Source organism: Methylobacterium sp. E-041 (assembly GCF_022829665.1).
Classification (GTDB): domain Bacteria; phylum Pseudomonadota; class Alphaproteobacteria; order Rhizobiales; family Beijerinckiaceae; genus Methylobacterium.
Genome location: NZ_JAKSYQ010000292.1, coordinates 1 through 110851, shown reverse-complemented (window position 1 = coordinate 110851; position 110851 = coordinate 1). Strand labels below are relative to the sequence as shown.

The window sequence follows — 110851 nt, the reverse complement described above, 5'->3', positions numbered from 1 at the left end:
GTCAGGTCTGATACGGGCGTTTAGATGTTGTTTATGCTCTAGTTTGATGTTGTGCTCAGTCTCGGGTGCCGTATCACAGGTGTGGTCTCGGCCATCGGAGTGATCGTCGGGAGACGTCAAGCGGACCATGCGTCTCGACATCGCGACCCTCTTGCTGGTGACCTTCGTCCTCACGTTCCTCGTGGGCGTGCTCTTCGTGCTGTCGTGGGTCCAGGCACGTCGGACGCACGCTCTGGCGATCTGGGGCGTCGCGCACCTCGTCGGCGCGATCGCCTCCGGCGGGCTGGCCCTGCGCGGCACGATCCCCGACTGGCTCTCCATCGGCGTCGCCAACGCGATGATGATCGCCGCCTACGGTCTGATCTGGAGCGGCGTGCGGGCTTTCGAGGGGCGGAGCCTGCGCCTGTCGATCGCGATCCTGAGCGGCGGCGCCTTCGCGGCGGCCTGCCTCGTCCCGGCGTTCTACGGCTCGATCGCGGCGCGGGTCGTCCTCGCCTCGTCGATCGCAACCCTCTTCTGCGCGGCGAGCGCCTACGAGATCTGGCGCGGCCGGGCGGAACGGCTGGTCTCGCGCTACCCCGCGATGATCCTGCTGTGCATCTACGGGCTCTGCTACGCGGTTCGGATCCCCGCAGCCTTCCTCGCCCCCCTGCCGACCAGCCCAGACGCCCTGCAATCGCGCTGGGTCGCGATCCTGTGCTTTGCCGCGATGCTGTTCACGATCGCCATCGCTTTCACCTTCATGGCGCTGACCAAGGAGCGGGCCGAGCGGGCACAGCGGCTCGCCGCATCGGTCGATCCGCTGACCGGCATCGCCAACCGCCGCGCCTTCGTGCTGGAGGCCGAGGCGATGCTGGCGCGGCCCTCGCCGAGCGCGCTGCTGCTGTTCGATCTCGATCATTTCAAGCGTGTGAACGACACCTACGGTCACGCGGTCGGCGACGGGGTGCTGGTCGGTTTCTGCGCCCTGGGGCGGGCCTTGCTGCCGGGCGATCGCGCGTTCGGCCGGCTCGGTGGCGAGGAGTTCGCGTGCCTGATCCCGGCCCAGACCCCGGAGGCCGCCCGGCGCGAGGCGGTCCGCTTCGGCCGCGCCTTCGCCGCCCTGCGCCTGCCGACGCTGCCGCACCTCGAGGTCAGCTGCAGCATCGGCGTGGCGGTGAGCACGCCGGGACATGAGCGTTTCGACGACCTGATGCGCCGGGCCGACCTCGCGCTCTACCGCGCCAAGCGCAACGGCCGCAGCCGAACGGAACTGGCCGAGGCGGACGGTCCGGATGTGCAGGCCGCCCGAAATCGGCGACTGCCTTGGCCTCAGGCAGCCGAGTAGGCTGCGGCCCCCAGGCGTGCGCGGGCAGCCGCGTATTCGCGCGCGAGCCGTGCGACTACGTCCGCCACGGGCGGCGCGTCCGCGATCGTCCCGACGCCCTGGCCGGCACCCCACACGTCGCGCCACGGCTTCGCCCGGCTGCTGCCGAAGTCCATCGCGCTCTTACCGACATCCGGCAGGCTCTCGGGATCGAGCCCGGCGGCGCGGATGCTGGGGCTCAGGTAGTTTCCGGGCACGCCGGTGAAGAACGGGGTGTAGAGGATGTCGGCGGCCGCGCTTTCCGCGATCATCGCCTTGTAGCCGTCGGCGGCGTTGGCCTCCGCCGTCGCGATGAAGCGCGTGCCCATGTAGGCGAGGTCGGCGCCCATCGCCTGTGCGGCGAGGATCGCGCTGCCGGTGGTGATCGCCCCCGACAGGATGATCGGCCCGTCGTAGAAGCGCCGCACCTCGCCGAGCAGGGCGAACGGGCTCAGCGTGCCGGCATGCCCGCCCGCGCCGGCGCAGACCAGGATCAGCCCGTCGACGCCGGCCTCCAGCGCCTTCTCCGCGTGCCGGACGGTGGTGACGTCGTGGAACACCACGCCGCCGTAACCGTGGATCGGCCGCACCACGGCGTCGGGCGCCCTGAGCGAGGTGATGACGATCGGGACCGCGTGGGCGACGCAGGCGGCGACGTCCCGGGCCAGACGGTCGTTCGAAGCGTGGACGATCTGGTTGACCGCGAACGGCGCGATCCGCCGCGTCGGCTCGGCCGCCCGCGCCGCGGCGAGCGTGCCGGTGATGAGCGACAGCCAAGTGTCGAGGCGTTCAGCCGGCCGGGCATTCAGCGCGGGAAACGACCCGACGATGCCCGACAGGCACTGGGCGATCACGAGGTCGGGCCCTGACACGATGAACAGCGGCGCGGCGATCACCGGCAGGGCCAGCGTGCCACGCAACGCCGGGGGCAGGCGTTCGTTCGATGCGGATTCGGTCATGCGCCCTGCCTCTCGATCGTCGCGGCGAGGATCAAGGGCCGGGCGGTCGCGCCGTCAAGGCTCCGATGCAGGTTTGCCGACGACATCGACGGACACCGGCGTCGGCCGTCGCCAGGCCGCGGCGCGGGTTGTGCAGCCCGGGGCCGAGGTGCAGGCTCGGTCGGAGCCGGTCCGGTCTCGCGCGGCGATCGCGCGTGCCGGCCGGCTCGAGGCCATGTCAGAGGGCCGCGACGGCCCGAACCCGGAGGATGCCGCTTGAGCGGGACGATCGACGACACGATTCTCGGCGTTCCCGAGGCGTTGCGCACGCATGTCGGCGCGATCAGGCCGATGGCCGAGCACAAGGTGCTCCCGCGGCTCGATCACTTCGCGCGCGGTTTCATCGCGCTCTCGCCCTTCCTGGTGCTCGCCTCGATGGACGCGGAAGGCCGGGCCGACGCGAGCCCGCGCGGCGACGCTCCCGGCTTCGTCCGGATCCTCGACGACGCGACGTTGCTGATCCCGGACCGCCGCGGCAACAACCGCGTCGACAGCTTCGGCAACGTGCTCGGCAATCCCGGGGTCGGGCTGATCTTCTTCGTGCCGGGCATCGACGAGACGCTGCGGGTGAACGGGCGCGCGGCGCTGGTCACGTCGGCCGAGATGCTCGCGCCCCTGGTCGCCCAGGGCAAGGTCCCGGTGACGGGTCTGCGCGTCGCAGTGGAGGAGGTGTTCTTCCACTGCGCCAAGGCGCTGATGCGGGCCAAGCTGTGGTCGCCGGAGGCGCAGGTCGAGCGCAAGAGCTTCCCGAGCCTCGGGCGCATCCTCGCCGAGCAGACCGGCACCGTGAGCGTCGCCGATGCCGAGCGCTCGACCGAGGAGGCCTACCGCACCCGGCTCTACTGAGCATCGCGCGGGATCGCCGGAGGTCCCCGGCGATCCCGCCTCCCGTTCATTCGGCTTCGGGGGCGATCGGCTCCAGGCCGCCGACGTGGCGCTGGGCGTAGAGCGGCAGGCCGATCTGGCGGATCAGTTCCTGCTGGGTCTCGAGGAAGTCGATGTGGCCTTCCTCGTCCTCGGCCAGATCCTCGAACAGGCGCTTCGACACCCGGTCGTTGATCGAATCGCAGTACTTGGCGGCTTCGAGGTAGAGCGCGCGGGCCTCGCACTCGGCGGCGAGATCGCAGGCGATGATCTCCTCGACGTTCTGGCCGATCCGCAGGGGATCGAGCTCCTGGAGGTTGGGGAAGCCGTCGAGGAACAGGATCCGGTCGACGAACCGGTCCGCGTGGTTCATCTCCTCGATCGATTCCTTACGCCAGAACTTGGCGAGGTCGATGTAGCCCCAGTCGTTGAGCATCCGGAAGTGGAGCCAGTACTGGCTCACCGCGGTCAGCTCGCTGCGCAAGCCGCGGTTCAGATACTCGATGACCTTGATGTCGCCCTTCATGAAACCCGTTCTCCCCTTGGCCGTGCGAGGGAAAAGCCGGGCTACGCCTCAGGCGGCGATCCCCTCCTCTGCAGGCTGGACCTTTCCCAAACTGCAGCCAGTTGCGCAACCCGTCGCGCAGGCATGGGCGTCCTGTCCCGCCTCGAGCGCCGCGGCGCCGAGGGCGTTCTGCATGATCGAGCGGATCGTGCGGGCGCAACGCCCGCATTTCGGGCTGCAGCCGAGGCAGGCGTAGACCTGGGCCGGCGTGCGCGGGCAGCCAGGACCCGGGCCGAGACACCCGCGCACGGCGCCATCCGAGAGGACGTTGCAGGAACAGACGATCATACGATCCAAAACCCGATGGCTGGAGGCTCGTTTCCTTCGACGCCCTCGAATCGTTCGAGAGCGCTCACCGTGCGTCGTCCCGGTCCTCGACCGTCGCCAGTTTAGAACTCTTGAAAACTAAGCGTTTTCAACGTGTTAGCGAACGCCACATGCCATCCGGCACCGTATGGGTCAAGGCTCCGGCGATCACGAGCGCACGATCGGATCGCGTCGTCGCGTTTCGCGGCTCCCTATTGCGCCAGCTCCTTCAGCGCGAGCCGGATGAGAACCTTCGCCTCGGCGTCCTCGCCGCCAGCCTTCAAGGCAGCGGCGACCGCGGCCGAAGCCTGGAGCTGGGCGTAGCCGAGGTTGACCAGCGCCGAGATCGCGTCGGCGACGGGCTGGGGCGCGGAGCGGTTCTCGACCGCGCCCGACAAGGCGATGAGCGCCGGATCGATCGGCGCGAAGGCCGGCGCCTTGTCCTTGAGTTCGGCCACCAGCCGGGCGGCCAGCCGCGGGCCGACGCCGGGCGCACGCGCAACGGCGGTCTTGTCGCCCATGGCGATCGCCGAGGCGAGCTGAGGCGGCTCCAGCACCGAGAGCAGCCCGAGGGCGACCTTGGAGCCGACGCCCTGCACGGTCTGGAGCAGGCGGAACCACTCGCGCTCGGCATCCGAGCGGAAGCCGTAGAGGCGGATCATGTCCTCGCGGACATGCGTCTCGATCGAAAGGACGGCCGGCTCGCCGGGCTTCGGCAGGCGCTGGAGCGTGCGCGCCGAGCAATGCACCTCGTACCCGACTCCCTGGACGTCGAGGAGGACGAAATCCTCGCCGTAGGAATCGACCACGCCCTTGAGCTTCCCGATCATGAGATCCCGATCATTCGCGCTGCCGCGTCCAGCGTGCCGTCCGCTGCCTACAGAATGCCGCGCATCGCCGCCATCCGGCGAAGCGTGGCGAGTCTTTCGGAAGGCCAGTCTTGAGAGCGGCCGAGCTTCGTGGGATCAGGGCAGGGAAACGGTCGGTTACAACCCAGGCGATCCCGATGCGCGGACCCTTGCTTCTCCTCGCCCTGGCACTCGCCCAGACGCTCGCCCTCTCGCCGGCGCGGGCCGCCGACACCGCGACTGCCCCCAGCGCCGACCCGACGCAGGTCCGGCCGGGCGCCTACCGCCTCGATCCCGACCACGCCAAGATCACCTGGTCGCTGAGCCATCTCGGCTTCTCGACCTATTACGGGCAGATCACCGACGTCACCGGCGACGCGACCCTCGACCCCAAGGACGCGACCAAGATCCGGCTCAAGGTCACGATCGGCACCGACAGCATCACCGGCGTGAACCCGAAGCTCGACGCGCATCTCAAGGCGCCCGACTTCTTCGACACCGCGAAGTTCCCGAGCGCGACCTTCGCCGCCACCGCGGTGGAGGCGACGAGCCCGACCACGGCGCGCGTCACCGGCGACCTGACGCTGCGCGGCGTCACCAAGCCGGTCGCCTTCGACGCGACCTTCAACCAGGCCGGCATCCATCCCGTCGACAAGGCCTACACCGTCGGCTTCGACGGCCGCGCCGTGCTGAAGCGCTCGGACTTCGGCATCGACGCCTACCTGCCGATGCTCGGCGACGAGGTCGTCCTGCGCCTCGAAGGCGAGTTCAAGGCGGTGAACTGATCGGCCTCAGCCGAGCTTGGCCAACGCCGCCGCGATCCGCGCGGCGCCCGGCCCGGCCGCGCCGGGCGGCGGGTTGGCGCGCTTGAGCGCATGGGCGCCGCGATGGTTGACGTGGGTGATGGCGATGGCGAGCGCATCGGCCGCATCCGCCAGCTTGAACTCGGCCTTCGGGAGCAGGAAGCGCACCATCGCCTGGATCTGCGCCTTCTCGGCATGCCCCGAGCCGCAGACCGACTTCTTGATCAGGTTCGCCGCGTACTCGAACACCGGCACGCCGGCGAGCGCCGGCACCAGCAGGGCGATGGCGCGGGCGTGCCCGAGCTTGAGCGTCGCCTGCGCGTCCTTGTTGACGAAGGTCTCCTCGACGGAAACTTCGTCGGGCGAGAAGTCCCGCACGACCCGGGTGATGCCCTCGTGCAATTCGCGCAGGCGCAGCGCCAGCGGCAGGTCGCCGTCCGAGGTGACGACGCCGCAATCGACGTAGGCGAGCTTCGCCCCCGTCACCGTCACGACGCCCCAGCCGGTGCGGCGCAGGCCCGGATCGATGCCGAGGATGCGGATGGGCGTCATGAACCGGACCTTGGCCGCACGGCCGGAACGCCGTACCGGCTCTGTCTGAGCACATAGCGTGAACGAAGGGTTTCGCCAAACGGTCGCGGCTGGCCGACTTTCGAAACTGAGGCGATCGAACTACCGTCGGCTTCGCGGCGCGCCACGATGCGGGTCGAAACTGCGGGCGGGCAGGCGGATGAACACCCTCGATTGGCTGGTGCCGACCCTGGCCTTCCTCGCGCCGATGCCGCCGATGCGGCCGGAGCCGCCGAAACCGCTGCGCGGCAACGCCTGGGCGGCGGGCATGGTCATCGGCAGCGTCTGCCTGATGATGGTGCTGCCGATGTTCACGATCTGGAGCTTCTGGGGGCCGCACGATTCCTTCCAGGTCCGCTGCGAGGCCTCGGGCGGCCGCGTGCTGCAGGACCCGGCGATCGGGGTCGCGCCCTTCCGTTGCGACCGCAGCGGGGCGGCCTCGCCCCGCTGACGCCCGCGCCCCGCGTCTCGCGCCTTAGGCCTCGAGCTTGGCCACCAGCGCGTCGGACAGGGCGAAGTTGACGTAGACGTTCTGCACGTCGTCCTGGTCCTCGATCACCTCGACGAGGCGGATCAGCTTCTCGCCGGTCTCGTCGTCGACGTCGATCGTGTTCTGCGCCTTCCAGACGAGGCCGGTGCGGGTCGGCTCGCCGAAGCGCGCCTCCAGGGCCTTGGTGACCTCGCCGAAGGAGTCCTGCGCGCAGGTGATCTCGTGGCCGGATTCGTCGGAGCGCACGTCGTCGGCGCCGGCCTCGATCGCCGCTTCCAGCATCGTGTCGGCGTCGGCGACCGAGGCCGCGAAGCCGACCACCCCGACACGGTCGAACATGAACGCGACGGCGCCGGTCTCGGCGAGGCTCCCGCCGGACTTGGTGAAGGCCGAGCGCACGTCGGAGGCCGTGCGGTTGCGGTTGTCGGTTTGCGCCTCGACGATCAGCGCGGCACCGCCCGGGCCGTAGCCCTCGTAGCGGATCTCCTCGTAGGTCTCCCCGTCGGCACCGGCCGCCTTCTTGATCGCCCGCTCGATGTTGTCCTTGGGCACGTTCTCGGCGCGGGCCGCGATGATCGCCGCGCGCAGGCGTGCGTTCATCGCCGGATCGGGCAGGCCGAGCTTGGCCGCCACCGTGATCTCGCGGGCGAGCTTCCCGAAGAGCTTCGAGCGGACGGCGTCCACCCGGCCCTTGCGGTGCATGATGTTCTTGAACTGGGAATGGCCGGCCATGGCGTCGCGCGTTCTTTAGGTCTTGGCGGCGGAGGGCTCGCGCCCTCGACGCCGCCGGGCGGGGATGCCGCGGTTTATACGCGCGTGCGGCGCGGGGAGGCAACGCGGGCGGCACACGCGAACGCGATCGGCCGACGACGGAAAGATCGGCGGCGACGGGCGTTCCCGAACCGCGGCCGACCGGCGCGCCGACGAGGACAGAATGCGAAAACAGGTTGAGCGGAAACGGACGGTCGTGGTCACGGGCGCCAGCGCCGGCGTCGGCCGGGCGGTCGCCTGCGAGTTCGCCCGGCATGGATGGAACGTCGGCCTGATCGCCCGCGGCGAGGCCGGCCTGCACGGGACGATCGAGGACGTGGTGCGGGCCGGCGGACGCCCGATGGCGTTCGCGGCCGACGTCGCCGACGCGGACGCGGTGAGCCAGGCGGCCGCCGAGGTCGTCGCGGCGTTCGGCGGCATCGACGTCTGGGTCAACAACGCGATGGTGACGGTCTACGCGCCCGTCCAGCAGACCTCCGCCGAGGAGTTCCGTCGCGTCACCGAGGTGACCTATCTCGGCCAGGTCCACGGCACGCTCGCCGCGCTCGAGCACATGGTGCCCAAGGATTCCGGCACCATCGTCCATATCGGCTCGGCCCTGGCCTACCGCTCGATCCCCCTGCAGGCGACCTATTGCGCGGCCAAGGCGGCGGTGCGCGGTTTCGTCGACTCGCTGCGCAGCGAATTGCTGCACGACGGCAGCAAGGTACGGCTGACGATGGTGCAGCTGCCTGCGGTGAACACGCCGCAATTCGATTGGGCCCGCTCGGTGCTGCCGCGCAAGCTCGAGCCGGTGCCGCCGATCTACCAGCCCGAGGCGATCGCCCGCCACGTCTACGCGGCCGCGCAGGCGGCGCCGCGCGAGCTTTGGATCGGGACGTCGGCCTGGAAGGCGATCGTCGGCAACATGGTGATCCCGGGTTGGATCGACGGGTATCTCGCCCGTCACGGATATCGCGGGGAGATGACCAGCGTGCGCGCCAACAAGCACCGAGCCGACAACCTCTACGAGCCGGTGGACACCGATCCCGGCGCCCATGGCCGTTTCGACGACCGCGCCGTCGGCCACGTCGCCGCCGTCGACCCGAAATGGCTGAAGCTCGGGCTTGCCGCGGCGCTGGGCCTCGTCGCGGGGACGACGCTGTTCGCGACGGAAGCGCAGGGACGGCACGATGCGCGCCGGCAGTCGGCCGGTCGCCGGCTCGCCCGTCGCGACTGACGGGTCAGGCGCTCGCGTGCCACTCCCTCAGGCCCGCGAGCGTCACCACCCCGTCCGCCCACGCGAACCCGAAGACGTGCCGGTGCGGATGCCCCGGCTCGCCGAGATCCGACACCGCCGAGAACGCGCCGTCGAGGCGGTGGCTCTCGGTGTAGCGGCTGCGGGTCGCCAGCACCGGCAGGCCGGCATCGAGCGCCGAGCGGATGCCGGCGGCGGAATCCTCGAACGCGATCGCCTCCGACGGCGCGATGCCGAGGCGTTGCACCGCGAGATCGAAGATGTCGGAGGCCGGCTTCTTGCGGGCGGCCTCGTCGCCCGAGGCGATCACGTCGAAGGGGCGGTCGCCGGCCGGAAAGTTGACGGCAAGGAGCGTGTCCACGTTGGCGCGGGTGGTGGTCGTCGCGATCGCGAGCCGGACGTCGCCCGCCCGCGCCTCGGCGATCAGCCTCGCGACGCCGGGGCGGAGCGCGAGCGCGCCCTCCGCGACGAGGCCGCCGTAGATCGCGGTCTTGCGGGTGTGGATCTCCGGCATGCGCGCACGCAGGTCCGCGGCATCGCCGTGGCGGGTCGCGACGTAGTGGGTGAGCCGCTCCTTCCCGCCCATCACCGTCAGCAGGTCGGCGTAGCACGCCGGGTCCCAGTGCCAGGGCAGGCCGAGCTCGGAGAAGGCGTGATTGAAGGCCTGGCGATGCAGGTCCTCGGTCTCGGCCAGCGTCCCGTCGACGTCGAAGATCAGCGCCTTCAGCATGAGGTCGCCATCAGCATCGGATCGCCCGGCCGCTCGCCGCCTCGGCGCCGGCGCGGATCGCGGCGATCCGCTCGGCGTAGCGGTCGGGGCCGTCCTTGAACACCGCGTTGCCGGCGACGAACACGTTGGCGCCGGCGGCCGTCGCACGGCCGACCGTCTCGGCGTCGACGCCGCCGTCGACCTGGATATCGATGGCGCGGCCCGCGATCATCGCCTTCACCCGCGCCACCGTCTCCAGCGCGCTTCCGAGGAAGCTCTGGCCGCCGAAGCCCGGGTTCACCGTCATCACCAGCACCATGTCGGCGAGGTCGAGCAGCGGCTCGACCATCGCGGCGGGCGTTCCCGGGTTGAGCGCGATGCCGGTGCGCTTGCCCAAGCTCCGGATGGTCTGGAGCGAGCGATGGCTGTGCGGCCCGGCCTCGACGTGGACGGTGATGCCGTCGGCGCCGGCGTCTGCGAAGGCCGCGAGGTAGGGGTCGGCCGGCGCGATCATCAGGTGCACGTCGAAGAACTTCATCGTGTGCGGGCGCAAGGCCTTCACCACCGGGGGCCCGAAGGTGATGTTGGGCACGAAATGCCCGTCCATCACGTCGAGATGGATCCAGTCGGCGCCGGCCGCGTCCACGGCGCGGGTCTCCTCCGCCAGCCGTGCGAAGTCGGCCGACAGGATCGAGGGGGCGATGATGGCCTTTGGCATGCGGCAGGTTCCGAGACGCGCGGGGCCGACACGCCCTCGCGCGGGCTGATGAGGGGTGGGGAAGCCCGGCCAAAACAGCCGGACTTTTTGCCCGCGACGACCCGTGCGGTCAGGCGAGCCGGCGCTTGCGCTCGACGAGTTGCATGATGATCGGCGTGAGGATGAGCTGCATCGCGAGGTCGAGCTTGCCGCCGGGGATGACGATCGAGTTGGCCCGGCTCATGAAGCTGCCCTCGAGCATCGAGCGCAGGTACGAGAAGTCGATGCCCTTGGGGTCCTTGAAGCGGATCACCACCATCGATTCGTCGGCCGTCGGGATCCAGCGGGCGATGAACGGGTTCGAGGTGTCGACCGTGGGCACCCGCTGGAAGTTGATGTCGGTCCAGGAGAATTGCGGGCAGATGGTCTGCACGTAATCCGGCATCCGCCGCAGGATCACGTCGGTGACCGCATCGGTCGAATAGCCCCGGAACGACCGGTCCCGGTGCAGCTTCTGGATCCATTCGAGGTTGATCACCGGCACGACGCCGATCTTCAGGTCGGGGTAGCGCGCGAGGTCTAGGGTCTGGTCGACGACGCACCCGTGCAGGCCCTCGTAGAACAGCAGGTCGGAGCCGGGCGCGAAATCCTCCCACTCGGTGAAGCTGCCCTGCGGCCGCCCGTAGCGTGCGGCGTCCTCGACGTCGTGGACGTAGTGCCGGGTCCGGCCCCGCCCGGACTCGCCGTAGGTGCGGAACACCTCCTCAAGCTCCGGCAGGAGGTTGGCGCGCGGCGCGAAGTGCGACAGCGTCGGCTCCGCCGCCATCATCGCGTGCATCGTCTCGCGGTCGAAGGCATGGAAGCCGTCGCCCTCGATGTAGACCGCCGACACGTCCTCGCGCCGGAAGATCTGCTCGAAGGTGTTGCGCACCGAGGTCGTGCCGGCCCCCGAGGAACCGGTGACCGAGATGATCGGATGCCGCGCCGACATGCTGCTACCGGGCGTGTCCCGAGGTCACGAGCGCATCAGCCCGCGCTGCCCGAACAGGGGGGAGCGCCCGGCGGCGTGGTTGCGCCCGTCGTAGTACTTGGCGACGCTGGCGACCTCCTCGACCGAGCCGAAGACCAGCGGCACGCGCTCGTGGATGCCGGCGGCGGCGATGTCGAGGATGCGGCGTTCGCCGTCGGTGGCGCCGGCGCCGGCCTGCTCCATCAGCATGGCGATCGGGGCGGCCTCGTAGAGCAGGCGCAGGCGTCCTTGCGCGTAGCCCTTGCGCCCGTCGCCGGGGTACAGGAACACGCCGCCGCGCATCAGCACGCGCTGCGCGTCGGCCACCAGCGAGCCGAGCCAGCGCATGTTGTAGTCCTTGTCGTGCGGGCCCTCGGCGCCGCGCAGGCAATCCTCGATGTAGGCCTTGATCGGGCCGTCCCAGTGCCGGGCGTTCGAGGCGTTGATCGCGTATTCCTTGGCGGCCGCCGGCACTTCGAGCGCGGCATGGGTCAGGCGGAAGGCGCGCTCGGCACGGTCGAGCACGTAGACCTGGGTGCCGTGGCCCAGCGTCAGGATCAGCGCCGTGGCCGGCCCGTAGGTGACGAAGCCGGCCGCCGTCTGCGCCGTGCCGGGCGTGGTGAAGGAGGCGATCGGGTCGCCTTCGGCGGTCACGGCCGGGCGGATGCCGAAGATGGTGCCCACCGCCATGTTCACGCCGATGTTCGACGAGCCGTCGAGCGGGTCGATCGCGACCGCGAGCGGCGCCCCGGCGTTGAGGTGCATCACGCCCTCGGCCTCCTCGGAGGCGACCTCGGCGACGGGCGCGCCCTGGAGGGCTTCCGTGACGCGCTGGTGGGCGATCACGTCGAGCGCCTTCTGCACGTCGCCGTCGCTGTTGTGCTCGCCGGCCGCCGCGAGGTCGCCCCCGAGCGCTCCGCGCCCGATGACCTCGCTGATGTCGATGGAGGCCGCCGCGATCGCGGCGATCACGGCGGCGGTGTCGGCCAAGTGCGGCTCCGCCGCGACAGCCTCGGCGAGGCATGCATCGAGCCGCGATCCGAGTGCCGGTGAACCTGTCGACATCCGCTTGCCTTTCCGCCCGAGATCCTGCCGCGCCGTCATGCGTGCGACGGCGCCTGCCGCACGCCTTACCTGCCCGAATGCCGGCAGGATACCGCACGCGGGTCGCCCTTCACCAGGGACCGACGCCGCCTGTGGGCAAGAAATCTAAAACTTCTTGCGGCCGATTACAAAAAAACTAAAAACAGCGCATGCGCAACCTGTCCCTCAAGCAACTTCAGGCCGTCGCGGCGGTGGCACGTCTCGGCACCATGACGCGGGCCGCCCAGGAGCTCAACGTCACCTCGGCCGCCCTCTATGCCCGCATCCGCCAGCTGGAGGAGGAGGCGGGCCTGCTGCTGTTCGACCGGACGCCGACCGGGTTGAAGCCGACCGATGCCGGCCGCGAGATGCTCTGGGCGATCGACAGCATCAACACCGTGCTGGAGACCTGCGCCGACAAGCTCCGCATCCTCAAGGGCGGCGCCGGCGGCCGGGTGACGCTCGGCGTGGTCTCGACCGCGAAGTACTTCGCGCCGCAGGTGATCGCCGGCTTCGTGAAGGCGCATGCCGGCGTCGAGATCAACCTGTCGGTGCGCAACCGCGGCAACACGGTCGAGGCGCTGCGCAACTACGAGATCGACTTCGCGATCATGGGCCGGCCGCCGCGCGACTTCGCGATCGAGGCCGAGATCTTCGGGCCGCACCCCCTGGTGCTGATCGCCGATCCCAACCACCCCCTGGCGGGCCGCCGCGGGCTGACCAAGGCCGACATCGCCGAGGAAGCCTACCTAGTGCGCGAGGACGGATCGGGCACCCGCACGGTGTTCGAGGAATTCATGAACGGGATCATCATCAAGCGGGCGAAGCTCGGGATCGATTCCGGCTCGAACGAGACCATCAAACAGGCGGTGATGGCCGGGCTCGGGATCGCGCTGCTCTCCGCGCACACGGTTTCCGCCGAGGTCGAGGCCGGCCGTCTGGTTCTGCTCGACGTCCAGGGCCTGCCGATCCGGCGCGACTGGTACGCGGTCCGCCGGGCCGACAAGGTTCTGGGTCCGGCGGCCGCCGCGTTCTGGGAGTACCTGATGCAGGACGGCGCCCGCTGGTTGCCGGGGGTCGAGGTGCTCGGCCAGGAGACGGTCGCCGCGATCGCCGCCGGGGGCAGGGCGTGAGCGCCGGCCTCGTCGTCGTCGGGGGCGGGCAGGCGGGGTTCCAGGTCGCCGCGTCGCTGCGCGAGGTCGGGTTCGCCGATCCCGTCACCATCGTCGCCGACGAGCCGGGCCTGCCGTATCAGCGGCCCCCGCTGTCGAAGGCCTATCTCGCCGGCAAGACCGACGCCGCGGGGCTGCACCTTCGCCCGGACGCCTTCTTCGCCGAGCACCGCATCGCGGTCCGTTCGCAGACCCGGGCTGTCGCGATCGACCGGGCGGCCAGGACGCTGCGGCTCGCCGACGGGACCGGCCTCCCGTACGACCACCTCGTTCTCGCCACCGGCGCGCGCAACCGCCCGCTGCCGGTGCCCGGCGCCGACCTTGCCGGCGTGCGCCAGCTGCGCGACCTCGCCGACGCGGACGCCCTGCGCGCGGCCTTGGAGATCGCGCGGCGGATCGTCGTGGTCGGCGCCGGCTTCATCGGCCTCGAGTTCGCGGCCGTCGCCGCCGCGCGCGGCCTCGACGTGACGGTGATCGAGGCCGCTGACCGCCCGATGGCGCGGGCGGTCTCGACCGAGACCGGCGCCTTCTTCCGCGGCGCGCACGAGGGGCTCGGCGTCCGCTTCGCCTTCGGTGCCGGCGTCGCATCGATCGCGGGGGAGGGCGGCCGCGCCGGCGCCGTCCGCCTGTCGGACGATCGCGAGCTGCCTGCCGACCTCGTCGTGGTCGGGATCGGCGTGCTGCCGAACCAGGAGCTCGCGGCCGAGGCCGGCCTGTCCGTCGCGGACGGCATCCGGGTCGACGCGTTTCTCGCCACCGACGACCCGGCGATCTCGGCGATCGGCGACTGTACGCGCCATCCCAGCGCCTTCGCGACGGGATTGTCCGCGGACGGCACCGTGCGGATCGAATCGGTGCAGAACGCGATCGACCAGGGGCGGTGCCTCGCGGCCCGCCTCGCCGGCCGGCCGGCAGCCTACGCGGCGCTGCCGTGGTTCTGGAGCGACCAGGGTCGCTACAAGCTGCAGATCGCCGGCCTCTCGGGGCCGTCGGACCTGTCGGTCCGGCGGGGTGGCGGCGAGGCGTTCTCGGTGTTCCGCTACCGCGGCGCGCGCTTGGTCGCGGTCGAGTCGATCAACCGCGCGGGCGACCACATGATGGCCCGTCGCATCCTCGGCGCCGGACGGACGCCGACGCCGGAGCAGGCCGCCGACCCCGCCTTCGACCTCAAGGCGTTCGCGGTGGCGTGAAACGCATCGACCCCGCACGGCCGGGGCCGAACGGGGTCGATGGTCGTCGGATGGGGTGAGGCCCGACCCGCCCGGGCCGGGCGATCGCCCTTAGGAGATCAGGTCGAGCTTCGCGGCTTCGAGGCCGTTGCTGCGGACCGATTCCGGCAGCGCGAGGAAGTCGCGGTAGCCGGCCTCGCGCGCCATCGCGTCGAGGGCGGTCGCCTCGTCGTCGGCCGAGCCGGTCCACAGGACGATGCCGTTCTTGGTCTGACGAATCTGGAAGATGCTCATGGGAGCCCCGTCGCATGGGATGTTGAAAGCTTAACGTCCTTAATGCGGCGCGGTTGCAGGTATTCGGTCGCCTATTTCCAGGCCGTCGTCTACGCTCCCCGGGGCGTCGGCGCGTGCCTTCAAAACGCCGGGCTGCGGTGCGACAGGGCAGGCTCAGGCGAGCCCATGGACGCCAGCGAGACCACTGCCGTGATGCGATCCTTCGTTGCCGCCCTGCGTGTCGCCGGCCTCGCGGCGGCCTTCTGCGCGGGCGCATCGTCCGTCGGCGCGGTCGAAACGGCGGCGGTGCCCGAGCCGCAATCCATCGCGCCGGCGATCAGCGTCGTGCCGGCCCAGATGCGGGAGATCGTCGAGCGGGCGGTCATCACCGGGACGCTGGTGCCGCGCGACGAGATCCTGGTGTCGCCGGAGATCGAGGGCTTCCGCATCATCGAGCTGCTGGCGGAGGAGGGCGACCGGGTCGCCGCCGGCCAGGTGCTCGCGAAACTCTCCACCGAGATGATCGCGACCCAGGAAGCCGCGAACGCGGCGGCGGTCGCCCGGGCCGAAGCCGCGATCGTGCAGGCCAAGAGCCAGATCGTGCAGTCGGAGGCGGCCCAGACCGAGGCGCGGCTGTCGTTGGAGCGCGCCCAGGCCCTGATCAAGACCGGGAACGCCACCGCCGCGATCCTCGAGCAGCGCGTCTCCGCGGCGCAGGGCGCGGACGGCAGGCTCGCCTCCGCCCGCGGCGGCCTGCAGGCCTCAGAGGCCGATCTCGCCACCGCCAAGGCCTCGGGTGCCGAGATCGCGCTCAAGCGCGCCCGCGCCGCGATCCGCGCGCCGGAAGCCGGGATCGTCAATCGCCGCACCGCCCGCGTCGGCGGAACCGCGACCGCGGCCGGCGAGCCGCTGTTCCGCCTGATCGCGCGCGGCGAGATCGAGCTGGAAGGCGAGGTGCCGGAGACCTGGCTGCCGCGGATCAAGATCGGCGATCCGGCCCAGCTCGACCTGGAGGACGGGCGCAAGATCGTCGGCAAGGTCCGCCGGGTCTACCCGGAGGTCGACCGCACCACGCGGCTGGGCAAGGTCCGCATCGCGCTCGGCGACGATCCCGCGCTCCGCATCGGCGCCTTCGGCCGCGGCACCGTCGAGGTGGCGCGGCGAACCGGCGTCGCGGTTCCGGTCTCCAGCCTCCTGTTCGCGGCCGACGGCAACGCCGGGGTCCTCGTGGTGAAGGACGAGCGGGTCGAGGCGCGCAAGGTCGTGCCCGGCCTCTCCGCCGCGGGGTTCTCCGAGGTTCGCAGCGGGCTTGCCGCCGGCGAAATCGTCGTCGCGCGCGCCGGAAGCTTCCTGCGCGACGGCGACCGGGTGCGGCCCGTGCCGCCGGAGACCCTGACGCCGCTCGCCGACGCGACCGCGCGCTAGGGGCGACGTCATGCGCCTCAACATCTCCGCCTGGTCGATCCGCCGGCCGCTGCCGTCGATCGTCCTGTTCCTCGTCCTGATGCTGCTGGGCTTCGTCAGCTTCCGCTCCCTGCCGATCACGCGCTTTCCCAACATCGACATCCCGATCGTCTCGGTGACGATCACCCAGTCGGGCGCGGCGCCCTCCGAGCTTCAGACCCAGGTCACGAAGTGGGTCGAGGATTCGGTGGCGGGCGTGAAGGGCGTCAAGCACATCCTCTCGACCATCACCGAGGGCTCGTCGGTCACCACCATCGAGTTCCGGCTCGAGGTGAACACCGATCGGGCCGTCAACGACGTGAAGGATGCGGTCTCGAAGATCCGCCTGAACCTGCCGCGGACCATCGACGAGCCGATCATCAACCGCGTCGAGATCGCCGGCCTGCCGATCATGGTCTACGGCGCGTCCGCGCCCGCGATGACGCCGGAGGACCTGTCGTGGTTCGTCGACGACGTGGTCGCCCGGTCGATCCAGGGCGTGCGCGGCGTCGGCGGCGTCGAGCGCCTCGGCGGCGTCGCCCGCGAGGTCCGCGTCACCTTGAAGCCCGACCGGCTGCTCGCGCTCGGCATCACCGCGGCCGACGTCAACCGGCAGCTGCGCCTGACTTCGGCCGACATGGCCGGCGGACGCGGCGAGGTCGGCGGCCAGGAGCAGTCGATCCGCACGCTCGCGGCCTCGGCGACCCTCGACACGCTCGGCGCCACATCGATCGTCGTCTCCGGCAACCGCAAGGTGCGGCTCGACGAGCTCGCGACGCTCACCGACACCGCCGAGGAGCCGCGCACCTTCGCCCGCTTCAACGGCGAGCCGGTGGTCGCCTTCGCGATCTCGCGCTCGGCCGGCGCCAGCGACGCCGAGGTCTCGGTCGGCGTGGCCGACCGGATCGCGTCGCTGCACGCCGCCAACCCGGGCGTGCGCTTCGACCTGATCGACACCTCCGTCACCAACACGGTCGGCAACTACCATTCCGCGATGCTCGGGCTGCTGGAGGGCTCGGCGCTGGCGGTGATCGTCGTGCTGCTGTTCCTGAAGGACTGGCGCGCGACGCTGATCGCGGCGGTGGCGCTGCCGCTCTCGGTGCTGCCGACCTTCTGGGTGATGAGCACGCTCGGCTTCTCGCTGAACGCCGTCAGCCTGCTCGCGATCACGCTGGTGACCGGCATCCTGGTCGACGACGCCATCGTCGAGATCGAGAACATCGTCCGCCACATGCGGATGGGGAAGACGCCCTATCGCGCGGCCCTCGAGGCGGCCGACGAGATCGGCCTCGCGGTCATCGCCATCACCGCGACGATCATCGCGATCTTCGCCCCCGTCTCGTTCATGGGCGGCATCGCCGGGCAGTACTTCAAGCAGTTCGGACTGACGATCGCGGCCGCCGTGTTCATGTCGCTGCTGGTCGCGCGCCTGATCACGCCGCTGCTCGCCGCCTACTTCCTGCGCGACCACGGGCCGGAGGACACGCGCGAAGGCGTCGTGATGCGCGGCTACACCCGCCTCGTGGCGTGGTCGGTGCGGCACAAGTTCGTGACGCTGGTGGCGGGGCTGGCCTGCTTTGCCGCCTCCATCCTATCCACCGGCCTGCTGCCGTCCGGCTTCCTGCCGGCCGAGGACGCGGCCCGCACGCTGTTCGTGGTCGAGCTGCCGCCCGGCGCCAAGCTCGCCGAGACCACGCGCGTCACCGACGCGCTGGTGGACAAGATCCGGACGCTGCCCGAGGTCCGCAGCGTGTTCGTCGACGGCGTCCGGCAATTGCCGGGGAAGAAGGAGGTGCGGCTCGCCTCGCTGACCATCAACCTGACGCCGAAGAACACGCGACACCGCACGCAGAAGGAGGTCGACGTCGCCGTCGGCGCGATCCTGCGGCAGCAGCCCGACATCCGGTTCTGGGCTTTGCGCGAGGGCGGCCAGCGCGATCTCGCGCTCATCATCGCCGGCCCCGACAAGGCGGTGGTCGCCGACGTGTCGCAGCGCCTCCAGCGCGAGGCGGCTCAGGTGCCCCACCTCGTCAACGTGATCTCGACCGCGCCGCTCGACCGCACCGAGATCCGCATCCGCCCCAAGGCCGGGGTGGCGGCCGATCTCGGCGTCTCCACCGACCTGATCGCCGAGACGGTGCGCGTCGGGACCATCGGCGACATCGGCGCCAACCTCGCCAAGTTCAACGCGCGCGACCGTCAGGTGCCGATCCGGGTGCAGCTGCCCGAGACCCTGCGCGGCGACCTCGCCCAGCTCGAGACCCTCAAGGTCCCGGTCAAGGGCGGCGCCGCGGTGCCGCTCTCGACGGTGGCCGACCTGTCTCTCGGGCAGGGCCCGACCGCGATCGACCGCTACGACCGGGCGATCCGCGTGGCGCTGGAAGGCGACATGCAGGGCTCGGACGCCCTCGGCTCGCTGATCGACCAAGTCATGCACCTGCCGACCGCCCAGGCCCTGCCGCCGGGCGTGACCATCAGCCAGACCGGCGACGCCGAGGTGATGGGCGAGGTGTTCTCCGGCTTCGCCCTCGCCATGGGCGCGGGGCTGATGATGGTGTTCGGCGTGCTGATCCTGCTGTTCGGCTCGTTCCTGCAGCCGATGACGATCCTGTTCTCGCTGCCGCTGTCGATCGGCGGCGCGATCCTCGGGTTGCTGGTGTTCCACAAGCCGATCTCGATGCCCGTCGTCATCGGCATCCTGATGCTGATGGGCGTGGTCACGAAGAACGCGATCATGCTCGTCGATTTCGCCGTCGAGGAGATGGGGCGCGGCGTCGACCGCGCCACCGCGATCATCGATGCCGGCCGCAAGCGCGCGCGGCCGATCGTGATGACCACGATCGCCATGGCCGCCGGCATGGTGCCCTCCGCGATGGCGCTCGGCATCGGCGGCGAGTTCCGGGCCCCGATGGCGATCGCGGTGATCGGCGGCCTCATCGTCTCCACCGGCCTGTCGCTGGTCTTCGTGCCGGCGATCTTCGTGCTGATGGACGACCTGTCCCGCCTGATCGTCCGCCTGTTCTCCCGCTTCGTCGGCGCGCGCGACGACCCGGAGGAGGCGGGGCGCGCGCCTTCCGGCCATCCCGCCAACGATGGGCGGGGCTACCCGGCGCCGCCTCGGGTTGCCGCGGAGTAGGGGACGCTTCGGCGCACCTGCATCTTCGATCGGGACGCGGACATCGCGTTCGGGCGGTCGATCCGAGCGCTTCGCGGTTCCGTCATCCCGCGATGAGAGCCCCGTCGCTCGCTGCGCAAGCGCCGCAAGCGCCTTCGGCCCATGATCCACCATTGCGTTGCCGACCACGGCGGAGATGGAGAGCAGGGCGGGCAAGGCCGGCGCGCGATCGTGCCGCCATCGTCGAACACCGCGCCTCGCGTGCGCCCTATGGGCATGTCGTGCCATCGCCCTCGTGCGGCAAGCGCGCACAAAGGCACTGCCCTCGTCCGCCCGCGTCCCTACATAGGGAGTGAGACAGGATCGGCCGTTTCGCGCGTCGATCGTCACGAGGCGCGTCGCCCCTTCGGAGCGCGCGCGACATCAGCCAGGAGCAGGCCGCATGACCCAGACAGCAGGCTCGCCGAAGAAGGGCCGCAAGCCGGCGGATCCCGGCACCCATCACGAGCCGCCGACGCAGCCCCCGCGCGAGGCGGCGGTGGAGGCGCTGATGCGGCTGGCGGCCGAGCAGCCCTGGAACGACATCGAGGTCGGCGACATCGCCCGCGAGGCGGGTCTGAGCTTGGCGGAGCTGCGCGACCTGTTCCCGTCGAAGGGCGCGATTCTCGCCGGCCTCGCCCGGATCATCGACCGTAAGGTGCTCGAGGAGGACGGTGCCGACCTCGCCGAGGAGCCGACCCGCGAGCGGCTGTTCGACGTGCTGATGCGCCGGCTCGACGCGATGACGCCGTACAAGCCGGCCTTGCGGCGCATCTCGTTCGCGCTGCGCGGCGACGTGCTGTCGATGTTGGCCCTGAACGGCGTGGCCCTGAACTCCCACCGTTACATGCTGGCCGCGGCCGGGATCGACACCGAGGGCCCGCTCGGCCGGCTCAAGCTCCAGGGCGTCGTCATCGCCTTCGCCCGCGTGGTCGAGACCTGGCTGCAGGACGACGATCCGTCGCTCGCCCGGACCATGGCCCGCCTCGACAAGGAGATCCGCAGCGGCGAGCGCTTCATGGAACGCGCCGAGGACGCCCGCCGGCTCGTCGCGCCGTTCCGCGCGCTCGGACGGTCGCTGCTCGATCGCCGGTCCCGGTCGCGCACGCCGGACGTGGAGGACGGCGAGCCGGCGCCGAGCCTCTGACGCGCTGGCGCTCGCCATCGGGCCGGCCATCCGCGCCGAGGCGAGCGCCGCGATCACACCGGGCGGTCGAACGCCCGCACATGCGGAATCCCGATTGACGCCACCGATGCCACCCCCTAAACGAGCCTTCGTCGGCGCCGAGCGCCCGGCGAGCCCAGGTGGCGGAATTGGTAGACGCGCTGGTTTCAGGTACCAGTCTTGCAAGAGGTGAAGGTTCGAGTCCTTTCCTGGGCACCATCAGTCGGCTAAGCCGCTGAACCGCAAAAGCAAATAGCAAAATCAGAGACTTAGGGCAGCCCGAGTGATACAATCGGGTGATACATATGGCCCTCAGAATGGCGCAGCCCTGGAAGCATCCCAAGACCGGTGTCTTTTGGTTCCGGCGCGCCGTGCCGAGAGACCTGCGTGACCTCATTGGTAAGCGCGAGGAACTCGCAACGCTTGATACCAAGGATCCCGCCGCAGCCCGCGTGCGCTACGCCGAGGTTTCTGCGGAAGTGGAAGCCCGTTGGGCGAACCTTCGAGTTGGCCCAAAGTCGCTGACGGAACGCGACGCTCATGCGCTTGCCGGTCCCGTCCACGACGAATGGATACACATTCACCAAGCCGACCCTAGCTTTCAACTCGGTTGGCATACCCACCTCTATTCAACCCTTTGGATCGCCGCACCTCTGCCCGAAGTCGCTCCACATAAGGGTGTACCGGGCGAGATGCCCATAACGAACGTCTTCTACCGGTCGATGCGGCGTCGATGTTTTGAAGAAGCCGACCAGCTCCTTACGCGACACGGCCTCGTCGTTGATGATTGGAGTCGCACGAAGCTGGCGAGGGCCGTCGGTTCGGCGCTCCAGCGGGCAAGCCTAACAATCAGCCGCGCTGCCCAAGGCGAGATTTTATTGGGAGGTCCGACCGAACATCCTCCTTCCAAAATCGGCAGTGGTCAGGAAGGTGCACCATCGAATCATTACCTGACACCCTCGCCTCCACGGACCCCGCGCAACGACCTAGCGCAGTTGTCGCTGACAGACCTGTTCGAGGCGTGGTGGCAAGAGGCGAAACGAGCCGGTCGTAAGCCCAGCACGCACGAGAGTTACGAAAAGACTGTCCGCTACCTTGTTGCATTCCTGAAGCACGACGATGCCACGCGGGTGACGGCTGAGGACATCGTCGCCTTCAAGGATCACCGGCTGACTACGCCTTCGAAGCTCACTGGGAAAGTGCCGTCCGCCAAGACGGTGAAGGACAGCGATCTTGCAGCTTTGAAGACGCTATTCGGCTGGGCTGTCGTCAACCGAAAGCTTCCAGCGAATCCTGCGGCTGGGCTGACGATCAAGCTTGGAAAAAAGCAGCGGCTCCGCCCGAAAGGCTTCATTGAAGCCGAAGCTCACGCGATTCTCTCTGCAGCCTTGCATTATGTGCCGGGTCGCCGGGAAGATGCCCGCACGGCGGCTGCTAAGCGGTGGGTGCCGTGGCTCTGTGCATTCAGCGGCGCTCGCGTCGGTGAGGTGGGCCAACTGCGCCGGCAAGACCTCCAGCGCGATGGTGATTTCTGGGTGCTGCGCATCACGCCCGAGGCCGGCACCGTGAAGAACGACGAAGCGCGAGAAGTCGTTCTGCACCATCAACTTATCGAACTCGGCTTCACCGATTTTGTCGAGGCCAGCTCTGAAGGACCACTCTTTCTCACACCAAGTAAGGAAGGTGACGTTCTCGGCCCGCTCGCTGGCCTACTCAACCGGATGCGCGAGTTCATTCGATCTATCGTGCCAGACCCGAACGTGCAGCCGAACCACGGATGGCGGCACCTTTTTACTACAATTTGCGAAGAGGCCGCGATCAATTACCGTGTCTATAATGCGATTATGGGCCATGCAGGCCGAACAGCGGCCGACAACTATGGCGACGTAACCCTCAAGGCTAAGTCTACGGCAATTCGTAAGCTGCCGTCGTTTGATTTGGATAGGCTTCGAGCCCTTGCTGCTACACAGCAGTGACACGGAGCAACGCCAACGGCGGTTCGGATGCCACCCCTACCGCCAGATATTTAGGCTATGTATATATGAGAATAAGGATTTTCTGACCGGACTGAGCCGGCAGCCCTCAGTTTATCCCACATGCTCTACCGGCTTGCCGTGTATGCTGCTGCATCCCAGCGGACGATCACCTCAGCTGAATCGGCATGAGCCTCTGCCTCATTTCCACAGGATCGGTCGCTCGGCTTAGCATTTGTAGCCTCGGCCGTACGCACCCAGAAACTGCCGTGCTGGACATGTGACGATATCAGAACTGGGATTAATGTGGGGGGGATGGAATCCGCTACCGTGCCCGGCGCGCCTCTCTCTTTATGGCCCTCGCGACGGCTACTGTATTGAGCAGCCCGGGGCCCACTGGGATCCATTCTGGCGGCCCCGCAAATGATGCGGCTGCCCTGCTTGAGGCAGTTGACACACGCCCAGTGCCACCTCGCGCTACCACACGTCCGCCCCCGGAGGACACACCGCGGCGAGGGTCATGGTGCTTGGCTCGGGAGCTGGATGCCAAAATTCTGGCGGAGGAACTCGACAGTCTCTGAATGCCGAAGACGGCACACGATATGCTGGTTCGAGAACGCTCCTGGGAATGTCCGGGCTTCTGCCACCGTGACCGCCGACTGCCAGTCCACACCGACGACGTACTCGGCGCGCTCGGCATCGTCACGGTCTCGGCTAAGGTTCGGCTGGACGAGTTGCTGGTCGAGAATGGGGCCATGCGGGGTAATGAAGTCCCGCGCCATCACGGGTGCTGTAGTCACGATCCCGTACCCGACGTACCCCGCGGATTTCTGGTAGGCAGCGATGGGGGCGCCGGGCTCCAAGTTCCTTAACGGACCCGACCATTGCGAGCCGCCCCCCGCGGACACGAAGCCGTATTTCCGCATGTCGTCCCAGTTGCGATGAGGGCCCTGTCCAACGTTGACGTACCATAGACCCTGCCAAGGCGCCCGCACCTTCGCCTCGGACCGAGCGACGACCTCTTCTTGATCCAGGAACCAATCCGTCGTGAGGAGGGTCTCGCCACCGTGCTCGAAAACGGTGAAGAAGGCCGTATTGATCCCGACGCCGTGCACCTGTGAGAGGTATCTCACGATTCGCTGCGAGGACGGATCAAGGGCGCTTGCGACGATGACCATTGAATGAGAGGCGTTCAATCGCTCGGGGAGAGCTTCACCGAACCTGTCGACGAAGGCTGCGCTCAGGGGCCGTTGAAGGTACTTCTGAGCCAATGCGTGGACGTCCGCCGTCGTGCGCGTTGCCACCCAACTGGCGTAGTCGAGCACCTGAGCGACGATCTCGCGCGGCGTCATCGCACGCTTAAGCTCCATGACCGCGAGATTGCCCTCGCTGTCGATACCGAGGAGATCGATGCGACCGTTGTGATCGGTAACGACTTGGCGGCCGATGACGAGGACATCGAGACCCAGTAAGCCTGGGTTGGCCGCTACCCAGCCCTCAATCATGTCCTCTGACGTAAGGCGGCCCGGTGCTACTGCCTCAAGACCCTTGTCGGTGCTGCGGTACAACTTAGTCATAGGCGGCTTACCCCCCGGGCTTCATTCATCTAAAGGATGAGTCCATGCTTGTCTTCATAATAATCCGACACGAATGCCAAAGCACCAAAGGTCATAATGTCCAGCGGATGGAGAGGCTGCGGTCTCCTCGACTCGTTTGGACTCGCGGCCCGCCAATTTCAGGCGTCAGTCCCTCGGTCACACGCATACCGGGACGCGACGACGCAGGCCGCCAGAAACAGAGGCCTAACGGCCCGCCGCGGGGCTGCCCCCGGGCTGGGAAGACGATTCAGTCGCATCTATTGAAGCTGTCCATGCCGTTGGGCCTCCTGTCCGCAACGAATCGGACCTGCACGCCGACGAGCGTGACCGTCGCGGAGTAGAGTAAGTACCCCATCGGTTCGTAGTTCGTGGCTCGCACTCAATCAAAGTGCTGAGGTATCCCCCTGGCGACGAGCTGGTGCGCGAACGCGTCCGAGAAGGGCGTTCTTTAGGCTTTCGCGGCCAGCGATAGACTTACGCCTCGACGGTCGGTCATGCGGCATGCGGGTGACGGAGCTAGGCTTTCCGCACAGGCGGAGCCATTGCACCCATGTCCATGTGAGCCTCTTTCCTCTACGAATGGTCGGAATGCGGCGAAGGGCGCTGCCGGTATGCGGAAGCTTGGGATGGGCAACCAAGATATCGTTCAGAAGCTATGGGGATTATGCAACGTTCTAAGGGACGATGGAATTACATATCATCAGTATGTCAACGAACTGGCATACCTACTTTTTCTAAAGATGGCTCGGGAAATCGAAGCCGAAGAACACATACCATCCGGTTATCGATGGATTGACTTATTCAAAGTGCCGGTAAGCGAACAGTTTGACTTCTATCGACGTCAGTTAGTGGTCTTGGGTACTTCGAATAACGAGACCATCAGAACAATTTTTGCCAATCCGACTTCACTACTCCGTCACCCAGAAAGTCTCTCGACCCTTGTTGCCAAAATCGACGAAATTGATTGGTATAGCATCGGGCGCGAGGGATTAGGTGACATTTACGAGGGCTTATTGGAAAAGAATGCAAGCGAGAAGAAAAGTGGCGCCGGGCAATACTTTACACCACGACCACTGATTGAGGCTATCGTTGAAGTCATTCGGCCGGAAGCGAAAGACGTAATTCACGACCCCGCGGCGGGAACGGGAGGATTTCTAGTTGTCGCAAATGAGTACATAAAAATTCGCTCAAAGCAATCTGTTGCTAATCCGTTTTTTGTAGGCGTAGAGCTAGTACAAGATACCCATCGGCTCCTATTGATGAATGCGATACTGCACGGCATGGCGGGGGAATTTCTTCACGAAGACAGTCTTTCTGCAAGCGGTGCAGCCCGCATTCCTCCTGCAGACATCATTCTCACCAATCCTCCATTTGGCAATAAGCGCGGCGGCGGACTGCCGGGTAGACGAGACTTGGCCTATCCGACATCGAACAAACAGCTCGCCTTTCTTCAACACATTATCCTCAGCTTGAAGCCGGGGGGGCGGGCTGCCGTCGTTGTACCGGACAGCGTACTTTATGAAGGTAATATCGGAAAATCAATCAGGCGCGAGTTGATCGACACGTGCAACTTACACACTATCTTGCGCCTGCCTGATGGTATATTTTACGCAAATGTGACTACATGTGTTTTGTTTTTTGTTAAAGACGCTCGTGGGACACAAAATGTATGGCTCTACGACATGCGTGCGAACTTGCCGAATTTTGGTAAGCGCACGCCTCTAGGGCGTGAGCATTTTGCAGAGTTTGAAGCAGCTTACGGATCAGCGCCAGATGGAAGCAGCGATCGGAACGATCAGGGCGAGAGCGGACGTTTTCGACGATTTTCCCGGTCATATATTGAACAGAGAAATTTCGATCTCGCTATGACGTGGCTGATAGAAGACAAGCACGGGAATAGCGATGCTGTAGCGGACATAGACGAAATTGCAAACCAAATCCGCGAAGTTCTACATGCTGCGTTTGACGATTTTGAGCAGCTTGTGGAACAGCTGCAAACCGAGCCTCAGAAGTAAGCCTAATGATTTCGTCGCCTAAGATACCAGTGAACTGGAAAGTTATGCAGCTTAGAGAGCTGGTGTTTCCAACAGGCCGACAAATCGATCCTGGCGGAACTCCTGACCATGAATATAATTACATAAGCCTAGAGAATATTGAGGCGGGAACCGGACGTCTTCTGAAAATGGAAAAGACGCGCGGTCGTGAAATCGGTAGCATGAAAATTTCCTTTGAGAAAGGCGATATTCTATATGGTCGCCTAAGGCCGTATTTGCAGAAGGTGGTAATCGCTCCCTTCGATGGTATTGCCGCAACCGAACTATGGCCACTTAAGACGAGCGAGGCAATCGACCCAGAATTCCTTCGCGAGGTGCTTCTTGGTCCTGGGCATAGAAGCGAGGTCGCTCAACTCATGTCGGGCGCGCGGATGCCACGTGTCCGAAGCGACCAGTTGCTCGATATGACGATCACTGTGCCACCTCTCGAGGAGCAACGCCTCATTGTCCGCGCGCTGAATGTCCTACGACATAAGGTCGAAGGTCTGCGCGGTCACCTGCTCAAAGGAATCAACCTCTTTGGGGATTATGAAAGAGCTCTTCTGACCGCAGCGTTTGATGGTAGTATGAGCGCAAGCTTTAGAGCTGCCCTTCCTAATGGAGAAGATGGCGAAGCTTTATTCAAGGACGTGCTTGAGGCGCGCGAGGTACAATGGATCCAAGTCATAAACGAATCGCTCGCATCGTCTAGACAGCCTAGCTCCCGTCAAATCTATATTAAGCCTGCACCGCCTGCCGAACCCAACAATCCAACCAAACTTCCGCATAGCTGGAGTTGGATGAGTATCGATCAATTGACGTCTCCCCTTCATCCCCTGTGCTACGGTGTCGTCCAGCCTGGGGATAACGTCGAAGAAGGGGCGCTTTTAGTTCGCGTGCAGGACTTGGATGAGCACGGAATCAATTCGAATAACATGCGCCGTATCGATCCTTCTGTCGATGAGCGGCATGCTCGGTCTCGTGTTCAGGGTGGCGACGTTTTAGTTTCTCTCGTCGGCACCATTGGACGGGTAGCCGTTGTGCCCGACACCCTAGCGCAAGCTAATATTGCTCGCGCACTTGCTAAAATCACCCCTGTTCGAGTCGAATTCTCACAATGGATCGCGCTGTCTTTGCAATCACCGTCTCTGCAAGTTTGGTTGGCACAGAGCGCGCGCGGAGTAGCGCGTGATACACTCAACTTGTCGCGACTGGCTTTAGCTCCGATTCCGATCGCTCCGCTGCACGAAATGAATTGGTTATTACAAAATATTGCACATCGTAGGACCGCGATCACTGCTTTAAAGCGAAAGTTTGAGATCTTACAAGCATCTCTGGAAACCCTATGGGCAAATGTTTTGCTCCGGGTTCTTAGCGGTTTCGGTGAATTGAAGGACCCAGGCGATCAAGCCGTTGCAGTCGCACGGCGTTCGCATATCAAAAGCAGCGTCGTTCAATCGACCTCTTCATCGGGGAGACGTAGGGCAGTGACATCGACAAAACCTCGGCCAAACACCCACGCTTCGCCCAAGCGCGACCTGATTGAAGTGCTTCAGGAGCATTCTGACGGACTTGAGCCGCTCCGCCTTTTTGGTGAGGCAGGCTACGGCCTGCAAGATGTAGAGATTTTTTTCAAAGTGCTCGCCGCAGCCATTGATAAAGGTGAGCTTCGTGAGCAAAGATCTGCCGAAGATTGGCCTGTGTTGATGGTTGTTTAATATGCGAGTCGACAAGCTTCATCTACCGGCCTACCGAAATCTGCGCAATTTTCTTATTGATTTCGATGAAGATAGCCCTCGGACGGTTCTCATCGGTCGAAACGGCGTTGGGAAGACAAACATCCTAGAGGCTCTGACCAGCATTTTTCGACAGCTGGATTTGCGCGTCAAGCCTACATTTGCGTACCGTATACGATACTCGTGCAATAATTATATAATCGATGTGGAGGCGGCTTCGGATGAGCTTGCGATCTCGCTACTTAAAATGGTCTATTATATCAAGCGAGTAGAAGGGACCTCCGAAGCGACAACGGAGATCGATCAGCCTGAAAGCAGCGCTTGGGATACATCTGCATTCGAGGAGATGTCCGAGGCAGCGTTTTACAGACTGAATGACCAGATCCGTATCCTGCCTAAGCATGTTTTTGGATACTACTCTGGAACCTCTCGAAGGCTACGCGATTTATTTGTTGATCATACAGAAAAGTACCGCGACGAATTGATTGCAGGCGAAGAAGAGACTATACGGCCACTCTTCCTGGCAGAGGATTGGCATAGTCAGTTCGTTTTGCTTGCCTTCTATGCAAAAAATGACCCTGAAATAAGGAAGTTTCTATTAGATCAGCTCGGGATCGAAGGCTTGGAGTCGGTTCTCTTCATTCTCCAAGAGCCCCACTGGCATTCTCGCGATCCGTCCCCTCAAGTTCAGGAACGAGGCGATAAGAGGTACTGGTGGGCGACTGGGACGGTTAAGCGGCTACTCGGCGAGCTGCATCGCGTAGCCGTTGCCCCTATGCAGACGACGGAACGGGTGCCTTTCGGTATTCGCCGGCACCGCACAAAGGAACGCCGATACTGCTATGTAAAGAGTGCAGCTGACCTAATCAGCTTGGCGGCCGGGATCGACCAGAAAGAATTATTCAAGCGTCTCGAGAGCACTGTTTTAAGCGACCTGCTTCACGAAGTACGCATACGGTTCCGGGTGAGCGGCAGTGAACAGCTATTAAATTTTACTGATCTCAGCGAAGGCGAGCAACAATTGCTCACGGTCCTTGGGTTGCTTCGATTCACTAATCAAGACGAATCATTGTTTCTGCTGGACGAGCCCGATACCCATTTAAATCCGGCATGGTGTCTTGACTATCTTGATATCTTGACCCAATACGGTGGGGGTCTTACGAAGAGTCAGATTATAATGACTACGCACAGCCCGCTTGTGTTCGCGGGCTTAGAAAAAAACGAGGTTATCATACTCCGGCGGCGTATAGCCGAACGGGAAATCGAGGCAGAACACCCTTCCTCAAGTCCGAAGGGGATGGGTTTTTCCGCTATTCTCACGAGCGACTTCTTCGGGTTGCGATCATCATTGGATCGGGCGTCTCTCAAACTCTTAGACGAGAAGAGGCAGCTTGGGGCACTTTCTTCTAGGACCCCTCAAGAGGAGGGGCGCCTGCTCGAGCTGAACACAAAAATCAAAAGCTTGGATTTCACGAAATCAGTCAATGACCCCCTTTATGCTGATTTTGTCCGTGCCATGGCCGATATCGAAATGAATGAGCCCGAACTCGGTGAAGTTGTCCTCAGTGCGGATGCGCTCGAGCAGCGTCGCCGAAGGGCAGCAGAAGCACTTCAACGAGTCAAAGCGCGGCGTGACGTATGAGGCATATCAGGAATGGCGATCTTTTAGGCCACATAACTGATACGTGGCTGACTGAAGCATCCGACGCTCTGACCGGCCTGTCGGCTCAGGCGCCGGAGGACCGAAGTGAGTTTATAAAAGGTAACGGGCAAATTTGGAGCGGCGTGAAAGCCGCTATGGCGCAACTTTCGCATCAGAAATGTTGGTACTCTGAAAAACGGATTGCGGTAACTGAGCTTGAAGTAGATCACTTTCGACCTAAAAATAGGGTTAGCGGATCGGCGCTTCCGCACAAAGGCTATTGGTGGCTAGCTTTTGAGTGGAGAAATTTTAGGCTTGCGTACTCGCTAATCAACAAGCGCCGTACCGACTCGCGTGAGCAGAACGTCCAAGGCAAGGGGAGCTTGTTTCCCTTAATCGATGAAGCTACTCGGGTTCCAGATACGGCTGCGGCTCCAACGGACGGGGAGCGGCCAACTTTAATTGACCCCTGCCTCAGTGCCGACGTACAACTTCTCGATTACGCAGTCGAAGACGGAAAATTAGTTGAGCGCTTTACCTCACACCAGCATCAGCTGAAAAACTGCCGAGCTAAAAAGTCAATCGAACTTTTCCATCTTAATGAAGGAACTCTCATTCGGGATAGGCATGATCTCTATGTTGCGATTCGGCATTCGGTCAGACGTGTAGAGGAACTCGAGGCTGAACGTGAGGCGAATGGTATCCTAACTCCTAAGCAAGAAGATGATTATGACCAGCTAATTAACCAGATTGGACAGCAGATAAATGCTGCTGCCCCGTTCTCATCTTTTGCACGTGCTTGTCTTAAGCAAATCGGCGACCTTGGATGGAATACACACTTGCTTACAACGGCCTGAGCTATGGGGTCTCTGAATTGACGACCCTCGAATGGATGTAACGAGATGGCGGTCGATCGTTCTGCGTTCAAATAGGCTACTACCGTCTTCCTTTGTTGAAGTTGTGATGGCGGCCGTGCTCTAGGAACCGAGTCTTCAGGTGCCAGAACGCCCTGGGGCCTCCCAGCAGCTGTCCTCTCGATTAGTATGGCGATCTCTTAAAGACCAATTTTGGTCCGCAGCGCGCTCGCCCATCCGTAAAGACTTTCGGCAACTTACTTTCCTTCGGCCGCATTTGAATCCCGGCTTGTGGTGGGCGTCATATCAAAGGCTCACCGACCCTCGCGTATTTTTACGCCCTCATGCTGATTGAACTCAGACCCATCGGGCGTGCGACTTATCGCGTGCGGAGCTGAACAAAAATTGGTTTGGTTGATCATTGGTCTATCAACATTGCCGAAGCCAGCAGCTTGGTCCGGTCCCACCTTCGGACTGCGGAGCGCTTGCGCGGTGGCGATAAGTAATTTCTGTAAGGGGAGATAGGTACAACGCGAGTTATCCGATAACGCCGAGTGTTGCTGGCCAGGGCGCCCCAGCAGGGTATACCCCTGCGTGACGTCACTCTTGCTCAGCTGCGGGCGTCACATTGGGGTTGACAGGACTATTCAGCGTTACGGTACTTACCTTGGGCCTAAAACCTGAGGTGACACCCCATGGCCCGTATCGGCTACGCCCGCGTCAGTACCCTCGATCAGGATCTTGATACCCAGCTTGCTCGGCTGAAGGCCGAAGGCTGTGGCATCGTTCGCGCTGAGAAAGTTTCAGGCGGCTCGCGCGAGGGTCGGGTCGAACTGGCGACTGTGATCGAGTTCCTGCGGCCCGGCGACGAACTCGTCGTTACCCGCCTTGATCGGCTCGGGCGTGACACCCGCGACGTGCTGAATTTGATCCACGAGGCCGAGCAGCGTGCTGCCTTTGTTACCGTGCTTGACCCGCATGTCTCAACACGAGGGGAAATGGGGCACTTGGTGCTCACCGTGCTCGGCATGGTGGCTCAGATGGAGCGCCGCTTCATCAAGGAGCGCCAACGCGAGGGCATTGAGCGCGCCAAGGCGGAGGGCATTTACGCGGGCGGTACGCGCCGGTTGGACCACGAGCGGATCAGGGCACTCCATGCCGACGGTGCCGGCCCGGCAGCCATCGCACGCACACTTAATTGCTCGCGTATGCAGGTCTATCGGGTGCTAAGGGAAGGTTGAAAAGCCGCGATAGCCTATGACCGACCCGGGTGGAAAGCCGCCGATCCGCTCCTGGACGTCGGATGCATCAAAGCGGGCATCGCCACGGGTTCTGCTCGCGACCCGTTGCGGACATGCCATTTCACAGTGCTATGCTGTCAATTGCGGCGCACGTATCTGTAGCATCATCTGGTTTCTGCCGCAGTCGACGCGGCGGACGATAGAAATGATTGAGCGAATAATTGTAAGTGATGAGGTTGATGAAACGACCTCAAAAACCATCGAGCACGGCCTCAATGAATATAATGAAGCATGTGTCGGCCCTGATCCATCAAAACCAATGTGGATTGTATGTAAAAATGAAAACGGAATAATTACAGGCGGTATCCAGGGCTTTATCCAATGGGATTGGTTCTATGTAGCAATACTTTGGGTGAGTAAGGACCATCGCCGGACTGGGATTGGAACACGATTAATGGCCGAAGCTGAGGGTACAGCGCGCAAAAATGGATGTATCAGAATACGATTGGCGACTGTAACTTTCCAGGCACCGGATTTTTACAAAAAGCTCGGTTACGCTGAGGTATGCCGCGTACCCGATATTCCACCGGGGCATTCGCTCATTTGGATGTCAAAAATGTTAACCGTCCAAGATTGATCGTTTGATTCCCATCCCGAGCCGAAGTTGCTGGACGGTCAACGGACACCCGCTTCAGGAGAGCGACCGCAAAGGTCTCAGCGGCCGAGTTGAGTTGGAAGCAGGATGACTGCTCGGGGTGGTTTCCCGCACGCCCGCTTTCAGTCTGCAAAGGCTAAATGTCTCCATTGGGTACCGGGCGCGCTGTGCATGAGTGAACGTTCTGCATCGCCAGCTTAGAATAACTTCAGATTTGAATCGCTATAAGTGTGTGATAATCAACACGTTTCCGACTTGCATACTATTCCATGGATGGCAAAGAAGACGACGTTGCGCCGCAATTGGCGCGTGTCGGCGTCGCTTATGTCCCATCGATCTCCCCTTATCGCTCTGCTCCTCGCCACGACCGCAATTGCAGGACCCACAGCGGCTCAAGATGCTGCCGTGCAACTTGATCAGCTTTCTGTCGAAGCCGCAGCGCCGGGCAATTTATCTCCGTCGCCCAGCGCAGGCGGACCCAACCTCAGTGCCGGCGATGGTGGTACTGCGGCGACCAGCGGCGGCGGCGGCGGACCCTCCGGTATTTCCGGCTACACCGCTCGGGTCGCGACGGCGGCGACAAAGACCAACACCCCGTTGATCGAGGTTCCGCAATCGGTCTCCGTCGTCACCCGCGAGCAGCTCAACGATCGCAACGTCCAGACTTTCAGCGACGCCATCAACTACGTCCCGGGCGCTATTTCCGCGCGGTCGGGCTTCGACTCCCGGTTCGATCAGATCTTCATCCGCGGCTTCGACGTGCTGACCAACCAGGGCATTTACCGCGACGGCCTGCGGGTGATCGGCAGCGGTTTCGCCTACCCGAAGAGCGAGCCTTACGGTGCCGAGGCGCTGACGATCCTGCGCGGCCCGGCCTCCGGCCTCTACGGCCTCGGATCGCCAGGCGGCATCCTCGATATCACGAGCAAGCGCCCCGTCTTCGTCCCGTTCGGCGAGGTGCAATTCCAGGCCGGCAGCTTCGATCGCTTCCAGGGCAACTTCGACGTCGGCGGACCCCTCGCGGGTTCTGACGGAACGATGGCCTACCGCCTCACCGGCGTACGCCGCGAGGCCGGCTCGTTCATTGGCCTTGGCACGAACGACGACCAGTTCAATATCGCGCCCGCCTTCACATGGAAGCCGTCAGCCGACACCACGTTCACGTTCCTGAGCGAGTTCCAGATCACCAACACGCCGGCGACGACGTTCTTCTACAACGACCCCGGCTTCCGGGCGACGAACTTCTACATGGGCGATCCGCGCTTCGCCGGCCTTGACCAGACCCAGTACCGGGTCGGCTACGCCTTCGAGCACAAGTTCACGCCGGACCTGATCTTCCGTCAGAACTTCCGCAACTACGGTCTGAACCTGAGCGCGAAGTACGTGGACATCACGTCCATCAATGCCGAGCGTACCGTCGCCGCACGCGACAACGGATACCTCCGCGCCGGGCTCGTCCAGCAGACCCTGGACAATCAGATCGAGGCGCATCTCGTCACCGGCCCGGTCGCGCACACTGTGGTCGGGGGCGTCGATTACGCCCGCTACAGCCTGACCAGCCGGTTCGGCAGCTTCTACGGCGACAACGTCGCGGTGCCGGACTTGAACCTCGTCACGCGCAACTACGGCCAGCAGTTCATCGCGACGCCATCTCTCGGAGCAGCGGCGCGCCAGACCCAGGACCAGGTCGGCATCTACCTGCAGGACCAGGCCAAGTTCGGCAACTTCATCCTGACCGTGAACGGGCGCTACGATCAGGTCTTCCAGGACACGCGGTCGTCGCCCGACACGGCGGTCTCGCGCCAGAACAACGACGCCTTCACCGGCCGCGTCGGCCTCGGCTACGTGCTTGCGCCGGGGCTCGTACCCTATGCCAGCTACGCTACCACCTTCACGCCCCAGGTCGGCCTCGACCGGAACGGCCAGGCGTTCAAGCCGGCCACCGGCGACCAGATCGAGGCGGGCGTGAAGTACCTGATCCCCGGCACCAGCATCCAGACGGCGTTTGCCGGCTTCGAGATCAACCAATCGAGCATCCTGATCCCCGACGCGGCGAACATCCTGTTCCAGACCGCGGGCGGCTCGGTGCGCTCCCGTGGCTTCGAGGCCGAGGCCACCGCTAACCTCGCGCCAGGCACGAACCTGACGGTCGCCTACACGCATGTCGATCTCCGGTTCGTGAATGCGATCGCCTCGACCGGGGACTCGATCAACGGCAACCGCGTCTCCGGCATCCCCGGCGACACCTATGCCTCGTTCCTGACCTACGCCTTCCCGCCATCCTCACTTCTACGCGGCCTCCAGCTCGGCGGCGGCATCCGCTACATCGGTTCGAGCTACGCGGACGATCTCAACACGGTGCGGAACACCGCTGTGACGCTCTACGACGCACTGGTCGCCTACGACTTCGCGGCGCTTGACCCACGCTACAAGGGGTTCCGTGCGCAGGTGAACGGCTACAACATCTTCGATCGCAACTTCCAGACCTGCTCGTTCGGCTTCTGCAACCGCAACCAGCCGGCGACGGTCATCGGAAGCCTAATCTATCGCTGGTAGGAACGTCGTATCTGCCAGCTGGGGGGACAACTACTTGGCCGTCACCTACGTAGAATGCTCGTAGCTGGTCGCACGATGGACCACGGGCATCGGACAGAAATGAAGAAGGTTGCCGTGCGCGATATCGAATCGACGCCGAGCTAGCTGGAAACCCTCCGTCTTGAGCAACTCCGGAAACAGGCGAAGCGTCTTGGACTGAGGTTATTACGGTCACGCTGGCATCAATCTTACGTTCGAAATTGCGGTGGCTTGCTCTTCCTCGACGAGCAGGACAAAGTTGTCGGAGGTAGAAGCTACAAGGTCGATCGAGAATCGTCGGAGAGGATAATAACTACGATGGCCTGTAAGCCCCCTCAGCTAGCTAACTTTTAGGACAAGTTTGATCAACAAGTCCCTAGGCTCATACCTCTATCGACAATAGCAAGCCCGCCGTGCCATCCGAGGGCCTTGGAGTCTAAGTTGAGTCGGATGCAGCACGTCCGCTTCCGGGATCGTCCGAATGGCCATCAAACGACCGCGTTGGGTCGGGATCGGAAGAGCTGCTCGGGGTGGTTTCCCGACTGTCCGCTTCCGGATGGCGGATGCAACGAAGCGGACACATCCGTCGCGCCCGCTCCCGACCCGATGCAGATCCTCGTTAACTCGATGGCAACATACCATCGCGACGCGCAGCAGGACTGGGCCTATGACGGAAGCGTGATCCTGGTCTGTTACCGCCTACGCAACCCATTCGGCTTCATCGACTTCAGTTCGAGATGGGTCTGCTGGATGCCTCACCATCCTGTCAGCCTGCCGATCGACAACCGAGGACCAGACACACCGCGCAGAGCATGGCGGGCGGGCCAGCATCAGACAGGATCAGGCCGATGACGGATACACCCAATGTCGTGCCGATCCATGACCCGCTCGCGGCGAAGCTGAGTGGTGCAGATGATCGCATCCTGTTGAGCCATTGGCTGCCGCCACAGCAAGGCATCGTGCCTCGCATCCGCGTCGGACGGCGCTGGGTCAGCACTTTGTGGGCCTTGCCACTCGGCTTCGCCGCTCTCGTCCTCGTGGTCGCCCTTGCACAGAGCCTGCGTGAGTATCCGGACGTGAAGGCGTTCATCGTACGCCATCCCGGCATCGCGCAGAGTGCGCCTTCGGTGAACTCCGGCTTTCCCTGGTGGCTGCGGCTACAGCATTTCCTGAACATGCTGTTCATGATGTTCATCATCCGCGCTGGCATCCAGATCCTGGCGGACCACCCCCGGCTATACTGGAAACGGGATTGCACGCCAGGCACGGACTGGTTCCGCTTCCAGCGCCCGGTGCCGACCGGGCGGATCTGGACCGCCAAAGACGACTCCGTGACGCTGCCGAAGTGGCTCGGCATTCCAGGGCTGCGCCACTCCATCGGGTTGGCCCGCTGGTGGCATTTCTCCACCAACATGCTCTGGACGGTGAACGGCGTCGTCTTCTACGTGATGCTGTTCGCGACCGACCAGTGGCGTCGCCTGGTGCCGCTGACCTGGGACGTGTTCCCAAGCGCGATCTCGACGGCGATCCAGTACGGGTCGCTGGACTTTCCCGTAGACCAGGGCTGGACCCGCTACAACGCCCTACAGCAACTGGCCTATTTCGCCACGGTGTTCATCGCGGCCCCAGTCTCCATCGCCACCGGCCTGCTGCAAAGCCCGGCGATCTCCAACCGCCTCGGCTGGACCGGGCGGGTGCTGAACCGGCAGGTGGCGCGGTCCATCCACTTCCTGTCCTTCTCCTGGTTCGTGCTGTTCATCCTGGCGCACGGCGTCATGGTGTTCGTCACCAGCCTGCGCGAGAATACCAACCACATGTTCGCTGGCGTGCAGAACGCCTCGTGGTCGGGCTTCCTGCCCTTCGTGCTGGCGATGTTGGTGGTGGCCGCGGCTTGGGCGGCCGCCTCGCCGGTAACGATCCGCTACGCGCGGCAGGTGCAGCACGTCGGTAAGTCCATGATCGGCTGGATTAAGGGCCTGGCCGAGTGGTGGGACCCGCGGTCCGAACTCACCGAGGCGGACATATCGCCATATTTCTGGCCGAACGGCACCATGCCCGCCTCCGCCGAGTTCGACGCCCAGGTCGCCGGCAATTTTGTGGACTATCGGCTGCGGGTGGACGGGCTGGTCGATCGACCACAGGAGTTCTCGCTCGCCGACCTCAGGGCGATGCCGAAGCAGGAGCAGATCACCACGCATTTCTGCATCCAAGGATGGTCGGGTGTCGCCAAGTGGGGCGGCGTGCCGATGCAGCACATCCTTGATCTCGTGCAGCCCACTGCCGAGGCCCGTTATGCCGTGTTCTACTCGTTCGCCGAGGGTGGCGAAGGGGGGCGTTACTACGACACGCACCGGATGCACAACATGCACCACGCGCTGACCATCCTGGCCTACGAGATGAACGGTGCTCCGGTCAGCGTGCTGCACGGTGCGCCGCTGCGCCTGCGCTGCGAGAACGAGCTGGGCTTCAAGATGGTGAAATGGATCACCGCGATCGAATTCGTCCACGACTTCGCCGATCTTGGCGCTGGACAGGGCGGCTACAACGAGGACCACGAGTTCTACGGCTATCGGATGCCGATCTGACACCAAGCTATTCTTTGAAAGGCAGATGGGGTGCCTGAGCGCTCGCTTCGCCGACTTACGGGGAGCAGTTAGCTGTTAAAAGGATCGTCTGGTGGTCCAGCCAATGACCGCTCACCTCCCCAAGCCGAAGTTGCCGGACGACCCAAGAATGGCTGCTTATGGGAGGCGCCCAATACGACACGAGCGGCTGGGTTGGGTCGCAAGCCGAATGACCGCTTCCGTTGATTTTCCTGGTCCGCTTTCGGAACGTCGGATCAGGGAAGCAGAGATCCGCGCGGCCTGGAGCAGTCGACGATTTCACGCATACCTCGACCGGCCAGAGTGTGAGGTCTGCGTCCCGGAACCAGGCGCCGCTGGGCGACACGTTGGGGACCAGACAGCCATGTCGGTGCGGGAACCACCTCGCGACGCATCCGCTTTCCCGACCGAGCACGACGCGCGCGGCTTCGGGACACACGGATTGCCCGCGACAGGCAGCCTCCCGTCGAGACCGCGCCCCCAATCATCCAATATACTGGAGATACGATGAAATTTTATTGGGGACCCCATACCTGCGCGATCGGTATCCACATTCTGCTGGAGGAGATCGGCACCCCCTACGAGAGCGTAAAGATGGATGTGGCCGGCGGCGAGGCCGAGCAGGAACTGTTCAAGGCGATCAACCCGAAGGGCAAGGTCCCCACCCTCGTCCGCGACGACGGGACAGTGATGACCGAATATGGCGCCATCGCCACGTGGCTGGCCCGCACGAACCCCGATAAAGGGCTGATCCCCGCTGACCCCGAGGCTGAGCGCTGGGGCATCGAGGTGATGGATTACGCTGTCGGCACGCTGCACCTGCAGGGGTTCGGGCGCCTGTTCAAGACGGAGAACTACGAGCCGCAGGACGCGCTGCACCAGACGCTCAAACTCGGGCAGGCTTCGGTGAAGGAGCAGGGCCGCTCGATCATCGACGCGGCTTTAATCATCCTCGATCAGCAGATGGCAGGGCGCGCCTACGTGGCGGGCGATGCGTTCACGATCGGCGACACCGCACTGTTCTACGCGACACGCTGGGCGCCGCAGCAAGGCATCCCACTCCCGCCCAACCTTGCCGGACACTACGAGCGGATGACCGCGCGCCCAGCTGTGGCGCGGGTCCGCGCGATCTGGGGCGAGGCATGACCTTGTGGGGATCCTGAGGTCTTACGGCATGGAGCGAAGGTGGAACAACGGCTTGGGGTGGTTTCCCGCCGGTCCGCTTCTGGACGGCGGTCGTAAGAAGCGGAAGTCCTCGCGCCGCGTGCTCCCGACCCAATGCGGAAGGTCGGAAGGTCCGCTTGCAGCTACTTGGTATGGCATTCCCCGATGGCCGGGGCGGGTGAGAATGCGCGGCATCCTGACCGCCGGTGTGAAAAACTGAAACTCAAAATCAGCGGATGTCGTACCGCCTACAGACGACCCAAGAACGTTCGTGCCGAAGGCTCTGCTTAGGTACACGCTACCGCTTGGCCGAAAGGCAAATAACCATCAATTGACGAGACTTTATATATCGGAACAATGCCGGAAAATTTCTGTTGTGACGAAGGTTGAATATGGCATTCAGCGCTACAGGAGATCTTGCATGAAGAAGTTCACACTCGCCCTCACCGCATTGACCGCCCTTGGCGGCATCGCATTCGTGACCGGTTCGGCCAGCGCCGCCCCGATGTCCGTCAACGGCCGCCAGTCCGAGAGCGGCGTCACCCAGGTCCGCATGATGCAGAGCGACCGGATGATGATGAAGAAGCGCATGATGCGGAAGCAAATGATGAAGCGCCGCATGATGAAGAAGCGGATGATGAACCGCGGTATGTGATTTCAAGCGCCTGACAGTCCCGGAGGTCCCGATGAAGGGATCTCCGCCCTGCAGGCCACGATTTCAAGGAAGACCGCTTGGCCCGAACCTATCTCACCCGATCAGCGCCAGAGACTGATTAGGTCGAGCGTTGCCGATGGATGTTCCGGCATCCCGTCGTCATCCGTATCACGCACTGGGTGAACGCGGTCTGCCTCCTGGTCCTGGTGATGAGTGGCCTGCAAATCTTCAACGCCCACCCGGCCCTTTACTGGGGCAGCGTCTCGACCTTCGACACGCCGCTGATGGCGATGTCCTCGACCGAGGCCGACCCGCCCAAGGGCGTGACGACGGTATTCGGTCACGGCTTCGACACGACGGGCTGGCTCGGCTCCCCGATCCCCGTGAGGAAGAACATGACCTACCTTCGATACGCACCCGACGTCGAGAAGCTCGATCCGGACGAGCAGAAGACGATTGACGGCATCATCAACGGCATGACGCAGCAATCGGAGACCGTCGAGGCACGCGAGCACCATGCCGTGCGTGCCAGCCACGCGAAGAGCTCTGCGTGCGTCACCGGCGAGTTGATGATTGCCGCCGGCCTGCCGCCCGAACTGGCCCAAGGGCTGTTCGCCACGCCCGGCACTCACCCCGTGGCGGTTCGCTTCGCTCAGGGGCCGGGCGAGACCCTGGGCGACCGGGTCTCGACCCACCGCGGCATGTCCATCAAGGTGTTCGACGTGCCCGGCGAGAAGCTGCCCGGCCACGCCGTCGACACCCAGGACTTCGTACTCGCGACGGGCACCACGTTTCCCTCGGGCACAGCGGCCGGCTTCCTGCGGGACGGCACCGTCATCGGGAAGTCCACGGGGTTGCCGGAAGGAGTGAAGAGCGCGGTCTCGTCGACGATGCGCAACCTCAATCGCGCGCTGCACGCCTTCGGGACGGAGAGCGCGCTGGCCGACTTCTTCGGCCATCCCTACAGCCACCCCCTCGCCGACAGCTACTTCAGCCAGGCGCCGGTCCGCTACGGCGATTACGTGGCCAAGCTCGGGGTCGTTCCGGCGACGGACAGCCAGCGTGCCCTATCCGAGTGGCGGCTCGATCCGCATCAGGACGAGGACGGCTTCCGCCATGCCACGGTCGCCTTCTTCCGCGACCACGAGGTGGTGTTCGAGTTGAGGGCCCAGATCTGGGCCGACGCCGAGAGCCAACCCATCGAGGATGCCTCGGTCGACTGGCCGGTCTCCATCAGCCCCTACCGTACGGTCGCGACGCTGCGGCTGCCCCGCCAGGATGCCTACAGCGCGGCCCGCGTGCGCTACTTCGACGAGGTGATGACCTTCCGTCCTGCCCATAGTCTCACGGCTCACCGGCCGCTTGGTTCCGTGATGCGCGCACGGCTTCGGGTCTACCAGGCGCTGAGCGATTTCCGCCACAGCAAGAATGGCGTGGCGTCCGAGGATACCGCGAGCATTGATCACGTTCCGGCCTAGGCGCGACATGACCGACATCGGACAGCCAGGGGGGGGCGACATGCTGATTGATGTCGCCCGGTCGCACGCCTGTGAGTTCGAGGGCCCCTCCGTCTCCGATTGAACCGACGATGCGGTGGTGTGCAACACGCACATCGACCACGGCGGCGCCATCCTGACGTAGACGGTCGTGATCGAAGCCCTCAGGTTCCAGATCAGGGAGCCGATCGCAAAGAACTGAAGACGATGGTGAGAAGTTCCCGGGGGCTGGATGGCTCCGTGCCGTCAAGTCTCCGTCCGTCGACCGTTTGGAGCCGGCGTGATCGCACGGACCGCGCACGACGATGCTGGCTCGGCAAGCGCCAACCCGGCCATAGGTTCATGTTCTGATCACCTGTGCAGGTTCACCGAATGCCGCGGCGGGTCACTCGACCTCGATGCGTCCGATATGAGCGGCCCGCGGACCTGACTGGCACTCTCGGCCTGACGAAATCTGCGACGGACCAGTGTTCGTATTGCAGGGCGAAAATTGAAGGACAATGCCGTCATGTCCCTACATTTCGAACGCCTCGGCACGGGCCGGCCGCTACTGATGGTCCATGGGCTGGGGGCCAATCTCCGCACCTGGGATCCGCTCTTGAGCGCATTGCGCGCCTCGCGCGAACTGATCTTGGTCGACCTGCCGGGACATGGCAAATCGGCCCCGCTCGCGGGCCGGCAGACGGTGGAGGCTTATGCAGACGCCTTAGCCGGCTTCGTGCAGTCCCATGGCCTGACGACGGCGGACCTTGTCGGCAGTTCGGTGGGGGGCCGGCTGGTGCTGGAGCTGGCGCGGCGGGGCATCGGTCGGCACTGCGTGGCGCTCGATCCCGGCGGTTTCTGGCGCGGGTGGGAAACGCGCTGGTTACACTGGACGCTCGCGGCATCGATACGCCTGGTGCGGCTGCTGCGGCCCTTCCATCCCGGCCTGTCGCGCCATGCCGTCACCCGTACGGTGTTGCTGGCCCAACTGTCGGCCCGTCCGTGGGTGCTACCACCGCAGCTTGTCGAAGAGGAGCTGCGGAGCCTGGCGGCCACACCGGTGTTCGATGCGATGCTGCGCGAGCTGGCACGCGGACCGTTGCAGCAGGGCTCGGCAAAGACGCCTGGCCGGGTCACCATCGGCTGGGGCCGCCAGGACCACCTGCTGCTGCCACGCCAGGCTGCACGCGCCCAGGTAGCCTTCCCGTCGGCCCGGCTGCACTGGTTCGAACGCTGCAGCCACTTCCCGCATTGGGATCAGCCTGCCGAGACGGCGCGCGTGATCCTTGAAACGGTCGGGGAGGATGCACCTTGAAAGGGCTTCTTGCACCCCAGAGCCTGCGGTCATCCCCGGATCGTCAAGCAGATCGGCCGAGCTTGCCGCATCCGCTCGGGATCCGGTCCATGGTCCGCTCTTTTATCGCCGCGGAAATGAAGCAGCGCTTCAAAGCCAACCTAGAGCGCGGCATTTCGAGGCTGCGCTGATCGCGCTGACCTGCTCTGGTTGCGCTTCACATGGCCCATCCCGCGAACGACCGCTTTAATTAGCCTTGCCGTTTCCAGGCTCGACAACGGACCATCTGAACTCGCGCTCCGGGCATTCCCCATGTGTCCCAAAGGGGATCGGCTACCGAACGTTTCCGCCCACGACCGACTCGGTAATTCGGAAGGTCTGCTTTCGGGCAAACTGTACGATCCCGAGCGACCGGGTCCGACGGAAAGCTGCCTGACGGATGTGAAATGAGCAGTTGAAAATACAGACATCGCTGGCGAGCAAGCGCTTCAAGCCGTGTGGATTGTGTGGCGGGCATGTCCTGGCCATCACACAGGTGGGTTTTCGGGTGTTTCTTGAGCGGCCGCCGAAACCGCGTGTCGGCGCCCCAGTTCCAGTCGGCGCCCGTAGATACCTGCCGCCTGCAGAAGGCCGAGACGGATCTTGAGGCCGACCCGGGCGCTTACTGCGTTGGATACCGCAGTCGATCGCATCAACCGAACGACGAGGGCGGCCAGAGTTGCCAGACAGACTCTGAGTTCAAGACGGCGAACACGAGGTGAGGAATGATGTCAGGGAACCGGCGACTTTTCGAGGAAGGCTTAGACCTTCTCCACGGAGCGCATCGGCAGGGGGCGGCGCAGGCGACGCGCAACAACAAGACGGCGACGCTGCCGAAGCTGAAACAGATGCTGGAGGCCGGATCGAAACAGAACATCGTTCAGCTAGAGCGGTTGGACGAGGTTTTCGACTCGATCGGCGTCAGGCCCGACCCCAGAAACGATCCCGCCATGCAGGGCATCTGCGATCTCAACGAAGCGGAAATAGCCAAGCATGGGGGTGCCGCCGACCGCGACCTCATCAACATCGAGTACGGTCAAGTCGCGGCGCATTTCTACATCGCCCGGTATGGCACGCTGCGGAGAGCCGCACACGCGCTCGGACATGCCAAAGCCGTCAAGCTCTTGGATCGCACGCTCGTCGAGACCCGCGCGATCGATCGCGCCTTCACGCAGCTTTACGATCACCTGCTGTCACGCCGCACTTCGTCACGCTACCCGGGCGAGACTGCGCTCGCGACCACGGCGGCCATGCACCCCGGCCTCACGGTCGGGTTGGCGCTTGGCGGTGTCTTGGCCGCGGCCGCGCTCGTGAAAGCGGGGCGATCCAAGCGACGCTGAAGGACGGGTGGACGAGGCGCGGCTCCCACGGCGGGCCTGCCGGCAACCAAGGTCCGCCCCAGCGTGCGCGTCGCCGTCCCCTCCAGTGCCTGGCCTCGACCGTGACGGTGGGCCTAAGCATCGCGGCCACCCTCGCGGCCCTGGCCGTCGCCTTGATCGGTGACACGCACCTGCTGCCGACCGGGTTCACCCCTAGCCGCGCAAGGTCGAACGTCCGCTTTATGGCCGCCGATCAACTTCCGTTCGCCACCCCGAGCCGAAGTTGCCGGAGGCCTGACGAACGGCTGCTTTGGAGAAATGCCGATGGCGGTCCGGGCGGCTGGGTTGGGTCGACAGCGGAACGTCTGCTTCAGTGCGCTGAGGCGCTGACTCAGTCGAGGCGTGTCATGAACCGGATGAACCGGGAGAGCGGGTCCATGCGAGGGGCTGTCTGCTGCGCGTAGCAAGCCTCACACAGGAGAAGCGTCTCCGTTTTGTAGAACGTCCGACCTGAACTGGACGACGAGCTAAACGTCGTGCCGCCTGAGAAGCTGCTTTTCAAATACCGCTCTGAGGTCGAATGGGAGCTTCTGCGCGTTCCCGAGGTGCGGCCGGTTTTGACCTCCCGCGTGTGACGATGGAGCTGGTTCATCGGCAGGATCATGCCGCAGCGGTCGCACGACGCCTCGACGTAGCGCGCGGCCGGCTTGGCGGTCACGACCGGCACGGGCTCCTCCCTGATCGTTGGAAGCGCTGCGACACCGGACCCGGGAATGGCGTAGGCGACCCAGGTGTCGAACCCGTCGGCCCATCCGACGCCACGATCCTCAGGTTCGCGCTCCATGTACGTGTTTAGGGTGGTGCTCCACCAGAACGCCACCTGTCCGGCAACCTGCTGTCCCTCGTGTTCGAACAGACCGAGTTCGTAGAGCGAGACCTGCTTGCCCTCTCCCTCGAGCTTCGTGAACCACCCGGCGGCGTCTTCCATGCTGTCCGTGGTGTGGTGGAGCTTCCAAGCGCCGCGTGCCCCCTTGCCGAGGGTCCACACGTTGATGTTCGCGCTGAGGGTCATGCGAACCGGCCTCCATTCGGAACCTGCATAACGGTTACCGTGCGGGGCTTGCCGGTGCAGGGGACACCAGCAAACGTGACCGAGGTCATACGAGGGCCGCCGCCAGGGCGGCGACTGCGCCGAGGGCGAGCTTTGCCAGATGCGCCGGGTCGAGTTCACGGCCGTCGCGAGCGAATACCAGCAGCCCTGCCCGCGTCACCCGCCGGTTGTCGCCGTCGTCCCCCCAGTCCGGGCCGAGGTCCAGGGCGTCTGTGACCGCGCAAGTCTGATCGGGACCGTACAGGTAGAACTGAAGTTCACCCTCACGTTCGCCATTCGTGAGACCGACCCGGGTGAACAGACGCCCAGTCCGGCCCAACTCGAACACCCCGGCCACCGCCTTCCGCTGCCACGCATGCTCGACTGAAGGGTCAGCGAGTGTCTCGATCTCGTTGCTGAAGGCGGATTGCTCAGCGTAGGTGAGAAGCTTCGCCCCTGGAAAGTGGGCGCGAACCGCCGGTTCCCAACTGGCGGCCCACAGGGCGCGCAGCATGCCCGCGTAGTCAAGCCACACGCGACGGGCCGCGAGGTTGGCGCGCTCGAAGCGTTCGGCCTCGGCCAGCGTCAGGTCGCCGGGCGGCGCGAGACTGCCGCCGAGCACGTTGATAGCTGCTTGATTGATCGCATCGCCCCAGTAAAAGGCGACACTGTCGGGAATGGGGATCACTGATGAGCCCTTTTGGTGGTCAGCACGAATTTCCAGAGATGCGCGCGAACCCGCGTGAACTCGGGGTCACTGTCCCCCGCCTCGGCCAACACTGACTCCCAACGACGCAGCAGCGCAAACCAGCGCAGGGCCGCCCAGGCGGGATGACGGCGCTCGGCGGTATCAGCCCAACCGGTGAGCAGGACCAGCCCCACGGGGCCGCCACGGGCCCTGCGGCGGGCTTCAGCGCGGTAGGCACTGAGTTGCCCCGCGCTCACCACCGCATCGAGCTTGGCCTCGACCGCGACGACGGCCCGGCGCCCATCGTTCCCGAACGGCCACTCGAACAGCAAATCGATGCGCCTGGCCGAGCCGGTGGCGGTGCCAGCGCATGCTCCCCGAGACGGTGTGATAGGGCATTCGGCTATCGCCCTCGGCCGAATGCCGTCGCTGATCACTGCGTGCAGGGCGGCGGTTCGCGGTCCTGCGGTGATGAGGCGAAGAAATCCGATGGCCCGTTGCCCCCCCCGTGCCCCAGCAGCCGGTCCCATCAGGGCAGCGAGGGCTCGGGTGATGTCGGGCTCGCGGAGCTTGTATCCAGCTTGCATCGCCGGACTGGCGAAGGGGTGCCCAGCCCAGGCCGGGCCGAACGCACCGCCGGGTTCGAGGTAGGGGATGAGCGCGATCCGCTCGGTCAATCGGCCTGCGGCGTCACCGAGAATGGCAGCCGCATCGGCCTGTCGCGTCAGTTGGCGCGCGGCCTCGGCGCGAATGAGCGTCGCCTGTACCGGTCCCCATGCCTCGACCAGATCCGGCATGGCGTCGAAGCGTTCGAGAGCGAGGCGGATGGCGCTCGGCAGCAGTAGGTCGGACTCAGCGGTATTCGACGGCGCCATACCGGAACATAACTACGGAATCTCCGCCCATAGCAAGCGCCGACACCGCATGAAGCTCGGTGGTTCGCTCCTCCCCGCCGGAGGACAACGCAACCATGGACAGCGCCGAACTTAAGCGCCGGTTCGGCAGGCAGGTGCAGGGCTTGCGCGAAGCTAAGGGGCTGACGCAAGAGCAACTCGCCGACCGCATCGGACGCAGCGTCGATACGGTCGGCAACATCGAACGCGGGGTCAACGCCACGCGGATCGAGGTCGCCTACCAGATCGCGACCGAACTCGACGTCCGCCTGCCTGACCTGTTCACCTTCGAGGCGGCGCCTGGACCGTCCGAGGTCGGTCGCAGTGCCGCCAGCACGGCCTTGGCCAACATCCTGGCCGACTGCGATGAACGCACGGCGGGCCTCCTTCTCGACATGGTCCGCCTCGCTCTGAAGCTGGCGAAAGCGTCGTGACCACCAGGGGGGTCGAGCCCCGCTGTAGGGCTATCCTGGGCTCGCCACCCTGCACGGTCGCTGAGATTGCCCGGGGACCGCGCCGGTCATCTAGGGTGGTAGTCGCGTAGGCTCAGATCGCAGCCTGGGATGGGCGAGTTCCAGTCTCGAGGGTTGGGCATGCCCTCCCGACGGAGATAGGCCCGCTTACAGTCGATGCGATGCTGCTCATCCGGGCTATGCGTGTTGTCGGCCCAGATCCCGACGGCGATCAGGCCGAACACGACGAGCATAATGCGAAAAAGCCATTTCCAGAAGCCGATGTAGAGGCGCCCTGCGCTGAGGGCCATGCCGGCGAGTTTTTCGACGTTGCTGTCACGCTCGTCCATGTTGGTTCTCCTGTTTGTGTGGTTGGTCGAGGTGTGTAGGCTACGGAGCACTGCCGCGACTGGGCACGCGCTGTCGGTGTTAGATTTCCAGGTGCGGCGCGGCGCGCACGAGCAGGATCCAGGCGGCGTCGACCCGCGCCCGTGTGTGAGGATCGAGATCGGCTGCTCTCAGGCTCAGGGTGGTGAGCAGGCCCAGCAGTATCCCGGCGAGGTCAGGGGCTGCTGCCATGAGCTGGGCGTCAGCGAGGCACTGGATGCCAGTCGCGAGGTGCAGGTCCGCGTCGCCGGGCTCGGCCGAGTGAGCGCGCCGGATCAAGTAAGGCCACCTGCCCGGCGACTCCTTGGTTGCCGGCTCGACCCCAAGTAACAGGTCCAGCGGGGACGCCCCCTCGTCGGCCGCGCCACGTACCAGCCATGGCCCTGGGGTCGGTAGGCTGAGGAGCGACAGCTTGCGCCCGCCAGCCACCTCAGTACTCCTCGGCCAGCATGACGGTGAGCACCCGCACGGTCACTGGCAGGTCGGCGGGGTACGGCGAATGCCCGTGCAGCTCGCTGTCGTAGGTGTCGATCTTCCAGAACGCCCGCACGCCATCGACCGTGACCGCGCCGAAGTCATGTTCGCCGTGCGGATCGTTGTTGGCGTCGAAGCGCTCGAAGCCCCGCACCGCCATGAGCAACGTCGTGCGGGTAGCCTCCGGTAGGGCTGCGACCCCGGCCGTCAGCATCAGCCTTCCGCCGGAAAAGCTCCGGCGGAAAGTGTCGTTGAGCGCACGCACGACCCCAACCCGCGAGGGTGCTGCGGCCGAAGCCGCAGCAGGGGTTTGTTCCAAGGCGGGGCTCAAGCCTCGCTCTCCACGGTTGCCGTGCCAGGGTGCAGCAGCGCAAGGTCGTTGCGCTGGCGGCTGAACTCTGGCTCCAGAGGCCAGTCACGCCACGCAAGAACGAAGTGCGCGTCGGCTTTGGTGTACCGAACCACTGCCTCGAACCAGCCCTCCTGGGGGCCGCCGGTGGTAGCGAGCACAAGCGAGCCGATGGTGATGTCAGCCCAATCAAACGGCGGCTTACTGGCCCCACCAGCGCCTCCGGGGGCGTCAGTGCCGCCATGGCCGCCTTTGCCGACGGGAGGGGTGCCAGCGGGCTTGCCAGCGGCCCTAACGGGCATCGGGGCATTGGGCTGCCCGGCGGCGGCAAGCAGTTGATCAAAGATGCCCAATTTAACAAACGGAACGAATGCTTTATTCGATTTGAAAATGCGGCCTCGGGGGAGGCTCTCTGCGAGGCTACGATGTGCATCATTGCAAACCGTCAGCACGTGCATGCCCATCAGCACGGCGGCGCGCTCGGCGGCGGCAATCTCCGCTGAGGCGAAACAGGATGCGTGCGGCCGCTGCCGCTCGTCGCGTCCAAAGAGGATCACGGCGGGCGGCGACGCGGCAGCGATCGACGTGGCAGGTATCATGTGGCTCATTGCGGGGCTCCAGAAACGTTGAAGGCGGCCCGAGGGCCGCCTTTCTGTGGGAATGTGCAGGATGCCTGCCCCCGAAGCGGGGGTGATTTGGTTGATCGCCATGACTGGCTGTGCATCAACATTGAAGGCATCCCAGCTATCGCGAACAGCTCACGATAAAACGCCTAATACAAGATATTAGTCTTAATGTCAAGCTTGGGGGTTATGAACCGCTGCCCCGCCTCCAAGTTGGCGTCGGACCTCAAGCCATGGCCCGGGCGTTGGACTACATGGCAAAATCTTTGATCATTACGTTTGATGTGTACGGCACGCTCACCCAATGGGATGAGACGGTACGCGATACCCTTGGCTCCCTACTCGCAGCTCGTGGGCGGTCCGGCGCGGACATCGAACGTGTCGCTAATGCCTTCGAGGCGGAGAGTCGGCGCCTTCAGAGCTGGGGCGCATTCCGGTCATACCGCAGCATCATTCGTGACAGCCTTCGACCGGCGATGGCCATCGCTGCATTGGAAGCGACGGCAGAAGATGCCGATGTCATGATAGAGCGTTTGGCATGCGTTCCGCCATTCCCTGAAGTGCCATCCGTGCTAGCTGCGCTCGTTGCCCGGGGGCATACACTCGCGCCGATTTCCAACACCGATGATGATCTACTCGCCAAAACCTTGGAGGGCTTGGGCCCGGTGTTTGCGACCGCCGTCACCGCCGAACAGGCGCAAGCCTATAAGCCGAATCCCGGTCTGTTCCGCTTTGCTCAGCGAAAACTCGGGGTTGAGATGGATCGCTGGGTGCATGTCGCCCAAGGCACGTTTAGCGATCATGCGGTGTGCTCTGCGCTTGGAATCCAAGCCATATGGGTCAACCGCAAGGGGGCTACCTTGCAGGATGGGCTCAACCCCTTCGCGGTTATCAACGACCTGTCTGCACTTCCCGATATTGTTTTCTAACCCGGAACAAGTTCGATGGGCACTTCGGGCTAATTTTTCCTCTGGTCATTCCTTCGCATGCGAATGCCTTCGCGCGTTCGGAATAAGGTTTGATTTATGGTCCGCTTGACCTCGGCAAGCTTAGTTGGCAACATAGAAGACGAATGAACTCTCACACACTGTGAAAAGCTAGATGGGTCGCTGCTGATCAGCGGCCGATAGGAACGGCTCGGCAATTAACAGGCACTTCGACGTTCAGTGATGGGCCAAGACTTATATGGAAGGGCAGTTGCGCCACTTTCCGCAGGGTACATCAGGCTCCGCGACGAACTTTTGGCCTTCGTGCGGCACTCGTCGACGGGACGCGCTTGCCTGCCGACGCCTTGCCCCGCTGTGTCTTGGTCGCTCGTGGCTGGGTTTCGGCTGCGCGAGCATCAAGGAAATGGCGGCATGCGTCGAAGTTCGTTTCAACCTCGGGCGGGCAAGTGATGCCCTGTTGCTCAGCCAAGCTGCGGGCGTAGCGCACCATCGCGTCGCTTGGAGGACGAGGTTGACCGAGCCCGCTCCCTTGCTCCGCCTGCGGCGCACGGACGCCCGCATGGGTGTCGAGGAAGGTGCGGCACACGCTGCTGCTACTCTTGCAGCCGCGGGGTAGCCGCACGCCCTTACGCTCGGCCAGCGAGACCGCGAACGCCACCATGGCAGGTGTTGGTGCGCGGTCGTCGTCTTGGACCTTTGGGATGAGGCTCGGATCAAGCTGGATCACGCCCGCGCCCGAGATCGCACTGATCAACTCGTCCAGTCTAACGCGGGTGCGCTGCCGGAAGGCCTCTGCACGCTGCACAGCTTCAGCGCGGGTAGCGGCCCGGCCAATCTCAGCGAGCTCCGCCTCGAATACGGCTCGGCCGACGGGATCGCCGTAGGCGGGAAACACCTGCCTCACGGCCTCGATGAAGGCACGTCCGATTTCGGTAACTTCAATGGTGGGGTCTTTGCCGGTGCCAAGCGCGATGTAGCAACTCTTGAGAAGCTTGGGCAGGATCGTGTCTCGCGTTGCCGCCGTACCAAGCCCCTTCGGCTCGTTCGGGTTGACTGGATTCTCCAGCGCTCGCTTCACGGCGGGATCTTCGACTTGATCGATGAGTCGGCCCATCACCACAGGCAACTCGCCGCGCGTGATCCGCCGGGGCGGCTCGGTCACAGCCGTGACGACCTTCGCGCCCGTAGCGGTCCCGTCCTCGCCGTCACGGACGGTCGGCAGCCGCGTAGCGGCGGGTTCCTGGTCGCGCTTGACCTTGCCGGGTATGACATCAGGCTCGATCTCAGCCTCGCTTCCGTAGATGGCTCGCCAGCCCGGCTCGCGCACCATGCTGCCGCTGACCAAGAACGGCTTAGCGCCTACCGGCGTAAGGACCTGCGCTGAGATAAGGGTGCGTGCGTCGATGCCGTCCGGGAGGTGCGCGGCGAGGTACGCTTTGGCGATGAGCTCCCAAAGTCGGAACTGGTCTGCTGAGAGGCGGCCGCGCTCAGGCACTTTGCGCAGGGGCACGATGGCATGGTGCTCACCCGGATCTTTGACGTAGTGGCCCTTGGTGCCACGCCGCAGCACGGGTTTGCCGTTGGCCGGAATGAGTGTCCGCAGCTCGGTTAGCACCCCGGTAAGAGCCGCGATGATCGTCGGCGCGTCGCCGATCTGGCCCTCCGGCAGGTACTCAGACTCGGTGCGCGGGTAACTGAGGTAGCCCTGGTCGTAGAGCTCCTGAGCGAGGCCGGCCGTGTGCTGTGGGTCCCAGCCGAACCGTTTGGCGCAGCGGCGGGCTAGCGTGTCCTTCGAGAACAGCCGGGGCGGGCTACGCCGCACGTCCTTCTGCTCGACGGCGAGCGAACCTGACCAGCCTGCCGCTGCCGCTCGGATTGTCTCGGCGACGGCGGGGTCGAGGATGCGATCCTTCGGTGCATACCACAGGGTCAGCGCGGCACCGGATGACACGCGTAGATGCAGGGCGACCTTGAAGAAGTCGTGTGGGACGAATGAGCGAATGCGCTCCTCAAGATCGGCCAGGATTGCCAGCGTTGGTGTCTGCACACCACCGAAGCGCCACGGCTCGCGAAAGGCAGGCGGCCGAAGGCGAAGGGATATCGCGCGGGTCCCATTCAGGCCGAGATGGTAATCCTCGTACTGGCGGCAGAGAGCTTCCAGATAGGCCGCGTAATCCTGGTCCCCTGACTTGGTCTCCCGAGCCAGGGAAGCGAAGGCACGCCGGATCGATACATCATCGAGGGCACCGAGCTTCAGCCGGTCCACGCGCCCAGACCAGCCAAGGTGCTCCAGCACCTCCCAAGCGATCATCGAGCCTTCGCGGCCGGGGTCTGTGGCGATAATAACGCGCTCGACGCCTTGCAGCGCCTGCCGGATCGCAGCGAGCTTGGGGGCATGCGATTGGCCGGAGCGGTTCTGGCCAGCGGCGACCGGGATCGTATCGAGCACGATGGGGAGTGCCTCGAAGCGCCAGGATTTCCACTCGGGCCGAATGCTGCCGGGTTCCTCGGCGGTCAGCAGGTGTCCTTCGGCAGCGACGCTGACCGTGCTCGGCGAGCGGAAGAACCGCTGAAGCTGTCGCATCGCCGAGGGCTTCTCGAAGAAGAAAAGCGTGCGGCCGCTCGGCTGAGGAGACATGGCTTCCTTGCGGGATCTCAGGCAGCCTGCGCCATGCCAGCGGCGCGAGGGACAAAAGGCTGAACCAGCACACGCCGGCCGCTGAGGTCATGGACGCTGACGCTCCACTCCGCCCAGTCTTCATGATCGTCGAGTTCGCTCATGACGCTCTCCGCGACTTCGGACGCACGGCGCGTCAGTCGCTCGGGACGGCGAACATCCCGACCAACCGAGTCGAGGACAAAAGCGTAGCCATTGGTCGCGTGAAAGCGGTAGCGGGCCATACGGTGCAGATCCCCTCGGCATTCTCTAAGAACGTATCGGTTCGCGATTTGTTCTATTTGGGGACAAAGGGTAGGAAAGAGCAAGGCGTTTCATCGTCACGCATGGACCCGAAACGACGATCCCCAGCCGTCATGCACCGGTAGCACCGAGAAAAGCTGCTGTACCTCGCTGGCATCAGGAAACTGAACGAACATCTGGCCAGAGGCGAGTTCATTCTGTTCAATGGTTTCGTGGCGATCGCCGACGAAGAAGTAACCGTCACACTGCGACGGTTTGAAGGTCGCCGGTACGTTGGGGGTGGCAGGAGCAGGCTCGGCTTTGGCCGCCACTGTGAGCCCGAACAGAGCGCAAGCGCCAAGCAGCGTCAATTTCAGGCAGTATCTTAGTTTGAAATCTGACCTCAACGGTTGAGTCTCACGTTCTCATTTCGGCCCCTCCCGCTGCCCTATGCTTGGCGTCAAGCAGGAGGATTCGATGTACGTTGTTCGGCCTATTGATGTGGTGGAGAATTCCGAGTTCGACGTTTCCCCGATGGGGTGTGCAAACCTACCGCTGGCTCGCGCCCATGCTGCGGGTTTAGCACGCTGGTTTCTTGCTCGGCCGGATGGGCCAAAACGCATTGCCATCGAGCGTAACGGCGCAATCGTTCAAGAGCTTCACATCGACAAACTCGCGGCGCTCGACTACCTCGGATTGGAACTCGACTGATGCCGACCGGACCTAAAGGCCAGAAGCGCCCCACCAACGCGATCGGCAACACCTTATACCGTCTGGTATAACTTCATGAAGATGCACAAGAAGCACCGGATGAGCCCGATTATGGCCGCTGGCGTGTCTGATCAGCTTTGGAGCATGGAAGACGCGGCGGCACTTGTTGAGCCAACGACGCCCTCACCGGGTAAGCGGGGCCCATACAAAAAGGGGATTTAGTGAATGCCTCCATCCAGACGTTACCGTATATGCGAGACACCAGACCCTGTATTGACGGTAGATGTTGATGCAGATTTGAATCAAGAGGTTGTCTATTTATTGATTGCTAATAAACTTCAAAACTATGATTGTGGCAAATCGAGAATAGTCTATATTGGCCGCACAGAGCGAGGCGTGAAGCGAATCAGCGAAAGTGCGGCCGATAAAATTGCGCAAGCACTAGACCACGATTTTCTTAAACTTAAGGCTTACGTTATATGGTGCAATCCAGAAGAAGGTGAAAAAGCTTCTCTACCAAACATGCTTGAACGAACCATTCTGTTGAGATTTGAGCAAATATTTGGTCAGCTGCCACTTCTAAATAAGCGGGGTTTTAAGCTCGGCGACGAAGGAAAATATTTTACTGGCAATGCGATCGATAAAATTATTGATCGCCATAGTAGTACGCGCCGTAAAGTTGCAGACGAACTGGAAAAAGAAAGATGAAACATCAACTTACAGGTAATGCGGGGCTTTATCACGTGGCTCGCGAACTCTCTCGGCGCGGCTGGCAGGTTATGCCAACAGTGAGGAATGCGCGCGGTGCCGATTTGTACGCCGCCAAAGGAGAGGACGGGATTGCGATTCCGGTCCAATCCAAGGCGTTGTCCAAGAAGGCCCCTGTCCCTCTCGGATCTGATTTAGCTAAATTGCGGACGCACTGGTGGATTATCACCACCCTTGCCAATACGGCCGCTCCGATATGCTACGTGATGACGCTTAGGGAAGTGAAGGAAGGAGCGCACCGTGGCGAGAGCGCCGCGGGCGTCACTTACTGGCTTCAGCCCAAGGCCTACGCTTTGCCCGCCTATTTTGAAGCATGGGATCGGCTCAGTGAGCCGACAGCGCCAAATTCAAACTGAGACACCACCCAATTTCAGCACCAACATTCTCCTGCGCACGTCTAGCGCTTTCCAACCAAAGAATCGGCGAGGAGCACAGTGCGAGTCCATCCTTCGGGCTCTCACACTTGAACACGCCTGCTGCGCAGCCCACCATTGACATTTGGCAGTACCGTCACGACGCAAGTCGCCGCATCGCTACCCCGACACCCAGTCTGACCCGATTATATGATCGAAACGGGCAGCGGACGCTGGCAGCAGCAAGTCACGGTATCCCCACGTTGCAATGTGAGAGGCGACCCCCAGTTCGAGTTCAATCGCTCGCAGATCACCCGGCAAGTTATGCACCGGCGGTTCCGCAACCTGAGAGAAGCGCACACAGCCCTGTTGAGTCGCCGTGGGGACGTTCCACTGGTGGTGAGCCAGTCGGCAGGCCCCTTCAACGCCGGCGTCTCCTGGCTCGACCGTCGTTGCTGCTCGGAAGGCGAGGAGCGATCCCAGCGGCTGCTCATCGAAGCGCCCAGTGAGATCGTGATACGGGCCGGTGGTCGCGGCGGCAGCCACAGTGATCGTGATGCTGTCCTCGTGCGTGGCAAGGCTCGATTGCACTGAGAAAGCGAAACGGCCGTGCCAGGCCAAATGGTCGAGCCCGAGCAAGCGCAAAGACTGAGTGAACTCGTCATGGAGCCGACGCGGGCTGTAGCCGTCGAGCGCCTCAATCGGGTCCCGGTCCAGGATGATGCCGCCGAAGGCGACCCAGCCGTGCGGCTTCGACTTCAAGAGGTGCCGACACGTTCCAGCCAACCAAGCGTCGCCAAGAGCGCGACAGACGGGGCAGGCGGCTGAGGTGCAGGGCGATGCAGCGCTACACCCGGCGAGACGGCAGCCACCGCGCTGGGCAAGGGCACCGGGCAGCTCGTCGCTGAGGTATCGTGCGAGGAGGGTCTGATGGCCGACGAGCTGAGGCAGGGCCGGGAAGAGGCCAGGGTGCCGAGCGCGGTTGTCGACGCCAGCACGCCAGAGGTTGTTGACACTGGGGCTGCCGCCCCGACCAGCGGTGACGTCACGCTCGATGGCCTCGATCTCGGCGAGAAGGTTCGTTGACATGAAACTGCATCTTTGTGGTTGGAGGCTCCTTGCGGCAGCCCCGAACCTTTACGGACCGAGGCAGGGCCTCTTCGGGGGGGCGATATCGACCAACAGGCGGGGCGCACGGGGGCAGGCTGTCCTCTGACCCTCATCAAACGAGGAACCTGTCCGAACGCCTGCCGCGCGAGCGCATCGTCCTCTGCAGGTGGGTCAAACGTCACGGGTAGGGGCCACCAAGCGGCGACCCCGTCCCCGTTGATACGATCAAAGTTCGAAGCGCTCACCATTTCGAACGCGTTGCGCCAATCGCTCAATGCGGCACGCCACGTCATCGGGCTCCCCGCCCCAGGCGTGGTAACCGACCGCGGTTTCGAGGATCACCTGGACGATATCCTCGTTCGATAAAGCGTCAGACTGCCCGGCCTCTACGATCCAATCAATCACAGCCCTCAACTCGACGCGTACCTTGTGCCGCTCGTCACTCCACGTGCGGCCAGTTTTCAGATCTGTCATGGCCTTGCCTCTCATCGGGCAACGAAATGCTGCCCGATGATTCTTACGTGACGCCGGGCATCACCTTAAGGGTTCGATAGGAGGAACGAGGCTGCGAAGGGTCCCCGCTCTACCGTTGCCGACGTTTGGGCGGTAAGGATCTTGATCTGAGCCGGGTTGCCTCGCGGTCACGCTCCTGAACTTGAACGGCTCGGTAGGCGGTGCGAGTTTCGAAGTTGATCGCATCGAGAACCGCCTTGCCCTCCCCAGCCGCAAAAGAGAGTCCGTCCAAAGTTTTGCTCGCCATCAAATTCGCCATTCGGGTAAGGTCGCCAGGGCCAAGTTGATACTTCTTGCTCCTGAAACGACCCGTCGGCTCCTTCATGGTCTTGCTATTTTCGCCGACGGTGACCGTCCTCATCTTGGGATAGATACGATACTCGTTGACCGGGGCCTTCAGCATGTAGAGGACTTGCCCCTCGACCTGCTCCGGCTCAAGTCGCCGGAAATGTGCAGCCCGAACCCCCGGTATGAGCGTTCTGATGCGGAAGTTGATGCTGTCGCAGATTTCGTGCATCCGCTGCTCGGTCACGTCCCACACGAGCAGGTGCGGGTGCCAAGAGATTGCCCGTTGCCAGCCGGCTCGTACCTCGCCGGCGTTGGTGTAGAGGGCGGCCTCGGTCATGCCGATGAAGCTGGCTCCATGGAGCTCGGCTCGCACCCACTGTTCGAGCTTGAACAGGTTGAGGTCTGCAGCGTCATCGTAGGGCAGGGTGTAGCTGTCCCGGATCAGGGTAACAAAAAACACCGGCGCGCTCCGGGGGAGCGAACTGGTGAAGCGGGTGATCAGATCCGTGGCGACCTCGGCGTAGTTGATCCGAGCTGTGTAGTTGCAAGCCGAAAGCGCGAACGCTTGCTCGGGCGCGATCTCGAGGTGCGCTTCGCGCGTGAGTTTGATCGCGGCGTGCAGGCGTTCTTCGTTTCGGGCGATACTGCTGGGATCGTCGGTGTGCGCTGCCAGAAACCTCGGCCATGTGTTGATCGGCAAGCGGGCCTTCGGCCGTTTGCGTGGCTTGGCACGAGTTTTGGGCCGTGGGGGTCTCGAGGGGGCACTGAGGGGCTGAGGCGATGTTTTGGTTGAAGGTGCCTTCGGCGAGGTGATTGAGGGGGTCTGGGGGCCGGTTGGTGCCGTTGCGAGCCGGGTCGGCGGGGGTGGTTGCGTTACAAGGGTTTGAGCCCTACGGCTACGTTGCTGGATTGTATAGTTGGAATTTGTAAGGTCGTTGGAAGGTTCATATCTGGGTGCCATGATGATATGTTTGGCAATGTGAAAGCGCGGCATATTTGCCAATCCTCGTTGTGCGACACAACTGCTTTACGGAATGCCAATCTCTCTACTCTCCCGCGTTGCTTTCCGTGCTTACACCTGCGCGGGCGGCTCGCTACGAGTTTTAAGAAACAGCTCGAGCTCCGCGAACGACGCCAGCACCCGCTATCCAGATTGACGTCGAGCACATCAACGACCGCGCGAGCTACGTCGTCGGCTACGGCCGCAGAAAACGTCGGGTGCGGGATGTCAGAGGCAAACCCATGCGGCGGCTGCCAGTTAATAGTCGACCGCCTGTAATCGGCACTCGTCAGATCGTAGCAACATGGCGGCCTAGCTCCATGCTGCTCGATCCGAAAGTCACGAATCGTTGCGGCAGGGCCATATCACGGTGTTACACCGTGATATGGCCCTGCCACTTAATCCTGTCGGGACGCCGAAGCCGCTAGGCGAGCAATTTTCGAAAGCGCACGACCTTGATCCAGAGTTCACGGATCAGGAACAACATCGGTTCGCGGTGAAGCGGGTCGAGCCTGTTGTCGAGACCGACTACCAACTGCGCTGTCAACCGCATCATGTCGCTGAAGAACTCATCGACTTCAGGTAGTTGGGTATTCTCTTCCCCTAATGGATCATCAGGCTCAAGCTCGTCGTCTTCGTCGAATTCGGCGACGTCAGGATTTTTGTCGGGATCGTTCTCTAAGAGCCATTCAGCTTCATCGGACAGGTTGTCCACCTCAGCCTTATGTTTGACGATTCCTGGCGCGATGTCGCGAGGGCTGTAGTCCGCTTGGTCGGTCGCAGCGTGTGCCTTCTTCAGCTTTGCTTCCCCGGCAGACATCGAAGCTAGGACCTCCTCCATAGTGACGGAAGTCGGATCCTTACCTTGTTGGACCCACTCGCGTGCTCCTTTTAAGATATTATCGCGGAGTTGCGCCGCAAGGCGCAGCTTGTTTTGCCCGTACTGTTTTAGCAATTTATCGACTTCGATGGGCGCTGTATCCCTATCGAAGTAGTATTTAAGAGATTGCGCATATTGCGCCGCACGATCTCTTGTCTCCATGCCGCTCTGATAAAATATATATATGAAAACATAGTGCATTAAGTTTTGTTCGACCGTCTCTTTCTTCATTGGATTCGTTGAACGTCCGTCCTGTAAATCGAATGCTAAATCCTTGATTTGCTCGCGATGCGCCTTAAAACCCTGAGCAACACAGTATCCCGCCACAAGATACCGGCGTACGCGCGCATGATTGCCGACATTAAGCAGTACGCATGCCTGCTTACACATGAACGCCGCTGACATCGGTCGATCAGCCGCTTCCTCGATGATCTTCATCGGATTGATGAGAGGGTGTTCTGAGATCCAGTCAGGGCCGAACTTACTGCGCAGCGACTCGGCATATTTCGCCTGTGAAGCTGCAAAGCGAGCAGGTGAAGGCTCGCTCTCCTCATTCTCATCCTCCTCGAACCGGTGCGCATCGTCTACCAACGATTCCGAGCCCGTCGGTTCCAGCTGACGCTGCGTGATTTGCGTCAAAGTCAACTTGGGCGGCTGGCGGCTATGACCTTTAGGAAGATCATCAACGCCGTTAGCCAGTCGGGGTTGTCCCGCTTTAGGAACTTTGCTCACAACTACATCCTCCAGCCCAACGAGATCGCCGCTGGAAATACCAAACCGGGCATCCAGCATAGAACATACGAAGGCGGGTTGACCCGCCGGTGGCTACCAGGATGCAGGCGCGCCGAGCCCTGCTCTTATGTCGCCACGGATCATAGCCTTCCCGGAGCAGAAGGCGACCTGTTGAGGCGCACGCCGACTATAAAGATAGAGTCCGCCGAATACAAGAGCTGGTGTAGTCGTACTCGGATTGACTTTCTGAAAAGGTTGACCTTGCCTGGTGATACAAAACGGTGATACAAAGCTGCAAATAGGCGCTGCTATAAGTGTCTGTATTCGCTTGTTTTTTGTGGGATGTGCCTCAGTCCTTTCCTGGGCACCAATCCTAAACAGCCGTTAAGATCGAACAGCGTTTAGGTTCGCATCCCGTACCCGGAGACCCGGGGCGGGATTTTTGCGTTTCAGCACCCCTGCGCGCTGGGATCGGGCCGCGCGATCTCCGGTGTCGTCGGCACGGGACGCGGCCGTCTCACTTGCCCTTCGGCTTGGCGCGAAACACCACCGGGATCGTGAAGGTCAGCCCCTCGTCCGCGACGAGCGGCGGTGGCGGCGGAACCGGATCGGATCGGTGCATCATCGTCAGGGCGGCCTGATCGAGCGCCCCGTCGCCGGACCCCTTCAGCACCGTCGCCGAGACCACGTGGCCGACGCGGTCGAGGAGGAAGCTCACGAGCACCTCGCCGGTCGGATGCGTGGCGCCGCCCGGGTAGCGCTTGTGCCGGTCGAGATGGGCCATGAGCTGCTTCTGCCACGTCGTGCGGACGCGGCGGGCGCTCTCGCCGGTGCCGAGGACGGGCGCGGTCGCGATCGCAGCCTCCTTGACCGTCTCGGAGGTCGGCGCGGCGGCGGCCTCGGACGCGACCGACTCCGCCGACGGGCTGGTCTCGGCGACCTTGACCTTGCTCTCGTCCTCCTGCGGCTTGAGGGGCGCCTCCGGCGAGACGATCCGGTCGGGATCCTCCGTCTCGGTCGGCACGGCCTTCGGCAACTCGGTCGGGTCGTCGACGGCCTTCTGCTGGACGACGGCCGGCGAGGCGGCCGCGTCGTCGGCTTCCGGTCCGGGCGGCAGGTCCGAGGGCTCGCGCCGCGGCGCCGTCATCTCCAGGCCGACCTCCAAGGCGGCGGCGCCGAGGTCGTCGGCCTCGTCTGGCTCCGTGGAGCCGAGCGCGAGCAGGCCGCCGCCGGCATGCAGCGCGAGCACGAACGCGCCCGCGGCCAACCAGAGCGGCCAGCCGAGGCGCGCCGTGCCGGAAGCCCCGAGCGCGTGTGCTCTGCCGATCCTGCCCGTCATGGCGCCCGTGGCGCCGGCCCCGACCCCGACCCCGACGCATCCGCGGGCGGACCTTCGAGCGCGACGAGCGCGACCTTGAGGTAGCCGCCGGCGCGGAGAATCTCGAGGACGTCCATCATCTCGCCGTAGGGGACCGCGCGGTCCGCGCGCAGGAAGATGCGCCGTTCCCGGCTCGGATCGGCCTGCGCGTCGAGGGCCTGCGCGAGGTCCACGCGCCGCACCGGCGTCTCGCCGATCGCGACCGCGAGGTCGGCCTTGATCGTCACGTAGGTCGGCTTGTCCGGTCGCTTCTGCGGAACCGCGCTGGAGGAGGGGAGGTCGATCGGCAGGTCGACCGTCGAGAGCGGTGCCGCGATCATGAAGATGATCAGCAGCACGAGCATCACGTCGATGAACGGCGTCACGTTGATCTCGTGCGCCTCGCCGAACTCGTCACCGTCCTCGTCGCCACCGAGTGAGATCGCCATGGTTCAGGGCCCCCCGCTCACTCGGCCGCCTGCGCCAGCGGCGCATGGCGCCCGACCTCGCCGCGCTCGAGTTCGCGCGACAGCAGCCGCATCGCCGTGCCGGAGGCGCGCTGGACCAAGTCGCCGTAGCTCCGGGTCGCCCGGGCGAAGTGGTTGTAGATGATCACCGCAGGGATCGCGGCGGCGAGGCCGATGGCGGTGGCCAGCAGCGCCTCCGCGATGCCGGGCGCGACCACCGCGAGGTTTGTGGTCTGCGCCCGCGAGATCCCGATGAAGCTGTTCATGATGCCCCAGACGGTGCCGAACAGGCCGACGAAGGGCGAGATCGCGCCGATCGTGGCGAGCGCGCCCATGCCGCGGCGGGCGAGGCGGCCTTCCGCCTTCACCAGCTCGGAGCAGCGCGAGACTGCCCGCTCCTTGATGCCCTCCGCATGGCCCTTGGAGATCCGCACCTCGTTCGCGACCGTGCCGACGAGGCGGTCGAGGATCGTGCCGCCCCCGCCGAGCGCCCGCTCGGCCTCGGCCAGCGAACCGGTCTCGGCGACGCGGCCGAGCGCCCGCACGAGGCTTCGGCGGGCGAGGCCGAGCTCGATCGTCTTCGCCACGAGGATCGTCCAGGTGACGACCGAGGCGAGCGCCAGCCCGCTCATCACCACCTTCACCAGGATGTCGGCGTTCAGGAACATCGACCACGGCGACAGCTCGTGGCCGCCGGGGGCCGAGGCGGAAATCGCCCTTCGCGGGCCCGGCTCCGGCGCCGGCGGCGCTTCGGCAGCCAGCGGCGCACGGGCAGGGCCGCCGACCTCGACCTCGGTCGGCCGCGCGGGCTTCGCCGGCGCGGGTGCGGCCGGCGCGGCGATCGCCGGCGGCGGGACGGCGCCCGGCTGCTGCGCCTGCGCCGGCGCCAGCCAGAGCAGGGGGGCGAGGGCGATCGCGCGGATCGCGGATCGCCGGCGGGGTCGATGATCGGTCATGTCTCGGCCCAGGTCCGGATCAGGTTGTGGTAGATGCCCGTGAGCCGCACCACCTCGGCGTGGTCGCGGCCCAGCTCCCCGACGAGCCCCTGAATGGAGGTGTCGAGGTCGTAGATCAGGCTGCGCGCCTGCGGGCTGCGGATCATGCTCTGCAGCCAGAAGAACGAGGCGACCCGCGTGCCCCGCGTCACCGGCGTGACCATGTGGAGGCTCGATGCCGGGTAGAGCACGAGGTCGCCCGCCGGCAGCTTCACCTCCTGCGAGCCGTAGTAATCCTCCGCGATGAGCTCGCCGCCGTCGTAGGTGTCGGGCTCGGCGAGGAAGAGCGTGACCGAGAGATCGGTGCGGATGCGCAGGCCCGTCATCGGGTCGCCGCGCACGGCGTTGTCGACGTGCACGCCGAAATGGTGCCCCTCGCCGTAGCGGTTGAACAGCGGCGGGAAGATGTGCAGCGGGATCGCGGCCGAGACGAAGAGCGGGTTGGCCAGGAGCGCGCCGACGATGCGCTCGCCAAGGCGCCGCGCGACCGCGCCGTTGGGCGGCAGCTGCTCGTTGCGCTTGACCAGGGCGGACTGCGAGCCGGCCGTGGACCGGCCGTCCTCCCACTCCGCCGCGTCCATGATCGCGCGGAACTCCGCGACCTCGGCCTTGCTCAGCACCTCGGGAATGCAGACCAGCATCGCTCAGAACCGCGTCTGCGCGATCAGCGAGATGGTGCGGCCGGGCTGAAGCTGCGTGAACGGCACGTTGCTTTGGTACAGCGCGTCGTAGATGCGCCGGTCCGTGAGGTTGGCGCCGTAGAGCTTCACCGTCAGGTTCTCGTTCACCTTCGCCTCGAGGAAGGCGTCGAAGCGCCAGTACGAGGGCAGGACGTTGGCGTTGGCCGCCAGGGTGCCGCCCGCCACCCGCGAGTTGTTGACCACCTGCGCGCCGACCTCGAACATCGGGGACAGCTGGTACTTCGCCAGCATGCTGAAGGAGCGGTTGGCGATGTTGGCCAGCCGGCTGCCGACGTTCTGCGGGATCGCGGACTGCGTCACCCGCGTGTCCATGATGACGTAGCCGCCGAACAGGCTGAGCCGGTCGCTGACCCTGCCGGCCAGCTCGAGGTCGAGGCCGCGCACCCGGTACGCGCCGGTCGCCGAGATCACCGCGTTGGTGCCGCTGCCGATCGTCTCGCGCGCATTGTCCTTGACGGTGTTGAACAGGGCCGCGGTGGCGAGCAGGCGGCGGTCGAACAGCTCGGACTTGACCCCGATCTCGTCGGCCGTGTTCTGCTCCGGCGGCAGGATCTGGTTGCCGGCGAAGGCGGGATTGAGGCCGCCGTAGAGGGAGCTCGACGCGTCGAGCTCCGCGCCGACCGGGTTCGACGAGGTCGCGTGCGCGGCGTAGACGCTCACGGTCGAGGTCGGCTTCAGGGTCAGCCCGATGTTGTAGTTCAGGTTTCCGGAATGGGCCGACACCGAGCTGGTGTCGTTCGACGAGGTGATCGCGTAGTCGTCGAAGCGCACCCCGCCGTTGAGCAGCACGAGATCGCTGAGGTTCATCGTCTCGATCAGGTATCCGGCCTTCGTGTCGACCGGGATGACCGTCGGGTTGCCGGCCTTGGTCGGCCGGGTCGAGAACGGCAGCGTGTTGGGCGGGGTGAGGATGTTGATGCCGCGAAGCGTCCCGTTGCCGCTGAAGTTGCCCGAGAACAATTCCGAGGTCAGGCCTGTATAGCCCTGGCGGCTCACCTCCTCGCGGCTGAACTCGGTGCCGAGGACCAGGGTGTGCTTGATCGGGCCGGTGTCGAAGCGGAAGGTCGCGTCGGAGATGTCGGCCGTGACGTCGACCGTCTGGTAGCGGCTCTGCGGGTTGAGGCTGAGCGTCGTGCCGTAGAGGTTGCGGTTGGCCGGGATCACCGGGGCCTCCGGCAGCGTGCCGACGTAGTCGAGCACCGAGTGCGCGGCCCGGAACCGGTTGCTGAGCGTGACCCATTCGGTCGGCGACCATTCCGCGGTCAGCGTCCCGGTATCCTGCTGGACGTGCTGGAAATCGCGGTTGACCAACCCGTAATAGGTGTCGCGCGGCACGATGCTTTCGGTGAAGGGCCGCCGCGACAGGGCGTTGAAGGGCACGCCGAAATCGGGCAAGCCGTTCAGGTCGGTGTGGACGTAGTTGGCGGTGAACTTCCAGTCGTCGGCCGGCTTCAGCGTCACGGCGAGCGCCGCGCCGTCGCGGTCGTCGGTCACGAACCGCCGCCCGGCGACGCCGGATTCCTGGTACAGGCCGCCGATGCGGACCGCGAGCGCCGGGCTGATCACCTGGTTGAAGTCGAGCGTGACGCGGCCGCGGCTGTCGCTGCCGACCTGGCTCTCGGTGTTGTAGAAGTCGCCCGCCGTGGTGGCCTGCTTGGTGACGACGTTCACCGCGCCGCCCGCCGTGCCGCGGCCGGCGAAGGACGAGGCCGGGCCGCGCAGGATCTCGACCTGCTCGGTGAAGAAGTTCTCGCGCACGCTGACCGACGGGTCGCGGATGCCGTCGATGAACACGTCGTTGCGCGCATCGAAGCCGCGGATGAAGAAGCGGTCGCCGAAGGCGTTGCCGCCCTCGCCGGAACCGAGCGTCACGCCGGCGGTGGTCCGCAGGATGTCGCGGAAGCTGGTCGCGTTCTTGTCGTCGATCACCTCCCGCGTGACGACGGTGATCGACTTCGGCGTGTCGAGGATCGGCTGCGTGAAGCGGTTCGAGGACAGGCGGTCCGCCTTGTAGGGCGCGGCCGGGTCCGCATACGGATTGCCGCTGATGTCGCCCCGGGCCAGGATCGGCAGGCCGGCGCCGGTCGCGGCGGCGCCGATTGCGGGCGCCGCGACCGGAGGTGCCGCCACACGGCGGGCCCGCACCGCACGGCGCAGGGCCGTGCGTGCCTTGACCTGGGTCGGGCCGGGCTTCGGAGCGGGCGGGCGCTGCCGCGTGATCGGGGCGTCGATGTTCAGGGGCGGCAGGGCGGATGCAGGCCCCTGCTGCGCCTCGGCGCTGCCGACCGAGCCGACCGCGACGGCGCAGGCGACGCCGATGACGCCCTTCTGCTCCTTGAGCTTCGCGTAACGCCCATCGGCAGCAGGACGCAGCGACTTTGGAATACGAGATGAGCTCTGCACGATCTTCCGACCCCCCCCGGCACCCGCAGCGCCAGTCGTCGGGCGATGCGATGGCCTCAAAGGGCTTGGGAAAGATCTTCCGTCAACGAACGAATGTTGGAACAGAACCAAACTATGGCTGATTTCCGAGGCCGAACGACGATCATCGGCCCGATCGGAGATCGGAACTATTCCAGTTTGATGGATGGGATGCCGACGAGTTCCCCGGAATGACCATTCCCAGCAGGCCGTTGGGTCCGATTTCCGAATTGGAATAGGTCCAAGGCATCGCTAAGACCTTCTCGTCCCGCCCCGCGTGTTGCTGGGGAGACACAATTCACACCGATCGCGTCGCGGCTCGGATTAAAGCGCGCCCATCGCGGGCGCCGCCGCGTCCGGCGGACATCGATGCGGCGCGGTCCGCCCTGCCTGCGCCGGCGATTCCGGACCGCAGGACCCGTTCAATCCTGGCTCGGCGGCTTCATCAGCGAGAACAGCTCGTCGATCGCGTGGAGCGCCGTCGCTCGCACGTGGCCCTCGTCCTCCGCCCCGGTGATCCGGATGCCGCTCACCACGGCGCGGATCTCGTCGCGAAAATCCGAGAGGAAGCCGACCGGGTAGCGGTTCTCGCTCGCCATCCGGGCGATGACGCCGGTGAGCAGGATCTGCAGCCCGAGAACCCGGCCGTTGAGTTCGTCCATCGTCGTCCCCCGTCCCAGGCACGCGCTGCGCCATCCGGGCGCGGGATCGCCGAGCGATCCATCCGGACGGTCGCGAAGGCGACGTGCACGGCCCGATCTATCCCAAAAGCGGGACGCCTCTGGAAGCGGCATCGTCATCTGAGTGCGGACGTGCGGACCGTCCGGCATCGTGGGCATGACGCGAGGCACCGCTTCGACGACCGACGCCGCGGACGGGGTCGAGAGCACGGGCCGTGGCGAACAGCGGCATCGGCGCCCGGGGGCGCTCGGTGTGCGCGTCAGCCGAGAACCGCTCCTCCTTCGAACGGCGTGCCGGCGACGATGCGGTTGCGGCGCAGGGCGCGTGGCATGGCGAGGCGTTCGCGATTGCGACGAGCCGTGGGAAGCGCAGTCGCCACCGCTGGGTCGTGGAGCGGGCTCATGCCGCGTTCGACCGCTTCCGTCGCCTGCCCGTCCGCCCCGAGCGACGCGCCGACATCCACGACGCCTTCACCGCCCTCGCCGAGAGCCTCATGACCCGCAGCCAGATCTGACGGGTCTGTTAGGCGCTTCAAGATCGGTATAATTTCTTATGTAAAGATCGAAGCAGATATACTGTCTTATTGCCTTCGTTCTATGGGTATTTTCAGTATTAATTCAATGTTATGACTGATCGCCGGCGCAATGGGCGCGAGCCGCAAAAGTACGATCTACGAAGAATCGAGCGAGGCTGTTAACGGCGTGTTCGAACCTCGGAAAATAAACCTGACGGCATCGCGCGCCGGATCTGCGATCGGCGGACGCGCGCATATCGGGGGGCGAAGCATGGCCGAGCAGACGACGGGCATCTGGTATTTTGGCAATCCGGTGATCGACAGCCTGAACGTCGGGCGAGCCTGGATCGGACCGGATCTGACCTACAGCTTCGCCTACAGCGACATTAACGGCAACGGCGTCCCGGACATGGACGAGGGCGACTGGAAGCCGTTCTATCGCGAGATCATCGCGAATATCGAAAGCTTCACCGCCTTGCGCTTCACCGAGGTCGCATGGGGCGGCAATTTGAGCTTTAGGCTCGAGGAAGGCGGCGGCGGCGAATCGGTGCTGCCGTGGGTGGGCGTGACCAGCGCCGACAGCGTCATCGGCATCAACGCCAATGTGGCCGGATCGGCCGCGGCGGTGCGGCTGGGCACCTACTCGGAAACATGGTTCCACGAGACCGGCCATGCCCTGGGCCTCAAGCACACCCACGACCTCGATTTCGGAAATGTCCTGGACGGCGCGACCTGGGCGGGCGATCCCGGCAGGCATCAGCTGAATTCTCAGCTGTACTCTGTGATGACCTACACCTCGCCGTTCCTGGGCGAGGACAACCCGTTCACGCCCTGGGTCGATTACGGAACGCCGCTCGACGCCCAGCCCGGCTCTTATGCTGCGAACGACATCGCCGCGCTGCAGGCCATGTACGGCCGGTCCGAAAACGCCACCGGCGACACCGTCTATCGCTTCGGCGACGACGTCGACTTCAACCACGGATATACGACGATCTGGGATACCGGCGGCATCGACTCGATCGCGTACGTCGGCGACGCCCGTTCCAAGATCGATCTGCGCGCCGCGACGCTGAAGGAGGAGATCGGCGGCGGCGGCTGGGTGAGCACGTCCGAGACGTTCACCGGCGGCTTCACCATCGCCAACGGCGTCACGATCGAGAACGCGGTCGGCGGCCGCGCGGCCGACATCCTGATCGGCAACGATGTCGCCAACCGGCTCGATGGCGGCGCCGGCGACGACAAGCTGACCGGCAATGGCGGCGACGACGCGCTCGTCGGCGGTGCGGGCTTCGACACGGCGGTGTACGCGGGCAACCGCGGGGATTACACCGTGATCTGGAATCCCGCCGCGTTGAACGCCGGCTTCTCGATCCGCGGCGCGGCGACCGGCACGGATACGCTCAGCGGCATCGAGATGCTGTCGTTCGACGACGGCACGGTCGCGGTCGCCGACCTGATGGCTGCATTGCGCGCGCGCGGAGGCGTCGGGCAGCAGGAAACCGTCATTCCGGGCGTGCTGGCCGCCGACATCCACGGCGCCTTCACCGCCACCGCCCAAGCCCGGTTCGACGATCCCGCCGGCGGCACGTGGCAGCGCGTGTTCGACTTCGGCAACGGCCCCGGGCAGGACAACGTGTTCCTGGGCCAGCGCGCCGACAGCACCGACATGATGTTCGCGATCTGGCGCGACGGCCGGCCCTACAGCATCACCGCCGCGAACGCGATCGTTGCGGGCGAGACGGCGACGTGGAAGGTCGCGGTCGACGACGGCGGCACGATGCTCCTGTCGAAGAACGGCACGCTGGTGGCGCAGGGTCAGGGTGTCGTCCCCGCCGACGTCGCGCGCGCCAGCGAACTGGTCGGCAAATCCAACTGGGGCTGGGACACGCCGCTGATCGGCAAGGTGCTCGACGTCACCGTGGCCCAGAATCCGGCGGACATCCATGGCGCCTTCGTTGCGGACGTCGTCGCCCGGTTCGACGATCCGGCCGGCGGCGCGTGGCAGCGCGTGTTCGACTTCGGCAACGGCCCCGAGCGGGACAACGTGTTCCTGGGCCAGCGCGCCGACAGCACCGACATGGTGTTCTCGATCTGGCGCGACGGCGAGGACCACAGCATCACCGCCAAGGACGCGATCGTCGCCGGGCAGGACGCGCACTGGACGACGAGCGTCGACGAGACCGGCGTGATGAAGCTCTACAAGGGCGGCGTCCTGCTCGCCGAAGGGCACGGGGTCGTTCCCGCCGATGTCGTGCGCACCAGCGAGTTGGTCGGCAAGTCCAACTGGACGAGTGATGCGCCGCTGCTCGGCAGTGCCGGCAAGGTTGACGTCCATGCCTACAGCGAACTGAATCATGCCGAAGGCGCTTTCTCGGTCAGCGCCGAGGCGCGCTTCGATGATCTCGAACACGGCTGGTACCAGCGGATCTTCGACACCGGCAGCGGCGCGGACACGAACAACATCTGGATGGGCCAGGTCGGGAACGGCGCCGACATGGCGTTCGAGATCATCGAGGACGGCATCAAGCACCGGCTGGTCGCCAAGCATGCGATCACCCAGAGCGAAACCGCGCTGTGGCAGGCGAGCGTCGACGAGGGCGGCGTCATGCGCATCTACAAGGACGGCGTGCTGCTCACGCAGGGCGAGGGCGCGGTGCCGTCGGACGTGGTGCGGGCCACAGCCTGATCGGCGCGTCCAACTATGCCAGCGATACCCCTTTGGTCGGCAGCGTGAACCATCTCGAGATCCAGGCCCACAACGCGATTCCCGAGATCCACGGCGCGTTCGACGCCTATGCGACCGTACGCTTCGACGACCTCGATGCGGGCGGCTTCCAGCGCGTGTTCGACACCGGCAACGGCGCGGGGACGGACAACATCTGGCTGGGGCAGGTCGGGCAGTCCGACACCATGGCGTTCGAGATCTCCGACAAGGGCGTCGCACACCGGATCGCCGCCGCGGACGCGATCGTCGAGGGTGAGACGGCGACCTGGCACGCCGGCGTGGACAGCCACGGCCTGATGCAACTGTTCAAGAACGGTACGCTGCTGGCACAGGGGCAGGGCGAGGTGCCGGACGACGTGGCTCGCGCCAGCGATCTCGTCGGCGCCTCGAACTGGGCGAACGACGCCCATCTGAAAGGAATCGTCCACGACCTGTTCTTCGTCTGAAGCCGCGACCGAGGAGCCCTCGTTCCGAACACGCGCCCATCCGATCTCGATCGGATGGGCGCGTATCGCATGCGTCCCGCTCGTTTCGTGCCGATGCGGCGATGCAGGTGGATCGCATCCCTTCGACCGGCCGGATTCGAAGGATGTGCATCGCGGGGCACGTGACGATGGCGGGGCGTGCGAGCGGCATTCGGCGGCTTGGTACCGTCGGCCAGTTGTCGATTCTCCGGCGCAGGCGTTCGGTCGCCGGGCAACGCGAGCGGCCCCGGACGGCATTGTCGTGCCTCCGCCGTGGCTCGATCACGACGTCGGCAGGCAGGATCGCGCGCGACCCGTCACACGCTGCCCGCGAGCGCGAACTGTGGCCGGGTCGCAGGGGGGCCCACGTGGCGAGGCGTTCTTAACGCGATGCACCGCGCTCAGAGGTTGACGACCTCGAGCTTGGGGCGCGGCGCGTCCCAGCGCACGGGTCGATGCTCGCGCGTGACCGGCATGAGGGCCGACAGCTCGACCGCGATCACCTCGGCCATTCTCTGCACGAGGTCGCTTCCGGTGGCCGAGCCGTCGTCGCAGCGGGCCTGCAGGCGCGCGAGATCGATCTGGTCGAACGCGTCGAACAGGGCGAGGCCGCCCTCGCGCCAGTCCTGATGCCGGTCGATCGCCGCGCACAGGGCCTTGATCATGCGGGCATTCAGCATCCCGGGCTTGTTGTTGCCGGTCTCGATCACGCATTGCAGGGCGGTGATGACGGTGTTCTGGCCGTGCCGCTTGATGCATTGCTTGATCGCGCCGACCGCCATCGTCTGGCCGGCGGCCTGCTTGCTGATCGGCAGCGGATAGCGGAGCAGCGTGGCGTCCGCCCGGGCGCAGACGTCGGCGACCTGGACGGCCCAGGTCTCGCCGGCGACTAGGGCGGCGGCGTGGACCGCGACGCGGGCGATCGGCGTGGTGACGCAGTTGATCGCCTTGAACGCCGCCGCCTGCTGCTCACGCGCGGCGATCACGATCTGGCACGGCACCTCGTCGTACCCGACGAGCAGCGCCGCCGTGGTGCGATGCTGCCCGTCGATGATCGCGAAGCGGCCGCCTTCGACGGGGGAGACGACCACGGGGGTGAAGCAGCACCACGAGAACATGCTGGCAATGCGTTCGACGTTCCTGCGACCCACACCGATGATCGGGCGCTGATAGCTCGGGTCGATCGTCAGCGCGCTGATCTTCAACCATTGTAGCATCGGCGCCACCCCGGCGTCGACGTGACTGGGACGCGTGAACCCATCGGTAGAGATCGTATGCATGGCTTGCCCTCGAACGAATTCTCGCCTGTCGCGATCGATATCCCGGCCTCTGCCGGCTGCGATGTTTCCCTCGATCGTGTCCTGCAGCGGATCCGCGATGCTGATTTCAGGCGACGAAGTGACCAGTCGGTTCTGATCGCGCTTCGAAGCCCGTCCACGACCCGGATCGAGCATTTTGCCGTTTATTGATTTTTGCCAAATTGTATTTGACGAAAAACTGTATCCGTTAGGAGAAAATGTCAATGTAAACCTATATTAAACCAGACGTTGCGTTTGGGGCGGCCCTATAGTGGATTTTTGCCAGTTTCCAGGACACGTGCTGCGGATGGTCCGGTGCCTCGGATGGGGCCGAGATGCCATCGTCGTCCGTCCATGATGTTCGGATTTTTGTGCTGGACGATCGCACGATGGCTGCAAACAGCGCTGCCGAATTGCCGAAGATCGTCATCGTCCGTGCGGGATTTTGATTTTATAGCCATTGGAGCATCATATATTCGATTCCATAAACTAGAAACTTGATTGATATCTTCTTTTGAGGTTATAATATACATGCGATAGCTTAGAGCAAGTGAGCGTAGAATGGGGTTTCGGCCGGGTTATCCAGCATTCGTAGTCGATGTTATGAAGCCGGATGAGGCGGAGTGGAGCTTTGTCCCTCTCCTCGACACGCTTCCCGGGAGGCTCACTGGCAACGACCAGCGCCTGATTGGTCTTGAGAAACCCGACATCGAGTGCGCCGCGCTCGACGCGTCATCGGTTTACTGTTTTGAGGCGCGATCTAGCGTTTTGCACAGGATTCTTGCGTCGATCGGTCAGATCCTCGCCCCACAACTGGAGGTCGACGGCGACCGTCTCGCGCGGGGGAACTCCGCCGTTCTGGCCGTCTCGCGTCGCGTGGGCGTTTCCTTCGCATTCGGCGAATGGGTCCGAGCCGCGTCCGATCTCGCGGGCAGGCTCGGAAACACGGCCGAGCGTACTCCGGTGCGGGCGGACTCACCGACCAATCGATCGAGTGCCGCCTCTGGCGTCGACACGACCGATTCAGTGCCCTGCCACGTCGTCATCGCGGATCGGGTGGCTGCGAGCGACAAGCCGGCGGATCCCAAGGGTATTGCGGGCCATGCCTGGCTCGCCCAACCCTTCGCGAGCCGTGCCGTCAGGCCCTTCGCCGCGATGGCCGGCCGGGAGCGGCGGCGCCATGGCTGAGGCGAAGCCCTGGCTGCCCGCGAGCGGGCGCTACCGCCTCGAGATCCTGTCGCGCGGCGCTCGCCTCTACCATCCGCAGGACCGCCAGATTCGAGCCCTGGCCAAGCGCGGGCTGATCGAACCCTTGCCGGAGGCCGACCCGGCCGGGGCCTGCCGCTGGACGATCACCGAGGCCGGGCTGGCCGCGCTGATGGGGTTCGTGCCCGCAAGCAAGATGGGGCCGTCGGGCAACGGCTGATGCTCCGCGAGCTTCGGCATCAGGGAACGCCCGACTCAGCCACCGGGCTCGACATCGAGCGTTCTCGCCGGACCCTCCAGCTCCTTGGCGACATCGTGGAGCACCTGCTCGACCAAAGGCGGCCACGGGACATCGCAGGCCTGAAGCAGCTTCGCCGCATCGAGAAGCGCTTCGATCTGCGCCGGCAGGATCGGACCGCCCACCATCTGCGCATAGCGGACCCGAGCCGCGAGAGCCGACGACAGCCGTACGACTTCCGAGCGTTTGTCCATCTATGGCTCCGGGGATTCGATCTTGTCGTAGTTCACCAAAGCGATGCTTTCAAAATGGTCGTCTCAAGGGTTGTTATTAAATATTTCACGACTACCATTAAGGTGGCTGTGAGATTTAATCAATCAATTAATTTTTATTTTTTATCCCCAGAGATCACAACTTGTAGCATTTTAGAGACGAGTAAACAGTTAGGCTCAAGAAATACATTTCGATATATCGATAAAGAGTAGCATGAAAATCATGAACTACCTTGCGCGCGCTGTGCGACGAAGCCACCGCGAATGTCACGCACCTCGCGTCCGCGCGTTGCGCTCCGAGCGCCTACGCAGATCCAATAGCAGGACAGGAGTTAGGCCACCGCCGCCGTGAAACGGAACCTAGACCTGCTCTGTCGAATGGTCGAGGACGAGGTTGGCGATTTCGAAGCGGTCGGGAAGGAACGCTGCAGGCTGCCGACGGCTCAGCGGACCTTAGCAGTTGCGGCGCTGCAACGGCCCCGTGTCGGCGAGTTTCCCGCGCGTTCACCCGGTTGCCGACCGTGGGTTCCCCGGCCGATGCGAGAGACCATGACGACGGGCGAGATTTCGTTCCGAAACGCGTGGCTTCCGGTGTTCGTCGACCGCACCGTAACGAACGTCGACGACCGAGTCGATGACAGGACCATCTGGGCGTCGTCGTGGCGGGTGCATGGCCACCGCCCGGTGTTCGCATTGCTGTGTGGGTATGGCGCGCCCGAAAGGATTCGAACCTCTGACCCCCAGATTCGTAGTCTGGTGCTCTATCCAGCTGAGCTACGGGCGCCCTGCGGACCGGTCGGCGGTGGAGGCCTGTTCCGGTCGCGAGGGGGTGTCTAGAGGCTCGTTCCGCGCTTGGCAAGTGGGTATCGGCAAGTGGGTATCGGCGGGTGGGTTGGCGGAGCGGTCCCTTGCCGTCGCGCACGCGGCGCATCGATCCCATGGCTCGCGACGGCGCTCGCAACCGAGGCGCTGCTCGGGCCCGCGCATCGCCGAGCCCACCGTGCTGCCTTTGTGCCGTCTCCTGCGCATGGTATCCGAACGCGTCCGCGCGCCGGCTCGCGGCCGAGGTGGATACGGCAAAGCCGCCGCAGGCGGGCAGGGCGGCGTCCTGCCGGCGAGAGATGCTTTTTAGGGTACGAGATCCGAATGATTGCGGCGGCCGAGACGGAAGGCACCCTCGCGGGCTGGCGCTTTAGCGTCGCGCCGATGATGGACTGGACGGATCGCCATTGCCGGGCGTTCCATCGTGTGCTGTCGGCGCGGGCGCGGCTCTATACCGAGATGGTCACCACCGGCGCGGTCATCCACGGCCCACGGGAGCGGCTGCTCGGGTTCTCGCGCGCGGAGCATCCGGTGGCGGTGCAGCTCGGCGGCTCCGAGCCGGCCGACCTCGCCGAGGCCGCGCGGATCGCGGAGGGCTACGGCTACGACGAGATCAACCTGAACGTCGGCTGCCCGTCGGACCGGGTGCAGAACGGGCGCTTCGGCGCCTGCCTGATGCTGGAGCCGGAGCATGTCGGCGCCTGCGTCGCGGCGATGAAGGCGGCGGTGCGGGTGCCGGTGACGGTGAAGTGCCGGATCGGCGTGGACGAGCAGGACCCGGAGCCGGCGCTCGACACGCTCGCCCGCGCGGTCGTCGCGGCCGGCGTCGACGGGCTGATCGTGCACGCGCGCAAGGCCTGGCTCCAGGGCCTGTCGCCGAAGGAGAACCGCGACGTGCCGCCCCTCGACTACGGCCGGGTGGTCCGCCTCAAGCAGGCATTTCCCGCCCTGCCGATTGCGGTGAACGGCGGCATCGCCACCGTGGCGCAGGCGAAGGCGCACCTGTCCGGCCTCGACGGCGTGATGGTCGGGCGCGCGGCCTACGGCGATCCGGCCGGGCTGATCGCGGTCGATCCCGAGCTGTTCGGGGCGCCGGCCCCGGTGGCGGACGCGTTCGAGGCGGTCGAGGCCTATGCGCCCTACGTCGCGGCGGCGCTGGAAGGCGGCGAGCGGCTCCATGCCATCACCCGGCACATGCTCGGGCTGTTCAACGGGCGGCCGGGCGCGCGGGCGTACCGGCGCCACCTCTCGACGGCGGGCGTCGAGGCCGCGGCCGACCTCGCGACCCTGCGCGCCGCCGTGGCGCTGGTCTCGCGGGCGTTGCCGGAGCGGGACGCCGCCTGATCAGCGCCCGCGCAGGATCAGCCGGTCGCCGCGGACCTCGTAGCCGGCGAGCCGCGTCAGGAAGCTCTGCCCGAGCAGGTTGCCGTCGAGGGCGCCCGGCTTGGCGACGAGCGCCGGGACGCGCCGTTCCGTGATCGGGCCGATGGCGAGCGCGTCGAGCGTGGTCGGCGCGGCATAGGCGATGCCGTTCGCCGTCGCGACGCGGGCGGTGAATGCGCCGGCTTCCGGGCGGAGGCCGAGCGCCGCGGCGTTCTCCGCGGTGAGGACGACCGCGCTGGCGCCGGTGTCGAAGGCGAAGCTCTGGCTCCGCCCATCGACCTGCGCCTCGACCAGGAATGCGCCGTCCGACCGGCGCGTGATCGTCACTGTGCCCCCGGGGCCGATCGTCGGGGAGCCAGGGCGCAACGCACCGGTCACCCGCGCGCCGACCTCCTGCAGCGGCTCGCGATAGACGTAGCCGACGATGCAGGCGAGCCCGAGGCCGCACCAGAGCAGCAGCGCCTGGAGGTTCTTTCCGGGGGCGCCGGCGAATTGCCGCCAGAACCCGGCGACCACCAGCGCGAGGATGCCGGCGCCCCAGGCGAGGCCGGCGAGCTGGTCGGGCTCGATCGCCCCGGCGATCCGGCCGCCGTCGGTCGCGACCAGCACGGCCACCACCAGGCCGATCGCGATCAACGCGAGGATCGTCATGCCGGCGTTCCGGCCACCGCGAGACCGGCCCCCCGCAACCGGGCCGGGAGCCCTGACATGATCGCGCGGCGCTGCGGCTCGGAGAGCGAGCCCCACAGCCCGATCTCGTCGCGCGTCCGGCCGCAGCCGATGCACAGGCCGCTCGGCCCGTCGAGGACGCAGACCTTGGTGCACGGGCTCGAGGGTTTGCCGGACGACGTCGGGATGGGCGGGTTCATGCCGCGTCCATGCCTGCTTTGTGGCCTTGCGATCAAGCTCAGACCGTGGCCAGCAGGGCGAGGAGGGCCCCGATCTCCGCGACCTGCTGGCAGGCTCCGACGACGTCGCCGGTCTGCCCGCCGATCTTCCGCCGGGCGATGCGCGTCATGGCGAGGGCGGCGAGCGGCGCCAGCACCACCATCGCGAGGATGCCGGAGAACGGCAGGCCGAGCGGGCGCGCCAGCAATGCCAATACCAATCCGATGCCGATGGCCGTACCCGTCGCCGCCCGGCTCGGGCGGCCGACCGCGGCGGACAAGCCCCCGGGTCGGGCCGGCGCGAGCAGAACCATCGGCGCGAGCGCGGCGACCCGCGACAGGATCGCGGCGAGGGCGAGGCCGGTGGCGGCGGCCGTGCCGGTCCGGTCCAGCAGGGTGGCGAGCGCGCCGATCCGGAGCGCCAGCGACAGCATCAGCGCGACGCCGCCATAGGCGCCGATGCGGCTGTCCTTCATGATCTCGAGCCTGCGCTCCGGCGTCGCGCCGCCGCCGAACCCATCGGCGACGTCGGCGAGGCCGTCCTCGTGCAGCGCACCGGTGAGCATCACCGCGACGGCGACGGCGAGCGTCGCCGCGACGAAGGGCCCGAGGTCGATCCACCATCCGGCGAGCAGCACGAGGGCCGGCGGCAGCGCCAGGATCAGGCCGGCCAGCGGCAGCATCCGCGGGATCGTCCGGAAGTCGGGGACGGCGTGCGGATCGGGCTCGCCCGGAAACCTCGGCAGCGGCAGGCGCGAGTAGAAGCGCAGGCACGCCGCCAGATCGTGCAACAGGTCGCGGCCCGGCCAATCGGCCTCGCCGCGGAACGGTCCGCCCACCATCACGCCGCCTTCGCTCGCAATCGGCCTTCGTCCGCACGCAGCCTTCACCCGCGCGTCCCGCACCACTATAGCTCGCGGGAACGGCGCGCCCGTCCACCGGCGCAAGCCCGCCCACAACAATCCTTTGGACCCGATGACCGACCCGACCCCGTTCGCGGATATCCGCCGCCTGATCGAGACGATGCCCGGCCCCGATCGCGATGCGACCGCGGCGATCGCGGCACGCGAGGCGCGGCTGACGAAGCCCGCCGGCGCGCTCGGGCGAATGGAGCAGCTCGTCGCCTGGCTCGGGGCGTGGCAGGGCAAGGCGATGCCGACGCTGGACCGGCCGCTGGTCTGCGTGTTCGCCGGCAGCCACGGCGTGACGAAGCGCGGAGTCTCGGCCTTCCCCGATGCGGTGAATCGCCAGATGCTCGAGAACTTCGCCGCGGGCGGGGGAGCGATCAACCAGATCTGCGCCGCCTACGGCCTCGGCTTCAAGGTGTTCGACCTCGCCATCGACCTGCCGACCGGCGACATCACGCAAGACGCGGCCCTCGACGAGAAGGCCACCGTCGCGACCATGGCGTTCGGCATGGAGGCGGTGGCCGCCGGCACGGATTGCGTCGGCGTCGGCGAGATGGGCATCGGCAACACCACGATCGCCGCCGCGATCTACGCCGCCCTGTTCGGGGGAGCGCCGTCGCACTGGGTCGGGCACGGCACCGGCTTGGACGAGGCCGGGATCGCGCGGAAGGTCGCGGCGGTGGAGGCCGCGCTCGCCCACCATGCCGGCCATCTCGACGACCCGCTCGAGGTCCTGCGCCGCCTCGGCGGCCGCGAGGTCGCGGCGATGGCCGGCGCGATCCTGGCCGCGCGGTTGCAGCGGGTGCCGGTGGTGCTCGACGGCTACGTCGCGACCGCCGCCGCGGCGGTGCTGCACGCGCTCGACCCGCGCGCGCTCGACCATTGCCTCGCCGGCCACGTCTCGGCCGAGGGCGCCCATGCGGAGGTGCTGGAACGCCTCGGGCTGGTGCCGCTGCTGGCCCTCGGCATGCGGCTCGGCGAGGGCTCGGGCGCCGGCATGGCGATGGGCCTGCTGAAGGGCGCGCTCGCCTGCCATCGCGACATGGCGACGTTCGAGCAGGCCGGGGTCTCGGGCAAGGCCGGCGTCTCGGGCAAGGCGGGGTAGCAGGATGAAGATCACCCAGGCTTTCACCTTCGAGGCGGCCCACCGCCTGCCGAACGTGCCCGAGACCCACCGCTGCCACCGGATGCACGGGCATTCCTACCGCGTCGAGCTGACGGTCGCCGGCCCGGTCGACCCGCGGACCGGCTGGGTGGTCGACTTCTTCGACATGGAGGCGATCTTCGCGCCGGTGCTGCTCCGGCTCGATCATTACTGCCTCAACGAGGTCGAGGGTCTGGAGAACCCGACCGCCGAGAACATCGCGGCCTGGATCTGGCATCGCACGAAGGACGGCCTGCCGGGCCTCAGCTCGGTGAAGGTGTTCGAGACGCCGATGTCCTGGGCGGAGTACGACGGTGACTGACGAGCGCGCACTGGTCCTGTTCTCGGGCGGCCAGGATTCCGCCACCTGCCTCGCCTGGGCGCTCGACCGGTTCGCCCATGTCGAGACGCTGGGCTTCGACTACGGCCAGCGCCACCGAATCGAGCTCGACGGCCGCGACGCGCTCCGCGACGGGATCGTCGGCATCCGCCCCGACTGGGCGGAACGGCTCGGCGCGGACCACACCCTGGCCCTCGACGCGCTCGGGCAGGTCTCGGAGACGGCGCTGACGCGCGAGACGGCGATCGGCTTCGAGGCCGGCGGGCTGCCGAACACCTTCGTGCCGGGCCGCAACCTCATCTTCCTCACCTTCGCCGCCGCTCTGGCCTATCGAAGGGGCCTGCGGCACGTCGTCGGCGGCATGTGCGAGACCGACTATTCCGGCTACCCGGATTGCCGCGACGACACGATCAAGGCGCTGCAGGTCGCGCTCAACCTCGGCATGGAGCGGCGCTTCGTGCTGCACACCCCGCTGATGTGGCTCGACAAGGCCGAAACCTGGCGCCTCGCCGAGTTCCTGGGCGGACGGCCGCTGGTCGATCTGATCGTCGAGGACAGCCACACCTGCTACCTCGGCGAGCGCGGCGCGCGCCACGCCTGGGGCTACGGCTGCGGCACCTGCCCGGCCTGCGCCCTGCGGGCCTCCGGCTACGCCCGCTTCGTGGCGGACGCACCCGGGAAATCGGGCCAGAACGCCGCCGCTTGACAGGGCGCCCGCGTCAGCGGGTTTGGACGATCACCCCGTACCAGCCGAGGCCCGCATAGGTCTCGTAGCCGGGGGTGCGGTGGAAGGCGGTGACGGCCGCGCCCTGCACCACGCCGTTGGCGCTTCCCTTCGGATCGAAGGCCAGCGTCTCGCTCAGCACGCCCCGGTCGTCGGAGGCGGCGAGGACGCGGCGGTCCGCATCCACGAGCAGCACCCGCGTGCGGGCACGATCCTGCGGCGAGACCCGCACGCCTGCCACGATCGCTCGCGCCTGCGGTTCCCAGTCGAAGTGGATCGCCAGGACGCCGGCCGGCACCCCGTCCGCTCGCCCGCCCGCGCGGATGCTCGCGCAGTACGTCGCGACCTGCGCCCCGCCGAGACGCGCCTCGCGCCGCACGTTGCCGGAGACGTAGTCGTCGCCGCTGCGCAGGACGTCGGCCTCTCGGAACCAGGGCTCGTCGGCGACGCTGTCGCCGCGCACCCCGGGATACCGATCCGGCCTGCCGACGGCGAGGATGCGTCCGTCGCGGTCGCAGACCCAGAGGTCGAGATAGACCGTGTAGGCGGACAGGATCACGCCGAGGCGTGCGCACGCATGGGCCGCGGTCGCTTCGCCGGGCTCGGTCACGCAGGCCACCAGGGCCGCATCCGTCGCCCACCAGCGCACGTCGCAGGTCCGCTCGTAGAGATTGCGGTCGACGAGCTCGATCGCATTGAGGGCGAGATCGATCATGCGCTCGCCCTGGGCCTGGACGGCCATCGCGCCGACGGTCCGGCCGAGCTCGCCGATATGCCCGGACAGCTGCGTCTCGAGCTCGCGGGCGAGGCTCTCGATCTCGGCGCCGATGCCGCGGACCTCCTGTGCCACCACCGAGAAACCCTTGCCGTGCTCACCGGCATGGGCCGCCTCGATCAGCGCGTTGAGCGCAAGGATCTTCGCCTGCGCGGTGATCTGGTGGATGCGCCCGATCTTCTCCTGTGCCACCCGGCTGACCCCGGCGGTCAGGGTCGAGATCGTCGCCAAGGTCGGCGCCGGCTCGACCGCCGCGTCCGCGGCTCGGCCGACGATGTTCGAGGCAGAGACGGGCATGCGGTTCGGCTCGGGTTCGGATCGTCGTTCGTGACTTAATACCTAGACGGGCCGAGTGAAAAAGACTTTAATCTAATCAAAGAGCCGGGCGGCGCTGCTTTCAATCCGGCCGCCGCTGTCAGCGGCGCGAAACCCGTCCGTCTCGGGCGGCCATCGTTCGCGAGCCGGGTCAGCGCAGGCGGTCGGTTAGCGCGGTCAGCGTCCCGGCGAAGGCTTCGGGCCCGCCGAGCAGCCGCTCCAGCAGCAGGGCGCCTTCAAGCGTCGCCACCACCAGGCGGGCATGGCGCGCGGGGTCGAGCCCTGCCCGGATGCTCCCATCGGCCTCGCCGTCGCGAAACACCTGCTCCAGCCACGTCAGGTGATGGGCGAAGAACGCGCCGACGTCGCCCCGCAGCCGTTCGGGCAGCGCGTCTCCCTCCGTGGCGAGCGCGGCGCACAGGCAGCCGAGCCCCTGCTCGACACCGCCGAGATAGAGCCGGCCGTAAGCCGCGATCCGGTCGATGCCGGCCGGGTGCGTCGCGCAGATGTCGGCGAGGGCCGCGTCGTAGCGTTCGCCGTAGGCCGCCACCAGTGCCGCGCCGAGATCGTCCTTGGTCCGGAAGTGATGGTGGATGCTGGCCTTGCGGATGCCGACCACCTCGGCGAGGTCGGCGTAGCTGAATCCGGACCAGCCGCGCCCGCGCACCAGCATCTCGGCCTGAAGCAGCAACTCGGCGCGGGTGTCTCGCATCGCAGGGTCGGAAACCGTGTTCGCAGCGCGCCGCCGGGCAGCACGTTCCCTCTTGTGGCACTTGACGCCGAAGAAATCTACCTACTAGATGGTTGGAACAATAAGTCAGGAGGTCCCGCATGTCGGGAACGGCTCAGCGCCACGCCCATGCCCGCCGCAGGGATTCTCGGCGATGAGCGCCGTGCTGACGCGCCGCGCCGCGCTTTTCGGCGGGTTCTGCCTGTGCTGCCTTCCGAAGCCCGGCTTCTCGGCCGAGTCCTTCGCGATGGAGGAGGTCGGGCCCGGCATCTTCATGCGCCGCGGACCGAACGCCGACGCGACGCCCGAGAACGACGACGCGATCGCCAACATCGGCTTCATCGTCGGCAAGGAGGCCGTGCTGGTCACGGAGTCGGGCGGCAGCCTCGCCGACGGGCAATGGCTCCGCTCCGAGATCGTGAAGCGCACGTCGAAGCCGATCCGGCACGTGGTCATCACCCACGTCCATCCCGACCATTGCTTCGGCGCCGCGGCCTTCCTGGCCGACAAGCCCAACGTCATCGGCCATGCCCGCCTGCGCGAGGCGCTCGACGCGCGGGGCGACTATTACCGCCAGCGGCTCGTCGACATCCTCGGCGCCGACAAGGCCGGCAGCGTCGTCTACCCGACGCAGGAGGTGAAGGACGGGGCCGAGGTCGACCTCGGCGATCGCACCCTGCGCTTCGCCGCACACGCCACCGCGCACACCTCCTGCGATCTCTCGATGATCGACAGCGCCAGCGGCCTGCTGTTCACCGGCGACCTGCTCTCGGTCGGCCGCATCCCCTCGCTCGACGGCAACCTCAACGGGTGGCTGAAGGAGATCGAGGGCTTGCGGGGCTCGGGCGCGACCCGGGCGGTTCCAGGCCACGGCCCAGTGTCCGTCGCGCTGGCGCCAGGGCTCGATGCGCTCGCCGGCTATCTCACCACGCTGCGCGACGAGACCCGCAAGGCCATCGCCGCCGACGTGTCGATCGAGAAGGCGGTGGGGACCGTCGCGCAATCCGAGCGCGGCAAGTGGGACCTGTTCGACAGCTACAACGGCCGCAACGTCACCGAAGCCTACAAGGAGCTCGAGTGGGAATGAGGCCCGGCACGACTTATCTTTCACGCCATCGGAGGAACGCCATGAAGTCCGCCCTTTCGTTGATCCTGAGCGCGAGCCTGTCGGCCGCCATCCTCGCCGGCCCAGTCCTGTCCGGACCCGTCCTGGCGGCCGGTGCCTCTGACACCGACGCCGAGCGCGCCGCGCGCTGGCAGGAGATCGCCAAGTCGGTGTTCGGCGACCGCAAGATCGCGCCGACCGACACCCTCATCCGGATCGACGCGCCGAACCGCGCGATGGATGCGGCGCTGGTGCCGATCACCCTGACCATGCCGGAGAAGGACAAGATCAAGGCGGTGCACTTCGTCATCGACGACAACCCGTCGCCCTACGCCGCGCACTTCACCTTCGGCCCGGCCGCCGACCCGAGCGAGCTGAAGCTCCGGGTGCGCGTGAACAACTACACCAACGTCCACGCCGTCGCCGAGACGAAGGACGGCGGCCTCTACGAGGCGGTCAAGTTCGTGAAGGCGTCGGGCGGCTGCTCGGCTCCCATGGGCATGAGCGACGAGGAGGCGATGAAGGGCATGGGCGACATGCGGATGAAGTTTTCCGGCGAGGCCCAAGCGGGCAAGCCCGTCGAGGCGACGCTCATGATCCGCCACCCGAACTTCTCGGGCATGCAGATGAATCAGGTGACCCGCGACTACACGCCGGCGCGCTACATCAACAAGCTCGTCGTCACCGCCGGCGACAAGACCGTGTTCGCCATGGACGGCGACATCTCGATCGCCTCGAACCCGGTGATCAATTTCGGCCTCATCCCCGAGCCCGGCAAGCCGATCAAGGTCGCCGCCACCGACAGCCAGGGCGGCTCGTGGGAGCACAGCTTCAACGCGCCGAGCCCGAGCAACTGATGCCCGCGCGCCGATCCCATCGCCTGATCCGCGTCGGCACGGCGCTGGCCGCCGCGGGTCTCCTCGCCGCGGCGCCGGCGGACTCACCGGTGAACGTGCCGGAGCCGGCGGGCCTGCACGAGGGCGTGCAGCAGGGCTACACGCCGAAGACCCTGAGCGGCGCCGTCGTCGTCGACATCGCCGCCCTCGACGCGCTGATGCCGAAGCAGCCGCTGCTCATCGACGTGGCTTTGGCCGACCGGAAGCCCGCGAACTTCCCGGCGGACCGGCCCTGGCTTCCGGCCCACCGCTCGGTGCCCGGCGCCGTCTGGATGCCGAATGCGGGCGCGGCGCCCCTCGATCCCGTACGGGAGGACCTGTTCCTGAAGCGGGTCGAGGCGCTGACCGGCGGCGACAAGGCGAAGCCCATCGTCACCTTCTGCCATCCCGATTGCTGGGGCAGCTGGAACGCCGGCAAGCGTCTCGTCCGGCAGGGCTACACCGCGGTGCACTGGTTCCCCGACGGGATCGAGGGCTGGCAGGACAAGCACGAGACCGCGGTGGTCCGAGAGGACCCCGAATGGGCGCGCAAGCCGGTCTCTGCCGGCGAGCGGTAGCGCCTTCTCGAGCGCGCCGCATGCCGGCTCGCGTGGACGCGTCCCGCCCGGCCGAGCCTTACACCCTCCCGCAAAGGAAAAGCGGCGGGCGGGATTCCCGGCGCCGGACGGTGTAGAGGAGGCGCGCGGGCGATCCTGATCGGCCGCGAGCCTCCGGCCCGTCAGCCGCGGGCGAGGTGACGAGAATGGAGTCCAAGACCATGTCGCAGGTCGTGCAGTCGCGGCGCGTGATGGCGGTGGATCTCGCCAAGCGGAAGGCCGAAGGCGCCAAGATCATCGCGCTGACCGCCTACCACGCCCACACCGCCAGCATCCTCGATCCGTATTGCGACTTCATCCTCGTCGGCGACTCGCTCGGCATGGTGATGCACGGCCTCGAATCGACCCTGCCGGTCACGCTGGAAATGATGATCCTCCAGGCCCAGGCGGTGATCCGCGGCACCTCGCGGGCGCTGGTGGTGGTCGACATGCCGTTCGGGTCCTACGAGGCGTCGCGCGAGCAGGCGTTCATGAACGCCGCGCGGGTGCTGAAGGAGACCGGGGCCGGCGCGATCAAGATGGAAGGCGGTGCCCGCTTCGCCGACACCGTCGCGTTCCTGACCCAGCGCGGCATTCCGGTGATGGGCCATATCGGCCTGACGCCGCAATCCGTGAACACCATGGGCGGTTTTCGCGTCCAGGGCCGCGGCCCGGACGGCGAGCGCATCCTGATGGAGGATGCCCGCGCGATCAGCGAGGCCGGCGCCTTCGCGATCGTGCTGGAAGGCATCGTCGAGCCGGTGGCCAACGCCATCGCCCGGTCGCCGGCCGTGACCGCGCCGACGATCGGCATCGGGGCCTCGGCGGCCTGCGACGGCCAGATCCTGGTGCTCGAGGACATGCTCGGCCTGAGCGACCGGGCGCCGAAATTTGTGAAGAGCTTCGGCTCGCTGCGCGCCCACATCGAGGAGGCGGTGCGCACCTACGCCGACGAGGTCCGGTCCGGGCGCTTCCCCGCCGAGGATCACACCTACGGGCCGCGTTGAGGGCCGGTTCACCCTGTTCGGGGCGAAAACCCTCGGTCGCGCATACCGGGCGATCGATCGGGCATGGTCGTGCGTTACCCTCCCGATCATTCGGAGACGGCATGGACGCGCGCTGCATCACCCTGAACAACGAGGCGGTCCGCATCGGATCGGAGCGGCTGCTCAGCCACCTCCGCAGCGAGGGCCTGAATTACGACCTCTGGGTCACCGGCACCGATTGCGGGAGCACGGTGCACCTGCGGGTCGACGACCTCACCGACAGCCTGGACAGCCGGATCCGCGCGGTGCTGGTCGGAACCGCCACGACGCTGGACCTCGCGACCCGGCCCCACGCGTAAGGCGCAACGCCGTCGATTGACGCATCCCGGTCGATCCCCGACAAGGCGGCCGCCCGACGCTCGGTCCGAGCGGCGCGGCATACCCCCGCCGCGCCGCCCCGGCCGATGCTGATTAACTCCTTCGTCTTCCTCCTCGCGTTCCTGCCCGCGGCGCTGGCGCTGCACGCCCTCGTCGAGCGCCATCGGCCGGGCCTGCGGCTGCCGCTGCTCGTCCTGCTGTCGTTCGTGTTCTACGGCTGGTGGGACGTGCGGTTCGTGCCGCTGCTGCTCGGCTCGATCCTGGCGAACTGGCTCGTCGCCCGCGCCTTCGTCAGGGCGCCGACCCGCTGGCTGATCCCGGGTGCGATCGCGGCGAACCTCGTCGTCCTGGCGCTGTTCAAGTACCTCGATTTCTTCGCCGACCTCGCCGGCCTGATCCCGGGGATCGAGGCGCCGCGGCTCGGCTGGGTGCTGCCGCTCGGGATCTCGTTCTTCACCTTTCACCACATCATGTACCTGACCGACCTTCGGGCCGGCCGCGCGCCGGCCTTCGGGCTGACCAAGTACGCGCTCTACATCGCCTTCTTCCCGCAGGTTCTCGCCGGCCCGCTCGTGCGCTGGAGCGAGATCATGCACCAGTTCGACGAGCGCCCCTATGCGCGCCCGGATGCGGCGGAGCGGATCTGCCGCGGACTGATGCTGCTCACCGTCGGCCTGTCGAAGAAGGTCTTCTTCGGCGATCCGCTGGCGGGCTACGTCAACCCGGTGTTCCAGGCCGCCGCCGCCGGCAAGGCGGTGACGACCGCCGAGGCGTGGCAGGCCACCCTTGGGTTCACCTTCCAGATCTACTTCGACTTCTCGGGCTACACCGACATGGCGCTGGGCATCGCGCTGCTGTTCGGGCTCGTGCTGCCGCAGAACTTCGACGTGCCGTACCGGTCGGCGTCGCTGCGCGACTTCTGGCGGCGCTGGCACATGACGCTGTCGCGGTTCCTGCGCGACTACCTCTACATTCCGTTCGGCGGCAACCGCCGCGGCCTCGCCATCCAGGTCGCGGCCCTGTTCGCGACGATGACGCTCGGCGGCCTCTGGCACGGGGCCGGGCTGACCTTCGTCGCCTGGGGAGCGCTGCACGGGGCCGGCCTCGGGGCGGGCATCCTGTTCCGCCGGGCGAACCTTCGGATGCCGATGGTCCTCGGCTGGGCGCTGACGTTCCTGTTCGTGGTGCTGACCTGGGTGCTGTTCCGCGCCACCAGCTTCGAGGCGGCGCTGATCGTGTTCAAGGGGCTGGCCGGCTTCGGTCCGTCCGGCACCGGCTTCAAGTGGCGGACCATCGCCGTCGCCGCGGCCGTGGCGACGGTCGGGCCGAGCGCCTGGGCCGCGGTCCACCGCATGCCGCCGAGCCGGCTCATCGCCGCCGCCTTCGCGCTGCTGTTCGTCGTCGTGCTCCTGAAGATCGGCGACGACGGCAATTACGACTTCATCTATTTCCAGTTCTGAGCCGATGCGGACCCCGTCGCCCGACACGGCCTGGCACGATTTCGCCCGCACCGCCGTGCTGACGGCGATCGGCCTCCTGTACGGCTACCTCGCCCTCGCGATCGCGATCGATCCCTACGACAGCGGGCGCTCCACGCTCTTCTCCGTCGGCGGCGTCCGGCCCCAGGGGCCGCGCACCGCGCTCGCGGTCCGCGGGCGCGACCCGGCCTTCACGGGGGCCGTCATCGGCAATTCGCACATCCAGCTCGTCGAGCCGGCCCGCCTCTCGGCCGCCACCGGCATTCCGTTCGTGCAACTCTCCGTGCCGGCGACGGGCCCGGGCGAGCAGCTGCTGGTTCTCGACTGGTACCTGCGCCATCATCCGAAACCCGCCGCCTTGGTGATGGCGGCCGACGACTTCTGGTGCACCGACGATCCGGCGCTGCCGCCCGGCAAACCGTTCCCCTTCTGGCTCCTGGAACGCGACCCCGTCGCCTACGCCTTCGGCCTGCTGCGCTTCAACGTGGCCCAGGAGGTCGTCGGCCGGATCGGGTGGCTGCTGCGCAGGAAGCGGCCGATGGCCCGCGCCGACGGGTGGTGGGATTACGAGCCGGATTATCTCAAGCTCGGGTTCGGCGGCGGCGACCGGCGCGCGCCGAGCGCGGGGCCGCCCGTGCCGGACACCCCCGATCCGCACAAGGCCGGCCCGTTCCCCGCGGCCGCGCGCCTGACCGCGATGCTCGCCCGCGTCCCACCCGCGACCCCCGTCGTGCTGGTGTTTCCGCCGATCCATGCCTCGGCCCTGCCGCGCCCGGGGACCGCCCGCGCGGCGGCCGAGCAGGCCTGCAAGGCCGCCATCGCGGCGGCGGTCGCGACCCATCCGCTCGGCAGCGTGCTCGACGAGCGCCGCGACACGCCCGAAACGCACGAGGATGCGCAGTTCTTCGACCAGAGCCATTATCGGCACCCGATCGCCCGGGCGCTCACCGATGCCGTCGCCGCGGCGATCGTCCGCCTCCGCGGTCCGTCGGCAATCCACGATTGAGCAAACCAATCTCCGTCGCACGCGCGCGACCGTGGCACCTTTGCCGCATCAATTGGCGCAGCGTGTGCAAGCACCGCAGCTTGAACGCGGGTGCGTTGTAGCAGCAATCCACCTCGACTATACGGCAGGCAATTATCGCCGCGGACCGGCCGTACGGGACTATGGAAGGGCGACGAATGGCGAAGGTGACGCTGGAGGACGGCTACGTTCCGTCCGACGACGAGCCCTTCATGAACGAGCGTCAGCGCGAGTATTTTCGGCGCAAGCTGCTCGGCTGGAAGAGCGACATCCTGCGCGAGGCGCAGGACACCCTGGTTGCGCTGCAGAGCGAGAACGAGAACCACCCCGACCTCGCCGACCGCGCCTCGTCGGAGACCGACCGGGCGATCGAGCTGCGGGCCCGCGACCGGCAGCGCAAGCTCACCGGCAAGATCGATGCGGCCTTGGCGCGGATCGAGGACCGCTCCTACGGCTATTGCGAGGAGACCGGCGAGCCGATCTCGCTGCGCCGGCTCGATGCCCGGCCGATCGCGACCCTGTCGCTGGAAGCGCAGGAGCGTCACGAGCGCCGCGAGCGCGTCTACCGCGACGACTGAAGTCTCTCGCGGTGCAGCATGCGGTTTTTCAGTAACCGGGCGGTCTCGACTGTGCCGTAGCCCGGAAAATCGCAAGCTGAGCCGCGGGAACCCCCGGGCTTGACCGTGCTTTACCCGATCACATCATCGGAGGCACGTCCATGGACAACGATGTTCTGATTCCGGTCCTCGCCATCGGAACGATCGTGGTCGCGACGGTGATCGCGGTCTGGCAGCGGACGCGCGTCGCGAAGATCAAGCACGATCCCACCCGCTCGGCGGTGATCTCGGGGCACGGCGAGGCGCCGCGCCCCAACCGGCCCGGCACCGAGCACACCTGATCGGAGCGTTCGGCCCTGGTCAGAACGGCAGCAGGATGTCGACGATCTGCTGGCCGTAACGCGGCTGCTGCACGTCGGTGATCTGGCCGCGTCCGCCATAGGCGATGCGCGCCTGGGCGATCTTGGTCGATTCGATGGTGTTGTCCGACTCGATGTCCTCCGGGCGGACCACGCCGGCCACGATCAGCTCGCGCACCTCGAAGTTGATCCGGATCTCCTGCTTGCCCTCGACCACCAGGTTCCCGTTGGGCAGGACCTGCGTCACGATCGCGGCGACGTTGGTCGACACGGTCTCGTTGCGCTGGACCGAGCCGACGCCGTCGTTCGAGGAGCTCGACGTGGCGGCGAGCAGCTTGTCGGGCGACACGCCGGCGGCGAGCACGGCGGCGTTCTTCTCCAGGCCGCCGGCATTCGGCAAGCCGAAATTCTCGGTGTTGCTGCGCGAGCGCTTGGTCTCGTTCGAGATGTTGGCCTGATCCGTGACGTTGACCTTCACCGTGACGAGGTCGCCGATCCGCGCGGCGCGCTGGTCCTTGAAGAAGGCGCGCGAGCCGGTGCGCCAGAGCGAGTTCGGCGCATACGAGACCGGCTGCACGTCGGGCATCGGCAGGCGGACCGGCTTGTAGCCGGCCTGCGCCGTCGGATCCTCGATCGCCGACAGGTTGGGCTGCGCGCCGACCTGGGACAGGCGGTCCATGGTGTTGCAGGCGCCGAGCCCGGCGCAGGCGACCAGCGCCGCGGCGAGGGGCAGGGCGCGGCGCGGGGAGCGCGAAGGATGACGCATCGGATCGTCTCTGCCTGATCTTGATGGGTGCGGTCAGCGAAGCGTGGTCGGCGGCTCGGCGCTCGCCTGCCGCTGCGGTGGGGCCGGGCCGACCGAGACGCGGCCCGGGCCGATCACGATCGCCTGGAGAACCTTCTTCGAGGCGATGTTGACGACGTTGACCGTCGCGCCCAGCCGTCCGGCATCGGTGGCCTGGCCGCGCATCGCCAGGCTGATGCCGGGGGATTCGTAGACGATGGTCACCGCCTCGCCGCGGGCGACGAGTTCCGGCGGGGCGGTATCGCCGGTGCGGAGGATCGCGCCCTGGCTCAGCGTGCGCTGCGCGACCTCGCCGACCAGCGTCGCGCCCGAGGCCAGCGCGTCCGGCGGCGAGCCTTCCCGCGGGCGGCGCTCGATCGTCAGGTCGGCGGCGGTGACCGGCTCGCCGCGGTTGAGGGTGCGGTTGACGATGGCGACGTCGCGCATCTCGATCACCACGCCGGAGACCCGCAGCGAGGCCTGGCGCTCGCCGAGCGTCATCAACCCGCCGACGCGGCGCGAGCGCGGATCGTAGTTGAGATCGAGGGCGACGACCTGGCCGTCGAGATCGACCGGCGCCAGCAGCATCGGCCCGTCCCCGTCGAGGCGCACGCTCACCGATTTCGCGTCGACCCCGTAAGCGGTCTCGAGCGCACGGCGCAGCGCCGCCTCGATCTCCTGGGCTCCGACCCGGCGCGCGGCGCGCTGGACCGCGACCTGGAGCCGGCCGCCCGTCTCGACGGCGCCGAGGTTGAGGGCCGCGACCGCCTCGAGGATGCGGCGGGCCTGGATCGTGCCGGTGGCGCCGAGCGCGGGCGCCCGGAACAGCGGGCGCTTGGCCGCCGAGCTCGGCGCGCCTTCGACGAGATCCTCGAGGGTGAGCACGTCGCCGCGCGCGGTGACGTCGCCGCGCAGGCGCATCGCCTCGTCGGCGAACGCCGGCAGCGTGTAGGCGCCGAGAACGGCCAGCGCGAGGAAAGCGAAGGCCGCGCGCAGCAGCACCGCGACGCCGAGCGGGGCGGTGCGCAGGCCGGCGGAACGCGTGATCGGCCGCAGCTCGGCCTCCTGGCGCGGTTCGTCGTAGGCGGGGGAATGGAACATGACCGTCGGGCTCCGGGCGGCGCTAGCTGCGGAACATCTGCGAGGTGGTGGAGAGCATCTGGTCGGCGGCGGTGACGACCTTCGAGTTCATCTCGTAGGCGCGCTGCGCGGCGATCAGCGACGAGATCTCGGTGACGGCGTTGACGTTCGCCTCTTCCAGGTACGATTGCTGGAGGTTGCCGAAGCCCTCGCCGCCGGGCAGCCCGCTGACCGCCGGACCCGAGGCCGCGGTCTCGATGAACAGGTTGTCGCCGATCGATTCGAGGCCGGTCTTGTTGACGAAGCGGGCGAGCTGGAACTGGCCGAGCGATTGCGGTGCGGTCTGCCCGGGCAGCGTCGCCTGCACCGCGCCCGTGGCGCTGATGGTGACGGCGGTGGCGGTGTTCGGCACGGTGATGCCGGGATCGACGAGGTAGCCGTCCCGGGTGACGAGCTGCCCCTGGGCCGACAGGTCGAAGGAGCCGTCGCGGCTGTAGGCGGTGCGCCCGTCCGGCATCGTCACGCGGAAGAAGCCCTCGCCGCGGATCGCGACGTCGTAATCCTTCTCCGTCGAGGTCAGCGTGCCCTGCGACATGATGCGGGCGGTCGAGACCGTCTTCACGCCCGAGCCGATGGCGAGGCCGGCCGGGAGCTGCGTGTTCTGGTCCGAGGTCGAGGCGCCGGCGCGGCGCAGGTTCTGGTAGAGCAGATCCTGGAAATGCGGCTGCTGGCGCTTGTAGCCGGTGGTGCGAAGGTTGGCGATGTTGTTCGAGATGACCTGGACGTTGAGTTCCTGGGCCGCCATGCCGGTGGCGGCGGCGTAGAGCGCGCGCATCGTCTAGCTCCCGCTCAGGCGACGTCGGCGAGGCGGCGGATCGCCGTGCCCCGCAGATCGTCGAGCCGCGTGATCACGCTGGAAACCATGGCGTAGGTCCGGTTCACGTCCATCAGCCGGGTCATCTCGAGCACCGGGCGCACGTTGGACTTCTCCAGCGTACCCGATTCGAGGCGCCCCCTGATCCCCGCGGGCTGCGGCTGCGCGCTCGATTCGTAGAGGTTGGCGCCGGCATTGGTCAGGGTCTGCGGGTTGGCGAAGGTCACCAGCCGCACCTTCCCCCGCACGCCGAGATTGGTGGAGACCGTGCCGTCGGGGCCGATCGAGAGCCCGGTCTCCTGCGGGTTGACGGTGATCGGGCCGCCCTCGCCCTGCACCGCGTAGCCGTCGCTGGTGACGAGGGTGCCCTGCGCGTTCACCTCGAAGGCGCCGTTGCGGGTGAAGCGCACGCCCTGCGGCGTCTGCACCGAGAAGAACGCCTCGCCCTGGATCGCCACGTGGGTCGGGTTGCCGTCGGGCTCGATCGCGCCCTGGCCGAGGTCGAGCGCGGTGCCCTGGTCGATGACGTAGGAGAGGCGGCGATCCGAGCCGGCGAAGGTGTCCGCGCTCGCCGTCGGCATCAGGTATTCCTGGAAGCGCGTCGAACGGCCCTTGAAGCCTGTGGTCGAGACGTTGGCCATGTTGTTGGCGATGACGTCGAGCTCGCGCTGAAGCGCCATTTGGCTCGACACGCCGACGAGGAGGGCATTCTGCATCGTGGACTCGATCCGTCGTGCCGCGGTGGCGGCGAGGGGATATCCGCATCCCTCGTGCCAGAGTGCGAAAACCGATTTTCGTGTTTCAAGTCAATGGCTTGGCGGGGCGATCGCGGGTCGGCCGAAACGACCGGATCGGTCCGGCGGCAAAGCCGACCCGGCAGATTGTGCCGGCTTAACGGCGTGTTAACCCTGCCGGCCGATACCGGAGCCTCGAAGGGGCCCGCACCCGATAGGCGTGCGCCCGGATGCTCACCCGACGGATCGCGGACTACCGCTCATGGCCAAGAAGCCCAAGAAAGCGGATGCCGCCGAGGGTGCCGGCGGCGAGGCCGCAGCCCCGAAGAGCAAGAAGAAGCTCATCATCATCGTCGCGGCCGCCGTGCTCCTCCTCGGCGGGGGAGGGGGCGCGTTCATGCTGAAGAAGCGTGCCGCCGCCGAGGCCGAGGCCGAGCACGCCGCCGAGGTCGCGGAGGTGAAGAAGCCGTCCATCTTCCTCGACGTCCGAGAGATGGTGATGAACCTCAGCCCTGAGGCCGGCGTCGAAAAGGCCAAGTTCGCCAAGGTCCGCATCGCCCTCGAGCTCAAGGACGCGAAGGTCGAGAGCGAGGTGAAGCCGCTGATGCCGCGGGTCGAGGACGCGCTGCAGATCTACATGCGCGACCTGCGCGGCAGCGACCTCTCCGGATCGCTGGGCCTGTATCGCCTCCGCGAGGAGCTGCTGAAGCGGGTCAACGTCGCGGTCTATCCCGCCCGTGTCGAGGCGGTGCTCTTCAAGGACGTGATCGTCCAGTAGCGACCGGCCGCAAACCCGAGCCCGACCGCGCCTCTCTGCAACCGAGCCCCTCATGGAACCCGACGACCCGAACGTGGAGGACGACTGGTCGGCAGCCCTGATCGAGCAGGGCGCCGAGGGCGGGGACGCGTCGCTCGCCGACGAGTGGGGCGCCGCGCTCGCGGAGCAGGGCACCACCCGCAACGCCAGCGACGTCGCCGCCGAGTGGGCGACGATGATCGAGGACGGGGAGAGCGACAACCTTCCCGAGCTCGCCGGCAACGACCGCATCCTCAGCCAGGACGAGATCGACGACGTCGTCGGCTTCTCGCTGCGCGAGCTGTCAGCCTCGGGCGCCGGCGGCGTCCGCGCCATCGTCGATTCGGGCGTCGTCCAGTACGAACGCCTGCCGATGCTGGAGATCGTCTTCGACCGGATGATCCGGTTGCTGTCGACCTCGCTGCGCAACTTCTTCCAGGACAACGTCGAGGTCACCCTCGACAACATCACCTCGGTCCGCTTCGGCGACTACCTCAACGCCATCCCGCTGCCGACCCTGCTCGGGGTGTTCAAGGCCGACGCCTGGGAGAATTCCGGGCTGGTCACGGTCGAGTCGAACCTCGCCTACTCGACGCTCGACCTGCTGCTCGGGGGCAAGCGCGGCGGCTCGTCGAGCCGCCTCGACGGGCGTCCCTTCACCACCATCGAGATGCAGCTGGTCCGGCGCCTGGTCGAGATCATCCTCGGCGACCTCGAGCTGTCGTTCCAGCCGCTGTCGCCGGTGCGGTTCGCGATCGACCGGATCGAGACCAACCCGCGCTTCGCCACCATCACCCGGCCGGCCAACGCGGCGATCCTGATCTCGCTCCGCCTCGACATGGACGGGCGCGGCGGCCTGCTGCAGATCCTGTTCCCCTACGCCACCATCGAGCCTATCCGTGAACTGCTCATGCAGAGCTTCATGGGCGAAAAGCTCGGCCGCGACCACGTCTGGGAAGGGCACCTCGCCACCGAGATCTGGCAGGCGGACATGACGATGGAGGCGGTGCTCCACGAGATGACGCTGCCGCTGAAGCGCGTCATGGCGCTGAAGGTCGGCGACACGCTGATGTTCGACGCCAAGCCGAGCGACCTCATCACGGTCCGCTGCGGCGAGTGGGCGCTGACGCAGGGGCGGATCGGGCGCGTCGACGACAGCATCGCCGTGCAGGTGACGCGGCCGCTGCGGCGCTCGCGCACCACGCTCCAGGCCTACGAGGCCTCGATGAACAACCGAAGCGACACCTGAGCGATGGATTTTCGGTCATGAGCCTCCTCGTCACGCTCGCCGCAGACGGCCTCGTCGCCGTCCTGCTCGTCGCCACCATCGTGTCGTCGATCAAGCTGTCGCGCCGCATCGTGCAGCTGAAGGGCGACGAGGCCGCCCTGCGCCAGACCATCGGCGACCTGATGGTCGCCACCTCGACCGCCGAGCGCGCCATCGCCGGCCTGCGCAGCACGCTGGACGAGTGCGACCGCACGCTGGCGGAACGCCTCGGCACCGCCGAGCGCTACGCCGCCGACATCGCCGCGCAGGTCGAGGCCGGCGAGGGCGTGATCGCGCGCATCGGGGCGATCGTCACGCAGATGCGCGGCGCCGCGCCTCGGCCCGTCGCGCCCGAGCCGGCCGTGCAGCGCCCGACGATGCGCGTCGCGAGCGAGACGCCGGCCTCCGACGGCCCGAACGGCGAGCGCCTCGGCGCCGCCGCCGCCGCCGCCCTCGCGATGACCGAGCGCGCCCTCCACAGGGTGCGGAGCCGCGCCGCATGAGTGCTGGGCCTCCCGCCCGGACCGACCCCGCCCGAACCGCGCTCGCGGCCGCCGAGGGCGCGCGCGCGGCCAAGGTCGTCCGGGGCGCCAACAACGCGAAGGCCCTGACCGCCCTGGCGCGCGCGCGCATGCGCGCGATCCGTCCGTTGCGCCTGCGGATGATCGATGCGGTCACGCTCGCCGCCGCCGGGCTGCTGGTGCTGAAGCTCATCGCGATGTCGGTCGAGACGCCGCAGGTCGGCACCGAATTGCCGGCCCTCGCCCAGGTGCTCGCCAAGGCCCGCGCCGGCTACGAGCTGGCCGACCCCGCCACCACCGGATCGGTGACGCCCAAGGACGAGACGAAGGCGGATGCCAAGAAGCCCGAGCCGCCGCCCCAGGCTCAGCCGCCGATGCCCGAGCCAGTCTCGCCGAGCGAGCGTGCCCTGCTGGAGAAGCTCGGCGCCCGGCGCGACGCGCTCAAGCAGAAGAGCGACGAGCTGGAGCTGCGCGAGAAGATGCTCGGCGAGGCCGAGCGCAAGCTCGAGACCGGGCTCGGCGACCTCAAGCAGGCCGAGGACAAGGTCGACACATCCGGCAAGGCCAAGGCCGAGGCCGAGAAGGCCGGCCTGAAGAACCTCGTGACGATGTACGAGACGATGAAGCCGAAGGAGGCCGCCCGGGTCTTCGACCGTCTCGGCCAGGACGTCCTGGTATCGCTGGTGCTGGCGATGAATCCGCGCAAGATGGCGGAGGTGCTGGCCGTGATGCAGCCGGATGCCGCCGAGAAGCTGACCGTGGCCCTGGCCAATCGCGCCCGCGGCGTCGCCGGCCCGCAGGCCGCGGCCGGCGGAAGCCTCGGCCCGAACGAGCTGCCGGCGATCGAGCCAGGCGGCCGCTGAGCCGCCCGGCTACGTTTCCGTCGCGCCACCCGGGTACGCGGCCGTGCCGCCCCGGCCGGTCCGGTCGCGCTCAGGCGGCGCGTCGTCGGCCGTCCGCCGCGCCCGCCGTGCCGAGATCCGCCGGGGCATCGAGGACGCCCGTCGCCCGCACCAATCCTTCGGCGCCGGTGAGCGCGCCCGCCCGCAACTCGAGGCCGAGGAAGCGTTCGCGCGCGAACGGGCCGGGCAGGGTGAGGCCGGCCGCCAGGGCCCCCGAGAAGCCGAAGCGGTCGTAGTAGGGCGCGTCGCCCACGAGCAGCACGGCGCCGTGCCCGAGGGATTCGGCGCGGCCGAGGGCGGCATGCATCATGACCCGGCCGAGGCCCTGGCGCTGCAGCGCCGGGTCGACGGCGAGCGGCCCGAGAAGCAGGGCCGGCCGGGCGCCGGCCTCGACGGTCCAGAGCCGCAGCGTCCCGATCAGGCGCCCGTGGCGGGTCGCCGAGAAGGCGAGGCCGCGGGCGGGCAGGCGGCCTTCCCGCAGGCGCTCCGAAGTCTTCGCGCGGCGGTTCGCGCCGAAGCAGGCGTCGAGCAGGCGCTCGCGCGCCGCGACGTCGAGATAATGCTCCGCCCGGATCTGGATCATGACCGTAACCGCCCCGTCATGGCGTGACGCTCGAGGATCCGCGCATCCCTGCCGGCGACCGGATGAGAGCCGGCCGATCGGGATGCGCGGTCTGGGTTCAGATGCCCTAACGACCCGCGGCCGCCGAAGGTGCGGATCGGGTCAGATCACGATCTGTTGCAGCGGCGGGAAACCGTTGAAGGCGACCGCGGCGTAGGTCGTGGTGTAGGCGCCGGTGCCCTCGATCAGCACCTTGTCGCCGATGGAGAGGGAGACCGGCAGCGGGTAGTGATCGCGCTCGTAGAGCACGTCCATCGAATCGCAGGTTGGGCCGGCCAGCACGCACGGCGCCATCCGGTCGCCGTCATGCGCAGTGCGGACGGGATAGCGGATCGACTCGTCCATGGTCTCGGCCAGCCCCCCGAACTTGCCGATGTCGAGGTAGACCCAGCGCACCTCGTCCTCCGCGGCCGACTTCTTCGAGATCAGCACGACCTCGGCCTCGATCAGGCCGGCGTTGCCGACCATGCCGCGGCCCGGCTCGATGATCGTCTCGGGCAGCCGGTTGCCGAAGTGCTTGGTGAGCGCGCGGAAGATCGCGTCGCCGTAGGATTCCACGCCCGGCACCTGCTTGAGGTACTTCGTGGGGAAGCCGCCGCCGAGGTTGACCATCGACAGGCCGATGCCGCGGAGCGCGCACTCGCGGAAGATGGTCGAGGCGGAGGCGAGCGCTCCGTCCCAGGCCTCGGTGTTGCCCTGCTGCGAGCCGACGTGGAACGAGACGCCGTAGGCCGAGAGGCCCTGACGATGGGCGTGATCCAGCACGTCGACCGCCATCTCCGGCTCGCAGCCGAACTTGCGCGACAGCGGCCAGTCGGCGCCGGCTCCGTCGCACAGGATGCGGCAGAACACCTGCACCCCCCCGGCCTCGATCCCGGCGGCGGCGGCGGCGCGGACGATCTTCTCGACCTCGGCCTCGCAATCGACCGCGAACAGGCGGATGCCGAGACGGAGCGCGCGGCCGATGCAGCGCTCCTTCTTGATGGTGTTGCCGAAGGAGATCCGCTCGGCGGTGGCGCCGGACGCGAGCGCCATCTCGATCTCGGCGACCGACGCTGTGTCGAAGCACGAGCCCATGTCGGCCAAGAGGCGTAGCACCTCGGGGGCCGGGTTGGCCTTCACCGCGTAGAACACGCGGGTGTCGGGCAGCGCGCGGGCGAACGCGGTGTAGTTGTCCCGGACCACGTCGAGGTCGAGCACCATCACGGGGCCCTCGTCGCGGCCGAGGTCGCGGCGGACGCGCAGGAAGTCGCGGATGCGATCGGTCATGTCGATTCCAACCCACAGGTTCGCGGGGCCGCCCACGGGGGAGCGCGCCGTCGAAGATGTGACGGTCCAGGCGGACCGCCGGCGTCTGGGGCCGATGCGTCGCGCGGACCCGCGCGCTGTGGAGACGCGACGATCCGTGCGGGCGCGAAGAGCACCCGGAGGCTGCCGTGGATTGGACGGGGTTTTCCCATCCGCACGCCGGGCAAGGAGAAACAAGCCTCTTCGGTGCCGGCCTTTGGAGGGCCGACGAGACCAAAAAAGCCCGTTCGTCGTTGCTTTAAGCTGCGTCCCCCGTGGAGAGCGGGGTTCGCCGGTTTCGCCTCCGGCTGCCGGTTGTTGTCGGGGTCCGGTGTCGCCACCTGGATGCCGGCCGGAGGGGATCCACCCTGTCGACCATCGATCCTTTAAGACCCCTGGCGGCTGTCCGGCAGTTGGCCGGATGCCCACCAACCGACACGCGGCCACAGGCACGTGCGAAATTGGGCAGGGCGGATATACGGACGCCGCCGCGCCATCACAAGGAGAAATCGCCGCCTTGCGGTGGGATTTCCTGTGCAGAGCGGGCAGCTGTTGCCAAAACGCAGCGCTCGGCCGTGGCCGGGCTTCCCAAGCGCGCGAAGAGGGGGCATCTGACGCCGGTCGACGGTGGCGACGCCCTGCCGGTCCGCGGCATCCGGGCGTCGTGCTGCGCGTGCGGCGGGCGGTGAGCGGCGGTCATCATGGTCGGGGTGAGACGGCGGACGATTCGGCCCCGGGGGACCGCGTGAGCCCGCAAGCCGACGGCGAGCTGAAGATCCGCCCCGCGCGCCTCGACGATCTCGATGCCCTGGTCGCCCTGGAGAACGCGACCTTCTCGACCGACCGCGCGGAGCGGCGTGCGATCCGGCACGCGATCCGCTCGCCCTCGATGAGCGTGCTGGTCGCCTTGCTGGAGGAGGAGGACGGGACCAACGTCCTCATCGGCGCGGCGACGCTGGAGCGCCGCCGCAACAGCCGCAACGCGCGGCTCTCGTCGATCGCGGTGTCGTCGTCCCGTTCGGGTCTCGGCCTCGGCGGGCGGCTGATGCAGGCGGTGGAGGACGAGGCCCGCCGCCACGGCTGCACCCGCCTGCGCCTCGAGGTCCGCGCCGACAACGGCGCCGGCCTGCGCTTGTACGAGCGGCGCGGCTACACCCGCTTCGACGTGCGCGAGGATTATTACGAGGATGGGATGGAGGCGTGGCGCTACGAGCGCCCGCTCGTCGACGACGCGCCGGGCACGGCGCAGGTGCCGCCCCGGCAGCGCCGGAGCGGTTGAGGCCGAAAGATCAGTCGCAGCGCTCCTTGCGCACCGTCTTGCGGTCGCCCTCGTCGTTGGTCGACGTAACCGTCTTCGTGGAGCAGCCGTCGCTGCTCTCGCGGGTCTCGACCGTCTTGCTCTCGGTCGCCGGGCGGTCGACCACGACGGTGTCCGGCGCGCCGCGCTCGATCACGGTGGTCTGGGCGGTGGCGGCCTGGATGCCCGCGAGGGCGAGGATCGCAGCGGCGGGAACGAGGATGCGCATCTGACGGGGACTCCGAGGAAGGTCTGGACCGGACGCGGAAACGGCCTTCGGTGCCAAACCGTTCCGGCGCGCCCTCGTCGTGCCGGATTCAGGGAATCTTACCGGCGCGGCGCTAGATCGAGGCCGCAGGCCGCGCTCGCCCGTGCCGGTTCGTCCCCGAAGGCTCGTTCGTCCCCGAAGGCTCGTCCATGGCCGTGATCGCCGCTTTCGTCCTGAATGCCGGGCTGAACTTCGTCCTCGGCCTGCTCATCGCCAAGCTGCTCGGGCCGTCCGACTTCGGACGGTTCGCACTGGCCACCGCCGGCACCCTGGTGATCACCACCGTGCTGTTCGAATGGCTGCGCCTGTCGGCGACGCGGTTCTATTCCGTGCGCGTGCGCCTCGACGAGCCGTGGATCCGCCACGGCCTCGACCGGGCCTACGCCATCCTCGTGGCGCTGCTGTTGTCCGCCGCGGCCATCGCCGGCGGCCTCGGTCTCGGCGACGGCCCCGACGGCCACGCCGCGATCCTGTCCGGCGCGATGCTGGCGGCGCTCGGCATCGGCGTGTTCGACTACCATGCCGCGCTCGCCCGCGCCCGCTTCGACGGCAAGCTCTACTTCGGCCTCGTCGCGGTGAAGAACGTGCTGGCCTTCGCGATGATGGCGGCGGCCGCCTGGTATCTGCGCCAGCCGGCCTGGGTGCTGGCCGCCGCCGGGCTGAGCCAGCTCCTCGCGGTGATAATCCTGCGCCACCCGCTGCGCGACCCGGTGACGACGGTGGAGCATCATCGCCGGCGCGAGACCTGGACGCTGTTCCTGCGCTACGGACTGCCGCTGATCGCGGCCAACGCCGTCTACCAGCTCCTGCCGTTCCTCAACCGCGGCACCATCGCGGCGCAGGCGGGATTCGCCGAGGCCGGCTACTTCGCCCTCGCTGCCGACGTGACCGCACGCAGCCTGACCATGCTCGGCACGGCGCTCGACCTGCTGCTGTTCCAACTCGCGGTCCGCGTCGAGGAGCTGCACGGACGTGCGGCGGCCGAACGTCAGGTCGCCGCCAACGCCGCCACGGTCTTCGCGCTGCTGCTGCCCTGCGCCGTCGGGTTCTGGGCGGTGCTGCCGGCGCTCGAGGCGCTCGTGGTGCCCGAGGCCTATCGCGGGCCTTTCGCCCTCTACGCGCTGCTGCTCATCCCGGGCCTGTTCTGCCTCGCGATGATGTTCTTCGCAATCAACCCGGTGTTCCAGATCCGTCGCCGCACCCTGCCGGTGATCGCGGCCGCGGCGGCCGGGCTCGCCGTCAACGGGCTCGGCCTGCTCGTCCTGCCGCCGCTGCTCGGCGGCGCCGGCGTGGCGCTGGCCCAGACGCTGGCGCTCGGCGCGGCCTTCGCCTGGCTGGCCGTGCGGGCCCTGACCGGACGCGACCGGCTCGTGCTGCCCTGGAGCGAGATCCTGTCCGCGAGCGCCGCCTGCGGCGCCATGGCCCTGGCGCTCACGCCGTTGCGCCATCTCGATCCGCCGCTCGCGCTCGGCCTCGCCGTGCCGCTCGGCGCCGGCCTCTACGCGGCCGTGGTGTGGATCTTCGACATCGCCGGCCTGCGCAGCCAGGTCGCGGGGCGCGTCCGTTCCACCCATCCCCTGGCCGCAGAGTAGAGCGGTTCCACTTTGCAAGGCGGCCGCGATCCCGCATGATCGCGGCCACAAGGATGCCGCGCAGAAGGCATCCGCCGAAAACACGCGACCGGGCAGGAAACGATGCCATTCTACGAGCCCCGCGACGAGGGCGAGGCGGCCGACATCGTCGGTGCGGCCGCCGGCCGGTCCGAGCGCCTGCGCCTCGTGGGCGGTGACACCATGGCCGGGATCGGCCGGCCGGCGCAGGACGAGGCGACCCTGTCGGCGCGGGCGCTCTCCGGGATCACCCTGTACGAGCCGGCCGAGATGGTGATCGCGGCGCGCGCCGGCACGCCGCTCTCCGAGGTCCAGGCGCTGCTCGCCGCGCGCGGCCAGATGCTGCCGTTCGAGCCGATGGACGCCCGGGCCCTGATGGGCAGCGCCGGCGCGCCGAGCTTCGGCGCGGTCGCGGCGGCCAACAATTCCGGGCCGCGCCGCATCAACGCCGGGGCCGCCCGCGACAGCCTGATCGGCGTGCGCTTCGTCAACGGCCGCGGGCAGGCGATCAAGTCCGGCGGCCGGGTGATGAAGAACGTCACCGGCCTCGACCTCGTGAAGCTGATGGCCGGCTCCTGGGGCACCCTCGGGCTGCTGACCGAGGTCACCTTCAAGGTGCTGCCGGTGCAGGAACGCGTCGCGACGCTGGTCTTCTCGGGGCTCGACGACGCCCGCGCCGTCGCCGCGCTCGCCGCCGCGCTGGGCTCGCCGTTCGAGCTCACCGGCGCGGCGCACCTCCCCGCGGGGATCGACGGCGAGGACCCCCGCACGTTGATGCGCCTCGAAGGCTTCTCCGATTCCCTCGACTACCGCATCGGCGAGCTGCGTAAGCTCCTGAAGCGCTTCGGCGCCGCCGAAATCCTCGATGGCGAGCCCGGCGCCGCCCTGTGGACGGCGATCCGCGACGCGACGCCGTTCGCCGGCTCGGCGGACGCCGTGTGGCGCCTCTCGACCGCGCCGACGCGCGGGCCGGCGCTCGCCGCCGCGATCGGCCGCGCGATGCCGGCCCGCTGGTTCTACGACTGGGGCGGCGGCCTGGTCTGGCTCGCCGTGCCGAGCGCGGGCGATGCCGGGGCCGCGGCGATCCGCGGGGCGCTCGCCGAGCACCGCGGCCACGCCACGCTGATCCGCGCGCCCGACGCGGTGCGCGCCGCGGTGCCGGTGTTCCAGCCGCTGTCCGAGCCGCTGATGCGGGTGACGCAGGGGATCAAGGCGGCGCACGATCCTGCGGGAATTTTCAACCCCGGGCGGATGTACGCGGGGGTTTAGCGCTTCCGCGCGGGGGCCCGACCTCGCGCGGGCCGTCCGCCGCATCGTGCCCGGCGCGAAACGGTGGCACAGACGATCGAAAGACGGGGCCGACGCGATCGGCCTGAGACAGGACGCATCCAGAACGCGCCATGCAAACCAATTTCTCCCTCGCTCAGCTCGCCGACCCGGCGATGGCGACCTCCGAGAAGATCCTGCGCACCTGCGTGCATTGCGGGTTCTGCACGGCGACCTGCCCGACCTACCTGCTGCTCGGCGACGAGCTGGATTCCCCGCGCGGGCGGATCTACCTGATCAAGGACATGCTCGAGGGCGGCAAGGCGGCGAGCGCCGAGGTGGTCAAGCACGTCGACCGCTGCCTGTCGTGCCTGTCCTGCATGACGACCTGCCCATCGGGCGTGCACTACATGCACCTCGTCGACCACGCCCGCAGCCATATCGAGGAGACGTTCTCCCGGCGGCTCGACGACCGCGCGCTCCGGGCTATCCTGGCTTTCGTGCTGCCCCATCCCGGCCGGTTCCGGCTGGCCCTGTGGGCGGCCAAGCTCGGCGCGCCGTTCAAGCCGCTGGTCGCGCGCCTGCCGCGGGTCGGCAACCGCCTCGCCGCGATGCTCGACCTCGCGCCCGCCGCGCTGCCGGGCCGCGAGCCGACGAACCGGCCCGCGACTTTCCCGGCCGTCGGCGCCCGGGCCGAGAGGAAGCGCGTGGCGCTGCTGCGCGGCTGCGCCCAGAGCGTGCTGCGCCCCGATTTCAACGCGGCGGCGATCCGCCTGCTGACCCGGCACGGCGTCGAGGTGGTGCATGCGGACGGGGAGGGCTGCTGCGGCGCGCTCACCCACCACATGGGCAGGACGGGCGATTCGCATGCCCAGGCCAAGCGCACCATCGACGCCTGGATCGCGGAGGCCGACGGCGCGGGGCTCGACGCGATCCTCGTCACGGCGTCCGGCTGCGGCACGACGATCAAGGATTACGGATTCATGTTCCGCGACGACCCGGCCTATGCCGACAAGGCGGCGAGGGTCTCGGCGCTGGCCAAGGATGTCACTGAGTTCGTCGCCACGCTCGGCATCGCGCCGGTGATCGAGAGCGACCTCGTCGTCGCCTACCATTCCGCCTGCTCGATGCAGCACGGCCAGGGTATCCGCACCGAGCCGAAGGCCTTGCTGAAGCAGGCGGGTTTCACCGTGAAGGACGTGCCCGAGGGGCACATCTGCTGCGGCTCGGCCGGCACCTACAACATCCTGCAGCCGGAGCTGGCAGGCAAGCTGCGGGCGCGCAAGGTCGCCAACATCGAGCGCATGCGCCCCGACGTGATCGCCACCGGCAACATCGGCTGCGCCACCCAGATCGGGAAGGGCACCGCGATCCCGATCGTCCACACGGTGGAGTTGCTGGATTGGGCGACCGGCGGACCGCGGCCGGCCGCGATCGGGCGATCGGCCGAGCCGGCGCTGCAGGCGGCGGAGTGACGAACCTCAGCGTTCGAGCTGATAGGTGACCGGGATCCAGCGATATCCGGTGCCGCTGCGCCCGACGTAGCCGAGCGAGGGGAACGAGGTGTGGTAGCCGGCGACGACGAGGTCGTCGGTGGTCGCCATGTCGTAGATCCGCCGGCGCGTCGCGGCGCCCGCGGCCTTGTCCATGTCGAACAGGGCGTGCCAGCCGGGCTCGGCGAGCGAGGCGACCTCGTGGTGGGCGCAATCGCCCCAGATCAGCATCCGCCGCCCTTCGCTCTCGACGTGGAAGGCAAGGTGGCCGGGCGTATGCCCGTAGGCCGCGAGCGCATTTATCCCCGGCACGACCTCGTCGCCATCCTTCATGAAGCGCGTCCTTGCGGCGAGCGGCATGAGGTGGGTGCGGAACACCAGCGCCGAGGCGTGCTCGTTGCTCGATGGCGCCGCCGCGAGCCGTTCGGGCTTCGCCCAGAACTCGTACTCGGTCGCGCCGACGACGAGGCGCGCGTTCGGGACTGCCGGATGCCCGTCGCGCATCAGCCCGCCGATGTGGTCGGTGTGGCAATGGGTGAGCACGACGACGTCGACCGCCTCCGGCGCGGTGCCGGCCGCCTCGCTCAGCCTTCGCGACATCCGGCGCTGACGACCGGTCAGGGTGCCCGCTCGCGAAATGACGCCAGCACGAAGACCCGGATCGCCGAGGACAGGTTCTGGCCGTCGCGGCCGGCATCGATCGCCCCGATCAGCGCCTGCACCGATTGGCCGCGTGCTGCGGCGAACTCGCACAGAGCGGTCCAGAACGGATCCTCCAGCGACACGCTGGTGCGGTGGCCGGCGATCATCACCGAGCGCTTGGTGATGCTCATCGCGGGCTCTTCCCTCCCTTCCCAACCTTCCCCGTCATCCCAAGGCGCCGAAGGCGAGCCCGGGATCCAGAACCGCAGGTCGTGCCTCGGATGGCGCCGTCGGCGGCTCTGGATCCCGGGCTCTGCTGCGCAGCCCCGGGATGACGGAGTGAAGCGGTATCAGAAGCAATCCACTTGGATCGGACGAGATCGGTGAACGCCGTGGCCCCCTCCAGGGAAACGGACGTCGCGCGGCGGCGCACCCTCGCTCACGTCTCCGAATCCGGCCCGACCAGCTTGTGGCCCTCGTGGCGGGCGACCTCGATCGCCGTCTTGCGCTCCTGCAGGGTCCGGGCCTTCTTCGGGCGGCCGAAGGCGATGCGGTTGTCGGCCGCCTTCTCGTCCTTCTCGACCCGCAGGCGTGCCTTGCGGGCTTGGCGCAGGTTGATGATCTCGGCCATCGCGTCGATCTCCCGGGTCTCGGCTTCGGCCTACTCGGCGCTCGGGGCCAGCATGGTCTCGGGCCGCACCACTCGCTCGAACTCGGCCTCCGTCACGTAGCCGAGGCGCAGGGCCTCTTGCTTCAGGGTGGTGCCGTTCTTGTGCGCCGTCTTGGCGATCTCGGCGGCCTTGTCGTAGCCGATCGAGGGCGCGAGCGCGGTCACCAGCATCAGCGAGCGGCTCATCAGGTCGGCGATCTTGTCCTCGTTGGCCTTGATCCCGACGACGCAGTTGTCGGTGAAGCTCACCGCCGCGTCGGCGAGCAGGCGGATCGACTGCAGCACCGCGTTGGCGATCACAGGCTTGAACACGTTGAGCTCGAAGTTGCCCTGGCTGCCGGCGAAGCTCACGGTGGTGCCGTTGCCGATCACCTGCGCGCAGACCATCGTCAGCGCCTCGCACTGGGTCGGGTTGACCTTGCCTGGCATGATCGAGGAGCCCGGCTCGTTCTCCGGCAGCGACAGCTCGCCCAGCCCGGAGCGCGGGCCGGATGCCAGCAGGCGGATGTCCTGCGCGATCTTGAACAGGCCGGTGGCGAGCGCCGAGAGCGCGCCCTGCGTGAACACCAGCGCGTCGTGGGTCGCCAGCGCCTCGAACTTGTTGGCGGCCGAGGTGAAGGGCAGGCCGGTCAGCTCCGCGACCTTGGCGGCGAAGCGCTCGGCGAATTCCGGATGCGCGTTCAGCCCGGTGCCGACGGCGGTGCCGCCCTGCGCCAGCGCCAGCACGCCGGGCAGCGTCGCCGCGATGCGCGAGCCGCCGAGCGCGACCTGCGCGGCGTAGCCCGAGAATTCCTGGCCGAGCGAGACCGGGGTCGCGTCCTGCAGGTGGGTGCGGCCGATCTTGACGATCGATTCGAAGGCCTTCGCCTTCGCGTCGAGCGCGGTGTGCAGGTGCGTCAGCGCCGGCATCAGGCGCTCGGTGATCTCGCGCGAGACCGCGATGTGCATCGCCGTCGGGAAGACGTCGTTCGAGGACTGGCCGCGGTTGCAATGGTCGTTGGGGTGGACCGGCGACTTGCCGCCGCGCTTGCCCCCGAGCCGCTCGTTGGCGAGGCTGGCGATCACCTCGTTGGCGTTCATGTTGGACTGGGTGCCCGATCCGGTCTGCCACACCACCAGCGGGAACTCGTCGTCGTGCCGGCCCTCGACCACCTCGGCCGCCGACGCCGCGATCGCCTCGGCCACCTTCGGGTCGAGGCCGCCGAGATCCTGGTTCACCAGGGCGGCCGACTGCTTGACGAGGCCCAGCGCGTGGACGAGCGGCGCCGGCATGTGCTCGGTGCCGATCTTGAAGTTCTGGATCGAGCGCTGGGTCTGCGCCCCCCAATACCGGTGCGCCGGAACCTCGATCGGCCCGAAAGTGTCGGATTCCGTGCGGGTGGCGGTCTCGGGCTGCGGCGACATCGTGGCCTCTACGTTCGGTGCGGTGCGGTGCCTACCTACGACAGGCGGCGGCAAATCGCGAAGGCGCTTTTCCGGCCGTGTCCCGACAAACGCGGCGGCCTGTTCCCCGTCGCGCCAAGCAAGGATGGCGCCCGAATGACGGCGACGATCGCGATCGACACGGATGCGCCGGTGGCGTCCCGCTTCCGGCCGCCGGTGCCGGCGCCGCGCCGCACGGCGATGGGCCTGTTCGAGTTCCTCAAGGCGGCGCGCAAGAACCCGATCACCACCTGGATGGAGGATCACTTCACCGCCCCCGTGGTGGCCGGCGACGGCGCCATGGGCCGCATCACCGTGGTCAGCGACCCGGCACTGATTCGCTACCTCCTCGTCGAGAACGTCGGCAACTACCGCAAGGACGACCTCCAGCGCCGCGTCCTGGCGCCCGGGCTCGGCAACGGCCTGCTCAGCGCCGAGGGCGACGCCTGGAAGCTGCAGCGGCGGACGCTGGCGCCGATCTTCTCGGCGCGCACCGTGCAGGGTTTTTCCGATGCAATGAACGCGTCCGGCGCCAAGCTCGCCCGCCGCCTCGTCCGGCGCGACGGCACGCAGGTCGACGTCGCGCTGGAGATGACCCGCGTGACGCTGGACGTGCTGGAGCGGACGATCTTCACCCAGGGCCTGCCCGGCGATCCCGATGCGCTCGGGCGGGCGATCACCCGCTTCCTCGAGGCCGTCGGGCCGATCGACCCGCTCGACGTGTTCGGCGTGCCCGATTTCGTGCCCCGGCTCGGACGCCTGCGGGCGCGGCCGGCGGGGCGCTACTTCGCCGAGGTGGTCGAGGAGCTGATCGCCCGCCGCAAGGCGCTGTTGGCGGCCGGCGGCGCGCCGCAGGACCTGATGACGCTGTTGCTGGCGGCGCAGGACCCCGAGACCGGCAAGGGCCTCACCGACCTCGAGGTTCAGGCCAACATCGTCACCTTCATCGCCGCCGGGCACGAGACCACGGCGAATGCCCTGACCTGGGCGCTGTACTGCTTGGCGAAGGACGACGCCGCCCGCGAGCGCCTCGAGGCCGAGGTCGACGCGGCGGGCGACGGCGACGTCGCGATCGAGGCGCTGCCCTTCGCCAAGGCGGTGATGGAGGAGGCGATGCGCCTGTTCCCGCCGGTGCCGTTCCTCAGCCGCCAGGCGATCCGCGACGATCGCCTCGGCCGCATCAAGGTGCCGCGCGGGTCGATGGTGCTGGTCGCGCCCTACGTGCTGCACCGGCACCGCACCCTATGGGACGATCCGGACGCCTTCGTGCCGGAACGGTTCCTCGGTGCGAACCGCGACGCGATCCCGCGCTTCGCCTACTTGCCGTTCGGGGCGGGCCCGCGCGTCTGCATCGGTCAGAGCTTCTCGCTGCAGGAGGCGGTGATCGTGCTGGCCCACATCGTCCGCGCCGTGCGGTTCCGGATGCCGGCCGATCATCCGCCGATGACGCCGCTGCACCGGGTGACCTTGCGGCCCGAGCACGGCCTGCGCATGGATGCGACCCGCCGCTGAGGCGGCCCGTCCCTATCGTGCGACCGCCCCGACCATCGGCCCGAGCGGGCGGCTGATGTCGCTGCGCTTGAGCGCCGGCGCGTAGAGGCTCGACACGCTGCCGTCGAGGAACAGCGCGTTGCGGCACCCGAGGTCGTCCCGGAACAGGCGCGCGAAGGCGCCGAAGGTGACGGGATGCTCCGAGATCGCGAACACCGCCACCCGCCCGTCGTCGCGGACGCCGACGCCGTTGCGGATCTTCTGGCTCGGCCCGTCGGCGGAGATCTTGGGGTGGATCTGCCCGTCGATCACCAGCATCGGGCCGGACTGCGTCGCGAAGTCGGGCCTCAGGCGTGCCTTGAGGTAGTGCCCGGTGTCGAGCACGCCGGCGCGCTCGCCCTTCACGTAGAACACGCCGTTCGGCTTGAGGTGGAAGTTGCCCGGCCCGTTGGCGGTCGAGACGCCCTTCATCTCGCGGCCGTCCTCGACGTAGAGGCCGACCGGGGCCTGGTCCTTGTCGTACATGCCGGCGTTCATCGCAAAGCTCAGGCGCGGGCCCTGCTTCTCGGCGAGCGCCGAGAGCGACGAATAGGGCTGCCCGTCGGCGCCGAGCCAGAACAGCCGCACGCGCTGGCGGCGGAGATCGACGGTGCACACGGTGAAGCTGTCGCCCTGCGCCTGGATCGGCCGGCAGGCCTCGGGGACGGCAGTCTCCGCGCGCGCGCCGCCGCTCGAGACGGCCAGGAATGCGAGAGCCGCCGCTAGGGTCGAACGTAACATCATCGTGAGGCCCCGAAGCAGCCGAGCCATTCGCACGCCTGCGGCGCGTCTCCTCACCTCAGAATGCGACGCTTTTCAAGCAGCCGCGATGGCCGCAGCGAGGAGGCGGTTTCGAATGTCGCAGCCTGAACCGAAATCGGCGCCTGCGCGTTTCTCGGACGATGGGGGTTACGGTCACGACTCTTCTGGAGATGGTTTGATGAAGCGTCTTCTTCTTGCTTCGACGTTGATGGTCGGAGCGCTCGCTTACCTGCCGGCGTCGGCCGAGGCGCGCGGCTTCGGCGGTGGCTTCCATGGCGGTGGGTTTCACGGCGGCGGCTTCGGCGGGTTTCGTGGCGGTGGCTTCGGCGGGTTCCGTGGCGCCGGCTTCCGGGGCGGTTTCGGCGGCTATCGCGGCGGCTTCGGCGGATATCGGGGCTACGGTTACGGCCGCGGCTACGGGTACGGCCTCGGCGGCCTGGGTCTCGGTGTCGGCCTCGGCCTCGCCGCCGGCGGCCTCTACGGGGGATACGGCGGCTACGGCTACCCGGGTTACGGATACGGCTATGGCTACGCCCCGGCCGCCTACGGTGGCTACGGTTACGGTTACGGCGGCGAGTGCGTGACCGTTCCCCGGGTCCGCTGGACGCCGTACGGCTATCGCCGCGTGCTGGTCGAGCGCTGCTACTGAGCGGATCGACGACGGAAACGAGAAAGAGGGCTGCCCGCGGGCGGCCCTTTTTTGTTTCGGCTCAGCGCTGGCGGCGCATCTCGTCCCGGCGCATCGGCATCGCGTCGATCGTCGAGAACAGCCGCAGCGCCGGGATCGGCTCCGCCGCCGTGATCTTGGCGCCGCCGTCCTTGCCGACGAGCACCGCGCGGAACGCGTCGGCCGGAAGGCGCAGCTGCCGCCGGATCGCCGCGGCGCTTTCCCCTTCGCCCACCGCCTCGACCACCACGAGATCCCGCTCGCCGAACCCGGCACGCGCCGCCTCGACGGCGGCGCGCTGCTCGGCGAGCCGGCGATCGTCGGCATCCGGGGCGGACAGGACGAGCACGCGCGACGCCTGGCGATAGCGCGCCAGCGGGTCCTGCGCTGCGGCGGCCTGGCCGGCGAGGGCGATCGACGCGATGGCGAGGGCGAGGCCGGATCCGACGCGCATGCGGTTGCTCTCGTGTTTGGGGATCGGTTCGATCGGGCAACGCGGAACGCGCGCGACGGTGACATCGGGCCTCGCCGCTGCGACATGATAGGCCGATCGATCCTCGACCCTCACGGAGACCCGGCATGGCCGCCAAGAACCGCCGCATCGTCCTCGCCGCGCGTCCGCACGGCGAGCCGACCTTGCAGAACTTCCGCCTCGAGGAGGCCGTCGTCCCGACGCCGCGCGCCGGCGAGATCCTGCTGCGCACACGCTGGCTCTCGCTCGACCCTTACATGCGCGGCCGGATGAGCGCGGCGAAATCCTACGCGCAGCCGGTCGGCATCGGCGAGCCGATGACCGGCGGGACGGTGAGCGAGGTGATGCGCTCCGAGCACCCGGACTTCCCCATCGGAACCCTGGTCCAGGCCTTCGGCGGATGGCAGGATTTCTCGGTGTCCGACGGCAAGGGCCTGCGAAAGGTCGATCCCGCGGTCGCACCGCCGACGACGGCGCTCGGCGTCCTCGGCATGCCCGGCATGACCGCCTATACCGGGCTCCTCAACATCGGCGAGCCGAAGCCCGGCGAGACCGTGGTGGTGGCCGCCGCCGCCGGGCCGGTGGGATCGCTCGTCGGGCAGATCGCCAAGCTCAAGGGTGCGCGCGCCGTCGGCATCGCGGGCGGCCCCGAGAAGTGCGCCTACCTCACGCGCGAGCTCGGCTTCGACGCCGCGGTCGACCATCGCTCCGACGACCTGCCCGGTGCGCTGGCCGCCGCCTGCCCGAAGGGCATCGACGTCTACTTCGAGAACGTCGGCGGCGCGGTCTTCGAGGCGGTGCTGCCGCTGCTCAACGACTTCGCGCGCATGCCGGTCTGCGGCCTGATCGCCGGCTACAACGCCACCGAGCTACCGCTTGGCCCCGACCGGTCGCCGCTGCTGATGCGCGCGGTGCTGACCAAGCGCCTGCGGATCCAGGGCTTCATCGTCTGGGATTTCGCGAGCCAGATCGACGCCTTCGAGCGGGAGGTCGGCGGCTGGATCGCGGATGGATCGGTGAAGTACCGCGAGGACGTGGTCGAGGGCCTGGAGAACGCGCCCGAGGCCTTCATCGGCCTGCTGAAGGGCCGCAACTTCGGCAAGCTCATCGTCCACGTCGCCTGAGCGGGACTTCGCAGCCGGCGCCGCGCGATGCGGCACCGGCTTGCCGCGTAATCGGAACAAAGATAGAACACAGGAGGCCGGCGCCGCGTTTGGGTGATGGGGACAAGCGCCGCTGCGCCGGTTGCCCGGGCTCGTCCCGAGGCTCATGAAGAGCACCCGCGGGTTCGGCCGGACCGAGCCCTGTGAGATCCGACGGCGAAGGAGAGAGCGATGGCGGGCAGCGTCAACAAGGTCATTCTGGTGGGCAATCTCGGGCGCGATCCCGAGACGCGCCGCCTCGGCTCCGGCGATCCGGTGGTCAACCTGCGCCTCGCGACCTCCGAGTCGTGGAAGGACAAGGCGTCGGGCGAGCGCAAGGAGAAGACCGAGTGGCACTCGGTCGTGATCTACAACGAGAACCTCGCCCGCGTGGCCGAGCAGTACCTGCGCAAGGGCTCGAAGGTCTACATCGAGGGCCAGCTCCAGACCCGGAAGTGGACCGACAATTCCGGCGTCGAGAAGTACACCACCGAGGTGGTGCTCCAGCGCTTCCGCGGCGAGATGACGATTCTCGACGGGCGCGGCGGCGGTGGCGAGATGGCGGCCGACGACGAGGGCGGCGGCCAGGTCAGCCGCGGCGGCGGCGGCGGCGAGTATGGCGGTGGCCGTTCCCAGGGCGGCAGCGAGCGGCGTCAGCCCCCGGCGCCCGCGGGCGGTGGCGGCGGTTCGCGCGGCAACTACGACCTCGACGACGACATCCCGTTCTAGGCAGCACCCGCCCGCCGGGCGCCGTCGGGCCTTGCTCCTGATATTGTGAAGGCCCCGGATCACGCATCCGGGGCCTTTTTCGTTCCGGGTTCCAAAGCATCGTCGCTCACGGATCGAGCAGATCGCGAACGGCGGAAAGTCATTTTTTCCCGGCCGACATGATGCGCCGCTCTCCGCAAGTCTTTATCCCGGCCGATCGCCTTATTGTCCTAGATGAGGGGGCGTTCCGTGCGACCGAGGGTTGTGCTCATGTCGCGATGACGCCGCAGGATGTCATCTAGGGTTGGTAGGGCGATTCAACTTTGGTTTAGATCTTCGGGTGGATAGCGTCTGAATAACGTATCTCATCCGCCTCAGGTGTCATGCCTCGCCGCCTCGTCCGCGCATTTCGCCCGTCACCGATCCGCACGTTCGCCGCCGCCGCCGAGGGGGCCGCCGCGGTCGAGTTCGCCCTCGTGTCGTTGCCCTTCCTGGCGCTGGTCGGCGCGATCATCCAGATCGCGTTCGTGATCTGGGCCGGCCAGAACTTCGACCGCACCGTCCAGAACGCGGTGCGCGGCCTGTTCACCGGCCAGTTCCAGATCGCCAACAGTGGGACGACCA

General features: G+C 66.7%; 112 protein-coding genes, 2 tRNA genes and 2 pseudogenes. 63 read left to right on the top strand and 53 right to left on the bottom strand.

The window, feature by feature from the left end:
* The first annotated feature begins 127 nt into the window (after positions 1–127).
* Positions 128–1327: a sensor domain-containing diguanylate cyclase gene (locus tag MKK70_RS27525; RefSeq protein ID WP_243951121.1), complete on the top strand. Its 1200-nt coding sequence runs from the start codon at positions 128–130 to the stop codon at positions 1325–1327.
* Here MKK70_RS27525 and MKK70_RS27520 read toward each other — a convergent pair.
* Entirely contained in the window at positions 1312–2304 is a 993-nt protein-coding gene (locus MKK70_RS27520) for an NAD(P)H-dependent flavin oxidoreductase (protein WP_243935491.1), read from the bottom strand. The genes MKK70_RS27525 and MKK70_RS27520 overlap by 16 nt on opposite strands.
* 255 nt (positions 2305–2559) lie before the next feature.
* Between MKK70_RS27520 and MKK70_RS27515 the strand changes: the two genes are divergently transcribed.
* Positions 2560–3189 carry a pyridoxamine 5'-phosphate oxidase family protein gene (locus MKK70_RS27515; RefSeq protein WP_279603821.1) on the top strand — a complete coding sequence of 210 codons (630 nt, stop codon included), beginning with the start codon at positions 2560–2562 and terminating at the stop codon, positions 3187–3189.
* Positions 3190–3235: 46 nt separating this feature from the next.
* On the opposite strand, the gene bfr is transcribed toward MKK70_RS27515, so the two are convergent.
* The 3 genes from bfr to ruvA form a co-directional block, all read right to left on the bottom strand.
* On the bottom strand, positions 3236–3733 hold the full coding sequence (gene bfr / locus MKK70_RS27510) for a bacterioferritin (protein WP_147727192.1): 498 nt from the start codon (positions 3731–3733) through the stop codon (positions 3236–3238).
* A 48-nt stretch (positions 3734–3781) separates the two neighbouring features.
* Positions 3782–4060, bottom strand: a complete 279-nt coding sequence (locus MKK70_RS27505) for a bacterioferritin-associated ferredoxin (protein ID WP_243951119.1) — start codon at positions 4058–4060, stop codon at positions 3782–3784.
* A gap of 230 nt (positions 4061–4290) precedes the next feature.
* Positions 4291–4908 (bottom strand): Holliday junction branch migration protein RuvA, encoded by a 618-nt coding sequence (ruvA, locus tag MKK70_RS27500; RefSeq protein WP_243935490.1) that lies wholly within the window; start codon positions 4906–4908, stop codon positions 4291–4293.
* A 176-nt stretch (positions 4909–5084) separates the two neighbouring features.
* Here ruvA and MKK70_RS27495 point away from each other — a divergent pair, with 176 nt between their 5' ends.
* A complete protein-coding gene (locus MKK70_RS27495) occupies positions 5085–5711 on the top strand; it encodes a YceI family protein (RefSeq protein ID WP_243951117.1) in 627 nt (208 codons plus the stop codon).
* Positions 5712–5717: 6 nt separating this feature from the next.
* On the opposite strand, the gene ruvC is transcribed toward MKK70_RS27495, so the two are convergent.
* A complete protein-coding gene (gene ruvC, locus MKK70_RS27490; RefSeq protein WP_147841608.1) occupies positions 5718–6281 on the bottom strand; it encodes a crossover junction endodeoxyribonuclease RuvC in 564 nt (187 codons plus the stop codon).
* A 178-nt stretch (positions 6282–6459) separates the two neighbouring features.
* Between ruvC and MKK70_RS27485 the strand changes: the two genes are divergently transcribed.
* Positions 6460–6750 (top strand): hypothetical protein, encoded by a 291-nt coding sequence (locus MKK70_RS27485; protein ID WP_243951115.1) that lies wholly within the window; start codon positions 6460–6462, stop codon positions 6748–6750.
* A 24-nt stretch (positions 6751–6774) separates the two neighbouring features.
* Here MKK70_RS27485 and MKK70_RS27480 read toward each other — a convergent pair whose 3' ends face one another.
* Entirely contained in the window at positions 6775–7521 is a 747-nt protein-coding gene (locus MKK70_RS27480) for a YebC/PmpR family DNA-binding transcriptional regulator (RefSeq protein WP_147727021.1), read from the bottom strand.
* Between the two features lie 202 nt (positions 7522–7723).
* Between MKK70_RS27480 and MKK70_RS27475 the strand changes: the two genes are divergently transcribed.
* Entirely contained in the window at positions 7724–8779 is a 1056-nt protein-coding gene (locus MKK70_RS27475; RefSeq protein WP_243951113.1) for an SDR family oxidoreductase, read from the top strand.
* 4 nt (positions 8780–8783) lie between these two features.
* Here the strand turns inward: MKK70_RS27475 and MKK70_RS27470 are convergent, their stop codons facing one another.
* The 4 genes from MKK70_RS27470 to MKK70_RS27455 all read right to left on the bottom strand — a co-directional run bounded on the left by MKK70_RS27470 (position 8784) and on the right by MKK70_RS27455 (position 12277).
* On the bottom strand, positions 8784–9527 hold the full coding sequence (locus tag MKK70_RS27470) for an HAD-IA family hydrolase (protein ID WP_243951111.1): 744 nt from the start codon (positions 9525–9527) through the stop codon (positions 8784–8786).
* A 10-nt stretch (positions 9528–9537) separates the two neighbouring features.
* Positions 9538–10224: a ribulose-phosphate 3-epimerase gene (gene rpe, locus MKK70_RS27465; protein ID WP_243951109.1), complete on the bottom strand. Its 687-nt coding sequence runs from the start codon at positions 10222–10224 to the stop codon at positions 9538–9540.
* 109 nt (positions 10225–10333) lie between these two features.
* Entirely contained in the window at positions 10334–11194 is an 861-nt protein-coding gene (locus MKK70_RS27460; protein WP_147727025.1) for a phosphoribulokinase, read from the bottom strand.
* A 24-nt stretch (positions 11195–11218) separates the two neighbouring features.
* A complete protein-coding gene (locus tag MKK70_RS27455) occupies positions 11219–12277 on the bottom strand; it encodes a class 1 fructose-bisphosphatase (RefSeq protein ID WP_243935487.1) in 1059 nt (352 codons plus the stop codon).
* A gap of 188 nt (positions 12278–12465) precedes the next feature.
* Between MKK70_RS27455 and MKK70_RS27450 the strand changes: the two genes are divergently transcribed.
* Both MKK70_RS27450 and MKK70_RS27445 read left to right on the top strand, forming a co-directional pair.
* Positions 12466–13428, top strand: coding sequence for a LysR family transcriptional regulator (locus tag MKK70_RS27450; RefSeq protein ID WP_147727027.1), 963 nt, complete (start codon positions 12466–12468; stop codon positions 13426–13428).
* On the top strand, positions 13425–14657 hold the full coding sequence (locus MKK70_RS27445; RefSeq protein WP_243951107.1) for an NAD(P)/FAD-dependent oxidoreductase: 1233 nt from the start codon (positions 13425–13427) through the stop codon (positions 14655–14657). Before MKK70_RS27450 ends, MKK70_RS27445 begins: the two co-directional genes overlap by 4 nt.
* 90 nt (positions 14658–14747) lie before the next feature.
* Here the strand turns inward: MKK70_RS27445 and MKK70_RS27440 are convergent, their stop codons facing one another.
* Positions 14748–14930: a hypothetical protein gene (locus MKK70_RS27440; RefSeq protein WP_147841615.1), complete on the bottom strand. Its 183-nt coding sequence runs from the start codon at positions 14928–14930 to the stop codon at positions 14748–14750.
* Positions 14931–15122: 192 nt separating this feature from the next.
* Here MKK70_RS27440 and MKK70_RS27435 point away from each other — a divergent pair, with 192 nt between their 5' ends.
* The 5 genes from MKK70_RS27435 to MKK70_RS27415 all read left to right on the top strand — a co-directional run bounded on the left by MKK70_RS27435 (position 15123) and on the right by MKK70_RS27415 (position 22647).
* A complete protein-coding gene (locus MKK70_RS27435) occupies positions 15123–16334 on the top strand; it encodes an efflux RND transporter periplasmic adaptor subunit (RefSeq protein WP_243951105.1) in 1212 nt (403 codons plus the stop codon).
* Between the two features lie 10 nt (positions 16335–16344).
* Positions 16345–19488: an efflux RND transporter permease subunit gene (locus tag MKK70_RS27430; RefSeq protein WP_243951104.1), complete on the top strand. Its 3144-nt coding sequence runs from the start codon at positions 16345–16347 to the stop codon at positions 19486–19488.
* A 421-nt stretch (positions 19489–19909) separates the two neighbouring features.
* On the top strand, positions 19910–20653 hold the full coding sequence (locus tag MKK70_RS27425; protein WP_243951102.1) for a TetR/AcrR family transcriptional regulator: 744 nt from the start codon (positions 19910–19912) through the stop codon (positions 20651–20653).
* Positions 20654–20805: 152 nt separating this feature from the next.
* A tRNA-Leu gene (locus tag MKK70_RS27420) sits at positions 20806–20890 on the top strand.
* 98 nt (positions 20891–20988) lie between these two features.
* Entirely contained in the window at positions 20989–22647 is a 1659-nt protein-coding gene (locus MKK70_RS27415) for a DUF6538 domain-containing protein (RefSeq protein WP_243951100.1), read from the top strand.
* A gap of 515 nt (positions 22648–23162) precedes the next feature.
* Here MKK70_RS27415 and MKK70_RS27410 read toward each other — a convergent pair.
* Positions 23163–24149, bottom strand: coding sequence for a hypothetical protein (locus MKK70_RS27410; RefSeq protein WP_243951098.1), 987 nt, complete (start codon positions 24147–24149; stop codon positions 23163–23165).
* Between the two features lie 719 nt (positions 24150–24868).
* Here MKK70_RS27410 and MKK70_RS27405 point away from each other — a divergent pair.
* The 14 genes and pseudogenes from MKK70_RS27405 to MKK70_RS27340 all read left to right on the top strand — a co-directional run bounded on the left by MKK70_RS27405 (position 24869) and on the right by MKK70_RS27340 (position 43550).
* On the top strand, positions 24869–26257 hold the full coding sequence (locus MKK70_RS27405; protein WP_243951096.1) for an N-6 DNA methylase: 1389 nt from the start codon (positions 24869–24871) through the stop codon (positions 26255–26257).
* A gap of 29 nt (positions 26258–26286) precedes the next feature.
* Entirely contained in the window at positions 26287–27993 is a 1707-nt protein-coding gene (locus tag MKK70_RS27400; RefSeq protein WP_243951095.1) for a restriction endonuclease subunit S, read from the top strand.
* 1 nt (position 27994) lies between these two features.
* Positions 27995–29653: an AAA family ATPase gene (locus tag MKK70_RS27395; protein WP_243951093.1), complete on the top strand. Its 1659-nt coding sequence runs from the start codon at positions 27995–27997 to the stop codon at positions 29651–29653.
* Positions 29650–30510 (top strand): hypothetical protein, encoded by an 861-nt coding sequence (locus tag MKK70_RS27390; RefSeq protein ID WP_243951092.1) that lies wholly within the window; start codon positions 29650–29652, stop codon positions 30508–30510. The genes MKK70_RS27395 and MKK70_RS27390 overlap by 4 nt, the downstream gene beginning before the upstream one ends.
* Positions 30511–31202: 692 nt before the next feature.
* The gene (locus MKK70_RS27385; protein WP_243951090.1) at positions 31203–31748 is read left to right on the top strand and encodes a recombinase family protein; all 546 of its coding nucleotides are present in this window, start codon (positions 31203–31205) and stop codon (positions 31746–31748) included.
* Positions 31749–31764: 16 nt separating this feature from the next.
* Positions 31765–32385 (top strand): GNAT family N-acetyltransferase, encoded by a 621-nt coding sequence (locus tag MKK70_RS27380; protein ID WP_243951087.1) that lies wholly within the window; start codon positions 31765–31767, stop codon positions 32383–32385.
* Positions 32386–32727: 342 nt separating this feature from the next.
* Positions 32728–34959, top strand: a complete 2232-nt coding sequence (locus tag MKK70_RS27375) for a TonB-dependent siderophore receptor (RefSeq protein ID WP_243951085.1) — start codon at positions 32728–32730, stop codon at positions 34957–34959.
* 866 nt (positions 34960–35825) lie between these two features.
* On the top strand, positions 35826–37562 hold the full coding sequence (locus tag MKK70_RS27370) for a molybdopterin-dependent oxidoreductase (RefSeq protein WP_243951084.1): 1737 nt from the start codon (positions 35826–35828) through the stop codon (positions 37560–37562).
* Between the two features lie 525 nt (positions 37563–38087).
* Positions 38088–38726 carry a glutathione S-transferase family protein gene (locus tag MKK70_RS27365; RefSeq protein WP_243951082.1) on the top strand — a complete coding sequence of 213 codons (639 nt, stop codon included), beginning with the start codon at positions 38088–38090 and terminating at the stop codon, positions 38724–38726.
* Positions 38727–39120: 394 nt separating this feature from the next.
* A complete protein-coding gene (locus MKK70_RS27360; RefSeq protein ID WP_243951081.1) occupies positions 39121–39399 on the top strand; it encodes a hypothetical protein in 279 nt (92 codons plus the stop codon).
* A 140-nt stretch (positions 39400–39539) separates the two neighbouring features.
* A pseudogene (locus MKK70_RS27355) lies at positions 39540–39770 on the top strand (cytochrome b/b6 domain-containing protein); the annotation flags it as partial.
* Between the two features lie 24 nt (positions 39771–39794).
* Entirely contained in the window at positions 39795–40877 is a 1083-nt protein-coding gene (locus MKK70_RS27350; RefSeq protein ID WP_243951190.1) for a catalase family protein, read from the top strand.
* Between the two features lie 526 nt (positions 40878–41403).
* Positions 41404–42192: an alpha/beta fold hydrolase gene (locus MKK70_RS27345; protein ID WP_243951080.1), complete on the top strand. Its 789-nt coding sequence runs from the start codon at positions 41404–41406 to the stop codon at positions 42190–42192.
* Positions 42193–42935: 743 nt separating this feature from the next.
* Complete coding sequence (locus MKK70_RS27340) at positions 42936–43550, top strand: DUF892 family protein (protein ID WP_243951078.1); 615 nt, start codon at positions 42936–42938, stop codon at positions 43548–43550.
* A gap of 370 nt (positions 43551–43920) precedes the next feature.
* Here the strand turns inward: MKK70_RS27340 and MKK70_RS27335 are convergent, their stop codons facing one another.
* The 3 genes from MKK70_RS27335 to MKK70_RS27325 form a co-directional block, all read right to left on the bottom strand.
* On the bottom strand, positions 43921–44601 hold the full coding sequence (locus MKK70_RS27335) for a hypothetical protein (RefSeq protein ID WP_243951076.1): 681 nt from the start codon (positions 44599–44601) through the stop codon (positions 43921–43923).
* Positions 44602–44686: 85 nt separating this feature from the next.
* On the bottom strand, positions 44687–45307 hold the full coding sequence (locus MKK70_RS27330) for a hypothetical protein (RefSeq protein WP_243951074.1): 621 nt from the start codon (positions 45305–45307) through the stop codon (positions 44687–44689).
* Positions 45304–46182, bottom strand: coding sequence for a PD-(D/E)XK nuclease family protein (locus MKK70_RS27325; RefSeq protein WP_243951073.1), 879 nt, complete (start codon positions 46180–46182; stop codon positions 45304–45306). Before MKK70_RS27325 ends, MKK70_RS27330 begins: the two co-directional genes overlap by 4 nt.
* A 95-nt stretch (positions 46183–46277) precedes the next feature.
* Between MKK70_RS27325 and MKK70_RS27320 the strand changes: the two genes are divergently transcribed.
* Positions 46278–46634, top strand: a complete 357-nt coding sequence (locus MKK70_RS27320) for a helix-turn-helix transcriptional regulator (protein ID WP_243951071.1) — start codon at positions 46278–46280, stop codon at positions 46632–46634.
* Positions 46635–46720: 86 nt separating this feature from the next.
* Here the strand turns inward: MKK70_RS27320 and MKK70_RS27315 are convergent, their stop codons facing one another.
* From MKK70_RS27315 to MKK70_RS27300, 4 genes are all read right to left on the bottom strand, one after another.
* Positions 46721–47002, bottom strand: a complete 282-nt coding sequence (locus MKK70_RS27315; protein ID WP_243951069.1) for a hypothetical protein — start codon at positions 47000–47002, stop codon at positions 46721–46723.
* A gap of 79 nt (positions 47003–47081) precedes the next feature.
* Positions 47082–47318, bottom strand: coding sequence for a hypothetical protein (locus tag MKK70_RS27310; protein WP_243951067.1), 237 nt, complete (start codon positions 47316–47318; stop codon positions 47082–47084).
* A 151-nt stretch (positions 47319–47469) separates the two neighbouring features.
* Complete coding sequence (locus tag MKK70_RS27305; protein ID WP_243951066.1) at positions 47470–47778, bottom strand: DUF3768 domain-containing protein; 309 nt, start codon at positions 47776–47778, stop codon at positions 47470–47472.
* Positions 47779–47840: 62 nt separating this feature from the next.
* A complete protein-coding gene (locus MKK70_RS27300) occupies positions 47841–48572 on the bottom strand; it encodes a hypothetical protein (RefSeq protein ID WP_243951064.1) in 732 nt (243 codons plus the stop codon).
* A 146-nt stretch (positions 48573–48718) separates the two neighbouring features.
* On the opposite strand from MKK70_RS27300, the gene MKK70_RS27295 reads away from it, so the two are divergent.
* Positions 48719–49414: an HAD family hydrolase gene (locus MKK70_RS27295; protein WP_243951062.1), complete on the top strand. Its 696-nt coding sequence runs from the start codon at positions 48719–48721 to the stop codon at positions 49412–49414.
* 292 nt (positions 49415–49706) lie between these two features.
* On the opposite strand, the gene MKK70_RS27290 is transcribed toward MKK70_RS27295, so the two are convergent.
* The 3 genes from MKK70_RS27290 to MKK70_RS27280 form a co-directional block, all read right to left on the bottom strand.
* On the bottom strand, positions 49707–52070 hold the full coding sequence (locus MKK70_RS27290; RefSeq protein ID WP_243951059.1) for a type IA DNA topoisomerase: 2364 nt from the start codon (positions 52068–52070) through the stop codon (positions 49707–49709).
* Positions 52071–52087: 17 nt separating this feature from the next.
* Positions 52088–52333 carry a DUF1005 domain-containing protein gene (locus tag MKK70_RS27285; protein ID WP_243951057.1) on the bottom strand — a complete coding sequence of 82 codons (246 nt, stop codon included), beginning with the start codon at positions 52331–52333 and terminating at the stop codon, positions 52088–52090.
* A gap of 96 nt (positions 52334–52429) precedes the next feature.
* Positions 52430–52702, bottom strand: coding sequence for a hypothetical protein (locus tag MKK70_RS27280; RefSeq protein ID WP_243951055.1), 273 nt, complete (start codon positions 52700–52702; stop codon positions 52430–52432).
* Positions 52703–52808: 106 nt separating this feature from the next.
* Here MKK70_RS27280 and MKK70_RS27275 point away from each other — a divergent pair, with 106 nt between their 5' ends.
* From MKK70_RS27275 to MKK70_RS27265, 3 genes are all read left to right on the top strand, one after another.
* Positions 52809–53042 carry a hypothetical protein gene (locus MKK70_RS27275; RefSeq protein ID WP_243951053.1) on the top strand — a complete coding sequence of 78 codons (234 nt, stop codon included), beginning with the start codon at positions 52809–52811 and terminating at the stop codon, positions 53040–53042.
* 225 nt (positions 53043–53267) lie between these two features.
* A complete protein-coding gene (locus MKK70_RS27270; RefSeq protein ID WP_243951051.1) occupies positions 53268–53750 on the top strand; it encodes a hypothetical protein in 483 nt (160 codons plus the stop codon).
* Entirely contained in the window at positions 53747–54166 is a 420-nt protein-coding gene (locus tag MKK70_RS27265; protein ID WP_243951049.1) for a hypothetical protein, read from the top strand. Before MKK70_RS27270 ends, MKK70_RS27265 begins: the two co-directional genes overlap by 4 nt.
* Before the next feature lie 177 nt (positions 54167–54343).
* On the opposite strand, the gene MKK70_RS27260 is transcribed toward MKK70_RS27265, so the two are convergent.
* Positions 54344–54925 (bottom strand): hypothetical protein, encoded by a 582-nt coding sequence (locus tag MKK70_RS27260; protein WP_243951047.1) that lies wholly within the window; start codon positions 54923–54925, stop codon positions 54344–54346.
* A 168-nt stretch (positions 54926–55093) separates the two neighbouring features.
* Between MKK70_RS27260 and MKK70_RS27255 the strand changes: the two genes are divergently transcribed.
* Entirely contained in the window at positions 55094–55249 is a 156-nt protein-coding gene (locus tag MKK70_RS27255) for a hypothetical protein (RefSeq protein ID WP_243951045.1), read from the top strand.
* 249 nt (positions 55250–55498) lie between these two features.
* Here the strand turns inward: MKK70_RS27255 and MKK70_RS27250 are convergent, their stop codons facing one another.
* The 9 genes from MKK70_RS27250 to MKK70_RS27210 form a co-directional block, all read right to left on the bottom strand.
* Positions 55499–55747, bottom strand: coding sequence for a hypothetical protein (locus MKK70_RS27250; RefSeq protein ID WP_243951043.1), 249 nt, complete (start codon positions 55745–55747; stop codon positions 55499–55501).
* A 109-nt stretch (positions 55748–55856) separates the two neighbouring features.
* On the bottom strand, positions 55857–56774 hold the full coding sequence (locus tag MKK70_RS27245) for a hypothetical protein (RefSeq protein ID WP_243951041.1): 918 nt from the start codon (positions 56772–56774) through the stop codon (positions 55857–55859).
* Between the two features lie 724 nt (positions 56775–57498).
* Complete coding sequence (locus MKK70_RS27240) at positions 57499–58746, bottom strand: hypothetical protein (protein WP_243951039.1); 1248 nt, start codon at positions 58744–58746, stop codon at positions 57499–57501.
* A gap of 457 nt (positions 58747–59203) precedes the next feature.
* Complete coding sequence (locus MKK70_RS27235; protein WP_243951037.1) at positions 59204–60025, bottom strand: energy transducer TonB; 822 nt, start codon at positions 60023–60025, stop codon at positions 59204–59206.
* On the bottom strand, positions 60022–60492 hold the full coding sequence (gene exbD, locus MKK70_RS27230) for a TonB system transport protein ExbD (RefSeq protein WP_147841620.1): 471 nt from the start codon (positions 60490–60492) through the stop codon (positions 60022–60024). The genes MKK70_RS27235 and exbD overlap by 4 nt, the downstream gene beginning before the upstream one ends.
* Positions 60493–60509: 17 nt before the next feature.
* Positions 60510–61466, bottom strand: coding sequence for a tonB-system energizer ExbB (gene exbB, locus MKK70_RS27225; protein ID WP_243951035.1), 957 nt, complete (start codon positions 61464–61466; stop codon positions 60510–60512).
* Positions 61463–62146 carry a Fe2+-dependent dioxygenase gene (locus MKK70_RS27220; protein WP_147841747.1) on the bottom strand — a complete coding sequence of 228 codons (684 nt, stop codon included), beginning with the start codon at positions 62144–62146 and terminating at the stop codon, positions 61463–61465. Before MKK70_RS27220 ends, exbB begins: the two co-directional genes overlap by 4 nt.
* A 3-nt stretch (positions 62147–62149) precedes the next feature.
* On the bottom strand, positions 62150–64609 hold the full coding sequence (locus MKK70_RS27215) for a TonB-dependent receptor (protein ID WP_243951033.1): 2460 nt from the start codon (positions 64607–64609) through the stop codon (positions 62150–62152).
* A gap of 440 nt (positions 64610–65049) precedes the next feature.
* Positions 65050–65289 (bottom strand): hypothetical protein, encoded by a 240-nt coding sequence (locus tag MKK70_RS27210; RefSeq protein WP_147727275.1) that lies wholly within the window; start codon positions 65287–65289, stop codon positions 65050–65052.
* A 233-nt stretch (positions 65290–65522) separates the two neighbouring features.
* Between MKK70_RS27210 and MKK70_RS31190 the strand changes: the two genes are divergently transcribed.
* From MKK70_RS31190 to MKK70_RS27195, 3 genes are all read left to right on the top strand, one after another.
* Entirely contained in the window at positions 65523–65822 is a 300-nt protein-coding gene (locus tag MKK70_RS31190) for a hypothetical protein (protein WP_409568332.1), read from the top strand.
* Positions 65823–66093: 271 nt separating this feature from the next.
* On the top strand, positions 66094–68508 hold the full coding sequence (locus tag MKK70_RS27200; RefSeq protein WP_243951031.1) for a M10 family metallopeptidase C-terminal domain-containing protein: 2415 nt from the start codon (positions 66094–66096) through the stop codon (positions 68506–68508).
* Between the two features lie 44 nt (positions 68509–68552).
* Positions 68553–68993 carry a LamG domain-containing protein gene (locus MKK70_RS27195; RefSeq protein ID WP_243951029.1) on the top strand — a complete coding sequence of 147 codons (441 nt, stop codon included), beginning with the start codon at positions 68553–68555 and terminating at the stop codon, positions 68991–68993.
* 419 nt (positions 68994–69412) lie between these two features.
* On the opposite strand, the gene MKK70_RS27190 is transcribed toward MKK70_RS27195, so the two are convergent.
* Positions 69413–70465, bottom strand: a complete 1053-nt coding sequence (locus tag MKK70_RS27190; protein ID WP_243951028.1) for a ParB N-terminal domain-containing protein — start codon at positions 70463–70465, stop codon at positions 69413–69415.
* Between the two features lie 447 nt (positions 70466–70912).
* Between MKK70_RS27190 and MKK70_RS27185 the strand changes: the two genes are divergently transcribed.
* Together MKK70_RS27185 and MKK70_RS27180 are read left to right on the top strand one after the other, a co-directional pair.
* On the top strand, positions 70913–71497 hold the full coding sequence (locus MKK70_RS27185; protein WP_243951026.1) for a hypothetical protein: 585 nt from the start codon (positions 70913–70915) through the stop codon (positions 71495–71497).
* A complete protein-coding gene (locus tag MKK70_RS27180) occupies positions 71490–71735 on the top strand; it encodes a hypothetical protein (RefSeq protein ID WP_243951024.1) in 246 nt (81 codons plus the stop codon). The genes MKK70_RS27185 and MKK70_RS27180 overlap by 8 nt, the downstream gene beginning before the upstream one ends.
* A gap of 35 nt (positions 71736–71770) precedes the next feature.
* Here the strand turns inward: MKK70_RS27180 and MKK70_RS27175 are convergent, their stop codons facing one another.
* Both MKK70_RS27175 and MKK70_RS27170 read right to left on the bottom strand, forming a co-directional pair.
* Positions 71771–72007 carry a hypothetical protein gene (locus MKK70_RS27175; protein ID WP_147841751.1) on the bottom strand — a complete coding sequence of 79 codons (237 nt, stop codon included), beginning with the start codon at positions 72005–72007 and terminating at the stop codon, positions 71771–71773.
* A gap of 725 nt (positions 72008–72732) precedes the next feature.
* Positions 72733–72809: transfer RNA gene (locus MKK70_RS27170), tRNA-Arg, on the bottom strand.
* Positions 72810–73171: 362 nt separating this feature from the next.
* On the opposite strand from MKK70_RS27170, the gene dusA reads away from it, so the two are divergent.
* The gene (gene dusA, locus MKK70_RS27165) at positions 73172–74191 is read left to right on the top strand and encodes a tRNA dihydrouridine(20/20a) synthase DusA (protein ID WP_279603819.1); all 1020 of its coding nucleotides are present in this window, start codon (positions 73172–73174) and stop codon (positions 74189–74191) included.
* Here the strand turns inward: dusA and MKK70_RS27160 are convergent, their stop codons facing one another.
* Genes MKK70_RS27160 through cobS form a run of 3 tightly spaced genes read right to left on the bottom strand, consistent with a single transcriptional unit; the run spans position 74192 to position 75959 of the window.
* Positions 74192–74881: a TIGR02281 family clan AA aspartic protease gene (locus MKK70_RS27160; protein ID WP_243951022.1), complete on the bottom strand. Its 690-nt coding sequence runs from the start codon at positions 74879–74881 to the stop codon at positions 74192–74194.
* Positions 74878–75099: a DUF1289 domain-containing protein gene (locus MKK70_RS27155; protein ID WP_243951020.1), complete on the bottom strand. Its 222-nt coding sequence runs from the start codon at positions 75097–75099 to the stop codon at positions 74878–74880. The genes MKK70_RS27160 and MKK70_RS27155 overlap by 4 nt, the downstream gene beginning before the upstream one ends.
* Before the next feature lie 38 nt (positions 75100–75137).
* Positions 75138–75959, bottom strand: a complete 822-nt coding sequence (cobS, locus tag MKK70_RS27150; RefSeq protein WP_243951018.1) for an adenosylcobinamide-GDP ribazoletransferase — start codon at positions 75957–75959, stop codon at positions 75138–75140.
* Between the two features lie 133 nt (positions 75960–76092).
* Here cobS and cobT point away from each other — a divergent pair, with 133 nt between their 5' ends.
* Genes cobT through queC form a run of 3 tightly spaced genes read left to right on the top strand, consistent with a single transcriptional unit; the run spans position 76093 to position 78215 of the window.
* A complete protein-coding gene (gene cobT / locus MKK70_RS27145; RefSeq protein WP_243951016.1) occupies positions 76093–77130 on the top strand; it encodes a nicotinate-nucleotide--dimethylbenzimidazole phosphoribosyltransferase in 1038 nt (345 codons plus the stop codon).
* A gap of 4 nt (positions 77131–77134) precedes the next feature.
* Positions 77135–77491, top strand: a complete 357-nt coding sequence (gene queD / locus MKK70_RS27140; protein WP_147841758.1) for a 6-carboxytetrahydropterin synthase QueD — start codon at positions 77135–77137, stop codon at positions 77489–77491.
* Entirely contained in the window at positions 77484–78215 is a 732-nt protein-coding gene (gene queC / locus MKK70_RS27135) for a 7-cyano-7-deazaguanine synthase QueC (protein ID WP_243951015.1), read from the top strand. Before queD ends, queC begins: the two co-directional genes overlap by 8 nt.
* 13 nt (positions 78216–78228) lie before the next feature.
* On the opposite strand, the gene MKK70_RS30755 is transcribed toward queC, so the two are convergent.
* Together MKK70_RS30755 and MKK70_RS27125 are read right to left on the bottom strand one after the other, a co-directional pair.
* Positions 78229–79305, bottom strand: coding sequence for a methyl-accepting chemotaxis protein (locus MKK70_RS30755; protein ID WP_279603818.1), 1077 nt, complete (start codon positions 79303–79305; stop codon positions 78229–78231).
* A gap of 169 nt (positions 79306–79474) precedes the next feature.
* Entirely contained in the window at positions 79475–80035 is a 561-nt protein-coding gene (locus MKK70_RS27125; protein ID WP_243951013.1) for a TetR/AcrR family transcriptional regulator, read from the bottom strand.
* 172 nt (positions 80036–80207) lie between these two features.
* Between MKK70_RS27125 and MKK70_RS27120 the strand changes: the two genes are divergently transcribed.
* The 9 genes from MKK70_RS27120 (at position 80208) to MKK70_RS27080 (ending at position 87393) form a co-directional block, all read left to right on the top strand.
* Positions 80208–81140, top strand: a complete 933-nt coding sequence (locus MKK70_RS27120; protein ID WP_147727432.1) for a quinoprotein relay system zinc metallohydrolase 2 — start codon at positions 80208–80210, stop codon at positions 81138–81140.
* 41 nt (positions 81141–81181) lie between these two features.
* Entirely contained in the window at positions 81182–82015 is an 834-nt protein-coding gene (locus MKK70_RS27115; RefSeq protein ID WP_243951011.1) for a quinoprotein dehydrogenase-associated SoxYZ-like carrier, read from the top strand.
* On the top strand, positions 82015–82611 hold the full coding sequence (locus MKK70_RS27110; RefSeq protein WP_147727434.1) for a rhodanese-like domain-containing protein: 597 nt from the start codon (positions 82015–82017) through the stop codon (positions 82609–82611). The genes MKK70_RS27115 and MKK70_RS27110 overlap by 1 nt, the downstream gene beginning before the upstream one ends.
* A gap of 200 nt (positions 82612–82811) precedes the next feature.
* Positions 82812–83636, top strand: a complete 825-nt coding sequence (gene panB / locus MKK70_RS27105; RefSeq protein ID WP_147727435.1) for a 3-methyl-2-oxobutanoate hydroxymethyltransferase — start codon at positions 82812–82814, stop codon at positions 83634–83636.
* Positions 83637–83737: 101 nt separating this feature from the next.
* Positions 83738–83974, top strand: a complete 237-nt coding sequence (locus tag MKK70_RS27100; protein ID WP_147841765.1) for a hypothetical protein — start codon at positions 83738–83740, stop codon at positions 83972–83974.
* 105 nt (positions 83975–84079) lie between these two features.
* Complete coding sequence (locus MKK70_RS27095; protein ID WP_243951009.1) at positions 84080–85453, top strand: MBOAT family O-acyltransferase; 1374 nt, start codon at positions 84080–84082, stop codon at positions 85451–85453.
* A gap of 4 nt (positions 85454–85457) precedes the next feature.
* Positions 85458–86477, top strand: a complete 1020-nt coding sequence (locus tag MKK70_RS27090) for a hypothetical protein (RefSeq protein WP_243934716.1) — start codon at positions 85458–85460, stop codon at positions 86475–86477.
* 176 nt (positions 86478–86653) lie between these two features.
* Positions 86654–87073: an RNA polymerase-binding protein DksA gene (gene dksA / locus MKK70_RS27085; RefSeq protein ID WP_147728054.1), complete on the top strand. Its 420-nt coding sequence runs from the start codon at positions 86654–86656 to the stop codon at positions 87071–87073.
* 140 nt (positions 87074–87213) lie between these two features.
* Entirely contained in the window at positions 87214–87393 is a 180-nt protein-coding gene (locus MKK70_RS27080) for a hypothetical protein (RefSeq protein WP_147728053.1), read from the top strand.
* A 19-nt stretch (positions 87394–87412) separates the two neighbouring features.
* On the opposite strand, the gene flgH is transcribed toward MKK70_RS27080, so the two are convergent.
* From flgH to flgF, 4 genes are read right to left on the bottom strand one after another with little or no spacing between them, the layout of a single operon-like run.
* Positions 87413–88177 carry a flagellar basal body L-ring protein FlgH gene (gene flgH / locus MKK70_RS27075; protein WP_147841768.1) on the bottom strand — a complete coding sequence of 255 codons (765 nt, stop codon included), beginning with the start codon at positions 88175–88177 and terminating at the stop codon, positions 87413–87415.
* 33 nt (positions 88178–88210) lie between these two features.
* Positions 88211–89296, bottom strand: coding sequence for a flagellar basal body P-ring formation chaperone FlgA (gene flgA, locus MKK70_RS27070; RefSeq protein ID WP_243934714.1), 1086 nt, complete (start codon positions 89294–89296; stop codon positions 88211–88213).
* 22 nt (positions 89297–89318) lie between these two features.
* Positions 89319–90110: a flagellar basal-body rod protein FlgG gene (flgG, locus tag MKK70_RS27065; protein WP_147728051.1), complete on the bottom strand. Its 792-nt coding sequence runs from the start codon at positions 90108–90110 to the stop codon at positions 89319–89321.
* A gap of 14 nt (positions 90111–90124) precedes the next feature.
* Positions 90125–90865: a flagellar basal-body rod protein FlgF gene (gene flgF / locus MKK70_RS27060; protein WP_243951007.1), complete on the bottom strand. Its 741-nt coding sequence runs from the start codon at positions 90863–90865 to the stop codon at positions 90125–90127.
* A gap of 280 nt (positions 90866–91145) precedes the next feature.
* Between flgF and fliL the strand changes: the two genes are divergently transcribed.
* The 4 genes from fliL (at position 91146) to MKK70_RS27040 (ending at position 94330) form a co-directional block, all read left to right on the top strand.
* The gene (fliL, locus tag MKK70_RS27055) at positions 91146–91661 is read left to right on the top strand and encodes a flagellar basal body-associated protein FliL (RefSeq protein ID WP_147728049.1); all 516 of its coding nucleotides are present in this window, start codon (positions 91146–91148) and stop codon (positions 91659–91661) included.
* Positions 91662–91713: 52 nt separating this feature from the next.
* A complete protein-coding gene (gene fliM / locus MKK70_RS27050; protein ID WP_147728048.1) occupies positions 91714–92928 on the top strand; it encodes a flagellar motor switch protein FliM in 1215 nt (404 codons plus the stop codon).
* 17 nt (positions 92929–92945) lie between these two features.
* Positions 92946–93449, top strand: coding sequence for a DUF6468 domain-containing protein (locus MKK70_RS27045; protein ID WP_243951005.1), 504 nt, complete (start codon positions 92946–92948; stop codon positions 93447–93449).
* A 128-nt stretch (positions 93450–93577) separates the two neighbouring features.
* Positions 93578–94330 carry a MotE family protein gene (locus tag MKK70_RS27040; protein WP_243951186.1) on the top strand — a complete coding sequence of 251 codons (753 nt, stop codon included), beginning with the start codon at positions 93578–93580 and terminating at the stop codon, positions 94328–94330.
* A gap of 70 nt (positions 94331–94400) precedes the next feature.
* Here MKK70_RS27040 and MKK70_RS27035 read toward each other — a convergent pair whose 3' ends face one another.
* Positions 94401–94952: a GNAT family N-acetyltransferase gene (locus MKK70_RS27035; RefSeq protein WP_243951003.1), complete on the bottom strand. Its 552-nt coding sequence runs from the start codon at positions 94950–94952 to the stop codon at positions 94401–94403.
* Positions 94953–95093: 141 nt separating this feature from the next.
* The gene (locus MKK70_RS27030; RefSeq protein ID WP_243935447.1) at positions 95094–96260 is read right to left on the bottom strand and encodes a type III PLP-dependent enzyme; all 1167 of its coding nucleotides are present in this window, start codon (positions 96258–96260) and stop codon (positions 95094–95096) included.
* A 763-nt stretch (positions 96261–97023) separates the two neighbouring features.
* Here MKK70_RS27030 and MKK70_RS27025 point away from each other — a divergent pair.
* Entirely contained in the window at positions 97024–97557 is a 534-nt protein-coding gene (locus tag MKK70_RS27025; protein WP_243934708.1) for a GNAT family N-acetyltransferase, read from the top strand.
* Between the two features lie 10 nt (positions 97558–97567).
* Here MKK70_RS27025 and MKK70_RS27020 read toward each other — a convergent pair whose 3' ends face one another.
* Positions 97568–97804, bottom strand: coding sequence for a hypothetical protein (locus tag MKK70_RS27020; RefSeq protein WP_243934707.1), 237 nt, complete (start codon positions 97802–97804; stop codon positions 97568–97570).
* Between the two features lie 188 nt (positions 97805–97992).
* Between MKK70_RS27020 and MKK70_RS27015 the strand changes: the two genes are divergently transcribed.
* From MKK70_RS27015 to glcF, 3 genes are all read left to right on the top strand, one after another.
* Positions 97993–99435, top strand: coding sequence for a lipopolysaccharide biosynthesis protein (locus MKK70_RS27015; RefSeq protein ID WP_243951001.1), 1443 nt, complete (start codon positions 97993–97995; stop codon positions 99433–99435).
* A gap of 102 nt (positions 99436–99537) precedes the next feature.
* Positions 99538–100722, top strand: a complete 1185-nt coding sequence (locus MKK70_RS27010; protein ID WP_243950999.1) for an FAD-binding protein — start codon at positions 99538–99540, stop codon at positions 100720–100722.
* Positions 100723–100853: 131 nt separating this feature from the next.
* Positions 100854–102194, top strand: a complete 1341-nt coding sequence (gene glcF, locus MKK70_RS27005; RefSeq protein WP_243934702.1) for a glycolate oxidase subunit GlcF — start codon at positions 100854–100856, stop codon at positions 102192–102194.
* 6 nt (positions 102195–102200) lie between these two features.
* Here the strand turns inward: glcF and MKK70_RS27000 are convergent.
* The 4 genes and pseudogenes from MKK70_RS27000 to fumC all read right to left on the bottom strand — a co-directional run.
* Positions 102201–102827 (bottom strand): annotated as a pseudogene (locus MKK70_RS27000) (MBL fold metallo-hydrolase); the annotation flags it as partial.
* Positions 102828–102829: 2 nt separating this feature from the next.
* Positions 102830–103045 (bottom strand): ribbon-helix-helix domain-containing protein, encoded by a 216-nt coding sequence (locus MKK70_RS26995; protein WP_243950997.1) that lies wholly within the window; start codon positions 103043–103045, stop codon positions 102830–102832.
* Positions 103046–103293: 248 nt separating this feature from the next.
* Positions 103294–103485 carry a DUF4169 family protein gene (locus MKK70_RS26990; RefSeq protein WP_243950995.1) on the bottom strand — a complete coding sequence of 64 codons (192 nt, stop codon included), beginning with the start codon at positions 103483–103485 and terminating at the stop codon, positions 103294–103296.
* 30 nt (positions 103486–103515) lie between these two features.
* Positions 103516–104928 carry a class II fumarate hydratase gene (gene fumC / locus MKK70_RS26985; protein WP_243950993.1) on the bottom strand — a complete coding sequence of 471 codons (1413 nt, stop codon included), beginning with the start codon at positions 104926–104928 and terminating at the stop codon, positions 103516–103518.
* 135 nt (positions 104929–105063) lie between these two features.
* Here fumC and MKK70_RS26980 point away from each other — a divergent pair, with 135 nt between their 5' ends.
* Positions 105064–106458, top strand: a complete 1395-nt coding sequence (locus MKK70_RS26980; protein ID WP_243935435.1) for a cytochrome P450 — start codon at positions 105064–105066, stop codon at positions 106456–106458.
* A 12-nt stretch (positions 106459–106470) separates the two neighbouring features.
* Here MKK70_RS26980 and MKK70_RS26975 read toward each other — a convergent pair whose 3' ends face one another.
* Entirely contained in the window at positions 106471–107220 is a 750-nt protein-coding gene (locus MKK70_RS26975) for a phosphodiester glycosidase family protein (protein WP_243950991.1), read from the bottom strand.
* 196 nt (positions 107221–107416) lie between these two features.
* Here MKK70_RS26975 and MKK70_RS26970 point away from each other — a divergent pair, with 196 nt between their 5' ends.
* On the top strand, positions 107417–107887 hold the full coding sequence (locus MKK70_RS26970) for a hypothetical protein (protein ID WP_147727334.1): 471 nt from the start codon (positions 107417–107419) through the stop codon (positions 107885–107887).
* 61 nt (positions 107888–107948) lie between these two features.
* Here MKK70_RS26970 and MKK70_RS26965 read toward each other — a convergent pair whose 3' ends face one another.
* A complete protein-coding gene (locus MKK70_RS26965) occupies positions 107949–108359 on the bottom strand; it encodes a DUF4174 domain-containing protein (RefSeq protein WP_243950989.1) in 411 nt (136 codons plus the stop codon).
* A 125-nt stretch (positions 108360–108484) separates the two neighbouring features.
* On the opposite strand from MKK70_RS26965, the gene MKK70_RS26960 reads away from it, so the two are divergent.
* The 3 genes from MKK70_RS26960 to MKK70_RS26950 form a co-directional block, all read left to right on the top strand.
* On the top strand, positions 108485–109501 hold the full coding sequence (locus MKK70_RS26960; protein WP_243950988.1) for an NADP-dependent oxidoreductase: 1017 nt from the start codon (positions 108485–108487) through the stop codon (positions 109499–109501).
* 210 nt (positions 109502–109711) lie between these two features.
* Positions 109712–110248, top strand: a complete 537-nt coding sequence (gene ssb, locus MKK70_RS26955) for a single-stranded DNA-binding protein (protein ID WP_243934693.1) — start codon at positions 109712–109714, stop codon at positions 110246–110248.
* Positions 110249–110610: 362 nt separating this feature from the next.
* Positions 110611–110851, top strand: a 241-nt coding sequence (locus MKK70_RS26950; protein WP_243950987.1) for a TadE/TadG family type IV pilus assembly protein, incomplete at its 3' end; no start/stop codon positions are given.

Coding starts and splice junctions, on each gene's coding strand:
- dusA (WP_279603819.1), top strand. CDS start 73,172: ATGATTGCGGCGGCCGAGACGGAAGGCACCCTCGCGGGCTGGCGCTTT.
- MKK70_RS27480 (WP_147727021.1), bottom strand. CDS start 7,521: ATGGCCGGCCATTCCCAGTTCAAGAACATCATGCACCGCAAGGGCCGG.
- MKK70_RS27495 (WP_243951117.1), top strand. CDS start 5,085: ATGCGCGGACCCTTGCTTCTCCTCGCCCTGGCACTCGCCCAGACGCTC.
- flgA (WP_243934714.1), bottom strand. CDS start 89,296: ATGTTCCATTCCCCCGCCTACGACGAACCGCGCCAGGAGGCCGAGCTG.
- MKK70_RS27035 (WP_243951003.1), bottom strand. CDS start 94,952: ATGATCCAGATCCGGGCGGAGCATTATCTCGACGTCGCGGCGCGCGAG.
- fumC (WP_243950993.1), bottom strand. CDS start 104,928: ATGTCGCCGCAGCCCGAGACCGCCACCCGCACGGAATCCGACACTTTC.
- MKK70_RS27520 (WP_243935491.1), bottom strand. CDS start 2,304: ATGACCGAATCCGCATCGAACGAACGCCTGCCCCCGGCGTTGCGTGGC.
- MKK70_RS27485 (WP_243951115.1), top strand. CDS start 6,460: ATGAACACCCTCGATTGGCTGGTGCCGACCCTGGCCTTCCTCGCGCCG.
- ruvA (WP_243935490.1), bottom strand. CDS start 4,908: ATGATCGGGAAGCTCAAGGGCGTGGTCGATTCCTACGGCGAGGATTTC.
- MKK70_RS27030 (WP_243935447.1), bottom strand. CDS start 96,260: ATGACCGATCGCATCCGCGACTTCCTGCGCGTCCGCCGCGACCTCGGC.
- MKK70_RS27240 (WP_243951039.1), bottom strand. CDS start 58,746: ATGCTGGATGCCCGGTTTGGTATTTCCAGCGGCGATCTCGTTGGGCTG.
- flgG (WP_147728051.1), bottom strand. CDS start 90,110: ATGCGCGCGCTCTACGCCGCCGCCACCGGCATGGCGGCCCAGGAACTC.
- cobS (WP_243951018.1), bottom strand. CDS start 75,959: ATGGTGGGCGGACCGTTCCGCGGCGAGGCCGATTGGCCGGGCCGCGAC.
- MKK70_RS27375 (WP_243951085.1), top strand. CDS start 32,728: ATGTCCCATCGATCTCCCCTTATCGCTCTGCTCCTCGCCACGACCGCA.
- MKK70_RS27335 (WP_243951076.1), bottom strand. CDS start 44,601: ATGACCCTCAGCGCGAACATCAACGTGTGGACCCTCGGCAAGGGGGCA.
- MKK70_RS27200 (WP_243951031.1), top strand. CDS start 66,094: ATGGCCGAGCAGACGACGGGCATCTGGTATTTTGGCAATCCGGTGATC.
- MKK70_RS27315 (WP_243951069.1), bottom strand. CDS start 47,002: ATGGACGAGCGTGACAGCAACGTCGAAAAACTCGCCGGCATGGCCCTC.
- MKK70_RS27460 (WP_147727025.1), bottom strand. CDS start 11,194: ATGTCGGCGCGGCATCCGATCATCTCGGTCACCGGTTCCTCGGGGGCC.
- MKK70_RS27045 (WP_243951005.1), top strand. CDS start 92,946: ATGAGCCTCCTCGTCACGCTCGCCGCAGACGGCCTCGTCGCCGTCCTG.
- exbB (WP_243951035.1), bottom strand. CDS start 61,466: ATGACCGATCATCGACCCCGCCGGCGATCCGCGATCCGCGCGATCGCC.
- MKK70_RS27185 (WP_243951026.1), top strand. CDS start 70,913: ATGAAGCCGGATGAGGCGGAGTGGAGCTTTGTCCCTCTCCTCGACACG.
- MKK70_RS27450 (WP_147727027.1), top strand. CDS start 12,466: ATGCGCAACCTGTCCCTCAAGCAACTTCAGGCCGTCGCGGCGGTGGCA.
- MKK70_RS27300 (WP_243951064.1), bottom strand. CDS start 48,572: ATGGCGATCAACCAAATCACCCCCGCTTCGGGGGCAGGCATCCTGCAC.
- MKK70_RS27340 (WP_243951078.1), top strand. CDS start 42,936: ATGATGTCAGGGAACCGGCGACTTTTCGAGGAAGGCTTAGACCTTCTC.
- MKK70_RS27390 (WP_243951092.1), top strand. CDS start 29,650: ATGAGGCATATCAGGAATGGCGATCTTTTAGGCCACATAACTGATACG.
- flgF (WP_243951007.1), bottom strand. CDS start 90,865: ATGCAGAATGCCCTCCTCGTCGGCGTGTCGAGCCAAATGGCGCTTCAG.
- fliM (WP_147728048.1), top strand. CDS start 91,714: ATGGAACCCGACGACCCGAACGTGGAGGACGACTGGTCGGCAGCCCTG.
- MKK70_RS27395 (WP_243951093.1), top strand. CDS start 27,995: ATGCGAGTCGACAAGCTTCATCTACCGGCCTACCGAAATCTGCGCAAT.
- bfr (WP_147727192.1), bottom strand. CDS start 3,733: ATGAAGGGCGACATCAAGGTCATCGAGTATCTGAACCGCGGCTTGCGC.
- panB (WP_147727435.1), top strand. CDS start 82,812: ATGTCGCAGGTCGTGCAGTCGCGGCGCGTGATGGCGGTGGATCTCGCC.
- MKK70_RS26965 (WP_243950989.1), bottom strand. CDS start 108,359: ATGCGCGTCGGATCCGGCCTCGCCCTCGCCATCGCGTCGATCGCCCTC.
- MKK70_RS27295 (WP_243951062.1), top strand. CDS start 48,719: ATGGCCCGGGCGTTGGACTACATGGCAAAATCTTTGATCATTACGTTT.
- cobT (WP_243951016.1), top strand. CDS start 76,093: ATGACCGACCCGACCCCGTTCGCGGATATCCGCCGCCTGATCGAGACG.
- MKK70_RS27290 (WP_243951059.1), bottom strand. CDS start 52,070: ATGTCTCCTCAGCCGAGCGGCCGCACGCTTTTCTTCTTCGAGAAGCCC.
- MKK70_RS27525 (WP_243951121.1), top strand. CDS start 128: ATGCGTCTCGACATCGCGACCCTCTTGCTGGTGACCTTCGTCCTCACG.
- MKK70_RS27505 (WP_243951119.1), bottom strand. CDS start 4,060: ATGATCGTCTGTTCCTGCAACGTCCTCTCGGATGGCGCCGTGCGCGGG.
- MKK70_RS27435 (WP_243951105.1), top strand. CDS start 15,123: ATGCGATCCTTCGTTGCCGCCCTGCGTGTCGCCGGCCTCGCGGCGGCC.
- MKK70_RS27040 (WP_243951186.1), top strand. CDS start 93,578: ATGCGCGCGATCCGTCCGTTGCGCCTGCGGATGATCGATGCGGTCACG.
- MKK70_RS26960 (WP_243950988.1), top strand. CDS start 108,485: ATGGCCGCCAAGAACCGCCGCATCGTCCTCGCCGCGCGTCCGCACGGC.
- MKK70_RS26980 (WP_243935435.1), top strand. CDS start 105,064: ATGACGGCGACGATCGCGATCGACACGGATGCGCCGGTGGCGTCCCGC.
- MKK70_RS27235 (WP_243951037.1), bottom strand. CDS start 60,025: ATGACGGGCAGGATCGGCAGAGCACACGCGCTCGGGGCTTCCGGCACG.
- dksA (WP_147728054.1), top strand. CDS start 86,654: ATGGCGAAGGTGACGCTGGAGGACGGCTACGTTCCGTCCGACGACGAG.
- MKK70_RS27410 (WP_243951098.1), bottom strand. CDS start 24,149: ATGATTGAGGGCTGGGTAGCGGCCAACCCAGGCTTACTGGGTCTCGAT.
- MKK70_RS27160 (WP_243951022.1), bottom strand. CDS start 74,881: ATGACGATCCTCGCGTTGATCGCGATCGGCCTGGTGGTGGCCGTGCTG.
- MKK70_RS27470 (WP_243951111.1), bottom strand. CDS start 9,527: ATGCTGAAGGCGCTGATCTTCGACGTCGACGGGACGCTGGCCGAGACC.
- MKK70_RS27380 (WP_243951087.1), top strand. CDS start 31,765: ATGACCGACCCGGGTGGAAAGCCGCCGATCCGCTCCTGGACGTCGGAT.
- MKK70_RS26990 (WP_243950995.1), bottom strand. CDS start 103,485: ATGGCCGAGATCATCAACCTGCGCCAAGCCCGCAAGGCACGCCTGCGG.
- MKK70_RS27405 (WP_243951096.1), top strand. CDS start 24,869: ATGGGCAACCAAGATATCGTTCAGAAGCTATGGGGATTATGCAACGTT.
- MKK70_RS26975 (WP_243950991.1), bottom strand. CDS start 107,220: ATGATGTTACGTTCGACCCTAGCGGCGGCTCTCGCATTCCTGGCCGTC.
- MKK70_RS27270 (WP_243951051.1), top strand. CDS start 53,268: ATGCCTCCATCCAGACGTTACCGTATATGCGAGACACCAGACCCTGTA.
- rpe (WP_243951109.1), bottom strand. CDS start 10,224: ATGCCAAAGGCCATCATCGCCCCCTCGATCCTGTCGGCCGACTTCGCA.
- MKK70_RS27430 (WP_243951104.1), top strand. CDS start 16,345: ATGCGCCTCAACATCTCCGCCTGGTCGATCCGCCGGCCGCTGCCGTCG.
- MKK70_RS27125 (WP_243951013.1), bottom strand. CDS start 80,035: ATGCGAGACACCCGCGCCGAGTTGCTGCTTCAGGCCGAGATGCTGGTG.
- queD (WP_147841758.1), top strand. CDS start 77,135: ATGAAGATCACCCAGGCTTTCACCTTCGAGGCGGCCCACCGCCTGCCG.
- glcF (WP_243934702.1), top strand. CDS start 100,854: ATGCAAACCAATTTCTCCCTCGCTCAGCTCGCCGACCCGGCGATGGCG.
- fliL (WP_147728049.1), top strand. CDS start 91,146: ATGGCCAAGAAGCCCAAGAAAGCGGATGCCGCCGAGGGTGCCGGCGGC.
- exbD (WP_147841620.1), bottom strand. CDS start 60,492: ATGGCGATCTCACTCGGTGGCGACGAGGACGGTGACGAGTTCGGCGAG.
- MKK70_RS27250 (WP_243951043.1), bottom strand. CDS start 55,747: ATGACAGATCTGAAAACTGGCCGCACGTGGAGTGACGAGCGGCACAAG.
- MKK70_RS26995 (WP_243950997.1), bottom strand. CDS start 103,045: ATGAGCATCACCAAGCGCTCGGTGATGATCGCCGGCCACCGCACCAGC.
- MKK70_RS27265 (WP_243951049.1), top strand. CDS start 53,747: ATGAAACATCAACTTACAGGTAATGCGGGGCTTTATCACGTGGCTCGC.
- MKK70_RS27425 (WP_243951102.1), top strand. CDS start 19,910: ATGACCCAGACAGCAGGCTCGCCGAAGAAGGGCCGCAAGCCGGCGGAT.
- MKK70_RS27155 (WP_243951020.1), bottom strand. CDS start 75,099: ATGAACCCGCCCATCCCGACGTCGTCCGGCAAACCCTCGAGCCCGTGC.
- MKK70_RS27180 (WP_243951024.1), top strand. CDS start 71,490: ATGGCTGAGGCGAAGCCCTGGCTGCCCGCGAGCGGGCGCTACCGCCTC.
- MKK70_RS27385 (WP_243951090.1), top strand. CDS start 31,203: ATGGCCCGTATCGGCTACGCCCGCGTCAGTACCCTCGATCAGGATCTT.
- ssb (WP_243934693.1), top strand. CDS start 109,712: ATGGCGGGCAGCGTCAACAAGGTCATTCTGGTGGGCAATCTCGGGCGC.
- MKK70_RS27285 (WP_243951057.1), bottom strand. CDS start 52,333: ATGGCCCGCTACCGCTTTCACGCGACCAATGGCTACGCTTTTGTCCTC.
- MKK70_RS27320 (WP_243951071.1), top strand. CDS start 46,278: ATGGACAGCGCCGAACTTAAGCGCCGGTTCGGCAGGCAGGTGCAGGGC.
- MKK70_RS30755 (WP_279603818.1), bottom strand. CDS start 79,305: ATGCCCGTCTCTGCCTCGAACATCGTCGGCCGAGCCGCGGACGCGGCG.
- MKK70_RS27350 (WP_243951190.1), top strand. CDS start 39,795: ATGACCTACCTTCGATACGCACCCGACGTCGAGAAGCTCGATCCGGAC.
- MKK70_RS27115 (WP_243951011.1), top strand. CDS start 81,182: ATGAAGTCCGCCCTTTCGTTGATCCTGAGCGCGAGCCTGTCGGCCGCC.
- MKK70_RS27325 (WP_243951073.1), bottom strand. CDS start 46,182: ATGGCGCCGTCGAATACCGCTGAGTCCGACCTACTGCTGCCGAGCGCC.
- MKK70_RS27275 (WP_243951053.1), top strand. CDS start 52,809: ATGTACGTTGTTCGGCCTATTGATGTGGTGGAGAATTCCGAGTTCGAC.
- MKK70_RS27415 (WP_243951100.1), top strand. CDS start 20,989: ATGGCGCAGCCCTGGAAGCATCCCAAGACCGGTGTCTTTTGGTTCCGG.
- ruvC (WP_147841608.1), bottom strand. CDS start 6,281: ATGACGCCCATCCGCATCCTCGGCATCGATCCGGGCCTGCGCCGCACC.
- flgH (WP_147841768.1), bottom strand. CDS start 88,177: ATGCGTCATCCTTCGCGCTCCCCGCGCCGCGCCCTGCCCCTCGCCGCG.
- MKK70_RS27365 (WP_243951082.1), top strand. CDS start 38,088: ATGAAATTTTATTGGGGACCCCATACCTGCGCGATCGGTATCCACATT.
- MKK70_RS26970 (WP_147727334.1), top strand. CDS start 107,417: ATGAAGCGTCTTCTTCTTGCTTCGACGTTGATGGTCGGAGCGCTCGCT.
- MKK70_RS27110 (WP_147727434.1), top strand. CDS start 82,015: ATGCCCGCGCGCCGATCCCATCGCCTGATCCGCGTCGGCACGGCGCTG.
- MKK70_RS27440 (WP_147841615.1), bottom strand. CDS start 14,930: ATGAGCATCTTCCAGATTCGTCAGACCAAGAACGGCATCGTCCTGTGG.
- MKK70_RS27370 (WP_243951084.1), top strand. CDS start 35,826: ATGACGGATACACCCAATGTCGTGCCGATCCATGACCCGCTCGCGGCG.
- MKK70_RS27475 (WP_243951113.1), top strand. CDS start 7,724: ATGCGAAAACAGGTTGAGCGGAAACGGACGGTCGTGGTCACGGGCGCC.
- MKK70_RS27010 (WP_243950999.1), top strand. CDS start 99,538: ATGCCATTCTACGAGCCCCGCGACGAGGGCGAGGCGGCCGACATCGTC.
- MKK70_RS27095 (WP_243951009.1), top strand. CDS start 84,080: ATGCTGATTAACTCCTTCGTCTTCCTCCTCGCGTTCCTGCCCGCGGCG.
- MKK70_RS27090 (WP_243934716.1), top strand. CDS start 85,458: ATGCGGACCCCGTCGCCCGACACGGCCTGGCACGATTTCGCCCGCACC.
- MKK70_RS27210 (WP_147727275.1), bottom strand. CDS start 65,289: ATGGACGAACTCAACGGCCGGGTTCTCGGGCTGCAGATCCTGCTCACC.
- MKK70_RS27345 (WP_243951080.1), top strand. CDS start 41,404: ATGTCCCTACATTTCGAACGCCTCGGCACGGGCCGGCCGCTACTGATG.
- MKK70_RS27100 (WP_147841765.1), top strand. CDS start 83,738: ATGGACGCGCGCTGCATCACCCTGAACAACGAGGCGGTCCGCATCGGA.
- MKK70_RS27255 (WP_243951045.1), top strand. CDS start 55,094: ATGGCCGACGAGCTGAGGCAGGGCCGGGAAGAGGCCAGGGTGCCGAGC.
- MKK70_RS27220 (WP_147841747.1), bottom strand. CDS start 62,146: ATGCTGGTCTGCATTCCCGAGGTGCTGAGCAAGGCCGAGGTCGCGGAG.
- MKK70_RS27190 (WP_243951028.1), bottom strand. CDS start 70,465: ATGCTCGATCCGGGTCGTGGACGGGCTTCGAAGCGCGATCAGAACCGA.
- MKK70_RS27015 (WP_243951001.1), top strand. CDS start 97,993: ATGGCCGTGATCGCCGCTTTCGTCCTGAATGCCGGGCTGAACTTCGTC.
- MKK70_RS27080 (WP_147728053.1), top strand. CDS start 87,214: ATGGACAACGATGTTCTGATTCCGGTCCTCGCCATCGGAACGATCGTG.
- MKK70_RS27120 (WP_147727432.1), top strand. CDS start 80,208: ATGAGCGCCGTGCTGACGCGCCGCGCCGCGCTTTTCGGCGGGTTCTGC.
- MKK70_RS27175 (WP_147841751.1), bottom strand. CDS start 72,007: ATGGACAAACGCTCGGAAGTCGTACGGCTGTCGTCGGCTCTCGCGGCT.
- MKK70_RS27020 (WP_243934707.1), bottom strand. CDS start 97,804: ATGCGCATCCTCGTTCCCGCCGCTGCGATCCTCGCCCTCGCGGGCATC.
- MKK70_RS27455 (WP_243935487.1), bottom strand. CDS start 12,277: ATGTCGACAGGTTCACCGGCACTCGGATCGCGGCTCGATGCATGCCTC.